Annotated in this window: 106 protein-coding genes, 2 tRNA genes, 3 pseudogenes and 1 riboswitch (2 of these 112 running past the window's edge); of the genes and pseudogenes, 68 read left to right on the top strand and 43 right to left on the bottom strand. The window is 64.3% G+C overall.

Going from position 1 to position 113,355, the window contains the following annotated elements:
* The 6 genes from ACX80T_RS09215 to ACX80T_RS09190 form a co-directional block, all read left to right on the top strand.
* Nucleotides 1-220: the end of a PH domain-containing protein gene (locus tag ACX80T_RS09215; protein WP_024476949.1), read on the top strand. 341 nt of this gene lie to the left of the window's left edge; 220 of the gene's 561 nt are visible here — the last part of the coding sequence; its start codon lies off the left edge, out of view; the stop codon is at nt 218-220.
* A gap of 35 nt (nt 221-255) precedes the next feature.
* A complete protein-coding gene (locus ACX80T_RS09210) occupies nt 256-1,419 on the top strand; it encodes an adenylate/guanylate cyclase domain-containing protein (protein ID WP_019483583.1) in 1,164 nt (387 codons plus the stop codon).
* A gap of 134 nt (nt 1,420-1,553) precedes the next feature.
* Entirely contained in the window at nt 1,554-2,309 is a 756-nt protein-coding gene (locus ACX80T_RS09205) for a protein phosphatase 2C domain-containing protein (RefSeq protein WP_019483582.1), read from the top strand.
* 14 nt (nt 2,310-2,323) lie between these two features.
* Nucleotides 2,324-4,504, top strand: coding sequence for an NAD-dependent DNA ligase LigA (gene ligA, locus ACX80T_RS09200; protein ID WP_459304236.1), 2,181 nt, complete (start codon nt 2,324-2,326; stop codon nt 4,502-4,504).
* Entirely contained in the window at nt 4,501-5,355 is an 855-nt protein-coding gene (locus tag ACX80T_RS09195) for an inositol monophosphatase family protein (RefSeq protein WP_459304235.1), read from the top strand. The genes ligA and ACX80T_RS09195 overlap by 4 nt, the downstream gene beginning before the upstream one ends.
* Nucleotides 5,352-5,801 (top strand): DUF2087 domain-containing protein, encoded by a 450-nt coding sequence (locus ACX80T_RS09190; RefSeq protein ID WP_459304234.1) that lies wholly within the window; start codon nt 5,352-5,354, stop codon nt 5,799-5,801. Before ACX80T_RS09195 ends, ACX80T_RS09190 begins: the two co-directional genes overlap by 4 nt.
* Before the next feature lie 20 nt (nt 5,802-5,821).
* Here the strand turns inward: ACX80T_RS09190 and ACX80T_RS09185 are convergent, their stop codons facing one another.
* The 3 genes from ACX80T_RS09185 to ACX80T_RS09175 form a co-directional block, all read right to left on the bottom strand.
* A complete protein-coding gene (locus ACX80T_RS09185; protein ID WP_019483580.1) occupies nt 5,822-6,658 on the bottom strand; it encodes a formate/nitrite transporter family protein in 837 nt (278 codons plus the stop codon).
* Between the two features lie 127 nt (nt 6,659-6,785).
* Nucleotides 6,786-7,178: a VOC family protein gene (locus ACX80T_RS09180; RefSeq protein ID WP_459304233.1), complete on the bottom strand. Its 393-nt coding sequence runs from the start codon at nt 7,176-7,178 to the stop codon at nt 6,786-6,788.
* A complete protein-coding gene (locus ACX80T_RS09175; RefSeq protein WP_459304232.1) occupies nt 7,175-7,456 on the bottom strand; it encodes an ArsR/SmtB family transcription factor in 282 nt (93 codons plus the stop codon). Before ACX80T_RS09175 ends, ACX80T_RS09180 begins: the two co-directional genes overlap by 4 nt.
* A 320-nt stretch (nt 7,457-7,776) precedes the next feature.
* Between ACX80T_RS09175 and ACX80T_RS09170 the strand changes: the two genes are divergently transcribed.
* Nucleotides 7,777-8,292 (top strand): GNAT family N-acetyltransferase, encoded by a 516-nt coding sequence (locus ACX80T_RS09170; protein ID WP_024476941.1) that lies wholly within the window; start codon nt 7,777-7,779, stop codon nt 8,290-8,292.
* A 59-nt stretch (nt 8,293-8,351) separates the two neighbouring features.
* Here ACX80T_RS09170 and ACX80T_RS09165 read toward each other — a convergent pair whose 3' ends face one another.
* The 3 genes from ACX80T_RS09165 to ACX80T_RS09155 form a co-directional block, all read right to left on the bottom strand.
* Complete coding sequence (locus tag ACX80T_RS09165; protein WP_459304231.1) at nt 8,352-9,329, bottom strand: zinc-binding dehydrogenase; 978 nt, start codon at nt 9,327-9,329, stop codon at nt 8,352-8,354.
* Nucleotides 9,330-9,491: 162 nt separating this feature from the next.
* Nucleotides 9,492-9,830, bottom strand: a complete 339-nt coding sequence (locus ACX80T_RS09160) for a transcriptional regulator (protein ID WP_459304230.1) — start codon at nt 9,828-9,830, stop codon at nt 9,492-9,494.
* Nucleotides 9,820-10,284, bottom strand: a complete 465-nt coding sequence (locus ACX80T_RS09155) for a hypothetical protein (protein ID WP_459304229.1) — start codon at nt 10,282-10,284, stop codon at nt 9,820-9,822. The genes ACX80T_RS09160 and ACX80T_RS09155 overlap by 11 nt, the downstream gene beginning before the upstream one ends.
* Before the next feature lie 171 nt (nt 10,285-10,455).
* Between ACX80T_RS09155 and ACX80T_RS09150 the strand changes: the two genes are divergently transcribed.
* The 12 genes from ACX80T_RS09150 (at nt 10,456) to ACX80T_RS09095 (ending at nt 32,239) form a co-directional block, all read left to right on the top strand.
* A complete protein-coding gene (locus tag ACX80T_RS09150; protein ID WP_459304228.1) occupies nt 10,456-11,931 on the top strand; it encodes an HNH endonuclease in 1,476 nt (491 codons plus the stop codon).
* A 93-nt stretch (nt 11,932-12,024) separates the two neighbouring features.
* Nucleotides 12,025-12,321 (top strand): Asp-tRNA(Asn)/Glu-tRNA(Gln) amidotransferase subunit GatC, encoded by a 297-nt coding sequence (gatC, locus tag ACX80T_RS09145; RefSeq protein WP_019483572.1) that lies wholly within the window; start codon nt 12,025-12,027, stop codon nt 12,319-12,321.
* A 3-nt stretch (nt 12,322-12,324) separates the two neighbouring features.
* Nucleotides 12,325-13,896, top strand: a complete 1,572-nt coding sequence (gene gatA / locus ACX80T_RS09140) for an Asp-tRNA(Asn)/Glu-tRNA(Gln) amidotransferase subunit GatA (protein ID WP_459304227.1) — start codon at nt 12,325-12,327, stop codon at nt 13,894-13,896.
* 5 nt (nt 13,897-13,901) lie between these two features.
* On the top strand, nt 13,902-15,410 hold the full coding sequence (gene gatB / locus ACX80T_RS09135) for an Asp-tRNA(Asn)/Glu-tRNA(Gln) amidotransferase subunit GatB (RefSeq protein ID WP_459304262.1): 1,509 nt from the start codon (nt 13,902-13,904) through the stop codon (nt 15,408-15,410).
* A 123-nt stretch (nt 15,411-15,533) separates the two neighbouring features.
* Nucleotides 15,534-16,289, top strand: coding sequence for a hypothetical protein (locus ACX80T_RS09130; protein ID WP_459304226.1), 756 nt, complete (start codon nt 15,534-15,536; stop codon nt 16,287-16,289).
* A gap of 132 nt (nt 16,290-16,421) precedes the next feature.
* The gene (gene tdh / locus ACX80T_RS09125; protein ID WP_459304225.1) at nt 16,422-17,465 is read left to right on the top strand and encodes an L-threonine 3-dehydrogenase; all 1,044 of its coding nucleotides are present in this window, start codon (nt 16,422-16,424) and stop codon (nt 17,463-17,465) included.
* Between the two features lie 8 nt (nt 17,466-17,473).
* Nucleotides 17,474-18,676, top strand: a complete 1,203-nt coding sequence (locus tag ACX80T_RS09120; RefSeq protein ID WP_024476934.1) for a glycine C-acetyltransferase — start codon at nt 17,474-17,476, stop codon at nt 18,674-18,676.
* Between the two features lie 142 nt (nt 18,677-18,818).
* Nucleotides 18,819-19,892, top strand: coding sequence for an NAD(P)/FAD-dependent oxidoreductase (locus ACX80T_RS09115; protein ID WP_024476933.1), 1,074 nt, complete (start codon nt 18,819-18,821; stop codon nt 19,890-19,892).
* A gap of 163 nt (nt 19,893-20,055) precedes the next feature.
* Entirely contained in the window at nt 20,056-26,868 is a 6,813-nt protein-coding gene (locus tag ACX80T_RS09110; RefSeq protein ID WP_459304224.1) for a hypothetical protein, read from the top strand.
* Between the two features lie 2 nt (nt 26,869-26,870).
* The gene (locus ACX80T_RS09105; protein ID WP_459304223.1) at nt 26,871-30,515 is read left to right on the top strand and encodes a hypothetical protein; all 3,645 of its coding nucleotides are present in this window, start codon (nt 26,871-26,873) and stop codon (nt 30,513-30,515) included.
* Nucleotides 30,516-30,558: 43 nt separating this feature from the next.
* Entirely contained in the window at nt 30,559-31,041 is a 483-nt protein-coding gene (locus tag ACX80T_RS09100; protein WP_459304222.1) for a cation:proton antiporter regulatory subunit, read from the top strand.
* Nucleotides 31,042-31,048: 7 nt separating this feature from the next.
* Entirely contained in the window at nt 31,049-32,239 is a 1,191-nt protein-coding gene (locus ACX80T_RS09095) for a cation:proton antiporter (RefSeq protein ID WP_019483563.1), read from the top strand.
* Nucleotides 32,240-32,283: 44 nt separating this feature from the next.
* On the opposite strand, the gene ACX80T_RS09090 is transcribed toward ACX80T_RS09095, so the two are convergent.
* Nucleotides 32,284-33,108 (bottom strand): siderophore-interacting protein, encoded by an 825-nt coding sequence (locus ACX80T_RS09090; RefSeq protein ID WP_459304221.1) that lies wholly within the window; start codon nt 33,106-33,108, stop codon nt 32,284-32,286.
* Between the two features lie 168 nt (nt 33,109-33,276).
* Between ACX80T_RS09090 and ACX80T_RS09085 the strand changes: the two genes are divergently transcribed.
* Complete coding sequence (locus ACX80T_RS09085; RefSeq protein ID WP_459304220.1) at nt 33,277-34,008, top strand: mycothiol-dependent nitroreductase Rv2466c family protein; 732 nt, start codon at nt 33,277-33,279, stop codon at nt 34,006-34,008.
* Between the two features lie 5 nt (nt 34,009-34,013).
* On the opposite strand, the gene hutH is transcribed toward ACX80T_RS09085, so the two are convergent.
* Nucleotides 34,014-35,591 carry a histidine ammonia-lyase gene (gene hutH / locus ACX80T_RS09080; RefSeq protein ID WP_024476928.1) on the bottom strand — a complete coding sequence of 526 codons (1,578 nt, stop codon included), beginning with the start codon at nt 35,589-35,591 and terminating at the stop codon, nt 34,014-34,016.
* Nucleotides 35,592-35,701: 110 nt separating this feature from the next.
* Here hutH and ACX80T_RS09075 point away from each other — a divergent pair, with 110 nt between their 5' ends.
* Genes ACX80T_RS09075 through ACX80T_RS09055 form a run of 5 tightly spaced genes read left to right on the top strand, consistent with a single transcriptional unit; the run spans nt 35,702 to nt 41,938 of the window.
* A complete protein-coding gene (locus tag ACX80T_RS09075; RefSeq protein WP_459304219.1) occupies nt 35,702-36,403 on the top strand; it encodes an IclR family transcriptional regulator in 702 nt (233 codons plus the stop codon).
* Nucleotides 36,400-38,094 (top strand): urocanate hydratase, encoded by a 1,695-nt coding sequence (gene hutU / locus ACX80T_RS09070; protein WP_019483557.1) that lies wholly within the window; start codon nt 36,400-36,402, stop codon nt 38,092-38,094. Before ACX80T_RS09075 ends, hutU begins: the two co-directional genes overlap by 4 nt.
* A gap of 48 nt (nt 38,095-38,142) precedes the next feature.
* On the top strand, nt 38,143-39,369 hold the full coding sequence (locus tag ACX80T_RS09065) for an allantoate amidohydrolase (protein ID WP_459304218.1): 1,227 nt from the start codon (nt 38,143-38,145) through the stop codon (nt 39,367-39,369).
* Entirely contained in the window at nt 39,369-40,730 is a 1,362-nt protein-coding gene (locus ACX80T_RS09060) for a formimidoylglutamate deiminase (protein ID WP_459304261.1), read from the top strand. The genes ACX80T_RS09065 and ACX80T_RS09060 overlap by 1 nt, the downstream gene beginning before the upstream one ends.
* Nucleotides 40,727-41,938, top strand: coding sequence for an amidohydrolase family protein (locus ACX80T_RS09055; protein WP_116778562.1), 1,212 nt, complete (start codon nt 40,727-40,729; stop codon nt 41,936-41,938). The genes ACX80T_RS09060 and ACX80T_RS09055 overlap by 4 nt, the downstream gene beginning before the upstream one ends.
* Before the next feature lie 84 nt (nt 41,939-42,022).
* On the opposite strand, the gene ACX80T_RS09050 is transcribed toward ACX80T_RS09055, so the two are convergent.
* The 3 genes from ACX80T_RS09050 to ACX80T_RS09040 form a co-directional block, all read right to left on the bottom strand.
* On the bottom strand, nt 42,023-42,937 hold the full coding sequence (locus ACX80T_RS09050) for a carbohydrate ABC transporter permease (RefSeq protein ID WP_196867292.1): 915 nt from the start codon (nt 42,935-42,937) through the stop codon (nt 42,023-42,025).
* A gap of 2 nt (nt 42,938-42,939) precedes the next feature.
* Nucleotides 42,940-43,875 (bottom strand): carbohydrate ABC transporter permease, encoded by a 936-nt coding sequence (locus ACX80T_RS09045; RefSeq protein ID WP_459304217.1) that lies wholly within the window; start codon nt 43,873-43,875, stop codon nt 42,940-42,942.
* Between the two features lie 86 nt (nt 43,876-43,961).
* Nucleotides 43,962-45,209, bottom strand: coding sequence for an extracellular solute-binding protein (locus tag ACX80T_RS09040; protein WP_116778561.1), 1,248 nt, complete (start codon nt 45,207-45,209; stop codon nt 43,962-43,964).
* A gap of 295 nt (nt 45,210-45,504) precedes the next feature.
* Here ACX80T_RS09040 and ACX80T_RS09035 point away from each other — a divergent pair, with 295 nt between their 5' ends.
* From ACX80T_RS09035 to ACX80T_RS09010, 6 genes are read left to right on the top strand one after another with little or no spacing between them, the layout of a single operon-like run.
* Entirely contained in the window at nt 45,505-46,452 is a 948-nt protein-coding gene (locus ACX80T_RS09035) for an SIS domain-containing protein (RefSeq protein WP_116778560.1), read from the top strand.
* A gap of 7 nt (nt 46,453-46,459) precedes the next feature.
* Complete coding sequence (locus tag ACX80T_RS09030) at nt 46,460-47,422, top strand: ROK family protein (RefSeq protein WP_459304216.1); 963 nt, start codon at nt 46,460-46,462, stop codon at nt 47,420-47,422.
* Nucleotides 47,419-48,381 carry a 1-phosphofructokinase family hexose kinase gene (locus tag ACX80T_RS09025; RefSeq protein WP_459304215.1) on the top strand — a complete coding sequence of 321 codons (963 nt, stop codon included), beginning with the start codon at nt 47,419-47,421 and terminating at the stop codon, nt 48,379-48,381. The genes ACX80T_RS09030 and ACX80T_RS09025 overlap by 4 nt, the downstream gene beginning before the upstream one ends.
* Entirely contained in the window at nt 48,378-49,262 is an 885-nt protein-coding gene (locus ACX80T_RS09020) for a class II fructose-bisphosphate aldolase (protein ID WP_116778559.1), read from the top strand. Before ACX80T_RS09025 ends, ACX80T_RS09020 begins: the two co-directional genes overlap by 4 nt.
* Nucleotides 49,259-50,059, top strand: a complete 801-nt coding sequence (locus ACX80T_RS09015) for a DeoR/GlpR family DNA-binding transcription regulator (protein WP_116778558.1) — start codon at nt 49,259-49,261, stop codon at nt 50,057-50,059. Before ACX80T_RS09020 ends, ACX80T_RS09015 begins: the two co-directional genes overlap by 4 nt.
* Before the next feature lie 30 nt (nt 50,060-50,089).
* Nucleotides 50,090-50,899 carry a CPBP family intramembrane glutamic endopeptidase gene (locus ACX80T_RS09010; protein ID WP_459304214.1) on the top strand — a complete coding sequence of 270 codons (810 nt, stop codon included), beginning with the start codon at nt 50,090-50,092 and terminating at the stop codon, nt 50,897-50,899.
* A gap of 41 nt (nt 50,900-50,940) precedes the next feature.
* On the opposite strand, the gene ACX80T_RS09005 is transcribed toward ACX80T_RS09010, so the two are convergent.
* Together ACX80T_RS09005 and ACX80T_RS09000 are read right to left on the bottom strand one after the other, a co-directional pair.
* Nucleotides 50,941-51,582: a VOC family protein gene (locus ACX80T_RS09005; RefSeq protein ID WP_019483543.1), complete on the bottom strand. Its 642-nt coding sequence runs from the start codon at nt 51,580-51,582 to the stop codon at nt 50,941-50,943.
* Between the two features lie 4 nt (nt 51,583-51,586).
* The gene (locus tag ACX80T_RS09000; RefSeq protein WP_116778557.1) at nt 51,587-52,015 is read right to left on the bottom strand and encodes a hypothetical protein; all 429 of its coding nucleotides are present in this window, start codon (nt 52,013-52,015) and stop codon (nt 51,587-51,589) included.
* A 117-nt stretch (nt 52,016-52,132) separates the two neighbouring features.
* Nucleotides 52,133-52,268: riboswitch (SAM riboswitch) on the top strand.
* Nucleotides 52,269-52,286: 18 nt separating this feature from the next.
* On the opposite strand from ACX80T_RS09000, the gene metX reads away from it, so the two are divergent.
* The gene (metX, locus tag ACX80T_RS08995) at nt 52,287-53,420 is read left to right on the top strand and encodes a homoserine O-acetyltransferase MetX (RefSeq protein WP_459304213.1); all 1,134 of its coding nucleotides are present in this window, start codon (nt 52,287-52,289) and stop codon (nt 53,418-53,420) included.
* 14 nt (nt 53,421-53,434) lie between these two features.
* Here the strand turns inward: metX and ACX80T_RS08990 are convergent, their stop codons facing one another.
* Nucleotides 53,435-54,256 carry an SGNH/GDSL hydrolase family protein gene (locus ACX80T_RS08990; protein ID WP_116778601.1) on the bottom strand — a complete coding sequence of 274 codons (822 nt, stop codon included), beginning with the start codon at nt 54,254-54,256 and terminating at the stop codon, nt 53,435-53,437.
* Between the two features lie 115 nt (nt 54,257-54,371).
* On the opposite strand from ACX80T_RS08990, the gene ACX80T_RS08985 reads away from it, so the two are divergent.
* Nucleotides 54,372-55,082, top strand: coding sequence for an alpha/beta hydrolase (locus ACX80T_RS08985; protein WP_019483539.1), 711 nt, complete (start codon nt 54,372-54,374; stop codon nt 55,080-55,082).
* Here the strand turns inward: ACX80T_RS08985 and ACX80T_RS08980 are convergent.
* Entirely contained in the window at nt 55,069-55,329 is a 261-nt protein-coding gene (locus tag ACX80T_RS08980; RefSeq protein WP_019483538.1) for an RNA-binding S4 domain-containing protein, read from the bottom strand. The two genes, ACX80T_RS08985 and ACX80T_RS08980, sit on opposite strands and share 14 nt — an antisense overlap.
* Before the next feature lie 105 nt (nt 55,330-55,434).
* Here ACX80T_RS08980 and ACX80T_RS08975 point away from each other — a divergent pair, with 105 nt between their 5' ends.
* From ACX80T_RS08975 to ACX80T_RS08965, 3 genes are all read left to right on the top strand, one after another.
* Entirely contained in the window at nt 55,435-56,403 is a 969-nt protein-coding gene (locus tag ACX80T_RS08975) for a DMT family transporter (protein WP_116778554.1), read from the top strand.
* Nucleotides 56,404-56,646: 243 nt separating this feature from the next.
* Entirely contained in the window at nt 56,647-58,035 is a 1,389-nt protein-coding gene (locus ACX80T_RS08970) for a glycine--tRNA ligase (RefSeq protein ID WP_459304212.1), read from the top strand.
* Nucleotides 58,035-58,973 carry a hypothetical protein gene (locus ACX80T_RS08965; RefSeq protein ID WP_019483535.1) on the top strand — a complete coding sequence of 313 codons (939 nt, stop codon included), beginning with the start codon at nt 58,035-58,037 and terminating at the stop codon, nt 58,971-58,973. The genes ACX80T_RS08970 and ACX80T_RS08965 overlap by 1 nt, the downstream gene beginning before the upstream one ends.
* Nucleotides 58,974-59,043: 70 nt before the next feature.
* Here ACX80T_RS08965 and ACX80T_RS08960 read toward each other — a convergent pair whose 3' ends face one another.
* The 3 genes from ACX80T_RS08960 to ACX80T_RS08950 are packed head-to-tail and all read right to left on the bottom strand — an operon-like array spanning nt 59,044 to nt 61,495.
* Nucleotides 59,044-59,883 carry a lysophospholipid acyltransferase family protein gene (locus ACX80T_RS08960; protein WP_116778552.1) on the bottom strand — a complete coding sequence of 280 codons (840 nt, stop codon included), beginning with the start codon at nt 59,881-59,883 and terminating at the stop codon, nt 59,044-59,046.
* Complete coding sequence (locus ACX80T_RS08955; protein ID WP_459304211.1) at nt 59,880-60,710, bottom strand: DUF1295 domain-containing protein; 831 nt, start codon at nt 60,708-60,710, stop codon at nt 59,880-59,882. The genes ACX80T_RS08960 and ACX80T_RS08955 overlap by 4 nt, the downstream gene beginning before the upstream one ends.
* Before the next feature lie 32 nt (nt 60,711-60,742).
* Nucleotides 60,743-61,495, bottom strand: a complete 753-nt coding sequence (locus ACX80T_RS08950; RefSeq protein ID WP_459304210.1) for an alpha/beta hydrolase — start codon at nt 61,493-61,495, stop codon at nt 60,743-60,745.
* A gap of 145 nt (nt 61,496-61,640) precedes the next feature.
* Here ACX80T_RS08950 and ACX80T_RS08945 point away from each other — a divergent pair, with 145 nt between their 5' ends.
* The 6 genes from ACX80T_RS08945 (at nt 61,641) to ACX80T_RS08920 (ending at nt 69,274) form a co-directional block, all read left to right on the top strand.
* On the top strand, nt 61,641-63,023 hold the full coding sequence (locus ACX80T_RS08945) for a YibE/F family protein (protein WP_459304209.1): 1,383 nt from the start codon (nt 61,641-61,643) through the stop codon (nt 63,021-63,023).
* A gap of 50 nt (nt 63,024-63,073) precedes the next feature.
* Nucleotides 63,074-64,255, top strand: a complete 1,182-nt coding sequence (gene dusB / locus ACX80T_RS08940) for a tRNA dihydrouridine synthase DusB (RefSeq protein ID WP_116778548.1) — start codon at nt 63,074-63,076, stop codon at nt 64,253-64,255.
* A complete protein-coding gene (locus ACX80T_RS08935; protein ID WP_019483529.1) occupies nt 64,239-65,540 on the top strand; it encodes a deoxyguanosinetriphosphate triphosphohydrolase in 1,302 nt (433 codons plus the stop codon). The genes dusB and ACX80T_RS08935 overlap by 17 nt, the downstream gene beginning before the upstream one ends.
* A gap of 75 nt (nt 65,541-65,615) precedes the next feature.
* Complete coding sequence (gene dnaG / locus ACX80T_RS08930) at nt 65,616-67,562, top strand: DNA primase (RefSeq protein ID WP_459304208.1); 1,947 nt, start codon at nt 65,616-65,618, stop codon at nt 67,560-67,562.
* Between the two features lie 79 nt (nt 67,563-67,641).
* A tRNA-Asn gene (locus ACX80T_RS08925) sits at nt 67,642-67,717 on the top strand.
* An 87-nt stretch (nt 67,718-67,804) separates the two neighbouring features.
* Nucleotides 67,805-69,274 (top strand): SDR family oxidoreductase, encoded by a 1,470-nt coding sequence (locus ACX80T_RS08920; protein ID WP_459304207.1) that lies wholly within the window; start codon nt 67,805-67,807, stop codon nt 69,272-69,274.
* 35 nt (nt 69,275-69,309) lie between these two features.
* Here the strand turns inward: ACX80T_RS08920 and ACX80T_RS08915 are convergent, their stop codons facing one another.
* Nucleotides 69,310-70,479: a multidrug effflux MFS transporter gene (locus tag ACX80T_RS08915; RefSeq protein WP_019483526.1), complete on the bottom strand. Its 1,170-nt coding sequence runs from the start codon at nt 70,477-70,479 to the stop codon at nt 69,310-69,312.
* A gap of 348 nt (nt 70,480-70,827) precedes the next feature.
* Between ACX80T_RS08915 and ACX80T_RS08910 the strand changes: the two genes are divergently transcribed.
* From ACX80T_RS08910 to ACX80T_RS08890, 5 genes are all read left to right on the top strand, one after another.
* The gene (locus tag ACX80T_RS08910) at nt 70,828-71,634 is read left to right on the top strand and encodes a phage holin family protein (RefSeq protein ID WP_459304206.1); all 807 of its coding nucleotides are present in this window, start codon (nt 70,828-70,830) and stop codon (nt 71,632-71,634) included.
* Between the two features lie 74 nt (nt 71,635-71,708).
* Nucleotides 71,709-72,353: a CDP-alcohol phosphatidyltransferase family protein gene (locus tag ACX80T_RS08905; protein ID WP_116778543.1), complete on the top strand. Its 645-nt coding sequence runs from the start codon at nt 71,709-71,711 to the stop codon at nt 72,351-72,353.
* 45 nt (nt 72,354-72,398) lie between these two features.
* Nucleotides 72,399-73,292, top strand: a complete 894-nt coding sequence (locus ACX80T_RS08900; RefSeq protein WP_019483523.1) for a DMT family transporter — start codon at nt 72,399-72,401, stop codon at nt 73,290-73,292.
* Between the two features lie 58 nt (nt 73,293-73,350).
* Nucleotides 73,351-74,547 carry a glycosyltransferase gene (locus ACX80T_RS08895; protein ID WP_116778542.1) on the top strand — a complete coding sequence of 399 codons (1,197 nt, stop codon included), beginning with the start codon at nt 73,351-73,353 and terminating at the stop codon, nt 74,545-74,547.
* Nucleotides 74,548-74,655: 108 nt separating this feature from the next.
* Nucleotides 74,656-74,729: transfer RNA gene (locus ACX80T_RS08890), tRNA-Ile, on the top strand.
* Between the two features lie 138 nt (nt 74,730-74,867).
* Here the strand turns inward: ACX80T_RS08890 and ACX80T_RS08885 are convergent.
* Nucleotides 74,868-74,987 (bottom strand): annotated as a pseudogene (locus ACX80T_RS08885) (transposase); the annotation flags it as partial.
* Between the two features lie 306 nt (nt 74,988-75,293).
* On the opposite strand from ACX80T_RS08885, the gene ACX80T_RS08880 reads away from it, so the two are divergent.
* Nucleotides 75,294-76,031, top strand: a complete 738-nt coding sequence (locus ACX80T_RS08880; protein WP_207771329.1) for a flavodoxin family protein — start codon at nt 75,294-75,296, stop codon at nt 76,029-76,031.
* A 48-nt stretch (nt 76,032-76,079) separates the two neighbouring features.
* Here the strand turns inward: ACX80T_RS08880 and ACX80T_RS08875 are convergent, their stop codons facing one another.
* Both ACX80T_RS08875 and ACX80T_RS08870 read right to left on the bottom strand, forming a co-directional pair.
* Nucleotides 76,080-77,432, bottom strand: coding sequence for a dihydrolipoyl dehydrogenase family protein (locus ACX80T_RS08875; RefSeq protein WP_116778540.1), 1,353 nt, complete (start codon nt 77,430-77,432; stop codon nt 76,080-76,082).
* A gap of 1 nt (nt 77,433) precedes the next feature.
* Nucleotides 77,434-77,775, bottom strand: a complete 342-nt coding sequence (locus ACX80T_RS08870; protein ID WP_116778539.1) for a thioredoxin family protein — start codon at nt 77,773-77,775, stop codon at nt 77,434-77,436.
* Between the two features lie 53 nt (nt 77,776-77,828).
* Here ACX80T_RS08870 and ACX80T_RS08865 point away from each other — a divergent pair, with 53 nt between their 5' ends.
* The gene (locus ACX80T_RS08865) at nt 77,829-78,236 is read left to right on the top strand and encodes a heavy metal-responsive transcriptional regulator (protein WP_116778538.1); all 408 of its coding nucleotides are present in this window, start codon (nt 77,829-77,831) and stop codon (nt 78,234-78,236) included.
* 46 nt (nt 78,237-78,282) lie between these two features.
* On the opposite strand, the gene ACX80T_RS08860 is transcribed toward ACX80T_RS08865, so the two are convergent.
* From ACX80T_RS08860 to ACX80T_RS08810, 11 genes are all read right to left on the bottom strand, one after another.
* Nucleotides 78,283-78,825 (bottom strand): carboxymuconolactone decarboxylase family protein, encoded by a 543-nt coding sequence (locus ACX80T_RS08860; protein WP_116778537.1) that lies wholly within the window; start codon nt 78,823-78,825, stop codon nt 78,283-78,285.
* 100 nt (nt 78,826-78,925) lie between these two features.
* Complete coding sequence (locus tag ACX80T_RS08855; protein ID WP_243400566.1) at nt 78,926-79,624, bottom strand: Crp/Fnr family transcriptional regulator; 699 nt, start codon at nt 79,622-79,624, stop codon at nt 78,926-78,928.
* Between the two features lie 98 nt (nt 79,625-79,722).
* Nucleotides 79,723-80,115: a hypothetical protein gene (locus tag ACX80T_RS08850; RefSeq protein ID WP_459304204.1), complete on the bottom strand. Its 393-nt coding sequence runs from the start codon at nt 80,113-80,115 to the stop codon at nt 79,723-79,725.
* A gap of 183 nt (nt 80,116-80,298) precedes the next feature.
* The gene (locus ACX80T_RS08845) at nt 80,299-80,481 is read right to left on the bottom strand and encodes a hypothetical protein (RefSeq protein ID WP_116778533.1); all 183 of its coding nucleotides are present in this window, start codon (nt 80,479-80,481) and stop codon (nt 80,299-80,301) included.
* Nucleotides 80,482-80,774: 293 nt separating this feature from the next.
* Nucleotides 80,775-81,410 (bottom strand): vitamin K epoxide reductase family protein, encoded by a 636-nt coding sequence (locus ACX80T_RS08840; protein ID WP_459304203.1) that lies wholly within the window; start codon nt 81,408-81,410, stop codon nt 80,775-80,777.
* A gap of 50 nt (nt 81,411-81,460) precedes the next feature.
* Nucleotides 81,461-82,132, bottom strand: coding sequence for a DsbA family protein (locus tag ACX80T_RS08835; RefSeq protein ID WP_459304202.1), 672 nt, complete (start codon nt 82,130-82,132; stop codon nt 81,461-81,463).
* A 42-nt stretch (nt 82,133-82,174) separates the two neighbouring features.
* Nucleotides 82,175-82,885: a cation transporter gene (locus tag ACX80T_RS08830; protein WP_459304201.1), complete on the bottom strand. Its 711-nt coding sequence runs from the start codon at nt 82,883-82,885 to the stop codon at nt 82,175-82,177.
* Complete coding sequence (locus ACX80T_RS08825) at nt 82,885-83,214, bottom strand: ArsR/SmtB family transcription factor (RefSeq protein WP_459304200.1); 330 nt, start codon at nt 83,212-83,214, stop codon at nt 82,885-82,887. The genes ACX80T_RS08830 and ACX80T_RS08825 overlap by 1 nt, the downstream gene beginning before the upstream one ends.
* 85 nt (nt 83,215-83,299) lie before the next feature.
* Nucleotides 83,300-84,412, bottom strand: a complete 1,113-nt coding sequence (locus ACX80T_RS08820) for a hypothetical protein (protein WP_459304199.1) — start codon at nt 84,410-84,412, stop codon at nt 83,300-83,302.
* Nucleotides 84,413-84,634: 222 nt separating this feature from the next.
* Nucleotides 84,635-84,979, bottom strand: coding sequence for a helix-turn-helix domain-containing protein (locus ACX80T_RS08815; RefSeq protein ID WP_459304198.1), 345 nt, complete (start codon nt 84,977-84,979; stop codon nt 84,635-84,637).
* 7 nt (nt 84,980-84,986) lie between these two features.
* Entirely contained in the window at nt 84,987-86,102 is a 1,116-nt protein-coding gene (locus ACX80T_RS08810; RefSeq protein ID WP_459304197.1) for a tyrosine-type recombinase/integrase, read from the bottom strand.
* 822 nt (nt 86,103-86,924) lie between these two features.
* On the opposite strand from ACX80T_RS08810, the gene ACX80T_RS08805 reads away from it, so the two are divergent.
* Entirely contained in the window at nt 86,925-87,080 is a 156-nt protein-coding gene (locus tag ACX80T_RS08805; RefSeq protein WP_459304196.1) for a hypothetical protein, read from the top strand.
* 28 nt (nt 87,081-87,108) lie between these two features.
* Nucleotides 87,109-87,243: pseudogene (locus ACX80T_RS08800) on the top strand (MBL fold metallo-hydrolase); the annotation flags it as partial.
* Between the two features lie 49 nt (nt 87,244-87,292).
* Here ACX80T_RS08800 and ACX80T_RS08795 read toward each other — a convergent pair.
* Together ACX80T_RS08795 and ACX80T_RS08790 are read right to left on the bottom strand one after the other, a co-directional pair.
* Nucleotides 87,293-87,430 carry a hypothetical protein gene (locus tag ACX80T_RS08795; RefSeq protein WP_243400642.1) on the bottom strand — a complete coding sequence of 46 codons (138 nt, stop codon included), beginning with the start codon at nt 87,428-87,430 and terminating at the stop codon, nt 87,293-87,295.
* 14 nt (nt 87,431-87,444) lie between these two features.
* Nucleotides 87,445-87,732, bottom strand: a pseudogene (locus tag ACX80T_RS08790) (relaxase domain-containing protein); the annotation flags it as partial.
* A 307-nt stretch (nt 87,733-88,039) separates the two neighbouring features.
* On the opposite strand from ACX80T_RS08790, the gene ACX80T_RS08785 reads away from it, so the two are divergent.
* On the top strand, nt 88,040-89,230 hold the full coding sequence (locus ACX80T_RS08785) for an acyl-CoA dehydrogenase family protein (protein ID WP_116779082.1): 1,191 nt from the start codon (nt 88,040-88,042) through the stop codon (nt 89,228-89,230).
* Nucleotides 89,231-89,322: 92 nt separating this feature from the next.
* On the opposite strand, the gene ACX80T_RS08780 is transcribed toward ACX80T_RS08785, so the two are convergent.
* The gene (locus ACX80T_RS08780) at nt 89,323-89,895 is read right to left on the bottom strand and encodes a murein hydrolase activator EnvC family protein (RefSeq protein WP_459304195.1); all 573 of its coding nucleotides are present in this window, start codon (nt 89,893-89,895) and stop codon (nt 89,323-89,325) included.
* Between the two features lie 392 nt (nt 89,896-90,287).
* On the opposite strand from ACX80T_RS08780, the gene rpsB reads away from it, so the two are divergent.
* From rpsB to ACX80T_RS08750, 6 genes are all read left to right on the top strand, one after another.
* Entirely contained in the window at nt 90,288-91,235 is a 948-nt protein-coding gene (rpsB, locus tag ACX80T_RS08775; RefSeq protein WP_116779084.1) for a 30S ribosomal protein S2, read from the top strand.
* 107 nt (nt 91,236-91,342) lie between these two features.
* On the top strand, nt 91,343-92,179 hold the full coding sequence (gene tsf / locus ACX80T_RS08770; RefSeq protein ID WP_019483510.1) for a translation elongation factor Ts: 837 nt from the start codon (nt 91,343-91,345) through the stop codon (nt 92,177-92,179).
* A gap of 165 nt (nt 92,180-92,344) precedes the next feature.
* Nucleotides 92,345-93,085 (top strand): UMP kinase, encoded by a 741-nt coding sequence (pyrH, locus tag ACX80T_RS08765; protein WP_019483509.1) that lies wholly within the window; start codon nt 92,345-92,347, stop codon nt 93,083-93,085.
* Between the two features lie 108 nt (nt 93,086-93,193).
* Nucleotides 93,194-93,751, top strand: coding sequence for a ribosome recycling factor (gene frr / locus ACX80T_RS08760; protein WP_019483508.1), 558 nt, complete (start codon nt 93,194-93,196; stop codon nt 93,749-93,751).
* A gap of 89 nt (nt 93,752-93,840) precedes the next feature.
* Complete coding sequence (locus tag ACX80T_RS08755; RefSeq protein ID WP_459304194.1) at nt 93,841-94,818, top strand: phosphatidate cytidylyltransferase; 978 nt, start codon at nt 93,841-93,843, stop codon at nt 94,816-94,818.
* Nucleotides 94,819-94,854: 36 nt separating this feature from the next.
* Nucleotides 94,855-95,433, top strand: coding sequence for a DivIVA domain-containing protein (locus ACX80T_RS08750; protein ID WP_019483506.1), 579 nt, complete (start codon nt 94,855-94,857; stop codon nt 95,431-95,433).
* A gap of 37 nt (nt 95,434-95,470) precedes the next feature.
* Here ACX80T_RS08750 and ACX80T_RS08745 read toward each other — a convergent pair whose 3' ends face one another.
* The 4 genes from ACX80T_RS08745 to ACX80T_RS08730 form a co-directional block, all read right to left on the bottom strand.
* Complete coding sequence (locus ACX80T_RS08745) at nt 95,471-96,943, bottom strand: sodium/solute symporter (RefSeq protein WP_024476575.1); 1,473 nt, start codon at nt 96,941-96,943, stop codon at nt 95,471-95,473.
* Nucleotides 96,944-96,958: 15 nt separating this feature from the next.
* Nucleotides 96,959-97,342, bottom strand: a complete 384-nt coding sequence (locus tag ACX80T_RS08740; protein ID WP_026041174.1) for a DUF485 domain-containing protein — start codon at nt 97,340-97,342, stop codon at nt 96,959-96,961.
* Between the two features lie 10 nt (nt 97,343-97,352).
* Nucleotides 97,353-98,087: a LytR/AlgR family response regulator transcription factor gene (locus ACX80T_RS08735; protein ID WP_019483503.1), complete on the bottom strand. Its 735-nt coding sequence runs from the start codon at nt 98,085-98,087 to the stop codon at nt 97,353-97,355.
* Nucleotides 98,088-98,155: 68 nt separating this feature from the next.
* Complete coding sequence (locus tag ACX80T_RS08730) at nt 98,156-99,343, bottom strand: sensor histidine kinase (protein WP_019483502.1); 1,188 nt, start codon at nt 99,341-99,343, stop codon at nt 98,156-98,158.
* 235 nt (nt 99,344-99,578) lie between these two features.
* Between ACX80T_RS08730 and ACX80T_RS08725 the strand changes: the two genes are divergently transcribed.
* Both ACX80T_RS08725 and ACX80T_RS08720 read left to right on the top strand, forming a co-directional pair.
* The gene (locus ACX80T_RS08725; protein WP_019483501.1) at nt 99,579-99,962 is read left to right on the top strand and encodes a DUF485 domain-containing protein; all 384 of its coding nucleotides are present in this window, start codon (nt 99,579-99,581) and stop codon (nt 99,960-99,962) included.
* Nucleotides 99,959-101,581 (top strand): solute symporter family protein, encoded by a 1,623-nt coding sequence (locus tag ACX80T_RS08720; RefSeq protein WP_019483500.1) that lies wholly within the window; start codon nt 99,959-99,961, stop codon nt 101,579-101,581. The genes ACX80T_RS08725 and ACX80T_RS08720 overlap by 4 nt, the downstream gene beginning before the upstream one ends.
* 137 nt (nt 101,582-101,718) lie before the next feature.
* Here ACX80T_RS08720 and ACX80T_RS08715 read toward each other — a convergent pair whose 3' ends face one another.
* On the bottom strand, nt 101,719-102,198 hold the full coding sequence (locus ACX80T_RS08715; protein ID WP_024477013.1) for an Lrp/AsnC family transcriptional regulator: 480 nt from the start codon (nt 102,196-102,198) through the stop codon (nt 101,719-101,721).
* Nucleotides 102,199-102,399: 201 nt separating this feature from the next.
* On the opposite strand from ACX80T_RS08715, the gene pdhA reads away from it, so the two are divergent.
* Genes pdhA through ACX80T_RS08700 form a run of 3 tightly spaced genes read left to right on the top strand, consistent with a single transcriptional unit; the run spans nt 102,400 to nt 106,036 of the window.
* The gene (gene pdhA, locus ACX80T_RS08710) at nt 102,400-103,554 is read left to right on the top strand and encodes a pyruvate dehydrogenase (acetyl-transferring) E1 component subunit alpha (protein WP_116779086.1); all 1,155 of its coding nucleotides are present in this window, start codon (nt 102,400-102,402) and stop codon (nt 103,552-103,554) included.
* Nucleotides 103,554-104,561: an alpha-ketoacid dehydrogenase subunit beta gene (locus ACX80T_RS08705; RefSeq protein WP_019483497.1), complete on the top strand. Its 1,008-nt coding sequence runs from the start codon at nt 103,554-103,556 to the stop codon at nt 104,559-104,561. The genes pdhA and ACX80T_RS08705 overlap by 1 nt, the downstream gene beginning before the upstream one ends.
* Nucleotides 104,561-106,036 (top strand): dihydrolipoamide acetyltransferase family protein, encoded by a 1,476-nt coding sequence (locus tag ACX80T_RS08700; RefSeq protein WP_116779087.1) that lies wholly within the window; start codon nt 104,561-104,563, stop codon nt 106,034-106,036. The genes ACX80T_RS08705 and ACX80T_RS08700 overlap by 1 nt, the downstream gene beginning before the upstream one ends.
* A gap of 147 nt (nt 106,037-106,183) precedes the next feature.
* On the opposite strand, the gene ACX80T_RS08695 is transcribed toward ACX80T_RS08700, so the two are convergent.
* On the bottom strand, nt 106,184-106,651 hold the full coding sequence (locus ACX80T_RS08695) for a GNAT family N-acetyltransferase (RefSeq protein WP_019483495.1): 468 nt from the start codon (nt 106,649-106,651) through the stop codon (nt 106,184-106,186).
* 50 nt (nt 106,652-106,701) lie between these two features.
* Nucleotides 106,702-107,310: a TetR/AcrR family transcriptional regulator gene (locus ACX80T_RS08690; protein WP_035748099.1), complete on the bottom strand. Its 609-nt coding sequence runs from the start codon at nt 107,308-107,310 to the stop codon at nt 106,702-106,704.
* Nucleotides 107,311-107,471: 161 nt separating this feature from the next.
* Between ACX80T_RS08690 and ACX80T_RS08685 the strand changes: the two genes are divergently transcribed.
* The 5 genes in view from ACX80T_RS08685 to ACX80T_RS08665 are tightly spaced (at most 34 nt apart) and all read left to right on the top strand, a layout consistent with a single transcriptional unit that may run on beyond the window.
* The gene (locus ACX80T_RS08685) at nt 107,472-109,076 is read left to right on the top strand and encodes a carboxyl transferase domain-containing protein (protein WP_019483492.1); all 1,605 of its coding nucleotides are present in this window, start codon (nt 107,472-107,474) and stop codon (nt 109,074-109,076) included.
* 5 nt (nt 109,077-109,081) lie between these two features.
* Complete coding sequence (locus ACX80T_RS08680) at nt 109,082-111,175, top strand: acetyl/propionyl/methylcrotonyl-CoA carboxylase subunit alpha (protein ID WP_459304260.1); 2,094 nt, start codon at nt 109,082-109,084, stop codon at nt 111,173-111,175.
* Nucleotides 111,176-111,191: 16 nt separating this feature from the next.
* Complete coding sequence (locus tag ACX80T_RS08675) at nt 111,192-112,352, top strand: acyl-CoA dehydrogenase family protein (protein WP_019483490.1); 1,161 nt, start codon at nt 111,192-111,194, stop codon at nt 112,350-112,352.
* A 34-nt stretch (nt 112,353-112,386) separates the two neighbouring features.
* On the top strand, nt 112,387-113,232 hold the full coding sequence (locus tag ACX80T_RS08670; protein ID WP_459304193.1) for a CoA transferase subunit A: 846 nt from the start codon (nt 112,387-112,389) through the stop codon (nt 113,230-113,232).
* A 3-nt stretch (nt 113,233-113,235) separates the two neighbouring features.
* Nucleotides 113,236-113,355, top strand: partial view of a CoA transferase subunit B gene (locus ACX80T_RS08665; RefSeq protein WP_019483488.1) — the 5' end (the start) only. 534 nt of this gene lie beyond the right edge of the window; only the first 120 of its 654 coding nucleotides appear in the window; the start codon lies at nt 113,236-113,238; its stop codon lies off the right edge, out of view.

Here is a 113,355-nt window from a genome sequence, read left to right as displayed (position 1 = left end):
CCAACTGGACACCAGCCAGACACTGCTCCAGCGCTCCACGGGTGGCGGAAACCTGACCGTGGACCTGGGCCGCGACCGGACGGTCGTCTACCCGGACGTGCCACAAGTGCACACCTTCAAACAGTTCATGGTCGAAGCGATCGGGGACCTCCCACTGACCGTCATGTTTGATGGTGTAGACATGGAAGCTGACCCGGTGCATGACCTCGAGGGTTACTGACACCAGATGAGCGATTACGGACGGGAGAAGAGCGAATGACTGCTGACGATCAGCCCGACCTGGGCCAGGACGAGCCAGCCACCGATGCTGCTCCTGCCCCGGCAGGGGAGGACGCGTCGTCCCCTTTGACGCCGGAGGTGGTCCCGGTCCCGCAGCAGGACCTGTCCCGCGAGGCGATCCGGAACCTGGAAATAGAACTGCTGGGCGCCGAGCGAACCCTCCGACGCCGCGACGTTGCGGCCGGTGCTGGCGTGTCGCTGCTCTCGGCGCGCAAGCTGTGGCGGGCCATGGGCTTCCCGAACATCTCCGACGAGGACGTGGCTTTCACCGAGAAGGACCAGGATGCGCTGATCACGATCATCGAACTCGTCCGCAGTGACAAGGTCTCCGAGAACGCGGCAATCTCCATCACCCGCGCCATTGGCCAGATGACCGACCGGATGGTGGTTTGGCAGATCGAAGCCCTCGTCGAAGAGATGGCGGCGCAGCGGGAAATTTCCGATGCGGCTGCCCGGAAGGCCCTGGTCGCCGAGCTTCCCGAACTTATCGCACCCCTGGAAAAGACACTGGTTTACGCCTGGCGACGCCAACTGAACGCGGCAGTGCAACGGTTGGCGTTGCGCGCCGAATCCGGGCTGCAGGCCAGCGCCGAAGGCAGGTTGGGTGACGAGGACGATGCCCCGCTGCCCCTGGCCCGCGCCGTCGGCTTCGCCGACCTCGTTTCCTACACCAGCCTGTCCCGCCAGATGAACGAGCGAACCCTCGCCCACCTGGTGCAGCGCTTCGAGAATGTGTGTGCCGAAATCATCTCGGTGGGAGGCGGCAGGCTGGTCAAGACCATCGGCGACGAAGTGCTTTACATCGCCGAGTCCCCGGAAGCCGGTGCCGAAATTTCCCTCGCCCTGGCCAAAGCCTTCACCGAAGACCACCTGCTGCCCTCCGCGCGCGTCTCCCTGGTGTGGGGGCGGATCCTGTCCCGACTGGGCGACATTTACGGGCCGACAGTTAATCTGGCGTCCCGCCTGACCTCCCTGGCCGAACCGGGGACGGTCCTGATCGATGCATCCACCGCCGCCACCCTGCGCGACAACGAACACTTCGTCCTGATCCCGCAGAAGGCGCGCACCATCAGAGGGTTTGGCGAGGTGCACCCCGTAACGCTCGCCCGCGGCACCGGGACCGGGCTGATCCTCGATTAGCGGACCGCTGGAAGATACTGCTGCAGCGAGGACGTGGCAGTACCACCGGCGCGGGCTCAGAGCGCGGTTCGGCTAGGGTAGCCAAGTAACTTCGTGACACACCTCATTGACGGCAGCTAGATGGTAGGACGGAAATGACAACCGACAAGACACCGGGTCTGGACCTGACGGTGAGCTGTGGGTTCGCGTCGGACGTCGGCCTGCGCCGGGAACACAACGAGGATTCGCTGGTCGCAGCTGACCCTATCTTCGCGGTTGCTGATGGCATGGGCGGGCATGAGGCTGGCGAGGTCGCCAGCAGTATCTGCATCCGCACGCTGATGGATAGCCGGCTGGTGGGAGAGCCATTCCCCGAGATGGACCCCGAGGAACTACAGGAGCTTCTGGTCACCGCCGACGAAAAGATCAGGTCGGAAACCGGCGGCCGCGCCGGCACCACCCTCAGCGGAACTATCCTCGTCCAGGAGGACGGCGCCCCGTACTGGCTGGTTTTCAACGTTGGCGATTCCCGCACCTACCGCCTCAGCCAGGGCGGACTGGAACAGATCACCATCGACCACTCGGAGGTCCAGGAACTCGTCGACTACGGTCGCATCACCCCCGAGGAAGCACTCACCCATCCGCGACGCCACGTGGTGACCCGCGCGTTGGGCACCGGAAGCGACATCGACGCCGACTTCTGGCTGATCCCGGCCGCCATCGGCGACCGGATCCTGGTGTGCTCCGACGGGCTGATCAACGAGGTGGGGGACGAGCAGATCTTTGACCTCCTCACGTCGCTCCCTCACCCGCAGGATGCTAGCGAAGCCCTCGTCCAGGCAGCGCTCCGGGCCGGCGGCAGAGACAACATTTCAGTCATCGTCGTGGATGTCGCAGGTGCGGGGGACTGAGGCAAGATAGGACTGTGGCCAGAACAACTGACAAATCAGGCATAGAGCTTACCGCGGACCAGACGCCGGTCGATTCCCTGCGTGAGGAATACGACTCCCTGGCGGAGGAGGTGCGCCGGCACCGGTTCGCCTACTACAACGAGAACGCGCCGACAATTTCCGACGCGGAGTTCGATGAGCTGTTCCGGCGGCTGGAAAAAATCGAGGGACTGCATCCGGAGCTGATCGCCAACGATTCGCCCACCCAGGAAGTCGGCGGCGATGCCTCCTCGGCCTTCGCCGCCGTCGACCACCTGCAACGCATGTACAGCCTGGAGGACGTCTTCTCCCTGGCCGAGCTGGACGTCTGGGTGAGCCGGGCTGCCGCGAGCGTCGAATCGGTCAGCCCAGGCAGCGCCATCAAATGGTTGACCGAGCTGAAGATCGACGGACTCGCCGTCAACCTGCTGTACCGGAACGGTGAACTGGTGCGAGCGGCGACCCGTGGCGACGGTGCCACCGGTGAGGACATCACCCACAATGTCCTCACCATCAAATCGATCCCCCGGACCCTCGCCGGGACGGGCCACCCCGCCGAGATGGAGGTGCGCGGCGAGGTGTTTTTCCCGTCGGCTGCGTTCGCCCAACTCAACGAGAGGATGGTCGCCGCAGGCAAGGCGCCATTCGCCAACCCCCGCAACGCGGCGGCGGGATCCCTGCGCCAGAAGGACCCGGCGCTGACGGCCGAGCGGCCCCTGGACATGTACGTGCACGGTATCGGCGTCCGCGAAGGCCTGGCAGCCCAGTCCCAATCGGAGACCTACCGCCTGCTGAAGGAGTGGGGACTGCCCACCTCGCCCTATTTCAAGGTGCTCGACGACGCCCCGGCGGTGGTCGAGTTCATTGAGCATTACGGCACGCACCGGCACGACCTGTTCCACGAGATCGACGGCATCGTCGTCAAGGTGGACGACTTCGGCCTGCAGCGGGCACTGGGCCACACCTCGCGTGTGCCCCGCTGGTCGGTGGCCTTCAAATACCCACCGGAAGAGGTCAACACCCGGCTGCTGGATATCCGGGTGAACGTGGGCCGCACCGGCCGGGTCACCCCGTTCGGGATGATGGAGCCGGTCAAGGTGGCCGGCTCCACCGTCGAAATGGCCACCCTGCACAACCAGGACGTGGTGAAGGCCAAGGGGGTCCTGATCGGCGACATGGTGGTCCTCCGCAAGGCCGGTGACGTCATCCCGGAAATCGTGGGCCCCGTCGTCGCGCTCCGTGATGGTACCGAACGCGAATTCGTGATGCCCACCGAGTGCCCGTCCTGCGGGACCCCCCTGGCGCCGGCGAAGGAGGGCGACGTCGACATCCGTTGCCCCAACGCCCGGTCCTGCCCATCGCAGCTGAGGGAACGCGTGTTCCACCTGGCCGGACGCGGAGGCTTCGACATTGAGGCCCTGGGCTGGGAAGCGGCAATCGCCCTGACCCAGCCCGCCGAACCGGAGGAGCCGCCGCTGACGTCCGAGGCTCAACTGTTTGACCTCACCCCCGAGGCGCTCGCCGATGTGCGGATCCTGCGTGACAAGCGGGTCAAGGGGGAGGTGGTCGGCAAGGAACTGGTGCCCTACTTCTACACCAAGGGCACCGCCAAGAAACCGTCCGAACCCAGCGCCAACACGCGCCGGCTGTTCACCGAACTGGAGAAAGCGAAGCAGCAGCCACTGTGGCGGGTCCTGGTCGCCCTGTCCGTCCGGCATGTCGGGCCAACCGCCTCGCGTGCGCTGGCCACCGCGTTCGGGTCGATGGAACGGATCCGCGCAGCCTCGGAGGAGGAGTTGGCGAACGTCGACGGCGTCGGCCCCACCATTGCCGCAGCGCTCACCGAATGGTTTGCCGAAGACTGGCATCGGGAGATCATCGATTCGTGGGCTGCCGCTGGGGTGCGGATGGAGGACGACGTCGACACCTCCATGCCGCGCACCCTGGAGGGCGTGACCGTCGTCGTCACCGGCTCGCTGGAACGCTACAGCCGCGACGAGGCGAAGGAAGCGATCATCCAGCGTGGCGGCAAGGCATCCGGTTCAGTCTCGAAAAACACCCACTATGTGGTGGCCGGGGAAAACGCTGGCACCAAACTCGACAAGGCCGAAGCGCTCGGGTTGACCGTGCTGGACGAGGACGGCTTCACCCGGCTACTCCAGGAGGGCCCAGCGTGAACGTATCCCCGACGGAACTGCTGCACCTGGCGAAGCAGGCTGCCTCGGCGGGGGCCGACGTTTTGGTGCGGCGCAGTATCGAGACGCTCGGCGCGCAGAACAAGAGCTCGGACAGCGACTGGGTGACCGCCTTCGATGTGGCAGCCGAACGCGCCGTCCGGGATGTGATTTCCCGGTCACGACCCCACGATGTGATCACCGGCGAAGAGCTGGGAACCACGGTCCCCGATCGCACCACGGGAGCCGGACAGGTGCGATGGTCCATCGACCCGCTGGATGGGACCACCAATTTCATCCGCAACATTGTCTACTACTGCACCTCGGTCGCGGCAGCCGACGCTGACGGCCGCTGGCTGGCCGGGGTGGTGCACGCCCCAGCGCTGGACCGGATCTACTGGGCTGCCCGCGGCCAGGGGGCCTGGCTGCGGGATCACGGCCGGATCGTCCGCCTGGAAGGGCCAGAGGTGGGCCGTAAGGGCACGCTGCTCGGCACAGGATTCACGTACGACGCCGAAGCCCGGGTCCAGCAAGTGGGGGAGCTGGCCTCACTCATGGAGGGGTTTGGCGATATCCGACGGATCGGGTCGGCGGCCCTTGACCTGTGCATGGTCGCCGACGGCACCCTCGACGGATACGTGGAACGCGGTCTGAACGAACACGACTGGGCCGCCGGTGCCCTGATCGCCGAGGAGGCGGGTGCCACGGTGCTCCGCCCCGAGCTCACCCCGGCGCTCGGCGGCGGCCCGGACGAGGCCGAGCGGTTCATGGCGTTCACCGTTGCCGGTTCGCCCGATCTGGTCGGCAGGGTGACGGCGCTCACCGCCGCCCCGGATGGAATTGCCCCGGGATGAGGAGCTGGCAGCAGGTCTTCTCAACCCTTTCAGCACCCCGGCTCCGCGAGCTCTACGCCGCAGCCGTGCTGGGCCATGACACCGATGCTACTGCGAAGGAACTGGAGAAGCTGGTTGCAGCTGGCCTGGTCACCACCGGAGGTGCCGTCAATACCGACCTGTTCCAGGAGATTCTCGCAGCGACAGCCCGGACTAGGCCTCAAGGGGTGGATCGCTTCTTCAGTAGTGGCCATCTGGACGGACTGCCGCGCAATCCGACGGAGCGCCGGGCCGTACTTCAACACCTGACCGAGCGGCTGGTGCCAGCCGATCAGGAATTGTCGGAGCGGGAGGTGAACCTCGTCCTGGCTACGGTGACCCGTGATATCCCGAACTTGCGCCGGGCACTGGTCGATTACGGCCACCTGGTCCGCCGGCCGGACGGCACCGGCTACCGCCGCGCCTGACTGCCGGCGCTCCGACGTCGTCAACTCTCGTGGGGTGCGTCAGGGTTTTCCGGAGCCTCGTCGCGACGCTTCTCGATCAGTTCCTTGGTGCGCACGAGCCGCAGCAGCGTAACAAGCAGGAGTCCACCGAGCATATTGAAGGCCAGGGTGTACCCAAACCAGCCAAGCCATTCCAGGTAAGTGATGGCCGCGCCGGAATGGATCGCGGCGAAAATGAGCAGCGAATCCAGGATGCTGTGGAACAGTTGCAGACCCGCAAGGAGGAATCCGCCGATCACCGTCGCGACGATCTTGGCGACGTCATTCGAGGTCCCTTGCTGCATTCGGCTCATCAGCGTAATGGTGCTGCCGCCGAGCACCGCCAGGGCCACAACCTGCATGGAGAACGGCGCGTCGATGAAGTGGTGGGCGCTCTCGGCGACTGTCCCGGTCCACTCAGGGAACGCCTGCATGACAATCCAGACGAAAGCCCAGCCGCTGACCAGATTGGCCACCAGGGTGCCGCCCCAGAGTTTGACCAGCTGAAGCAGACTGCCTTCTTTCGCGACGACGGCTGCGACCGGCATCAGGAAGTTTTCGGTGAACAGTTCGCTATGTGCCAGGAAAAGGGCAACGAGGCCCACGCTGAACGCAAGGCCCGCGAGGAGATGATTGTCCGTCTCGTGCAGCACAGCAAGGTAAGCCATGATGCCGAGGCCTATCTCAAAACCGCCAAAAACACCCGTGACAAGGATGTTCCGGAAGGTCCGTTGCAGCCGCTCGGCACCCTCCTCAACAGTGCTATCGAAGGATTCCTTCAGTTCGTCCTCGACCGGGGCATCGGTGTCCCCTAATTCCCGCCTGCGTGCTTCGCTCATGACGCCTCTCCTCTGTACTGTTCGGGAGGAGGCGCCCTCCCGGATCGGCGCTACTGGATACGCGAAATGGTAGCAACAGCGGAGGCAACCCAGGCACCAGCGGTGATCATCGGCTGGTTGCCGCCCTTCAAGCCTGCTTCATTTCGATCACTTGAATCAGATTGCCGCAAGTGTCGTCGAAGACGGCCATCAGGGCGGTTCCGATGTCGGTGGGCGGCTGGGTAAACACCACGCCGCGGCCCGTCAATCTGGCGTACTCGGAGGTAAGATCCTCGACCGCGAATTGGGCCAGGGGAATGCCATCCTCCGTCAGCGCGTCACGGTACGGTTTCACCGCGGGGTGGCTGGCCGGCTCCAGGAGAAGCTCTGGGCTGTCCGGGGATTCGGGTGATCGAACGGTGAGCCAGAAGTCATCGCCCAACGGGATGTCGTGGCCCTTCGTGAAGCCAAGGACGTCGGTGTAGAACGCCAGCGCCGCCCGCTGGTCGTCGACGAACAGGCTGGTCAGTGCAATTTTCATTGGATCCTCTTTTGAATAGGCCATCGATCGGCAATTTCGGCAAGTGGTGCGGGATTAAAGTAGTGGAACTTGGAGCGTCCCCGACGCTCGGTCGCAACGAGCCCGGCCGATTCAAGGACACCCAGGTGTTGGGAGATGGCTTGGCGGGTCAGGCTGAGGTTGTGGCGCATGGCGAGTATCGAGCAGATCTCGAACAGGGTCTGACCGTCGCGCGACGACAGCTCATCGAGAATGGTGCGTCTGGTTTCGTCGTCGAGAGCCCGGAACACGTCAACCATAAGCATCAGTATAGGCAAGCACAGGCTTGCCTATCAAGACCCCCATTACGATGGGTGAATGGCTGATCTGGGGGCGGTACTTCAGGCAACGGGACTACTCGTGGGGCATTTCAGGGCGCCAGTCTGTGGCGAGGTGTCAGTGACCGTCCACGCTGGTCCCTGAACTGGATTTGCTGCCGCCGGTCCGTGGCAGGGTTGTCATGGTCCAGTGGCAGCGAAGTCTCAGCCCAGTAGCGCGGCTGAACGATCTGTCCGGGGTGAGGCAGAATTGAAAGGCAACGTTTCGGCGTCGTCCCCGTTTGTTCCCTGATGAGGATTTGATGAATTCCCACGCTCCAACCGACCTCACGATCCGCCCCGTTACCGAGACGGATTACGACGACGTCCGCCGCATCACGTGTGCTGCCTACCTTGAGGCGGGGTACTTCGAGGCTCCCGATCATCCGTACATGCGGGTGCTGGCCGACGTCGAACACCGCGCCGAGCACGCCGAAATCTGGGTGGCGGAGCGCGCGGGCGTCGTCGTTGCCTCGGTGGCCATCACGTTCGAGGGGCAACGGTATACCGACATTGCGGTCACCGGTGAGCTGGAGTTCAGGATGCTGGCGGTGGACCCGACGGTTCAGCGCGGCGGGGTGGGCCGGTTGATGGTTGAGGCGATCATTGAGCATGCCCGATCGCTGGACGGAATCACGGCGGTCAGCCTGACCAGCGGCTCCGACATGACCCGCGCCCATGCTCTGTATCATTCGCTGGGCTTCGAGCGTCAACCCGAACGCGACTGGTGGGTGCGAGACGAGGAGATCCTGCTCTGGGTGTTCAGATTGTCCCTCTAGAGCCACCGCGGCCGTGCAGGTCTCCCGGAAGATGGGAAGACCTGCACCGGTGGGACAAGCTACGGCCGGATCATGACCTTGCCCTTGCGGCCCGCCACGAAGTTTGCCCGGGCGGCTTCCTGCACCTGATCCAGAGTGTAGGCAGCTTCGATGGGGAAGGAGAGGGTGCCGTCGTTGACCCGGAGCAGCAGTTCGCTGAACAGCTCGCCGCGACGACCGGCTGGTAGCTCGCGCATCACGGTGCTGCCCCAGAAGCCCTTGACCGTCAGGTTCTTGAAGATGATCGAGCCGGAACTCAGTGTCATGGTGCCTCCACCCATCGCTCCGAACACCACGAGCGTGCCATTCTCGCCGAGCTGCGACAGCACCTCGTTGCTGGCGTCGCCGCCCACCGAATCCACGCCGGCGACAATCTTGGCGCCCCCCGTGAGTTCAGCGACCCGGTCCTCCCAGCCTGCGGTCTCGGTGGAAACGATCCGTTCGATACCCTGAGCTGCGAGTTCGTCGACGCCCGCGTCACGGCGGACGAGGCCGACGACGTTGATGCCGCGGGTAGGAGCGAGCTGGGCGATCAGGCGACCGACGGCGCCGTTTGCGGCGTTCTGGATGATCCAGTCACCCTCGGTGAGGTTCAGCCAGTCGAGTAGTGCGATGGCGGAGAACGGCATTGAGACCAGCTGGGACGCAACTTCATCGGTTGCACCTTCATCGACGGGTACCAGACCCTGTGCCTGGGCGATGAAGAACTCGGCCCAGACGCCGAACGTCCCACCGGTAGCGACGCGCTGTCCCACGGAGAGGTGCTCGACGTCGTCACCCAAAGCGTCAATGACTCCTACTGCCTCAGAGCCCGCCTGGGCGGGAAGCTCGGGTTTGAAGCCGTAGGTACCGCGGACGGTCCAGAGATCGTGGTTGTGAATGGGGGACAGGAGGGTGCGTACCCGCACCTGCCCTGGACCGGGTTCTGGGGTGGTGACTTCATCGACCTGGAGGACATCCCAGGGTTCCCCGAAGGTGTGCTGACGAATCGCGCGCATAACTAACTCTCTTTCCATGTGGTTACTCGAAAAGTAACCCCCCGGCCGGTTGCAATATTCCCGGGCTGCAGCGACATCAGAGCGTCAAGTTTGTCTGTCACGCGACGGTGTTCAAGCGCCGCCCAGCGGTTCAGGGCGAATGGCGGCAGAGTGTCCGACGGGTCAGTCGCCGTCGTCGATGACTCCTGTGGCAATCGCGCGGAGGGCGGCGAGGTGGGAATCAAAAGCACTCCTGCCCTGGGGGGTCAAGGAGAGCCAGCTGATTCGCCGGGCATCCGGGCGCCCGACCGATGATGACTTGGTCATCGACACAAAACCACCGTCGACCAAAACCTTCAGATGTTTGGACAGTGCAGCATCCCCAACAGCGAGTGAGTCACGAATCGCTGAGAAGTCGGCGCTTTTAACATTGCGTAGAAGTCCGCAAATTCGGAACCGTAGTGGGGCATGAATCAGTTCGTTGAAGACGCCGCCGTTTGTTTCGGACAGCTCAGCGGGCATGGCGGATCCGGCTCAGGGCGCTTCGCATGAAGTAGTGGGCTCCGATAGTGCCAGCGCCGAAAGCGGCTACGGTGGGCGCAACAACCCACCAGTGCAGTTCGAGAGAGACAAGCCCCAAGGCGACGCTGAGCAGCAGTAGGCAGGAAATCAGGGTGGCGGCGTAGATCAGCCAGGCCTCCCAACCGATGCTGGCGAGTTTGACGCCGGTTGCCCGATGATACAGATAGACAACCATGATTCCGACGATGATCAGCAGGGCCGAGTTGCCTGAGCGGTTGTCTCCGGCTGCGGGCGAAGCGACACAGACGGCGGCAATTGCGCCGAACGCAGGGGCAACCCATCGTGGTGTGTTCATGCGCGAGATGAGAGCTGAGCGGTCACTATCGACGTCGGCCAGCAGGGCGGCGGCCGAGTCCGACTGGCCCGACGACGACGGAGGCAAGTTGTTTTCCATGATGGAAAGTGTAATCACTTTCCACTGAGGAAAGCAACTGCTGGCTTGGCGCGCGGGGTGTCACTCAGGAGGTGTCTGCGCACACTTTAGTGTCGAATATTTGTTCGAGAGACTTATCCACATAAGGGTGAAAGTTCCTGAACTATCGGCGGCGTTTGGGACAATTGAGGTATGGACGGACGCGCAGCTCCATCGTTGAGCAGGAGGGGATTTACCTCTCAGGCAACGGCTCCGCGCGGCGCTGCGGGTCGCGGCGAGAAGGCCACTACGGGTTCCCCTGTTGCGGGTGGCTGGGGGTCGAAAACCCCTGGTGCTGGTGCGGGTGCTGGTGCGGGTGCTGGTGTGGGTTCCACGCGAGCATTGGCTGTAGCTTTAGGGGCGCTTCGGCCAGCTGCCAACGCTGCGGGGCTGATCGATCAGCTACGTGACCTGGAGGATTTGAAATCGGCGATCGCTGGGGTGCAGGCCCAGATCTCCATCGCCGTTGACGTGCTGGAACGCCAAACCCAAGCCCAGGCCGGGACACCCGCTGCGGAGCAGGGGAAGGGTGTCAGCGCGCAGATCGCACTGGCCCGGCGTGAATCCCCAGCCCGCGGCAGCCGTCTCCTTGGGCTCGCGAGGGCGCTGGTGACGGAGATGCCGCATACGTTGGCGGCCCTGCATAACGGGCAGCTGAATGAATGGCGCGCAACGTTGATCGTGAAGGAAACCGCGTGCCTGTCCGCCGCTGACCGGTCCGCCGTCGACGAGGAACTCTGCCCCGACACCGGGACATTTGAGGGGCACGGCGACAAGGCCATCATCGCCGCGGCCCGGACCGCAAGCTACCGCAGGGACCCGCGCGCCGTGGTCAACCGGGCTGCCCACGCGGCAAATGAACGGTTCGTGAGCATTCGGCCGGCACCGGACACGATGGCTTACCTCAGTGCGTTGTTGCCGGTGAAAAACGCTGTGGCCGCCTACGCCGCGTTGACCAGGCACGCTGATACGGCACGGGCCACCGGGGACACCCGGTCCCGGGGCCAGCTCATGGCCGATGCCCTCGTCGAACGGGTCACCGGCGCACCCGGGGGCGTCTCCCGGGTCGAGCTGCAGGTCATCATGACCGACCGGTCCCTTTTTCAGGGCGATAGCGAACCAGCCCGGATCCCCGGCTATGGCATCGTCCCGTCAGCGTGGGCCCGAGACCTCATCCACCCCGGTGCGATACCTTCGCCTTCACGGAGCGGCAACAGATCTTTGACACCGCACGGCTCTGAGGAACACTCTGACCAAGGGCTCCCGACCTTCGAAGTGTGGCTTCGTCGCCTCTACACAGCCCCAACAACCGCAGACCTGGTGGCCATGGACTCCAAAGCCCGGCTCTTCACCCCGGCGCAACGCAGGTTCATCAGCGCCCGCGACGCCACCTGCCGCACCCCTTACTGCGACGCGCCGATCCGGCATTACGACCACATCATCCCCTGGCACAATGATGGACCTACTTCGGTGGCGAACGGGGCAGGACTTTGTGAAGCCTGCAACCACACCAAGGAACAACCCGGCTGGACAGCAGGACCACATCCAGGATCCCGCCACACCCTCCGCGTCACCACACCCACCGGCCACACCTACCAGGCCACCGCCCCACCCTTGCCCGGAGCCTGAACCGCAGTGTTCCAAGTGCCAGGCCGAATCGGTCGGGGCGTGCACCGCACGTAGACTGGAACCAAACACCAATTCATTGACCATGGGAGATTTATGGCTGAGATCAACCGTGAGGACGTTGCGCATCTGGCGCGGCTTGCCCACATCGACATGAGCGCCGAAGAGCTGGACCGGATGACCGGTGAGCTGGCAGTAATTGTTGACTCGATCAAGCGGGTCAGCGAGGTGGCAGGCGATGACATCCCCACCACCAGCCACCCCATTCCGCTGAGCAACGTGTACCGCGAAGACGTGATCGGGGAGACCCTCACCAACGAGGAAGCCCTCTCCGGTGCACCCGACAACGCTGACGGACGCTTCAAGGTCCCAGCCATCCTGGACGGGGAGTAACCCATGACTGAACTGATTCGGCTCAGCGCCGCGGCGCTCGCCCAGAAACTCGTTGCCAGGGAAATCTCGGCCGTTGAAGCCACCCAGGCTCACCTCGACCGGATTGCCCACGTGGACGGCGGCGACGACGGCGTCCACGCCTTCCTGCACGTCAACACCGACGAGGCGCTCGCAGTCGCCGCCGAAGTGGATCAGGCTCGTGCCAAGTCCGAGGACCTCCACCCGCTGGCCGGCGTTCCGATCGCGGTCAAGGACCTCATCGTCACCAAGGGCCAGCCCACCACCGCCGGCTCGAAGATCCTTGAAGGCTGGCACAGCCCCTACGACGCCACGGTGATCCGCCGACTCCGGGCCGCGGGTATGCCCATCCTCGGCAAGACCAACCTGGACGAGTTCGCCATGGGCTCCTCCACCGAGCACTCGGCGTATGGCCCCACCCGTAACCCGTGGGATCTGGATCGCATCCCCGGCGGATCGGGCGGTGGCTCAGCTGCCGCCGTCGCCGCTTTCGAGGCGCCGCTCGCGCTGGGCACCGATACCGGCGGTTCCATCCGCCAGCCCGGCGCTGTCACCGGCACGGTCGGCGTGAAGCCGACCTACGGCGGAGTTTCCCGGTACGGTGCCATCGCGATGGCGTCGTCGCTGGACCAAATTGGCCCCGTTTCACGGACCGTGCTGGACTCGGCGCTGCTCCACGAGGTCATTGGCGGTCACGACCCCAACGACTCCACCTCCCTCACCGACCCTCTCGGCGCGCTCGTCGAGGCTGCCCGAATGGGCAACGTTGACGGCATGCGCATCGGCGTCATCAAGGAACTGCAGGGCGAGGGGTACCAGGCCGGTGTGCTGACCCGGTTCCAGGAATCGTTGGAACTGCTCCGTGGTGCGGGCGCCGAGATTGTCGAGGTGTCCTGCCCCAATTTCGAGTACGCGCTGGGCGCCTATTACCTGATCATGCCCTCCGAGGCGTCCTCAAACCTTGCCAAGTACGACGGCGTCCGGTTCGGTCTTCGGGTGGTGCCCGACGGCGCACCCACCATCGAACGTGTCATGGGCGCCACGCGTGCCGCAGGCTTCGGTGACGAGGTCAAACGGCGCATCATCCTGGGCACCTATGCGCTAAGCGCCGGCTACTACGACGCCTATTACGGCTCGGCGCAGAAGGTCCGCACGCTGATTCAGCGGGACTTCGATGCGGCCTTCAAGCAGGCCGACGTCCTGATCTCCCCGACTTCGCCGACCACTGCCTTCAAGCTGGGGGAGAAGCTCGACGATCCGCTGGCCATGTACCTGAACGACGTCGCCACTATCCCAGCGAACATGGCAGGCATACCCGGGCTGTCCCTGCCCGGCGGCCTTGCCGACGAGGATGGGCTGCCCGTCGGTATCCAGCTGTTGGCTCCCGCTCGCCAGGACGCCCGGCTGTACCGGGTGGGCGCGGTGCTGGAATCACTGCTCGAAGCCAGCTGGGGCGGTCCGCTGCTGGATCGCGCTCCGGAGCTGAGGCCTGACGCTTTGCGGTCCGGCGGCGCAGCCGACCGCGTGGAGACTAGCACTGCAGGAGGAACCAACTGATGGCTATGGCAACTGAAGACATTCTGACCTTCGAGGAAGCCCTCGAGAAGTATGATCCGGTGCTGGGCTTCGAGGTCCATGTGGAGTTGAACACCCAGACCAAAATGTTCTCCTCGGCACCCAACGCGTTTGGTGACACCCCCAACACCAACGTCACCCCGGTGGACCTTGGTCTGCCGGGTGTGCTGCCGGTAGTGAACCGGGTGGCGGTGGAGTCTTCCATCAAGATCGGGCTGGCGCTGGGCTGCAAGATCGCCGAGAAGTGCTACTTCGCCCGGAAGAACTATTTCTACCCGGACACACCGAAGAACTTCCAGACCTCCCAGTTCGAGGACCCGATCGCCTATGACGGGTCCATTGACATTGAGCTGGCTGACGGCACCGTGTTCACCGTCGAGATTGAGCGCGCCCATATGGAAGAGGACGCCGGAAAGCTGACCCACATGGGTGGCTCCACCGGTCGGATCCAGGGCGCCGAGTTCTCCCTTGTGGACTACAACCGCGCCGGAGTGCCCCTCGTGGAAATTGTCACCAAGCCGATTGTCGGTGCCGATGCCCGCGCTCCCGAACTGGCGAAGGCGTACGTCGCTGCGATCCGCGAGATCGTCAAAAACCTTGGCGTGTCTGACGCCAAAATGGAACGCGGAAACGTCCGCTGTGACGCGAACGTCTCCCTCAAGCCCAAGGGGCAGGAGAAATTCGGCACCCGCACCGAGACGAAGAACGTGAACTCGCTGCGCGCCGTCGAGCACGCCGTCCGGTATGAGATCCAGCGCCACGCAGCGGTGCTCGATTCCGGGATCGCCATCATCCAGGAAACCCGCCACTGGCACGAGGACACCCGCTCGACGACGTCGGGCCGTCCCAAGTCCGACGCCGACGACTACCGCTATTTCCCCGAACCCGATCTGGTGCCTATCGTCACCACCGAGGAGTGGATCGAGCGGCTCCGCTCCGAACTGCCCGAGCCACCGGCCGAACGCCGCAAACGGCTGCAGCAGGATTGGGGCTACTCCGACGCCGAGTTCCGTGACGTCGTCAACGCCGGTGTGATGTCCTCCATCGAGGACACCATCGCTGCCGGGGTCAAACCCGCCGTCGCCCGTAAATGGTGGATGGGCGAGATTTCCCGCCGGGCGAAGGTGGCCGACGTCGAGCCGTCCGAGCTGGGTGTCACCCCCGAGCTGATCGTCGAACTGAACTCGCTGATCGAGTCCGGCAAGATCAACGACAAGCTGTCCCGGGAGGTGCTCGACGGCGTCCTCGCCGGCGAAGGCACACCCACCGAGGTGGTCGAGGCCCGCGGGCTGGCGGTCGTGTCCGACGACGGTCCGCTGCTTGAGGCGATCGATGCAGCACTGGCAGCCCAGCCCGATGTCGCCGACAAGATCCGCGGCGGCAAGGTGCAGGCTGTCGGCGCGATCGTGGGCGGCGTCATGAAAGCCACCCGCGGCCAGGCCGACGCCGGTCGGGTGCGGGAACTGATCCTGCAGCGCCTCGGCGTCGAGGGCTAACCCGCCGCTCCCAATTGAGGTGGGCAATCTGGACAAAAAGGGGGCAACATTACCTCTGCGAACGTCCAGGTTGCTCACCGTTTCTCCCTGAAAGGATCCTCGTGGCGAACAGGCTGGCCGACGGTGAGCGCTGAGAAGCCGGTCTGGACCCACCTGTCCCGTGTCCAGACCGAGGGCGATAACCACATCATGGAAGACGCCTGCGGCTACCGGCGCAACGCCGCGTGGATGATTGACGGCGCCACGTCCCTGCTGGCAGAGATCGACCTGCCCGGGGCATCCAACCCGTCCTGGTACGCGCAGGTCCTCAACCTCGCGCTGGCTGAACACGCCGGCCCCGCGGATCCCCGCGAGGTTCTGGCCGCGGCACTGAAAACCGTTGATGCGCTCGGGCAGCGGCTGGTCGGCGCTCGGTCCCACTTTTTCCCCAGCGCTGCGGTCTCCCTGGTGACCGCCGACGACGACGGCGTCCAGGTGCTCAGCCTCGCCGACTGCCACGTCGTGGCCCGCCGGTACGACGGAAGTTGGCTGCACGCTGGAGTTCCGATCAGCGAACCCACCGGAACACGCGCCGACCACCTGCAGGCCCGGCGGGACCGTAATACCGAGCACGGCGTCTGGGTGGCCCGGCGGGAACCCGAAGCAGCCGAGCGAGCCAGACTGGTGACAGTAGGGAAAGCGCACACCGTGGCGCTCGCTTCGGATGGTGCCTGGCGGGCAGTCGATCTGGGCCTGGTGGCGGGCCCCGAGGCTTTCCTCGATGCGGTCAGCACCCCCGGTGGTGCACAAGAGCTCATGTTGACCCTGCGCATTACCCAGCAGGAGATCGGCGAGACAGCGGACGACGCATCGGTGATGTGCGTGGCGCTGCAGGACTAGCCAGCCGCAACCCGGCTTTCCCGGAACCCGGCTGATACGCTGACGATGGTGCCACAGCACCGTCCAGGATGAACTGCACGCGCCGGGGCGTACCACGCTAACCTACCGTGTGCGGGTGGAAGGAACCCCTCAGTGAAGGCGCTTTACAAGTCCGGTCCGCACCCCGGTTTCGAACTGGTCGACCGGCCCGAACCGACGCCGGGCCTCGGCGAAGTCAAGATCCGCGTGATGACCACCGGGATCTGTGGCACCGATCTTCACATCGAGTCCTGGGACCAATGGGCCGCCAGCACCATCAACGCACCCCTGATTCCGGGGCACGAGTTCTACGGTGAAGTGGTTGAACTCGGCAACGGCGTGCGAGACGTCAAGGTGGGCGACCGGGTCTCCGGTGAAGGCCATATCGTCTGTGGAACGTGCCGCAACTGCCGCGCCGGTCGCCGTCAAATGTGTATCAGGACCGCCAGCGTCGGCGTACAGCGCGACGGCGCCTTCGCCGAGTTTGTGGTGATACCTGAACCGAACGTCTGGGTGCACCCCGCAGGCATCACCCCGGAGTTGGGCGCCATTTTCGACCCCTTCGGCAACGCAGTCCACACTGCCCTGAGTTTCCCCCTCGTCGGCGAGGACGTGCTGATAACGGGGGCCGGACCAATCGGACTGATGGCTGCCGCCGTCGCCCGCCACGCCGGCGCTCGCTACATTGCCGTCACCGACGTCTTCCAGCCCCGGCTCGATCTGGCACTCACCGTCGGCGCTGACCTGGCCGTGAACGTCAGCACCACCCGGATCGTTGACGCGCAGCGCCAGCTCGGGATGAGGGAAGGGTTCGACGTCGGCATGGAGATGTCCGGCCACCCCACGGCCCTGCCGGAGATGATCGACAACATGAACCATGGCGGCCGGATCGCCATGCTCGGGCTGCCGTCAGCCGATATCACCATCGACTGGGCCAAGATGGTCACGCACATGCTCACCCTGAAGGGCATCTACGGCCGCGAGATGTTCGAAACCTGGTACGCCATGAGCGCCATGCTGCAGTCCAACCCAATTCTGCAGCAGGCGATCTCTAGCGTGGTTACCGATACCCTGCCCGCGTCGCAGTGGCAGAAGGGCTTTAATACAGCACGCAACGGGGCCAGCGGCAAAGTGGTCCTGGACTGGACCGGATTCTAAGGAGCATCATGTACACGAGCATTCAGGATCAGCTGACCGAGGAGCTGGACGGTATCCGCAGCGCGGGTCTGTTCAAGAATGAGCGGCGGATTTCCTCCCCGCAGTCCAACCATATTGAAGCGGCAACGCTCGACGGCGCCCCCCAGCGGGTACTGAACTTCTGCGCCAATAACTACCTGGGATTGGCCGATCACCCGGACATCATCGCCGCCGCGAAACAGGCGCTCGATGACCGCGGGTTCGGTATGGCCTCCGTCCGGTTCATCTGCGGCACCCAGGATCTCCACCTGGAACTCGAGGCCCGGGTGTCACAATTCCTTGGCACCGAAGACACCATCCTGTTCTCCTCGTGCTTCGACGCCAACGGCGGGGTCTTCGAGTCCCTGTTGACTGCCGAAGACGCGGTGATTTCTGATGCGCTGAACCATGCGTCGATCATCGACGGCATCCGACTGTCCAAGGCCCAGCGGTACCGCTACGCCAACCGTGACATGACCGATCTGGAAGCGAAGCTCAAGGAGGCCGCAGGAGCCCGCCGGACCCTGATCGTCACCGACGGGGTGTTCTCGATGGACGGTTACCTCGCTCCGTTGGAGGCCATCTGCGACCTCGCCGAGCAGTACGGTGCGATGGTCATGGTGGATGATTCACATGCGGTCGGCTTCATGGGCCAAACCGGAGCCGGCACGCCCGAGCACGCCGGAGTCTCCAACCGGGTGGACATCTACACCGGTACCTTCGGGAAGGCACTGGGCGGGGCATCTGGCGGCTACGTCGCAGCGCACGCCGAGATCGTCGCGCTCCTTCGCCAGCGTGCCCGGCCGTACCTGTTCTCGAACTCTTTGGCACCGTCAATCGTCGCCGCCACCCTCACCGCCCTCGACCTGGTCCAGAACAGCGCCGACCTGCGGGCGCAACTCGAGGAAAACTCGGCACTGTTCCGGCGCCGGATGACCGAGGAAGGCTTCGAACTGCTCGACGGCGAGCACGCGATCATCCCGGTGATGTTCGGCGACGCCGCACTGGCGGCCAAGACCGCCGACGCCATGCTGGTTCGCGGCGTGTTTGTTACGGCGTTCAGTTTTCCTGTGGTGCCTCGCGGTGCCGCCCGGATCCGGGTGCAGCTGTCCGCCGCCCACAGCGCCGAGGACATCGAGGCGTGTGTGCAGGCGTTCATCGGGGCGCGCGACGACGTCGCGGCCGCCACCTAGCCAGCGAACTGTCCAGCCCCGGCACCCAGCAAGCCCGGCCGGCGTCGTGAACCCGGTTCGGTGACACGCCCCCGGCGTCCGTATTGCTCACCGAACTGCTGTCCTCCCGGAATCGACCCGGGCCGCCGGGTAGGCTGCAGGCATGGCACTCAACGCTGATGTTCTGATTGTCGGTGGCGGCATCGCCGGGTTGTCCCTGGCCTCGCGGCTCGCCGGGCACTGCACGGTGGTCCTCGTGGAGGCCGAACAGGAGCTCGCCTACCACGCCTCCTCCAGATCAGCCCGGCAACTCATCCCCAGCTACGGACCTCCCGCGGTGCAGCAGCTCACCAATCGCACCCTCGACCTGCTGCGCACCACCGAAAAAGACCACAACCTCCAACTCCTTGCGCCGCGCAGCTTCATGCTGATCGGATCCGAGCAGGACGTCGCTGAACGCTCCAGTGGCGCCATGACCGCGATCAGCCACCAGGAAGCGCTGTCCCTGTGCCGGCAGCTCCGGCCGGAAACGTTCGCCGCCGCGGGCATTGACACCACCTCGGTGGGGCTCGATTCCGCTGCCCTGATCGACCACCACCGGCAGGTAGCGTTCGGCGCCGGTGTCACGGTCCTTACCGGGGCCAAGATCCACTCGGCCCAACAGTTGAAAAACGGGTGGAATGTCGGGGCCGGCGCGCACGCCATTCATTCAGCGGTCCTCGTGAACGCCGCGGGGGCGTGGGCCGATGAGGTTGCGGTGATCTCCGGAGTGGAAATCCAGGGGCTCCGGCCCTACCGCCGGACCGCCGCCGTCGTGCGCATGACCGGCGAGCTGGCACCGGGAACACCGATGGTCGCGGCCGCCGACGACAGCTTCTATTTCCGGCGCGAAGGGGCAGGGGCACTGATTTCGCCTTGCGAATCGGTGCCGAGCGTTCCCGAGGACGCCCAACCGGTCGCCGCCGACCTGACGGCGTTACTGCACCGGTTGAATGAGGCGACCACCCTGGGAATCACCTCAATCGACCGCGCCTGGACCGGGCTGCGAACCTCGACCAAAGCCGGGTTGCCGGTGGTCGGGTTTGATCCCGAAGCCGCCGGGTTTTTCTGGCTGGCTGGCCAGGGCGGCTACGGTTTCCAGACGTCGTCGGGGATTGCTGAACTGGCGGCCGCACTGATCCTGGGCGAGGAGAGCAACCTCCCGCTGCTGGCCGACACGCTGCGCCCGACCCGCTAAACCCGACCCGCTAAACCCGACCCCAAAGGGCCGGCCCAAAAATACAATCGAATAAATTAACACATACGTTTTAAATAACCAAGAGTTTTGGTTGTCGAGTTTCTACTGCGGGTCCATAATCGTTCCATTCTGACGTGCTGGATATCCGCTGAGGAGCTGGGCAATGCCTTCACTACTGGATACACTCACACCCCTGCTCGGTGATGGCACGGAGCTCGGGGATTTCGGGGAAGCCCTCGACGAGTTCACCGTCGACGATCAGCAAACCCCCTCGAACCCCGGCGGTGTGACCGTCACCGGCTCGGTGTCCTTCGCCGCCGGGCTGAAACTCGGCGTCGACGTCGTCAGCAAACGACTGGTCTGGACCCCCGCCGCGACCGCAGGTGGAGAGGACGCCTTCGGTGAAAACTCGTGGATTGACGTCCGCAACACCACCCTCACCTTCGAACTGCAGGTCCCGGGACTGGGCGGGGAGGACTTCACCCTCGACCTGAGCCTGAGCAATATTGTGTTGAAAGCCCCGTTCCTGCGCGGAGCCAAGCATCCCAGCCCGGGGGAGCTGGTCCCGGATCCGCAGAATCCTGACGTCACGTTCACCCTGCCGGACGTCGACTTCCAGATCTTCGGCGACGACGGCGGCACCGACGCCAGGTTCCTGGGTCTCGGCGACACCGGCACCGACGATCCCGCCATTGCCTCCTTCGTCACCATGCAGCCTCCGTTCGCGTTCATCGGGTCCACCGACGTGGTCGGCTTCGGATTCCGCTCCGGCATGCTCGATCTCTCCGGTGACGCCACCCCACCCGACGTCCTCGACCTGCTCAACCTCGGCGCCGAATGGCAGGGCCTTTATCTCCCCGAAATCCGGCTCTTCGTGGCTCCGAACGGCGCCCGCGACCTCTGCGTCGACGCCGGTGCCAAGAACCTCCTCATCGGCTTCGGAGCGACCTCCGGGGTGTCCGGCGACTTCGACCTGACCGTCGCCTACCAGGGCGCAGGAGCCCTCAAACTCGGGGCGCGCTTCTACGATGCGGCCGGGCGCTGCTACTCGCCGGTCGGCACCGGCGGCACCCGCACCGTCACCCTGCCCCCTCTCACCCGGATGGTTGCCGACGTTGAAGGCGGGCTGGCCCCCTACACCTTCACCATCACCGTCGACGGCGTCGCACAGCCGGCCGGCAGGGTCACCGACATCGATCTCTCCACCGACGCGAGCCGAAACATCGTCATCACCGTCAGGGACACCAGCGGCACTCCACAGACCGCCACCCTCACCCTGACGACGTCGGCCCTCGCCACGGTCCCGGACGGTGGTACCAACGCCCAGCTTCGCACCGTCAGCACCACCACGGGTACCGTCCCGGCCGCCTCGCCGCGCCTGCGCGTCGACTCTGAAACCGTCGCGGGCACGACGACGACGGTTGTCCTCACTCTCGACGTCGACACGGCAACAGCGGCCACCACCGAATGGCGGGTCGACGGCGGTGCGCCAACGACAGGGGCTACGCTGTCCGTCAACGTCGGCCCGGGCCAACGCTTCTCGGTACAGGCCAGGCTTCCCGGGACCACCACCGTGGGGGCTGCCACCGCCTATTACCGCTTTGACACACCGGACCCGGGAGCCGAATCCGCGGCGCCAAGCCGGTCAGCCCCGGCACCCAATGCGGGTGCCGCCACCCCCTGGACGCAGGGCACCGACTCCGACGACACGCTCCGCCCGCTCCTCGCGGCGCTCCCCGCCGGGCACCCCATCTCCATCAGCGGGTACGCCAGTTTCGAGGGCACCGACACACCCACGGTCCGCCAATACAACGAACGGCTTGCCCGGCGCCGCGCCGATGCCCTCCAACTTCGCATCGAACGGCTCTGCCAGGAGCCCGCACTCACCGGCAGGAACCCGGTGATCACCGCTGCCGCCGACATGTCGGGGTGGACGGGGCAGGGGCCAGCCCTCGACGTCCGGCGGACCTTCTGGAAAGCGGAAGCGACCTGGCCGCCAGTGAGCACCGGGGACACGCTGGTCACGGCGGAACTGTGGCGGGAGGAAGCCACCGGCCCCGGCACCGATCTGACCACCCCCGACGCCGACCCCGGCACCCGCACCAACCCGCCTTCCTGGTTCCGGAAACTGGGCACAGTCGTCAGAATCGTCAGGAACACTTTCGTCTCCTGCGAAGTGTTCGGAGAGTTCGATATCCAGACCGCCGCCGAGAACCGGCTAGCCGGGCAGATGACCCCGGGGAGCGAGCTCAGCGCGGCCCGGGCCATCGGCCGCAACCCCGCCGACGGCATCATCAGAATCCGGTTCCTGATCGAAATCGACGAGGCTGTTGGCTCCGTGAGGATGACCGCCCAGTATGGGGCCCACCCCCAGGACACCGACGGACTCTACCTGTGGGGGATCCGGCCGGGAGAGGCGCTGCAGGCACCGGAGTTCGGGCTGGACTTCTTCGGCGCCACAGTGGTCCTGATGCCGCTGCTCTCCGAGACGGCAGGGGCGGTCGCCAACGAGGGGGCCATCGTCCAGATGGGGGTCACCGCCGCGATGCTCGCCATCCCGGCGGGCATTGCTTCCTCGGAGATTGTTAAGACCGAAAGGGTGGTGTGGCACGGCGGCGAGATCCTGCTCAACGCTGTCCCCGGCGCCAATGAACTGGTGGTGCTCTTCGACGTCGAGGCGGCCATCTCGATGGACATCGCTGGTCTCGTCGAGATCACCCGTGAGGCCCCGCTCTCGGTACGCTACAAGGCGGTGGGCATCAGGCTCGGGGACGGCGCTGCCGGTCAGCCGTTCCAGTTCCGGCCGGTGTTTGACGCAGCGAAGGGCTATTCCATCGAGGTGGCAGGTCCCGGCGGGCTGAAGATTGCCGAACCGCTCGGCGAGCTCCTGCAGGTACTCGGCGCACGGGTGGCACGCAACAATCCCCTCATCTTCGAGATTGACCTGGGTTTCGCCGTCGACCTTGGCGTCGTCAGCATCGACCGGGCCCGGCTGCGGGTTGCCTTCGAACCGTTCAGTTTCGCGATCACCGCTTTCGGCGCCTCCATCGACATTCCGGGTGCCATCGCTGGCAAAGGCTACCTGGAAATGAACGACAGCGAGATAAAGGGGCAGCTCGACCTGACCATCGTTCCCGTGTCGGTGCGGATCGCCGCAGGGGTGGGGGTGGCGAACATCAGCGAGGAGGACGGCGGACCGGCCACCGGCGTGATCGTCGCACTTGAGGTCGAGTTCCCGGTCGCCATCCCGCTGGGGCAGAGCGGCCTGGGGATCTACGGTTTCATGGGATTGTTCGCCATGAACTACGCACGCGACCTGACCGACATCGACACCTCCGACATGGCACCCGCACTGGCCTGGCTCCGGGCCACCGGCGGAAACCCCTTGAACCTGGAGTTCTGGAAGCCCGAGGTCAACACCTGGGCCTTTGGTGTTGGCGCAATCCTCGGCACCATGGGCAGCAGCGTCATCTTCAATCTCAAGGGCCTGATCATGCTGGAGCTGCCCGGCCCGCGGCTACTGCTGATCATGAAGGCGAAGCTGCTGGCCGTGATGCCGAACCTGGGCGGCAACGCCGAAGGCACCTTCCTGGCCGTCATCGACCTCGACATGGGGCGCGGGACTCTCACCATCGGCATTTCCATTGACTTCGACATCTCACCGCTGCTGGAACTCCATATCCCGGTCGAAGCTTTCTTCAACTTCACCGATGTGGCGGACTGGCACCTGTACCTCGGCCGGCAGCGCAGCCCCATCCACGCCAACATCCTTGAGGTGTTCGACGGCACGGGCTACCTGATGCTCTCCGGCAACGGGCTTGCCCTGGACAACCTGCCCGAAGTCTACGGATTCTCCATCGGTACCGGCCTCCACGTCTCGTTTGAATGGGGGGACCGCAGTAGCGGCCTCTACGCCGAACTCGCTGCCGGCTTTGATGCGGTGGTGGGGTTCGACCCGTTCTGCCTCGCCGGGATCCTGTATGTCCGGGGCAGCCTTCACCTCTTCATCATTGAGGTGAGCGCCTGGGCCAAGCTGGACGTCTTCGTGGGGGAGAAGATGATCGGCGGCAACCCGGCCAAGGTGTCACGCATCAGCGGCGAGATCTGCGGACGGGTGAAGTTCCTGTTCTTCTCCGTGCAGGGCTGCGTCACTTTTGAACTTGGCGAGACGGCGATCCAGACCCCGCCCCCGCCGCCGCTGGTCGAAATCCTCAAGTTGGTGGGCAGGTCACCGGCGCTAGTCCAGGGCTCAGGCGTCGACAAACCGATCGACAGCGGCCTGGCCGACGCCGCCGAATCCCTGGCCGCGGTGGACCCCGAGAATGGTGTTCCCCTGGACGCCATTCCGGTACTCATGATGAACCTGCCCCCGGTCGCCGATCCGGCAGTTCGGTTCAAGGGCGAGGTGCTGGCCGGCAGCACCGGAGTCGCTCCCGGGGGATGGGTCAAGAAAGGATCCGCGTCCTATAAATTCACCCTGACCTCAGTGGAGCTCGACCCGGTGGGCCCCGACGGCGGTGTGCTGCCGGGGGGATTCACCGACGGATCGACACCGGCTACCTGGTGGGAACAAAAAAGTGGCGACACGGCCCTGTCGGCCCAACTGGCGCTCCTGAGCTGGCTCCCGGAGGGAACCCCCAAGGCAGTCGAAACCGGGTACTCGCTCGAGGAGACGGTCACCGACAGCTGGGGAACCATCTGTGATCCCATTGCCCCGCCGACGTCGGTCCTGTTCACTTTCCTCGGCGAACCCCTGGGGCCATCCGAGGCCGGCTGGCACCTTACCGGGCTGCCCTGGCCGGACCCGCCGGGAAGCCACCGGTCGATACCGCCGGACAACCACCTGACCGTGACCGAGCGCTGGCGCTCGGGCGACTTCTCGGTCGACAGTCTCCTCGCCGTCGTCCCCGCCCAGGTTGAGGGGCTCGCCGTGACCTGCCCGGAGGTCAGGGAAGCCAACCGGGCGGACACCCGTCGTCCCGAACTGGACGGATCAGTCGAGGCCAACAACCCGGTCCTCGCGGCCCTCGGAGGCAAGGAGCCAGAGGAAACGGTGTTGCCTCGCGTCGACTGGGGCGATGTGGTCACCAACCCGGACCCCGACCTCACCGTCCACCGGGCGCAACTGCTGGATGGTGTTCCGATCAAGCAGGGCCGCGCCAAATGTTCCAGCCGGGCGCTCGCTGCACCCGTCTACGACGCCCGTGACCCCATGCACCACGGTGACGAAGAGCGGAAACAAGACATCCACGAGGGCTGGAAAGCCGCGGGATTCCAGCCGGGGCCACTCGATAATGCGGTGGTGCTGCGCACCGGCCCCTTCACCGCGGTGGTGTTGTATCTGCTGGTGCGCAGAGAGTTGCTGGAGGGCGGACTCGTGGTCTGTGCCTTTGACGCCGAGGAAAATGAACTTTCCAGGGACGTTGTCACCCCCGCCGTCACCACTCTCCCCGCCCGCTGGACCGACGCTGCCGGACCCTGGGGTGCGGACACGTTCCTGCTCAGCCAGCAAGCCACGGCCATGACCCGGCTGGGGTACTTCCCCGTCGTCGTTGAGGTTAAGGGCGGCGTGAAGGCTGACCACCTTCAGATTGGGATGCCACCCGAGGATTCAATCAACGAGCGCCTCGACGCCCGCGGCTACTATCTGGCCGGCACCGAACTGACCCGGACCGCCGAGTTCCTGCGCTTCGACTGGGACCAGACCGAACGTGACTCCCGCCAGGCCGCGGTCGCCAATGTCCTCGGCGGCGACACGGACGACCACGCGCTGCTCCACCCCGACACCGTCTACCGCGCAACAGTTGGGTACTCCGTGCAGGCTCGACCCGTCCTTCCCGACGGGACCGATGGAACGGCCGTCGACGTCGCCAGTTCCCCGCAGCAGTTCTTCTTCAGAACCGACAATCTGCCACCCCGGCGACTCGACCCCTGGATCCTCGGCAGCACCCCGCAGGAGGGTGAGCAGCACTTTCCCACCGGGGAACCCATCAAGATCATTTTCGGCACCACCAACGTGGTCAGGATGTTCGCGGCCTACGGCAAACGGCTTCAGGTGCGGTTGCGGTCCTCAGCCTTCCGCCCCATCCAGGCGAAACCCGGCTTCGTCCACCCGTTGGTGTTGCGGCCCTGGACCGCAGCCGGAGGCAACAACCCGGAGCTCGTCGCGGCGGCGGTCCTATCACCCTGGGAGCAGGCGCTGGCTGGGGTACTGACCGGCAGTTGCATCCCCGTGGATGAGGAACGCGTCAGGCACTCGGTGGAAACCGTGGGAGTGGAACTTGAGAGCTACACCGACTACATCATGGATGTGGAAACCGCCGATTTGACGGCGCCCGACGGCGCGCAGGGTGAGGTGATCTGGCGCCGCTCCTTCAGCACCGGCGCCTACGCCTCGGTCGAAGAGTTCAGTGGGTCGTTCGCCGACGCCAAGATTGTGCACCGGTACGCTGCGCCGGCGGCGCTGCAGACCGTTGCCGCATCCTTCGCGGCGCGCCCTCCGGAAGGCGCCGAACTTGACCAGGCGCTCACTGCGGCGGGGCTGGAGCCGATGGGCGTGCCTAAATCCGGTCAGATTGTGGTGTTCTGGGAAACTGCGGCGCCGGGCTCGGTCCCCCAACCGGCAGCTGTCCTCATCGATGCGTCAGAGCCAATGTGGCGTAGTCGTGGGGTGGCAGTCGAAGAGGTGGATTCGGCGGTAGCCGGCAACCGCCGCTACAAGATGGTGCAGCGCAGGTGGCTGGAGCTCGCTGAGAGGCCCAGCGCTGGCGCAGTCGTGGACCGGATGGTGATGGGGCCGGGCGGCCAGCGTGCCCTGGTCTCCCTCAAACCAGGGTCCCGCGGCAAGCGCCTGACCCTGGTCCTGGCCCGTCTCGCGCAACCCGAGACGTATCTCGACGGCCCGGCGGCCGCAGATAGTGCGTTTACCATCGCCGACCTCCAACTCACCTCCGCGCCGTGGGAAGAGACTGACTGATCATGAGCTACGTATTCAATTCCCGCCGGTTCCAGGCCGAGGGCGTCGCCATCAATTGGGCGGTTCACGCCCGCACCCTTGGCGGATTGAAAGAGTATTCACGCACCCTCAAGGTCAGGCCGGCGAACGTGCAGCTACGGTGGCTGACCAACCAGGAGATCGGCATACCCAGCCGGCCGTTCAGCGTCTGGCGCCGGCCGGCCATGCGCGCCGAACGCACCGACTTCACCTTCCGTGCGGTCGTCATCCCCTCGTTGGGCGGGCGTACCCTGGTGACCTGGCACGGGACCCGGCTGGTGACCGCCCACCTGTTCCTCAGCGGCGCTGCCGGCTACATCTACGCTTTTGCCGGCTGGCCCACCACCTCAGGCGCCGTGGCTGTCAGGCGTTTCGAGCCGGGGGCCGGAGCCGTCCAGATTGGTGCCGGGGCGATGGACGGCCTCCTGGTGGACCCCGGCATTGTGATCGAGTCGATTCTGGGCACCGACCTGGCCCAGTATGACGAGGGAATGGGGTGGGAGGAACTGGAGCATGTGGGTCTGCCCGTTGACAGTGCACGGTGGGCGGGGACCGCCTACGGCAGCCACCCGCAGGGCATGCTGGTGGACGCCTCTGGCCCTGCACCGGCACTCACCGACCCCGTCACGGCTGCCGGACAGCGGCTGGAACGCGGCGCGCCGTCGTCGGGCTGGGACCCGCACCTCACGGCAGGAATCACCGCGCCCGGCTGGCAGGAACCGGATTTTACGGCGGTCATCGATGACGCCAACGCCTCGCTGGTGCACCACCTGGCGGTCATCTCGAACTCCCACCCGCCGCAGGAGCACGCTGGGCGGACCATTGCCATCACCATGCCGCCACCGGCCAACTCCAGTGGCGGCTCGGCGCCCGGCAGTCCCACCACCTCGCTGGTCTCACCGTGGGGCATGACGCTGCTGGCGGCCGGAGCGGATCCCTATGCCGCGCTCACCCTCGGCATGGGCACAGCGTACGGGCCCGATGAGCTGCCCAAGGACGATCACGGCGAGCGCAGCGGCTACGACTACCTGGTCACAGCCACCTACGAGAAAGGTCTTGACGGGCAATCGGCAGAACGCACCTACGCGGCGGTGGTCCCGTCGCCGCAGCCCGGGATTGCACCGCTGGCGCCGGCCGGGGTTTTGGTGCGGACCATGGGCTATCTGCGCCCGATGGACAGGGACGCGCCGTGGCGGACGTCCCTCCGCACCGGGTGGGAGCGGCCGCTGGCAACCCCGTTGGCTCGTCCACGCAGCTTCGCTTTCGCCCGGGTGTCCCGCCCGGGGGACCTCGCGGCGTCGTCCTTGCTGCCCCCTCGGGTGGGCGGCGGCTGGCTGCCCGGCATCATCAATGACGCCCCGGTGGAGGGGGACCCGGCCCCGCACAGGATTTCGGCGGTCGACCGCGAAATTCCCATCCCGACCGATCCGGGAAGTATCTCTCCGAGCTACTCTGTCGCACATCAGGACCTCTACGGGCTGTGGAGCAAATGGCGCTCCGCCGGAGTCACCGTTGATCAACCGGCCGTCGACGGCGTCAGGATTGTCAGTGCCGCCCTGACCGCGGTGGGCAGCCCGACGGCGGGGAGCCTCGTTGCCGCGCAACTGGAGGTCGAGTTCCTGTGGGACTGGTCCGCCAGGGGGCCGCTGGCCATCCGGTTTGCTGGCAGACTCTTCGCCGCACCGCTTCACGGTTCGCAACCCCCCGATACCTCGGTGCCCGGTGGGCTGCAGCGCAGCCTCGGCGGGGGAGGCGCGTTTGCCGACGTCGTCTTCGTTGGCGATGAAGGCTCCGGCGGGGGGATGACCCTGACGGGCCTGAATCTTGCGGGCGACGCGGTGGTGGAGATGGGCCCCGCGGGGCAGGGGGAGCGGGAACGGCGATACCGTCTGCGGATTCCCGGTTTCAGCCTGGACTTTGATGCATCGGGCCATATCGGGTTGGCGCTGTGGGCTATCGGGAGGGAACGGGTCCTGCCCCAACGGTGGGGCGCCTGGCCGGCGGATCCCAGCGTCGTGACGACCTCGGATCCACGCCCACCAGCAGTTGTCATGAACACCCTGCCAACGGTGGCCCTGGGTAGCCTCCCCGACGCAAACGGGGAATCTCATGCACGCCTGTCCTGGTCGTCCGCCGGGTCGGTGGCCGGCTACGCCATCTACGAATCCACCGAGACCAAGTTACTGCAGAACGCCGGGTTGCCACCGGCTGATCTGGAGGCCCCACTGTCCCAACGGCTCGAGGCGATGAAGGACGTCTTCAACAACGATCCCTCCAGACGCGCCTTCACCCGCCGCAACGCCACCCTGGTCTCCGGGACATCCGCCGATGTAACGCTGCCCCGCGGTACCACCGACATTCACGCCTTTGTGATCATTGGAGTCAGCGCCGGCCAGGTCGAGGCGCCCTGGCCGTCCGGGCCTGACGCGGCCGACCAATGGTTTGCCTACGCGGTTCCGCGCCGGTCCCAGCCTGCCCCGCCGACCCTTGAGCTCCATGCGGTGGAGGATGCGGGTGTTTATAAGGCCCGGGTGCTGGTCGGTGCGCGCGACGGCGCAGCGGTGACCCGGGTGGAACTGCACCGGGTCCGGGTGGACGAGGCTGTCGCATCACTGGGCACCATGGGACCGCCCGTGGCAGCCGTGTCCGCAAGCACACCCGGGTGGACCATCGGTGCGGGCCCGGCGCCCGGCGGGATCCGGACCCTGGACGGGTTCGACGTCCCTGACGGTTCCTGGAAACGGCTCTGGTACCGGGCCACCGTCTGGAGCAGCGACGACCCATCCCGCGGCATCCTCGGCGACCGCTCGGATGCGAGTTCAGCCGCCTGGGTGGTGGTACCCCCAGCAGGGCCCCCCGACCTCTCTGCGCTGACCGTCGCACCCGGTGCGGGCGGTCCCGGGGAGGTGCTGGTCAGCTGGACCAGCCGGGCCCCGGCCGTGCGCAGCCCGCTGGGCACCCACCGGATTTCCGTCGCCGCAACCGTCCCCCTCGGGGCCGCGTTAATCGACTCCTCCGAACAACTCGGGTTGGTGACCGAGGTGGAACCCACCACCGGATCGGGATTCTGGCGAATTGAAGCCCTCGCCGGAGCGCCGACCGGCTATCGGGCACTCCTCCGCCGGGCCGACCCCGGGGACATCATCGAGGTGAGGGTGACCATCACCGATCCGCTGGGCCGGACCAGCACCGAAACCGTGACAGTCCCACCCGGATCGCTGCTGCCGGCGCCGGAAATCAACGGACTCGCCCTCGCTCGTCGGCAGCCCCTGACCGGGGTGCTCGCTGAGTGGCAGAGCAGTACGCCTCCTGCGGCCACTCCTGCTGGCTCGTTCCGGTTGCGGGTGACCCTGCGGCCCCGTGCCAGTGGGCCTTTCCCGGGGCGGCCTTTCCCGGGGCGGCCACCCAGGCCGGTGGTCATTGACGGCAATCTTGAGGAGGTTCCGGTGGCGACCCCCGAGGCGGCCTCCACCCGGACCCAGGTGGGGCGGTATCCCTCACGGGCGGGGGAGTACTGGGTATACAGCCCGGCGGCACCGGATCGGATCACCGTCCGGCTGACCGGCCCCGATGGCCGGAGTGCGGAGCAAAGCATCCAGCTCCGGTTACGGCCACCGTTTCGCCTTTAGGAAGAGGTAAACGCCGGGGCCCCACAGGTCTAGAATTAGCGCTATGAAGGTCGATAAGACGCCGCTGCCCGGCATTGGCATGCGCAAAGACATTGTGACGTCCTCGGGGCGCCGCATCGGAACTGTCACCCAGCGTGATGGTGAAACCGCCCTGATCATCTCCAGGCAGGACGACCCGGACGCCTGCCTGGTATCCATTCCACTGACGGCCGACGAAGCCGCAACTTTGGGGAACCTGCTCGGCGCCCACCAACTGGTGGCCCAGCTGACCGAAGAGCACCGGGATCTTCCCGGTGTGAACACCCGCCAGTTCCTGATTATCAGCGGGTCGCCGTTCGACGGCTACCGGCTCGGCGAAACCAGGATGCGAACCCGCACCGGTGTCTCAGTGGTGGCTGCCCTGCGCGAGGGCAGGGTCGAGCCATCGCCAGCACCCGATTTCACCCTGCACGCCGGAGACCTCCTCGTTGCCGTCGGGACCGCCGAAGGTCTGGACGCTGCCGCCGATATCCTCAGCGGCGGCTGAGGCTGGTTTGGAGGCCAGCAGCGCACTGACATTAATCGAACTGGGGGCGGTGTTCTTCTGCCTCGGTGTCCTTGGACGGCTTGCCGGTCGAATTGGTCTCTCTCCCATACCGCTCTACCTCCTGGGCGGGCTGTTTTTCGGCAACGGTGGATTGATCGAGCTGGAGGGGCTCAACGAATTCAGTGAGATCGCCAGTGAAATTGGTGTGATCCTGCTGCTGCTCATGCTGGGCCTCGAATACACGGCCAAAGAACTGGTGACCGGGCTTCGGCAGTCCTGGCTCTCCGGCGTCCTGGATATCGTCCTGAATTTCACGCCCGGAGCCGTGGTCGCCCTGCTGCTGGGCTGGGGCCCGGTGGGGGCGATGGTGATGGGTGGCGTGACCTACATTTCGTCGTCCGGCATTGTGGCGAAGGTGCTCACCGACCTGGGCCGGCTGGGTAACCGGGAAACCCCGGTGATCCTGTCACTGCTCGTGTTCGAAGACCTGGCGATGGCCGTGTACCTGCCCATTCTGACCACCGTCCTGGCCGGCGCGAGTTTCGCCGGTGGCATGCAGTCGGTGGGAATCTCCCTCGTCGTCGTAACCGTGGTGCTCATCATTGCCCTGCGGTTCGGGAACGTGGTCTCAGCGGTGGTGGACAGCAAGGATCGTGAGGTTTTCCTCCTGACCGTGCTCGGTGCGGCTCTTCTGGTGGCTGGCGTTGCCGCGGCAATGCAGGTGTCCGCCGCAGTCGGCGCGTTCCTGCTCGGCATCGCGATTTCGGGAGCGACAGCCACCAACGCCACCCGTCTGCTCGAACCCCTGCGGGACCTTTTTGCAGCAATCTTTTTCGTCGTGTTCGGTCTGAACACCGACCCTGCGACGATTCCCCCGGTGCTCGGCGTCGCGGTCCTCCTGGCCTTCATCACCGCCCTGACGAAGATCGGGACGGGGTGGTGGGCCGCACGGCGGCAGGGGGTAGGTCGGCTGGGCCGTGCGCGGGCCGGCGTGGCGCTGATTGCCCGCGGTGAGTTTTCGATTGTGATCGCCGGGCTGGCTGTCGCGTCGGGCGCCGTGACCGGGGAACTGGCTGCCCTGGCCACCGCATATGTGCTGCTGACCGCGATTATCGGTCCGGTTGCGGCCCGCCTGGTCGAGCCGGCGATGGGCTTGCTGCAGCGCAAACCCCGTCCCGAGCCGCTTCCCGCGGGTTAGCGACCCCGACACGAGCCCTTCGTGCACTCCGGCACGGATACGGCTCAGTCGAGGATCTTGCCGACCGGTTCCCGCTTTTCAGCCTGGAACCGGTCCTCGGTCCGTCCCAGCGCCCAATAGCCCGACAGTGATACCTGGCTGCGGTTCAGGCCGTGCTCCACGAAGAAGACATCGCGGAGCTGCTTCATGGCCTCCCGCTCCCCATGTGCAAAAACCTGCACCCGGCCGGTGCGCCACCGTGCCTGCCGCACAGCCGCTGCCAGCAGGGCGCCCGCGGTGGTCCCGCGGCGGTACAACCAGACGAGGTCAACACCCGGAGGAGCGGTGAGGTCCTGGTGGTCGGCGTCGTCTTCCACCTCGATGAAGGCCAGCCCGACGGCGTCGGCCGGGAGTGTTTCCAGCGCCGCGGCCACAGCGGGCATGGCAGTTTCATCGGCGGCGAAGAGGTGCCAGTCGGCGGTGGTATCGGGAGCGTACCCGCCGCCGGGACCGGTCACCACCAGGGTGTCTCCCGGCTGGGCCGCGGCCGCCCACGGTCCGGCAAGCCCCTCGTCGCCATGCACCACGAAGTCGATGGCCAGACGCTGCGCGGCGTAGTCCACCCAGCGCAGAGTGTAGGTCCGGGTGACGGGAAGGTCGGCGGGGTCGAGTGTCTCCCGGAGTGCCTGATGATCGTACGGGGGCACCAGACCGAGTTCGGGCCTGGCGAAATGGATCTTCACGTACCTGTCGGTGAACTCATTGCGCCCGAACGCGGTGAACCCCTCGCCCCCCGCCACCACCCGCACCATGGCTGGGGTCAACCACTCGGTGCTCTGGACAGTCAGAACAGTCTGCGGCTTGGGTTTGCGCACCGGGGCAACGCTCATGGGGTCGAACTCCTTTAGCTCGTAGGGAACCGGGTTCCGGGCCCCGAAAACAGGTAGTTTGACCCTACCCCGACCCGTAAAAACGCCTGACCAGCTATGTACAAATTAACTGCATCCAAGGGGTGCATGATGGTTGACCTACGTGCAGAGGCACTTTAACGTTGGGGCGTGAGCGACGCCGACATCAACTTTTATTTCGACCCCGTCTGCCCCTTCGCCTGGATGACCAGTAAATGGGTCCGCCAGGTGATGGGCCAGCGGGACTACGCGGTTGAGTGGCGATTCATTTCGCTACGGTTGATCAACTCGCACCTCGACTATGCCTCGCACTTCCCGCCGGAATACGAGGCCGGGCACACAGCAGGGCTCCGGCTGCTCAGGGTGGCCGCACTTGCTCGCGTCGAGCAGGGACCAGAGGCGGTGGGAGCCTTCTACGCCGCCTGCGGCAAGCACATTTTCGAATCGGACCCGGTTCCCGACGACGGCGATCCGGCCGTGGACCGTCGTGGCACCCGTGCGTTCGCTGAACAGATCCTGGCCAGTGCCGGGCTGCCTGCCGACCTGGCTGCTGCGCTCGACGACGCAGGGTTCGACAGCCTGATCCAGTCCGAAGGTGATGAAGCGCTGGCCCTCACCGGCAAGGATGTGGGCACCCCGATCATCCACTTCAAGCCGCCCACGGGGGTGGCGTTTTTCGGCCCGGTCATCAGCCGTCTGCCCAGCGATGACGGGGCAGTCCAGCTGTGGGACCACGTCGTCGGGTTGGCTGGCTTCGCCGGGTTTGCAGAGCTGAAGCGCAGCCTCAGAGAGCGTCCACAACTCCCCGCACTGGGCGTTCCAGCCGGGGACACCGGTGTTCAGGAGGACTGGCACGGCGGTAGCCGCCGGACCAAAAAGTAGGTGGCCTAGGCCAGCGCGTCGCCCAGCGCATCCTGCACCGCGGTGAGCAAAGATCCGTTGTCCACCAGGACACGAACCGCCTCAATCTCCGGCGCCAGGTACCGGTCGGTGCCAGGTCCTTCGACCACCTGACGGACGGCCGCGCGCACCGCGTGCGGCCCGACTGCACTGCGCGAGGTGGCCAGACCGCCGTCGCGCATGTCCAGGGCACGCGCCGAGGTGAGGATCTCGATGGCCAGCACCCGCGTCAGCCCGTCCAGTGCGCGGCGGAGTTTGAGACCGGCTGACCAGCCCATCGACACGTGGTCTTCCTGCATCGCCGAGGAGGGGATGGAATCCACTGAGGCGGGGTTTGCGAGCCGCTTCAGTTCGGACACAATCCCGGCCTGCGTGTACTGGGCAATCATGTGGCCGGAGTCGACACCCGGATCATGCGCAAGGAACGGGTTCAGACCGTGGTTGCGGGCCTTGTCCAGGAAACGGTCGGTGCGGCGTTCGCTCATGGAAGCCACATCGGCGACGGCGATCGCCAGGAAATCGAGTGCGTACCCTACGGGGGCGCCATGGAAATTGCCGTTGGACTCCACCCGACCGTCAACGGTCACCACCGGGTTGTCGATGGCCGATCCCAGTTCGATGGCAGCCACCGATTCGACGTAGGCAAGCGTTGACCGCGCGGCGCCATGGACCTGCGGGGCGCAGCGCAGCGAATAGGCGTCCTGCACCCGGGTGCTGCGGTGTTCGCTGAGTTCACTGGCCGAATGCTGCTGGATCAGCGGCGACCCCGCCAGGAGCCGTCGGATGTTCGCGGCCGAGGATATCTGGCCCGGGTGGGGGCGGAGCGCGTGGATATCGGCGGCAAACACGCTGTCCGTTCCGAGGAGTCCCTCAACGCTCATGGCCGCGGCGAGATCGGCGGTTTTCAGGAGCCGGTGGAGGTCCGCCGAGGCCATGATCAGCATGCCGAGCATCCCGTCAGTGCCGTTGATCAGGGCGAGCCCTTCCTTTTCGCGTAGCTCCACCGGGGTGATCCCCGCGGCGGCCAACGCCTGCGCGGCGGGCAGCAGGACGCCGTCGTTGTCCCGCACGTCCCCCTCACCCATCAGGGCGAGCGCTATGTGCGAGAGCGGGGCCAGATCGCCGGAACAGCCCAGCGACCCGTACTCGCCAACCACCGGAGTGATTCCCGCGTTGAGGAGTGCGGCGTAAGTCCGGGCCACCAGCGGGCGGACCCCGGTGCGTCCGGTAGCCATCGTCGAGAGCCGCCCGAGCATCAGGCCGCGCACCACCTCGCGGTCCACCTCGGCGCCGGAGGACGCGGCATGGCTGCGGATCAGGCTTCGCTGCAACTGGGTGCGCTGCGCTACCGGGATATGCGTGGTGGCCAGGGCGCCGAAACCGGTGGACACGCCGTAATGAGGGATGGGGTCGTTGACCAGCTCCTCGATCACCTGCCGGGACGCTTTCATCGCGAGGATGGACTCCTCAAGGATGCTGACCTTGGCGCCATGCCGCGCCACCGCGACGACGTCGTCCGGCCGAAGGGCGCCGACGCCCACGTTGACGGTCTGGGTACTGCCCACCTGGGACCCGCTTTCACAAGAAGTCTTGCCAATGAATGAAAAGAGCGTTTCAATAAGTGAAATGCATTATGACCAGCAATGCAAGACCCAGCTTCAAAAGGAGGCACCAGATGGCCGACGCATCGACCCGCACCGTTGAACGCGCGTTACTCCTCCTCGGCACCGTGTGTGACCGGGGTGTGGTCAGCCTGGCCGACGCGGCCCGGGACGCCACGCTCTCAGCCTCCACAGCATTGCGACTGCTTCGCACCCTCGAGTCCACCGGCTTCGTCCGGAAGGACGACGACGGGTACCGGCCGGGGATGCGCATCGTCCAGCTCGGCGCCCAGGCGCTCAGCCACGAGTCCCTGGTCTCGCTGGCGGGGGCAGCCCTGGACCGGCTGGTCGGCGGGACGGGGGAGTCCGCCTACCTGAACGTCCCCGCCGATGACGGCCACGGCATCTACATTGCCGTGCGCGAAGGAACCCACTCGGTCCGACACACCAGCTGGGTGGGTCGTCGCATTCCCCTGACCGGGACCGCCGCCGGCAAGGTCCTCGCCGGGGAGGCTCCGTCATGCGGCTACGTCGTGGTCCGCAACGGTATTGAACCCGACGTCACCGCTGTCGCCGCCCCGGTGATGATCGGTGACCGGATCGCCGCCTCGCTCAGCGTGGTGGTTCCCAGTTACCGCATCAGCGAGCAACAGGCCGACACGCTCGGCGAACTGGTCGCAGCCGAAGCCTGCAGCATCCTCAACACGTCCACCGCCACCCCCGCTCCCGGCGGCACCCACCCGGGAGACACCGAAATTCAGGGAGAATCCGCATGAGCAAGTCGTTCACCCAGCACGACCCAACCCGTTCCATCCGCGCGGCGCGGGGCACCACCCTCACCGCCAAGAGCTGGCAGACCGAGGCGCCCCTGCGCATGCTCATGAACAACCTGGACCCCGAAGTCGCCGAACGCCCCGAGGACCTGGTGGTCTACGGCGGCACCGGCCGTGCCGCACGCAGCTGGGAAGCCTACGACGCCATCGTCCGATCCCTCGAGGACCTCGAAGACGACGAGACACTCCTGGTGCAGTCCGGCAAGCCCGTCGGTATCTTCCGCACCAACACGTGGGCCCCACGCGTCCTGCTGGCCAACTCCAACCTGGTGGGGGACTGGGCCACCTGGCCCGAATTCCGGAAGCTCGAAGCCGAGGGCCTGATGATGTACGGACAGATGACCGCCGGATCGTGGATCTACATCGGTACCCAGGGCATCCTGCAGGGCACCTACGAGACCTTCGCCGCAGTCGCCCGCAAACTGGGCAAGTCCCCGACCGCCACCCTCGCCGGCACGCTGACCCTGACCGCCGGTTGCGGTGGCATGGGCGGCGCCCAGCCGCTCGCGGTCACCTTGAACGGCGGAGCGGTGCTGATTGTTGACGTCGACCGGGCCCGCCTTGAGCGCCGCGCCGCCAAACGCTACCTCGACGTCGTCGCCACCGACCTGGAAGACGGCCTGCGCCAAGTGCTGGCAGCCAAAGAGGAGAAACGCGCACTGTCGGTCGGGGTCGTCGGGAATGCCGCCGAAGTCTTCCCCGAACTGCTGCGCCGCCACCTGGCCGGGAAGCTCACCATCGACATTGTCACCGACCAGACGTCGGCGCACGATCCGCTGAGCTACCTGCCGGAGGGCATGTCAACCGAAGAGTGGGACCGGGAGGCGAAGGGCGATCCCGACGGGTTCACCAAAAAGGCGCAGACCTCAATGGCTCACCATGTCGAGGCGATGGTCGGCTTCCAGGACGCCGGCGCCGAAGTCTTCGATTACGGCAACTCCATCCGCGACGAGGCCCGCCAGGGCGGCTACGCGCGGGCCTTCGAGTTTCCCGGCTTTGTCCCCGCCTACATCCGGCCCTTGTTCTGCGAGGGAATGGGGCCGTTCCGCTGGGTGGCGCTCTCCGGCGATCCCGCCGATATTGCCGTTACCGATGCCGCGCTGAAGGAGCTGTTCCCCGGGAACGAGCACCTGCACCGCTGGCTCGACGCCGCCGGGGACCTGGTCGAGTTCGAAGGCCTGCCGGCACGGATCTGCTGGCTCGGCTACGGCGACCGCGCCAAAGCCGGGCTGCTGTTCAACCAGCTGGTCGCCGACGGCAGGGTATCCGCGCCCATCGTGATCGGGCGCGACCACCTCGACTCCGGGTCCGTGGCGTCCCCCTACCGGGAGACCGAGGCCATGGCCGACGGGTCCGACGCCGTCGCCGACTGGCCGCTCCTCAACGCGCTCCTGAACACGTCCTCGGGAGCCACCTGGGTCTCCATCCACCACGGCGGCGGGGTCGGCATCGGGCGTTCCATTCACGCCGGGCAGGTATCGGTGGCGGACGGTACCCCACTGGCTGCGGAGAAGCTGGAACGGCTGCTGACCAACGATCCCGGCATGGGCGTCATCCGCCACGTCGACGCCGGCTATCAGCGCGCGTCCGACGTCGCAGCGGAACGTGGGGTCCGTATCCCCATGGCAGACTGACAATCAACCGGCCCGGCACTTCTGCCCGCAGGCCCTGGAGAGGTTTTTATGACTACCGTAAGTGACATGCTCGGAGCCATTTCCGACGTCGGACGCGACTCCGTTCGGGGCGGGTATTCACGGCCGGTGTTCTCCATGGCCGAACTGGAGTTGCGCGAATGGTTCACCGCCGAAGCCACGAAACTCGGTATTGAGGTCAGCACCGACCGCAATGGGATCCTGTGGGGCTGGTGGGACGCCGAATCGGGGGACCGCACCGGCGCGCTGGTCACCGGCAGCCATCTGGACTCGGTACCCGGGGGTGGAGCGTTCGACGGGCCACTCGGCGTCGCCGCAGCCCTCGCCGCCGTTGACGTACTAAAGGAACGCGGCGTCGAACCCCGGCGCGGCCTCGCCGTGACCGTTTTTCCCGAAGAGGAAGGCTCCCGGTTCGGCGTAGCGTGTCTGGGGTCGCGCCTGCTCACCGGTGCCATCGACGCCGACCGGGTGCGGAACCTCAAGGACCCGGCAGGCAACACTTTCGCCGACGTCAGCCGCGCCCATGGGCTGGACCCGAAACACCTCGGGCGCGATGAGGAAGCGCTGCGGACCATCGGCGACTTCATTGAACTCCATGTCGAACAGGGCAGGGCCTTGATCGACCTGGACTCCCCGGTTGGCGTCGGCTCGTCCATCCTCGGCCACGGGCGCTGGCGGCTCACCGTCCAGGGTCAGGGCAACCACGCCGGCACCACCCTGATGGCCGACCGCGCCGATCCGATGGTCGTCGCCGCGCAGATCGTGCTCGCTATCCGCCGGACCGCCGCCAGCCAGGACGACGCCCGTGCCACGGTCGGGCGCCTGCAGCCGGTGCCGGGCGGGACCAACGTCATCGCCTCCCGCGTCGACCTCTGGCTCGACGTCCGCCACCCCGACGACTCGGTGACCGCGGCGCTGGTGGAATCCATCCATGGCCAGGCTCAGAAGGCCGCAGCCTTCGAAGGCTGCTCGGTCACCCTCACCGAGGAATCCTTCAGCAGCACCGTCCACTTCGACGCGCCCCTGCAACGCCAGCTCCAGAACTCCCTCCGCCGCACCACCTCCGAGCACCAGGTGCCCGCCCTGCCGACCGGCGCGGGCCACGACGCCGGCGTCCTGGCCGGCTACGTACCCTCCGGCATGGTCTACATCCGAAACCCGACGGGCATCAGCCACTCGCCGGAAGAGTTCGTTGAGGACACCGATGCAAACCTTGCCGCCAGCGCGCTCGCCGACGTACTGGAGGACCTGCTGTGATCACCTTCTGGTGCGAGCAGGCCTGGGTCGCTGGCCGGGGAATCCAGCCGCGCGTCCGCATCGAGGCCGACGACGGTGGCACCATCACCGCGGTGACGGCCGGCGTCGACGCCGCGCCGGCGGACCGCCGCGACCTCGCCGGGGTGGTTTTCCCCGCCGCGGCCAACGCCCACTCGCATGCCTTCCACCGGCTGCTTCGGGGACGGACCCACGACGACGGCGGCGACTTCTGGGGCTGGCGGGAAGAAATGTACCGCGCAGCGCGGCAACTGACTCCCGCCAGCTATGAACGGCTCGCCACGGCAGTCTTCACCGAGATGGTGGTCACCGGCTGGACCAGCGTCGCCGAATTCCACTATGTTCACCACCAGCCGGGCGGTGAACCCTACGGGCCCAACCGCGGTGACATCAACGGCGGTGACAAGCACGCCATGGAACTCGCCCTGTGCCGCGCGGCGGTCACCGCGGGAATCCGGCTGACCCTGCTGGACACCTGCTACCTCGCCGGGGGTATCGGAGCGCCACTGAAACCTGACCAGGAGCGGTTTGGCGACGCCGACGCCGACGCCTGGCTTCGCCGGTTCACCGACCTCCGCCGGAGCGTCGCCGAACAGTTCGAGCCAGCCTTCGTTACCGTCGGTGCTGCGCTGCACTCGGTTCGCGCGGTCCCCGAACAGGCACTCCGGACCCTCGCTGCAGGCCTTCCCGCCGATGTCCCCCTTCACATTCACCTGTCGGAACAACCGGCAGAAAATGCCGACTGCCTGAAGCATTACGGCACCACACCCACCGGACTGCTGCACCGGCACGGGCTGCTCACCGACCGACTCAGCGCGGTCCACGCCACCCATCTCACCCCCGAGGACATCACCCTGTTGGGAGCTGCGGGCACCACCGCAGTGATCTGCCCGACCACCGAGGCGGACCTCGCCGACGGCATCGGGCCAGCCCGCGCCCTTCGCGACGCCGGCGCCCGGATCGCCCTAGGCACTGACCAGCATGCGGTGATCGACCCGTGGCTGGAAATGCGGGCGCTCGAACACGGGGAACGGCTGGCCTCCGGGCACCGTGGACGGTTTGCCCCCGCCGACCTGCTGAACGCCGCAACCACCGGTGCGTCCCGCTCCATGGCTACCCCCGTGGCAGCCATCAGGGTAGGAAGTCCGTGCGACCTGGTCAGCATCGACCAAGCATCGCTGCGCACCGCCGGATCCGATCCCGCCCAGCTGCCGCTCACCGCCACGGCCGCCGACGTGACGGCCGTCGTCGTCGCCGGCCGGGTCATCGCCCTCGACGGGCAACACCTTGACCTTGGCGATCCGGCCGCCCTGCTGGCCGCCACCCTGAAGGGACACGGATGAGTACGCTGATCACCAACATCGGTGAACTGCTGACGCAGGACCGCGAGCAGGCCGTCCTGAAAGATGCTGCGGTGGTGTTTGAGGGGGAGCGGATCAGCTGGATCGGGGCCGCATCGGATGCGCCGGCCGCAGACGAAAGGGTCGACGCGGGCGGACGCGCCGGGCTCCCCGGCTGGGTGGACAGCCACACGCACCTCGTCTTCGCGGGAGACCGCACCGCCGAGTTCGAGGCCCGGATGGCGGGTGAAGTCTATGCGGCGGGCGGGATTGCCGTCACCACCAATGCCACCCGGGCAGCCTCGGACTACGACCTCACCCGGCTCCTGCTCGGTCGGGTCGCCGAAGCAAATGCGGGCGGCACCACTTACCTGGAGACCAAGACCGGGTACGGGCTCGACGTCGGCCACGAAGCCCGCAGCGCCCGCATCGCAGCCGGCGTCGTCGACGAGGTGACATACCTGGGTGCGCATCTGGTCCCGGCCGGGGTCGATCCGGAGGACTATGTCCGCCTGGTCTGCGGGCCGATGCTCGACGCCGTCCGCCCCTTTGTGACCTGGGCCGACGTGTTCTGCGAACGGGGCGCCTTCACCGCCGAGCAATCCCGGGAAATCCTTCGCACCTGCCGGGACAGCGGCCTGGGACTTCGCGTCCACGGAAACCAGCTGGGCCACGGCGAGGGAGTGCAACTCGCCGTCGAGTTCGGTGCCGCCAGCGTGGACCACGTAAACCACCTGACCGGGGCGGACCTCGACGCGCTCGCCGGCACCTGGTCCGGCTGGGACCCGGGCTCGGGCTCCGGCGTTCGCGGCACGGTGGCCACGTGCCTGCCGGCCTGCGACCTGTCCACCCGCCAGCCGTTGGCCCCAGGCCGCGAATTGCTGGACGCCGGGGTCGAGATTGCGCTGGCCTCCAACTGCAACCCCGGCACCTCGTACACCACCTCGATGGCCTACTGCGTGACCACGGCCGTCCTGCAGATGCGGCTGAGTGTTCACGAAGCCGTCCGGGCGGCTACCTTCGGCGGCGCGCTGGCGCTGCACCGGGAGACAGGGGTCGACGACGACGGCCTCCGCGCGGTTGGGTCCCTCGCCGTCGGGCACCGGGCAGACCTGCAACTGCTGAACGCACCGGCTGCCACCCACCTGGCCTACCGGCCGGGGGTGCCGCTGACCCACGCCGTCTGGAAGCAGGGCGCCAGGATCGTCTGACCCCAGACCAACGACCATCTGCCCACCGGGACAAAACCTGGTGGGCAGATGATCGAGACAGGAAGGGAACGCGGAAGTACGCCGCTACTTCACGGCCCCCGCTGTGAGGCCACCGATCAGACGCTTCTCGATCAGCGCGAACAGGATGATCACCGGAATGATCGCGACAATTGAGATACCAAACACGTACTGCCACGAGGTGGCATACTGACCGATGAACTTTGTCAGTGCCACCGATAGCGGCTGATTCTCCGCGGTCGACATGATCACCAGGGAAGCCGCGAACTCGTTCCAGGAAGACACAAAGGTGAAGATGACGGCGGTGACAATGCCCGGCCAGACCAGGGGCAGATTGACCCTGAACATCACCGTCAGCTTCCCGGCGCCATCCAGCTGGGCAGCCTCGTCAATTTCTTTGGGAATCGCCGCGAAGAAGCTGTGCATGATCCACAGCGCGAAGGAGAGGTTGAACGCCGCGTTGATCAGAATCATGGCCAGCCAGGTGTCGTTGATCCCCAGCAGCAACATTTCACGAAACAGGCCGGCGGTCAGCACCGCTGGCTGCAGCATCTGGGTGACGATGACCAGGAACAAGAACACAGTCTTGCCCGGGAACCGGAACCTGGCCGTGTAGTACGCCGCGGGGGTGGCCACCAGAAGGACGAGGAGAGTCGCAAACACCGCAATGATGATCGTGGAGATCAGGTTGTAGGGCAACGGCGTTTCCGGGGTGCCCCACATGGTTGCATAGTTGCTCCACTGCAGGCCCTCGGTGGGGAAGTACGCGGGTGGCACAGAGAGGATTTCTGACCGGGTCTTCAGCGAGCCCACCAGCATGATGCCGTAGGGCAGCAGGAACACGAGTGCGACGATGGCGCCGATCACCATCCGGAGACCCATTTTGCGGCCGGAGACCTGATCGGCGCCGTACCGCTTCTGCCGTGCTTTCACTGGGGGCAGTGCTGAGCGTTCCGATTCGTTGAGCGTGGTCGTCGACATGCCTAGATCTCCTTCATCGGCTTGACGATTTTCACGTAAGCCGCAACGATCACGATGACGATGGCGAAGTTGACCACGCTGAGGGCACTGGCAATGTCCACTCGCCGATCAAACTGCAACACCTTGAAGATGTAGGTCATGAGGGTATCCGCCTGATACCCGGGGATCGATCCAGTGATAATCCTGAGGATCGGGAGGTTGTTGAACACGTTGATGATGTTGATCAGGACCGCCACGGCAAGAGCCCCCCGAAGCTGAGGCAGCACAATGCTGAAGTAGGTGCGGAAAGGCCCGGCCCCGTCCATCTTGGCTGCCTCGAGGGCGTCCTCCGGAACTGACTGCAAGCCAGCGAGCAACGTATAGGCAGTGAACGGGATTGACACGAACACCGCCACAATGATCGCCACTCCGAGAGCCGGCAGGACATTTTTGGTGAATCCATACGGCGAGTCGAGGATCCCGATGTCCACCATGAAGGTGTTCATAATCCCGTAGTTGCTGTCGAGGCCGTAATAGAACACGGTGGTGGTCATCACCACGCTGGCCGCCCAGGGAACAACTACTGCCATCCTGACAAAGGTACGGCCGGGAAAGGGCTTGTTCAGGAACTGGGCCAGGATCAGTGAGAGGAGCACTGTCAGCGATACCACCACCACCACCCAGACCACTGTGTTCAGCAGCACGCGCGGCAGGTTTGGATCAGAGAACACATCAGCGAAATTGGCGAACCCTGCGGAGCCCTGATCGATACCGCTCTGGCTGATTTCCCGTGTGGAGTTGTAGATCATGAACCCCGCGGGGAAGATCACGATCGCGAAGATCAGAAGGAGGACGGGCCCAATCCAGGGGAGGGCGGCAGGCAGACCGTCGGAATTTTGTTTGCGGCGTTTGCGTCCAGGTGATGTGGACTGGCCAGCCAACACGGGCTGTGCGCTCATCGTAAATAGCTCATATCTCTACCGCCAATGGTTATGGGCCGGCGCCGGTGCGGGCCGTGATGGACCGCACCGGCGCCGGCTGCTGGCTACTCGGCTGCTGCGTCAGCTTCCGCTTGAATCTGCTCGAGCACTTCTGCTGGTTCCATCCCTTGTCCAAGCTGGCCAAACAGGCTCTTGAACGCGCCATCGGTGGCGTTCCAGGCCGGGTTGGAGGTCGGGTAGAACACTGCACTCGGCAGCATGTCCAGGAACGGCGCCAGGGTTTCATCGCCGGACATCTGATCGGCACCGGAAATGGTGGTCGGCAGGAACCCTTCGGCGCTGACCCATTCGACGTAGTTGTCCTCGGCGAAGAAGAAGTCCATGAACGCGGTCACGGCCTCGGCCTTGTCGCCGTCGTTCTTGAACGACATCAGCCGGTCTGCGACACCCAGTGTCGCGGGCTCACCTGTCGCGGTGGGGATGTTCGCCAAACCGTAGTTCAGGTCAGGGTTTTCGGCTTCGATCTGGCCGACGGTCTGTGGCAGACCGTAAACCATTCCAATCTGGCCCTGGATGAACACGTTGATCATCGGGGTGCGTTGGGTGGCTCCCGGATCGGACTGGGTCAGTCCGTCGTCAATCATGCGTTTCATGAACTCGACTGCCTCGAGGTTTTCAGGCGTATCAACGGTGATTTCGTTTTCATCGCCGAATCCACCGCCATTGCCAGCCATCCAGATCAGTGCTTCACCCTGGGCTTCTTCGGAGCCGAGTGGCATGCCGTAACCGGGGGTTCCGGTCTCGGTGATAGCGTCAGCGGCATCGTAGAGCTCGTCCCAGGTGGTGGGTGCACCGTCAACGCCGGCTTCTTCGAACAGGTCCTCGTTGTAGAACATGGCCCGTGCGGACGCCAGCAACGGCAGGGCGTACTGGGTCCCGTCAAACTCCTCGTTGACCGCGAAGGACTCCTGGAAGTCTTCGAGAGTTTCGGGTGAGGCGATTTCCTCGGCCGGGTACAGCAGCCCTTCCTCGGCGAAGGCCGCAAAAGCGCCACCGTTGTAGATGTCCGGTGCCTCGCCGGCCTGGATCTGGGTGTTCAGGACCGACTCAAGGTTCTCCCACGATTCGACCTGAAGGTTGACCGAGATGTCCTCGTTGGCGGCCTCGAACTCCTCGATGACGCCTTCCCATAGAGCCCTGCTGTTGTCGGAATAGCTGGGTACCAGCAGGTCCAGGGAGGTGCTGCCTTCTGCGTCTCCGCCGGAATCCTCACCGCCAAAGCCGCAAGAGGTGAGCAAGAGACCGGCAGCCGCAACGCTTGCGACAACTCCGGTACGGATGGATTTCTTCATGGTTTCCTCGTTTTTCCAAAGGTGGTGCAGCTGCTAGAGCTGTCACAGGAATACTTGCAACAAGTTGACGGTATTGAGCTCAGAATGAGCATTACTGTTCATCCATTGTGGAACGATACTCGCGTGATCCACGTCTCACGTCAAGCTGATGCGGGAATTGAAATCTGAGCGTTACAAGACGCGCACTGCCCAAAACGTTCCAGGGATGGTTAGATTGGTACTGATTGCTTTACCTCTTGAAACGTCACACCTAATCACTCGCGGACTAGCCGCGGCCACCGTGAAGGAGCGCCAGATGTCCCATCCCACCCCCGAGGCACCCGGTGCCCCAGCCCCCGCCGGGGCACACATGGACCGGGAGCTTCACTCCCAGCCAGCGGTCTGGCGACAGGCGATCGATCAGGCGATGGCCGAGGATCTCCTCCCGAAAGACGGCGACCGGGTGGCCGTCGTCGGCTGTGGCACGTCCTGGTTCATGGCGCAAAGCTACGCCGCTGCACGCGAAGGCGCCGGCAAAGGACTGACCGATGCGTTCGCTGCTTCCGAAGCGTCGGTCGTGGCAGGCCGCGGCTACGACGCGGTGGTCGCCATCTCCCGCTCAGGCACCACCACCGAGGTGCTGGAATTGATGAGGTCCTTGCAGGGCACGCTGCGGATGATCGCCGTGATCGGCGATGTCGATTCGCCCGCCATCGGGCTCGCCGACGCCGTCGTCGCCCTGCCCTACGCCGACGAGCAGTCGGTGGTGCAGACCCGGTTCGCCACTGCGGCGCTCGTCTATCTGCTCACCTCAGTGGGGATCGACCTGGAGCCAGCGTTGACCGACGCTGCGGCCGCCCTGGCAGCAGAGGTCAGTCCCCGGCTGCTCGACGCCGAACAGTTCACCTTCCTCGGCACGAACTGGACGGTGGGCCTTGCCCACGAGGCCGGACTGAAAATGCGCGAGGGCGTCCAGGGTTGGACCGAGTCCTACCCGGCGATGGAATACCGCCACGGTCCCATCTCGATCGCCGCACCGGGGCGGGTCGTGTGGCTCTTCGGTGCGGACATCCCTGGCCTCGCCGACGACGTCGCCCCCACCGGAGCCGACTATGTCTACACCGGGCGCCACCCCTTGGCTGATCTCGCCCTGATCCACAAAATCACCCTGGAGCGGGCGAGGGCACGGGGCCTGGATCCTGACCTGCCGCGCAACCTGACCCGCTCGGTCATTCTCGACTCCGCAGCCACCCACGATTCGTAGTCCCGGCGTGAGCACCATCGACCCAACGTCGACGCCGGAGCCAGCCACCGGTCCCGGCCAGGACCTGGTGCTGGCCATCGACGTGGGTGGCACCGATCTGAAGTCGGCACTCGCAGATCCTGCGGGGACCCTGACCGATATCCGACGCACCGCCACCCCGGCCATCTCCGGGGTGCCGGGCGAAAGCATCGTTGAGCGGTCGGCCGGGTTGCTCGCCGAGTATCGGGCGGCCTGGCCGGCGAAGACCATCGGAGCCATCGGATTGATCGCGCCGGGCCTGGTCGATGAGGTCAACGGCGTCGGCATCTATTCTGCGAACCTGGGGTGGCGGGACTTTCCCTTCGCTGACCGGCTGCGGCGCGCCACTGGTCTGCCGGTCAGCTACGCTCACGACGTCGGCGCCGCCGGAGACGCAGAAATGCGCTTTGGGGCGGCCCGCGGGCTGGACGACGTCGTGGTGATCATTGTTGGCACCGGTATTGCCGGTGCCGTGTTCTGCGACGGTAAGCGGGTCCTCGGGGGCGGCTATGCCGGCGAACTGGGCCATGCCCAGGTGCCGGGCGGCCTGGACTGTACCTGCGGACTCCGGGGCTGCCTGGAAACCATCGGGTCGGCCGGTGCAATCGCCCGCCGCTACTCCGAACTCACCGGGCAGACCGTGCCCGGCGCCCGGGAGGTGTTCGCCGCAGCGGCTGCTGGGGACCCGGCAGGCCGCCGGGTAATCGATGACGCCATCACCGCTTTGGCGTTCAGCATTGCCCAATTGGTGGCGATCCTCGGCACCGAGGCGGTTGTCATTGGCGGCGGTCTGGCCCAGGCCGGTGCTGCGTTGCTTGATCCGCTGCGCCTGCGGGTCAAGCAGAACCTTTCCTTCCATCGCCACCCCGTCCTGCTCGCGGCCCAGATGGGTCAGGATGCAGGACTCATCGGGGCAGCGTTGCGTGCCCGCGGCCTGCTGGACGCGCCATGACACTGCACCTCCGCGGCCACGTCCTCACGGTGACCGCGAACCCGGCCATCGACCTGACCTATGCGGTCCCGCGGCTCATTCCCGGAGCCTCCCACCGCGTCTCGGCGCCGCTGCAGCGGGCTGGCGGTAAGGGACTGAACGTGGCAAGAGTGGTGCATCAGACCGGGTACCCGGCTCTCGCCGTGGCGCCCGTCGGGGGGACAGCCGGCGCCGAATTCAGCTCCGAACTCTCGGCCAGCGGCGTGCCTTACGCCCTGACCGAGGTGGCGGCGGCCACCCGGCGGAGCATGGCCTTTGTCGACAGGGAGGCAGGGCAGACCAGCATCTTCAATGAAGCAGGACGACCGCTGGCCGCCACCGAGTGGAATGCCCTGAGTGTGCTGGTGGAAGAAAACCTCACTGGCGCCGGGGTGCTCGTGGGAGCCGGCAGCCTGCCAGAGGGAGCGCCAGCCGATTTTTATCCAGCGCTGGTCCGCCAGGCACAAGCGCACGGAATTCCGTGCATCATCGACACCTCCGGCATTGCCCTCCTGACCGCGGCTGACGCTGGTGCCGATGTGCTGAAACCCAACCACCATGAACTTCTGGAAGCGACCGGAGCGGCAACCATTGCCGACGGCGCCCAGATGTTGCTGGACCGCGGCGCGGGAACCGTAGTGGTCAGCTGCGCCGAGGCCGGCATGTACCTGTACCGGACGGGACAACCACCCCAGCAGGCGTCGCTACCCCGGGTGGACGGCAACCCGACGGGGGCCGGGGATGCGGCGGTAGCGGCGCTCGCCGTCGTACTCGCTGCCGGCATCACCTCCGCGGAAACCCTGCTGCGGCTCGCCGTTGCGTGGTCGGCCGCCGCGGTCCTGATGCCAGCCGCCGGCGAGTTGCACCCCAGCTACCCGGACCTGGAACCGGCAGTCACCGTCACCCAGCATCACCTACCCGAGCAGGAGTCCCGCGCATGACCCTCACACCGACAGGCGAACTGATGGCTGCGGCTACAGCCGCGGGAACCGGGATTGGCGCGTTCAACGTCATCCAGCTGGAAACCGCCGAGGCGCTGGTAGCCGGGGCCGAAGCGGCGGGGCTGCCCGTGATTCTCCAAATTTCCGAGAACTGCGTCAACTACCACCGCAGGCTGGAACCGATCGCTCTCGCCACCCTTGCCATCGCCCGCGCCGCCCTGGTGCCGGTCGCAGTGCATCTGGATCACGCTGAAGATCCTGAGCTGGCGTTCGCCGCGGTGGACCTGGGCTTCGGATCGGTGATGTACGACGGCGCCGCCCTGGACTTCGACGAGAATGTTGCCACCACCACCCGCGTGGCCACCTACGCCCGGGAACGCGGCGTGTATGTGGAAGCCGAACTCGGCAAGGTCGGCGGAAAGGACGGCGCTCACGCGCCGGGCGTCAGGACGGACCCGGGGGAGGCCGCCGCCTTTGTGGCCGCCACGGGTGTCGACGCGCTCGCCGTCGCCGTCGGCTCCTCCCACGCGATGACTCAGCGCAGCGCCGAACTGGACCTGGTCCTGATCGCGGCCCTGAACTCAGTGCTCGATGTGCCGCTGGTCCTGCACGGGTCGTCTGGGGTTTCTGACGACGTTATCGCTGCAGCGATCCGGGCCGGGATGACCAAAATCAATGTCTCCACGCACCTGAACAGTCTCTCCACCCGGGCCGTTCGCCTGTACCTGGACCACAATCCGACAATCGTCGACCCGCGGAAGTATATCGGGGCCGGGCGTGCTGCCATCGAATCGGAAACCGCACGCCTGCTCACCCTCTTCGCTACTGCCGGCCCGGTCGCTGCGGCAGCCACCATCAACGGGAACGGGCCAGCGGGATGAAACGCGCGGAACGGCTCAGCGCCATCCTTGACCTACTCTCCGAAGCCACCCAGGTGGAAGTCGACGAAATAGTCAGCAAGCTCAAAGTCTCACCGGCCACCGCCCGGCGGGACCTGGACAGCCTCGCGGAGCAGCGGTTGCTGACCCGCACACACGGTGGGGCCACCATCGAAACCGTCGCCTACGATCTGCCCGGGCGCTACAACAAGGACGTCCACGCCGAGGAGAAGCGTGCGATCGCGCAGGCCGCAAGCGACCTCATCCCCAAGGGAGCGGTGATCGGGCTCTGCGGCGGGACCACCAGCACGGCAATCGCCTCGGCGCTCAGCAAACGCAGCGACCTGATGGAACCGTCAAACAAGCCAACGCTCACCGTCGTCACCAACGCCATCAACATTGCAGCCCAGCTCGCTGTCCGGCCCAACTTCAAAATCATGGTCACCGGTGGCATCGTCAACCCCCGCTCCTATGAACTGGTGGGTTCGTATGCTGACGCGGTGCTGCAGCGGGTGGCCCTCGACCTGGCGTTTGTCGGAGTCAACGGGCTGGACCCGGTCGTCGGGCCCACCATCAGCGACGAGGGTGAAGCCGCGGTCAACGCAATGGTCGCCAAACGCGCCGCCAAGGCCTACGTTGTCGCGGACTCGTCGAAGATCGGCACCCGATGCTTCGCGACCATGACCGGCTACACCTTCAGCAATCTGATCACCGACTCAGGAATCACCGCCGCTCAGCGGCGGTCGTTCGAAGAGCATGGGACCACCGTTATCGTCGCCCCGAAGCTGGGTGCCGACTAGCCCCAAGGATCGCCCACTAGGATGGCTGGCATGTCCACCGAGATACCCAAGGCGTCCACGACGTCGACGCCGGACGATGTCAACCGGTCGGCCCCCGTCCAACGTCGGCGGATCACCGCCGAGATAGCGATTGTGCTCGGACTTTCCCTCGGGCAATCGGCTGTCTACGCGGTGGTCAACCTGCTCGACAAGCTCAGCCAGGCGCCGCTCGCTGCGCAGACCACCCGGCTGAATCCGGTCCTGAATGACCGCCAGTACTTCGACCTCACCTACCAGCTGCTCGGCATCTTCTTCGCGCTGGTTCCGGTGTTCCTGGTGCTATTCCTCCTGACGGAACCGGGAAAGTCGGCGTTCCGCACCCTGGGATTCACTTTCAGCCGGCCACGGGTCGATTTCGGCCTGGGGTTCGGCCTGGCGATGGTCATCGGGGTCGGCACGCTCGGCGTCTACGCGGCGGGGCGTGCGCTGGGGATCACGACGGCAATCGAGCCCGCTGCGCTCGACGCCTACTGGTGGACCGTGCCCGTCCTGATTCTCTCGGCGCTGCGTCACGCAGTGGTCGAAGAGGTCATTGTGGTGGGATACCTGTTTCACCGGCTGAAGCAGCTGGGCTGGTCAATGCCGGTCATTATCATCACCAGTGCCCTGCTCCGGGGCAGCTACCACCTGTATCAGGGCTTCGGGCCGTTTATCGGCAATGTCCTGATGGGTCTGATCTTTGGATATGCCTACACCCGGAGCAAACGGGTGATGCCCCTGGTCATCGCCCACGCCCTGCTCGATATCGCCGGGTTTGTAGGCTTCGCCCTCTTTGGATCGGCGATTGGTATCGGCGACTAGTCGCGTGGCGACTTGTCGGCCGGTCACACGAAAGGGTGCAGTTAGATTTCCACCAGGCCGTTGGCAGTCTGGAAAGTCACGGACATGATGCCGGGAGTGCCATTGGGTGCCACCCACTGCACAACAACCTCATCGAGCGGCTCGGTCGCCGGCGTGCCCAGCCATTCAGCAATCCGGTCGGGGGACCCTGCAATGGTCAGCGAATCGAGGCGCACTGTAGCGGGTCGGGCCTGTGAGGGGTGCAGGGCCTCAGTACCGTCGTCCCACCGCAACATATAGGGGACCTGGGGATCAGCGATCAGCCCCTTGATGCCAATCTGCTGCCAGGTGAGCTCCTGACCGTCAGGAAATTTGCGGTTGCCCGGGACGGCGCTACGACCGAGGCGTTCCTCGAAGGGGGCCAGATCATCCACAGCAACACACCAACCCATCCAGCCGCCGCCAGCCTCGGACCGGGCGCGAACCGCCTGGCCGAAGGGAGCTTTGTCGGAAGCCGGGTGGTTCAGCACCTCAACAACTTCGAGATATTGACCGTTCAACATCGGGAAAATCATGTTCCTGGTGCCGAAGCGGGGATGCACACCACCCTTCACCGGGTCGACGCCGAGGGCATCGGCGATCCTCCCCGCAGTTGCTACGAGGCCGTCGGGTTCACAAGCATATGAGACATGGTCCAAGCGCATGGCCCTAGTTTGGCACTTTGTGATCTGTGTCTCGACTTAGGGGACCCTTACCGACGAAAAAGCGTCTCACGCCACCCCGGGCAGCCATCAGAACGATGATCAGCGCCGTGACCTGGAAGAAGCCACCCAGGTACACCGCATCGCCGAAGAGGAACGCCACCAGCTGGAGCACCAGGAGTTTGCTTCCGGGAAGCACCAGCAGCAGGGCCCCACCATTGATCACCCGGGGGAGAACCCGCTCAGCCGTACGGACGCGGGTCAACAGGGCCTTCTTCACCCGCATCACCAGTTCGAGCACCAGCTTCAGCAGCGCAGCGGTCAGCAACGCCAGGGTGAACGTCTCGGAAATCACCGCGGGAAACAGTTGAATGAACAGACCCAGGACGACGAGGTAGACAAATACATCGACGAGATCGATTGGGCGGATCCGCATGGCGCAAGCTTATCGGGCTGCTGGGGGTAGATCAGGGTCTTTCTTGCCACGGACGTTCAGATACACGGACGTTCACATATTTGCGTCGAAGCTGCGTTTTCGGGTTATCTAGGAACAGGTCACGAGTGCCAGCACGGAGCGGAACACCCCGCTCCACCAAGCCCCGGCTTGCTGGACGGCAACCCTCCTTCGCGGTGGGGTGCCCCGGGTGACGACCAGGCGGCGGACAGGGTGTCCGGCGCAAGCGCGGATTCCGAGGTGGGCGATACCAGTGACAACTATTCACACCGCACAACAGGACCGGGCCCAGGTGACACCTGACGGCGTCGTCCGCTCACTCGGTCTGGGCCCCTTCACCTGTGAAACCGGGGGGCACCTGCCCGAGGTTACGCTCGCCTATGAAACCTGGGGCACCCTCAACGACGATGGGTCCAATGCCGTCCTGATTCAGCATGCACTGACCGGCAGCTCCCATGTTGCCCGCGGCGATTCGACCGAAGACGGTTGGTGGGACCAGCTGGTGGGCCCCGGCAAAACCATCGACACCACCAGGTATTTTGTCGTATCCATCAATATGCTCGGCGGCTGCTATGGCTCCACCGGACCTGCGTCAGCGGACCCCGACGGCGTCCCCTGGGGCTCCCGATTCCCCTACCTCACGGTCAGGGATTCGGTCCGGGCCGAGGCCCTCCTGGCTGATGCGCTCGGAATCGATCGGTGGCACTCGGTGATCGGGGGGTCGCTCGGCGGCGCGAGGGCTCTGGAGTGGGCTCTGGTGTACCCGGAGCGGGTCGAACGGTGCGCAGTCATCGCCTGCACTGCCGCAAGCTCGGCAGAGCAGATTGCCTTCGCCCAGGCGCAGCTGCAGGCTATCCGGTTGGACCCGGGATTCGCCGCGGGGGACTACTACCCGGGCACAGGCCCGGTCGCCGGGCTCGGGCTGGCCCGGCGCATCGCCCACATCACCTACCGGTCCGAGCCGGAGCTGGAGCACCGCTTCGGTCGGGCGGCACAGGGTGCTGAGACACCCTTCGGCTCGTCGGACCCGGCAGCCCGGGGCAGATTTCAGGTGGAAAGCTACCTTGACCATCAAGCCAGCAAGCTGGTGGAACGGTTCGACGCCAACAGCTATCTGGTGCTGACCGAAGCACTCATGGGGCATGATGCCGGCCGGGACCGCGGTCCCCTGCACCTGGCGTTGCGGGATGCCACCGCCGAGTTCTTCATCGCAGCGGTTGACTCGGACCGGTTGTATTTCCCCAGCCAGTCCCACACCCTGGCACAGGCCTTGCCGGGGGAGGTGCCCGTCCACACGATCGTCTCACCGATCGGCCACGACGCCTTCCTGACCGAGATCCACCAGCTCGATCAACGCCTGCGGGAAGCCTTCTACACCGATCACTAGTGAATGACCGGGGCTTAGCCGCCAACGCCGGGGGGCATCCCGGGGCCAAAGATCGGAGCGGCATCGGGCCTTTTCGCCAGCACCCCGTCGCCCGAGGACTGGCGGCGGAGCCGGCGCAGCACCCAGGGGACGAAATACACCTTCGCCCACACCAGGTCCTCCGTCCGCGCGGCGCGCCAGCTCTGATGGGGCAGCGGCTGCGGTTCGAGCGGCGTCAGGGAATGGGGTACCGCGAGGGTTTCCAGCACCATCATGGCAATGGTGTGATGACCCAGCGGGGAAAAGTGCAACCGGTCTCCATCCCACATCTGCGGGTTCACCAGCTGCCGGAGCGCCCACATGTCTGCGATCAGGGCGTCATGCCGGGCGGCGATGATCCTCAGGTTCTCGTTGAAAATTGCCGTCCTGGACCTGAAGTTGCCCAGCACCGAATCTCTCGCGTCGGGGCCGGCGAACAGGACCACCGTCGCCTGATCCGCGCTGAGCGCCTCAACGGCACCATCCAGCCGGGCCGCCAGCTGGTCCGGGTCGCCACCCGGCCGGATCAGGTCGTTGCCGCCAGCCGAGATGGTGATCAGGTCCGGTTTCAAGGCCAAAGCCGGTGCAACCTGTTGGTCCACGATCTGGTGCAGCAGCCGGCCACGAACGGCGAGGTTGGCATATGCGAAATCTTCCCGGCTCCTGCTGAGTTCTTCGGCGACCCGGTCGGCCCACCCCCTGTTGCCGCCCACGCTCTCGGGATTCGGGTCACCAATGCCCTCGGTGAATGAGTCACCGAGGGCAACATAGCGGGTCCACGGATGCGGGATACTGTTCGCCACGCTGCTCTCTGGCATGCTGTCGTGAGGATCGGCCGGGGTGTCGGGCGTCAGGTACAGGTTCCGGTTCATCCTTCTATCCTGTTACAGACCGATACTGAACGCGACCCTCCGCGCGTGAAAGACTAGGTCAATGACTCTTTCGGAATCACCCCACCTGCCAGCCGCCGATCACGCCACCGCGCCTGCCTGGGATCCCGTGGTCCTGTGGTCGCGCCCCGCGGCGGAACGCGAGGGTACCGCCCTGCTCGTCATGTTCCACGGACATCTTGCCAATGAGGAAGACCTCATGGGCTTAGTCGACCATCTGCCGCCCAACCTCACGGTCGCCTCCGTGCGGGCCCCCCACGCGATGGGGCCAGGGTTTACCTGGTTCCCCCTCACCCAGGACACCGGATACTCGGTGGATCTGGTGACTGACACCGTCGCCAAGGTAGCCGGCTGGCTCGACTCGGTGAAAGCCGGGCATACCAGCGTGTCCCTGCTCGGCTTCTCCATGGGAATGGCCGTCGCCACCACCCTGCTGCGTCACCGCCCCCGCGACTTCACCGCCGTCGTCGGGCTCTCAGGGTTTGTGGTGCCAGCCGAGGGCAGCCAGTTCTTCAATGACGACGACGCCGCAGCGCACCCGGTGCCGCTTTTCTGGGGGCGCGATCAGGAGGATCCGGTGATCACTCCCGACCGGATTGAATTCACTCACCGCTGGGCTGTCGCACACACGAACCTCACCAAGGTGCTGTATGCGGGCATCGCCCACAGCATCAGCATGCGTGAGCTTGCCCACGTCAAGGAATTCCTCGAGCTGACAGTTTTCGGGATTGAACCGCAGCCTAACCGCCGTTAGCGGTCTCACGGGTGATAGTGACCGAGGCGCCATTCACGGTTACCACGTCGCCTGGATGGAGCTGCGCGCCGCGGCGCTCCTCGATGGCCCCGTTGACTTTCACGAGGCCGTTATCCACCAGCTCCTTGGCCTGCGCGCCGTCCTCAGCCAGATTGGATAGCTTCAGCAGCTGACCCAGCCGGATCATGTCATCAGTAATGGGGATGGTGTGGCCGACGGTCGGGTCGCTTTCCGGGGATTGGTTCATGGCTCCATTCTGCCCGACCCTGCCGGTCTCGGCGGCATGGCTCCGAATCTCTTGATCCGTTCGACTGGTCCCAGGACGCGGGCCAGCCTGCCATAGGATCAATGGGTGTCACACCACCCCCGGCTTCCCCTGTTCCTCGGCCTGCTGCTCGCCGTCTCAGCCGGCGTGGCAATTCCCCTGCAGGGGAGAATCAACGGCGCCCTCGGCACACACCTCAACGATGGGGTTGCCGCAGCGCTGGTCAGCTTCAGCACCGGCCTCGTCCTGATGGTGATCATCACCCTCGTGCTGCCGCGGGGGCGGGCCGGTTTCCGGCAGATACTTCCCTCGGTGCGGGAGCGGCGGTTCCCGCCCATCTATCTTGCCGCTGGCACCATCGGCGCGTTCTTTGTTTTCTCCCAGTCCCTGACCATCGGTGTTCTGGGGGTGGCGCTCTTCACGGTAGCGGCAGTGATGGGCCAGACCCTCAGCGGCCTGCTCGCCGACCGTGCAGGCATCGGGCCGGCAGGGAAACGACCGCTGACCGTGATGCGATTGATTGGCACGGCGCTCGCCGTCGCTGCCGTGGTCTGGGCGGTGTCACCCCGGTTCGGTGCCACCGGCGACCTCAGCAGCTGGCTGATACCGGTGCTGCTGCCAATCCTGGCCGGATTCCTCATCAGCTTCCAACAGGCCATGAATGGCACCGCGTCGGTTCACTATGGGACCCCAATCATCGCCACCCTGATCAATTTCATCTCCGGGGCGTCGGTCCTGCTGCTCGCCTGGCTGATCAAAATTCTCATCGCCGGGCCGGGCGCGGCCCTGCCCACCGAGTGGTGGTATTACCTCGGCGGCCCGCTGGGATGCGTCTTCATCGGGCTGGGAGCGGTGCTGGTCCGGAGCCTCGGCGTCCTGCTCACCGGTCTGGGGATGATCGCAGGCCAGCTGGTCGGTTCCCTGGCCCTCGACCTGGTCTTCCCGACCCCGGGCACCGTGGTGGAACTCGCCACCGTGGCGGGCCCCATCCTCACCCTCATCGCCATTGTGCTGACCACCTTGCCCTGGCCGAGACGGGCGCTCCGGGTACGCTGATCAGCCGACCCCAGATGCCTTGACCTGGGCAGTTGACCCGGGTAGTTGACCGGAGCAGCCGATACACCCCGGCAGCCGATACGCCTCGGTAGGCTAAGGTTGTACCTTCGATTCGAGCAGGCACCCAGCCCCTGTTTTGGAACCCCTCACCGGGACCATTCACCGGAACCAGGAGCTGAACCTCAGCCCTGCCGGACACCACCACGGACCGCACCCAGCGGCCTGTAGAAATGGAGAACCACCTTGGCCAAGAACCAGTCCGCACTCGACCCCATCATTTCCCTCGCGAAGCGCCGCGGGTTTGTCTTCCAGGCGGGGGAAATCTACGGCGGATCACGGTCAGCCTGGGACTATGGTCCCCTCGGCGCCGAGTTGAAGGAAAACATCAAACGCCAGTGGTGGCAGTCAGTGGTTCGCGGGCGCGACGACGTCGTCGGCCTGGATTCCTCCGTGATCCTCCCGCGCAAGGTCTGGGAGGCATCCGGCCACGTCGAGGTGTTCAGCGACCCCCTGGTGGAATGCCTCAGCTGCCACAAGCGGTACCGGGCCGACCACCTCGAGGAAGAATATGAGGAAAAGAAGGGCCGCGCCGCCGAAAACGGGCTCAAGGACATTGCCTGCGCCAACTGTGGCACCCGCGGGGAATGGACGGAACCGCAGGAGTTCTCGGGACTGCTGAAAACCTTCCTGGGCCCCGTCGCCAACGAGGAAGGCATGCACTACCTGCGGCCGGAAACCGCCCAGGGCATTTTCGTGAACTTCAACAACGTCCTCAACACCTCCCGCAAGAAGCCGCCCTTCGGCATCGGCCAGATCGGCAAGAGCTTCCGCAACGAAATCACCCCGGGCAACTTCATCTTCCGCACCCGCGAGTTCGAGCAGATGGAGATGGAATTCTTCGTCGAGCCCGGCACTGATGACGAGTGGCACGAGTACTGGATCAAGAACCGCATCGACTGGTACGCGGACCTGGGCATCAAGCCGGACAACCTGCGGCTGTTCGTGCACCCGCTGGAGAAGCTCAGCCACTACTCCAAGGGCACCACCGACATTGAGTACCGGTTCGGGTTCCAGGGTTCGGAGTGGGGCGAGTTGGAGGGCATTGCGAACCGCACCGACTTTGACCTGTCCACCCACTCGAAGCACTCCGGTACCGACCTGAGCTACTTCAACCAGGGCACCAACGAGCGGTACACACCGTATGTGATCGAACCCGCTGCTGGCCTGACCCGGTCCTTCATGGCCTTCCTGGTGGATTCCTACACCGAGGACGAAGCACCCAACTCCAAGGGTGGCGTCGACAAGCGCACCGTCCTGAAGCTTGACCCACGCCTCGCGCCGGTCAAGGCTGCCGTGCTGCCCTTGAGCCGCAACGAGGATCTGTCGCCGAAGGCGAAGGATCTTGCCGCGCAGTTGCGCCGGAACTGGAACATCGACTTCGACGACGCCGGCGCCATCGGCCGTCGCTACCGTCGCCAGGATGAGATCGGCACCCCGTTCTGCATCACCGTGGATTTCGAGACCCTGGACGACCAGGCCGTCACCATCCGGGAACGCGACACCATGGCCCAGGAACGCGTTTCCCTCGACAAGGTTGAGGGTTACCTGGCCGCCCGACTGATCGGCTCCTGATGGTGCTGAACTACCGTGAATGGCGCGACGGGGACGACCTTGAGCTGATCCAGCTCTGGGGCGGACCCGAGAACGCGCAGGTCGAGCAGGCCAGGGCACTGTTCCGTCCGTCATCGAACACCCCGTGGCTGCGCTGCATTGTGGCCGAAGACGTGGTGGGAACCGGTACAGCGGGAGACGGTACGGGCGTTCCGGTCGCCGCAGCGTATGTCTTTGAACCGAAGCTCCACAACCAGCGGCTGTGGGCCTACATTGAGGTCGCGGCGGACCACCGCCGCACCGGGGTGGGGTCCACGCTGCTGGCGATGCTGCGTCATGAGGCGGGCGGGTCGCCGTCGGGCGCCACCCAGTTGCGGGCTAAGGTGATTCCCGGCAGCACTGGCGCGGATTTCGCCACGGCCTCAGGGTTCGGGCAGATCCAGCGGTCGCGGATCGTCAAGGTGGAGCCCGGTGCGCTGTCGCTGCCGGTCTTCGACGACGCTGGTGGCCCGCAGCTGGACGAAGCGGCGACCGGATCGGTTGAACTGACCACCGCCGTCGCCGCCTGGTACAACTCGGTGCACGCGTGGGATCCGGCGGACATGACCCTGGGCCAGGCCCAGCAGTATCTTCTTGCCGACTCCACCGGGGCCGGGGGAGCAGTGGTGCTCAGGGACAAGCCGCAGGCCGACGGCGGGAAGATCGCCGCGTTCGCTGTCAGCTACACCCAGACCCGGACCGATGATCCAGCCGACGTACTGGTTGGCTACGACCCCGACCTCGCTCCGGCGGAGCAGGAAGCCGCGGTAGCGTCCCTGCTGGCGATGCTGGTGCACCAGTTCCCGGTACTGCTTGAGGTGGATGATTCGATGACCGCCCTCGTCAACGTGGTCGAGCCGCTCCTGGCGATGGGATCAGCATCGGTCAGCGCACCGGAAACCCAGGTGATCAGCGACTAGCGACTGGACCTGAACAGTGAGATAAGGCGGGCCCAGACTTGAACTGGTGGGCCCGCCTTATCTCATACGGCTACTGACGCTCGTGCCGCCCGGTGGCCTTGTCGTGGGCGTCGGCCGCGATGCGTTCCTCCTCGGTCATGGCGCCGCCGCCCAGGGGAGCGGGATGCCACCACGCGCCGGGTTCGGGGACCAGCGGGAAGTTGGCGATACCGCGGTCAATGCCGTCCTGCAGTTCGGCCCGCAACTGCTCGGTCTCCTTGACGACGTCGGCATCCGCGCCGTGCCAGATCGGCGGACTGATGTGGACCCGCACGGGTGCCCTGAAGATTGCTTTGAGGGACAGCTTGTGGCCGCGGCTCATGAACCGGTGAGACCCCCACACGGACATCGGAAGGATCGGCACACCAGCCTCTGCTGCCAGGCGGACCGCACCGGTTTTCAGTTCACGGACGGTGTAGCTGCGGCTCACTCCGGCCTCGGGCAGGATTGCCACATACTCGCCGGCCTTCAGCTTCTCCAACGCACCCTGATAGGCGGCGCTGCCCGCGCTGCGGTCAACGACCACGTGCCCTGCCGCTCTGATCGCCGGTCCGGCGAACCAGTGTGCCGCCGCACCCTTGGTGACGAGGAACCGCATCTGGGCGCGGGCATGCCGCCACAGCACCAGTTCGGCGAACGCAAAATCGAGGTACCCGAAATGGGTGATCGCCACCACCGCTCCCTGGCCCGGGACCGGACGCCGTGACCGGCCGTTCAGCGGACCCGCAGGCAGGAGGTTCTCCTGACCGGACACAATGACCCGAATGCGGAACACAAACCGGAGCGCCTGTCCGGTGTGCACAATCATGCGATAGAAACGGTCATTGGGCTGGGGCTGCCAGCGCCCGATTTTCTCAGTGAGTCGACTCATGATGATGCACCTCTTCCGGGCTTGGGTGGCAGCGGGAAGAATCCGCTGGTGTTCTCGATGTATTCGCGGTAGCCGGGGCGGGTGCTGAGCCGCTTCTCCGTCAGGGGCTTGCCTGTCTTGTTGGAAAGGGTCCAGAACATCAGGGCGGGGGAGAGGATGGTGAGCACTCCGGGCCAGGAATCAGCCGATACCAGGAACAGGCCCACCCAGACGGCTGCGTCACCGAAATAGTTGGGGTGCCGGGTATAGCGCCACAGGCCCCGGTCCATCACCTTGCCCTTGTTCGCCGGATTGTTCCGGAATGCGGCCATCTGGTAGTCCCCGCTTGATTCGAAGTAGAACCCGACCAGCCAGATCACAGCGCCGACCCAGGCCAGCCAGCCCAGGGGGCCGGTGGCGAACATTCCTACCTGAAGGGGCAGCGACACGAAGAGCATCACCACACCCTGCGTCAGGTAAATCTTTCGCAGGGCATAAATGTTGCGGGAGCCCGGCGCCTTGCTGAGCATGTCCTCGTACCGTGGGTCCTCGGCGCCGTCGCGGGCCCGCCACCCGATGAATCCGGCCAGCCTCAGCCCCCACGCAGCGGTGAGGAGCAACAGCAGCCAGCGGCGGGCGTCGTCGCCGGCTGCGTCCACCGAAGTCTGGGCAGAGGTGACGAACGTGATCGCCGCGATCACCACAAACCCCAGCCCCCACGCCGTGTCGATCACCGAGTGGCGCTTCTGCACCTGGGCCATCGCGAAGGTGGCAGCGAGGAGCACGACGACGCCGAGCGCCGCCCAGCCGAAGCCGCCGAGGAAGCTGAGAAACGGGAATTCGGGCATCATTCACCTTCAGGGTGGTAGGGGGCAGTCCGTTAGACGGTGATGGAGAGGGGCTGGTCGCCGACCAATAGATCGCGGGCGGGCAGGGTGCCGTCCGGATGGATGGCGGCTCCGGTGTCCTCGGTGAAGGACTTCAGGACGAAGGAGGCAGTGAGTTCGTGCCAGAGCCGTGCTTTTTTGACCATGAAATGCCCAGCGCTGCGAACCGTGACGTAGTGCAGGTCCGTCGCCAGTGAACGGGCACGGTGCGCATAGCGGAGGGACTGCCGGTGGGATGTCCAGCGGTCCGAGTCGCCGTGCAGGATCAGGACGCGTTTGCCGGCGACGGGATCGGCGGGGGTGGTCTCGCTCAGCCAGGGAGCCAGGGACGCGACCGCGCGGACCTCGGGATCGTCGGCCACACAGAGGGCAACCAGGCCACCCATCGAATGCCCGACCAGATAGACGGGGACTCCCGGATGCCGGTCACGGATCGCGGCCAGCGCCCAGCGGGCATCATGCAACGGCGACATTTCCTGACCGTTCCACCCCCTGACGCTATTGCGGAGGGACCACACTGCCAGGCCGTGATCCTTGCCGCGGCTGTGGACCAGCGCGGCGAAGGGAACCATCCGCACCGGACTCAGGTGTCGGGCACGGACCGGTTCGAAGCTGTTCGCCCGGCCGCCGTGGAGCACCAGGACCACACCCTTCACCGGGCCTGTCGCCTTTCGAACAGTCACCACTGGCGCATGCGCAACGGTTCCGGCGGGAACCTCATCCGATTCACTAAACCGTTCTTTCATCTGCCCTTTTCCATCTGCCGCGGGTTGTTGTTCCAAACCTTGGGTCTAGCTTATGTCGCGGTCCGGGACCGTTTTGTCCCCGCGTAGAATTCCGTAGAGCACCGAACCAGTGCGTTGAACCTCATCAAGGACAGCTAGGAACCTCGTGGGCCACAGCCACACTCATGACACAGGCAATTCGGAGCCAAGCCCAGCAACGATTGGCGCACGGAAACGCGCAAATCTGTTGCTCGCCACCATCCTGGTTCCGATCGGTGTCCTGACAGTGATCGGCATGATGTTGCTGTGGCCCAGCGGCGACCGCAGCAGCGTCACCATCTCCAATCCCTATGCCACCGCCGACGGCGTTTCCATCGACGTCGGGCAGGTGGAACGGGTCTCGGAAGAAGACTGCCCCTCGTCCCAGCCCACCGTCGATGCGGGCGGGGAGGCGCTGCAGTGCCAGGTCGCCTACACGGCGCCCGACGCCGGTGGCGCCCTCGTTCCGGTGGAGGTCACGCCCGAGCTGGCCCGCGCTGGCGCGGTCGAGGCCGGGGACAAAATCCGGTACCTGAACCTGGACGGAGTGATCCAGGGAGGCAGCGCCCCCTACATTTTCATGGACTTCGTCAGGACGGTGCCGATGATGTGGCTCGCCGTCCTCTACGCCGTGGTTGTCGTTGCGGTTGCGCGGTGGCGGGGGCTGCGGGCAATGATCGGCCTGGTCGGTGCCCTGGTGGTGTTGGGACAGTTCATCCTGCCGGGTCTGGTGGAGGGGAAGCCTCCGCTGCTGCTGGCCCTGGTGGGGTCGGTGGTGATCATGATCGGGGTGCTGTACTTCGCCCACGGCTTCTCCGCGAGGACCTCAACGGCGCTGCTTGGCACCCTGTTCGGGCTCTCTATCACTGCCCTGCTGGCGGCCTGGGCGACCGAATCCATCTACCTCTTCGGGGTGGGCGACGAAAATGCCTACGCCCTGGTCAACTCCTCGGGGGAGGTGTCGATCTCCGGAATCATTATGTGCGGCCTGATCATTTCCGGGCTGGGCGTTCTCAACGATGTGACCATCACGCAGTCGTCAGCGGTGTGGGAACTCTACGAGCTGGCCCCCAACACGTCGTCCCGGAGGCTGTTCTCCGGCGCCATGCGGATTGGGCGCGACCACATCGCCTCCACGGTCTACACCATCGCCTTCGCCTATGCTGGTGCCGCACTGCCGCTGCTGATCCTGGTCTCGCTGTATGACCGCACGTTGCTGGAAAACCTCACCAGCGGAGAGCTCGCCGAGGAGGTGGTGCGCACCCTCGTGGGCTCGATCGGCCTGGTGCTGGCCATCCCCGCCACTACCCTGATCGCGGTGGTGGTGGTCAAGGCGGTGGGTATCCGTCAGCACACCGTGGCCGCCGGCGCCGGTCAGGTATCGGGCGGGGTGTCCGCCGGAAGCGCAGCCAGCCTGCCCGGCGGTGACCTCGTGAGTGTCGCTCCGGAGGGCGGCGACGTCGAGACCCGACAGTCGCGGCGGGACCGTGATGCACGCGGGGGTGAATAGCGAGGGGCTGTGGCGCTTCCCGATTTGCCTCAGCTTGCGACAATAGACACGTGACTGTTGTATCAACCCTGCCCGCCGACACCCGACTGGACCTGCCCCCGCTGCAGCTCGGCAACATTACCGTGAAGACCCCGGTGGTCCTCGCGCCGATGGCCGGTATCACCAATACCGCGTTCCGCCGCCTGTGCCGCGAATACGGCGGCGGCCTGTATGTCTCCGAGATGGTGACGTCCCGTGCCCTGGTGGAGCGCAACCCCGAGTCCCTGCGGATCATTTCGCACGACGACGACGAAGCGGTCCGCTCGGTCCAGCTCTACGGCGTCGACCCGGTCACGGTGGGCGCCGCCATCAGGATCCTCGTCGAGGAGGATCGCGCCGATCACATCGACCTCAACTTCGGCTGCCCGGTACCCAAGGTCACCCGGAAGGGTGGCGGCGCCGCACTGCCGTGGAAGCTTGACCTGTTTACCGGCATCGTGCAGACCGCGGTCCGTGAAGCGTCGAAGGGTGAGATCCCTCTCACCATCAAGATGCGCAAGGGGATCGACGAGGATCATCTGACCTTCCGCGAAGCAGGCAAAATTGCCCGCGACAGCGGAGTCGCCGCGGTTGCCCTGCACGGGCGCACCGCCTCCCAGTTCTACTCCGGCAAAGCCGATTGGGATGCCATCGCCGAGCTCCGCGAAGCCCTGCCGGACATTCCGGTGCTGGGCAACGGCGACATCTGGTCGGCCGAGGACGCCATCCGCATGGTCCGCCAGACCGGCGTCGACGGCGTCGTCATCGGGCGCGGTTGCCAGGGCAGGCCCTGGCTGTTCGGCGACCTGATGAACGCCTTCGAGGGAGACAGCACCCGGCATCAGCCCGGCCTCGGCCAGGTGGCCGACACCGTCTACCGCCACGCCGAGCTCCTGGTCGACACCTTCGGCAACGAGATGATGGCGCTGCGGGACATCCGCAAGCACATGGCCTGGTACTTCAAGGGCTACGTGGTCGGCGGAGAACTGCGCGCCAAACTGGCCGCCGTCCCCACCCTTGAGGTGCTGCGTGGGCTGCTGGCCGAGCTCGACGCCGAGTCACCGTACCCAGGCGCCGACGCCGAGGGTCCGCGCGGGCGTGCCGGCAGCCCCAAGAAGACCTCCCTACCCCAGGACTGGCTGAATTCCCGCGCCCTCAACGATGCACAGCAGGCGGACATTTCCGCCGCGGAAGTGGATGTTTCAGGTGGCTGAACCGAGTTTCCCGCATGCGCCAGTCACGGCCGGGTACACCGACGCCGACATGCAGCGGTGGGTGGACGAGCCCGCCAAGAGCACCCACCGGTCCCATTTCGAGCGTGACCGTGCCCGGGTCCTGCACTCCTCGGCGTTGCGGCGCCTTGGCGCCAAAACCCAGGTGGTCGCCCCGGACACCGACGACTTCGTGCGCACCCGCCTCACCCACAGCCTCGAAGTGGCGCAGGTGGGCCGCGAGCTGGGCCGGGCGCTCGGCTGCGACCCGGATATCGTCGACGCCGCCTGCCTGGCCCACGACCTCGGCCACCCGCCGTTCGGCCACAACGGCGAATCGACGCTGAACGACCTCGCCCACTCGGTCGGCGGATTCGAAGGTAACGCCCAGACCCTGCGGCTGCTGACCCGGCTGGAACCGAAGGTCATCCGGGCGGACGGCACCCCAGCTGGCCTTAACCTCACCCGCGCCAGCCTCGACGCGGCGTCGAAGTATCCGTGGACCGCTGCCAACGCGCCGGTACTCCAGGGGCAGCGCACCTCAAAGTTCGGTGCATACGAGGACGACCTGCCGGTCTTCACCTGGCTTCGCGACGGCGCGCCCGCCGGCCAGTCCTGCCTGGAAGCGCAGGTCATGGACCTTGCCGACGATATTTCCTACTCGGTGCACGACGTCGAAGACGCGATCGTTGCCGGACATTTCCAGCTCAAACAGCTGGACAGCTCGGACACGCGCGCCCGGGTGGTCGGCTACACCCAGCAGTGGTACCTCCCGCACAGTGACCCGGCTGCCATCGACGCCGCCCTGACCCGGCTTGAAGCCACCGATGTGTGGGTCCGTGACGCGGACGGCAGCAGACGCTCGATGGCGGCGCTGAAAAACATGACCAGCCAGCTCATCGGCCGGTTCTGCCTCAGCGCGCTGGCCGCCACGCGGGCCATCTACGGACACGCTCCCCTCACCCGGTACCACGCGAAAATGGTGGTACCCGAGGAGACCGAACTCGAAATCGCGGTCATGAAGGGCCTCGCCACCACTTTCGTCATGACCTCTGAACGGCGCCAACCCGTCTACGAACGGCAGCGCGAGGTGCTCAGTTCCCTGGTGGCGCAGATGGCTGCGGCGGGGGACAGGTTCCTCGAACCCACCTTTGCCGCCGACTGGCAGGACGCGCCCGACGACGACGCGCGGCTTCGGGTGGTGATCGACCAGGTGGCCTCACTCACCGATGCGTCGGCGCTGTCCCTCCACCGACGGGTCGTCGGACCGGTCCCGTCCCTCTGGTAGACGCGAGGGCTGACTCCTCCTGCACAGCTGAGCCCCGCGGAACCTCACAGCACCGGTGACGCATAGACTGTTTTCATGGCCGGACTCATCAAACGCGAAGACATCGATGAGGTACGCCAACGCACTGACATCAAGGAGATCGTCGACGGCTACGTCACGCTCAAGTCTGCCGGTGTTGGATCCTACAAGGGCCTCTGCCCGTTCCACGACGAGCGATCGCCGTCGTTCCACGTCCGCCCCCAGATGGGCTCCTACCACTGCTTCGGCTGTGGTGAGGGCGGGGATGTCATCTCCTTCGTCCAGAAGATGGACCACACCTCGTTCTCCGAGACCGTCGAAAAGCTAGCCTCGCGGATTGGTTTCGAACTTCGCTATGAGGACGGTGGAACCGGGCCCCGCCGCGAGGACATTGGCAGGCGCCAGCGCATGCTCGACGCCCACAAGATCGCCGCCGAGTTCTACCGCGAACAACTCCTCACCCAGGGCGCGGCCGCAGGACGGCGGTTCCTGCAGGAACGCGGGTTCGACCGGGCCGCCGCCGAACAATTCGGGGTGGGCTACGCGCCGCAGGGCTGGGACGGCCTCCTGACCCATCTCACCGGCAAAGGCTTCACCCAGGACGAGCTCAAGCTCACCGGCATGTTCAGCGTCTCCGCCAACAACGCCCAACGGATCTATGACCGGTTCCGCGGCCGGCTGATCTGGCCCATCCGCGACATCACCGGAGACACCGTCGGGTTCGGCGCCCGGAAACTGTACGAGGAGGACCAGGGGCCCAAATACCTCAACACCCCCGAGACCTCGCTCTACCGCAAATCCCAGGTGCTCTACGGCATCGACCTCGCCAAACGGGAGATCGCCAAATCGCGTCAGCTCGTGGTCGTCGAGGGCTACACCGATGTGATGGCGTGCCACCTCGCCGGGGTCGGCACCGCCGTCGCCACCTGCGGCACCGCCTTCGGCGCCGATCACATCAAGATTGCCCGCCGGCTTCTCTCCGACGATGGATCCGGTGGCGAGGTGGTCTTCACCTTCGACGGTGACGCGGCCGGCCAGAAGGCGGCCCTCCGCGCCTTTGAGGAGGATCAGCGGTTCGTCGCGCAGACCTATGTGGCGGTGGAGGCCAGCGGCGCCGATCCATGTGAGCTCCGCCAGACCAAGGGCGACGACGCCGTCCGCGGCCTGATCTCCTCCCGCAGGCCACTCTTCGAATTCGCCATCAAGGCCTCCTTCGGCAACTACGATCTGTCCACCGGTGAAGGCCAGGTCAACGCGCTGCGGCACGCGGCGCCGATCGTCGCCAGGATCCGGGATGTGTCGCTGCGGTCCATTTACACCCGGGAGCTGTCCCGCTGGCTGGGAATGCAGTTCGTGGGAGAGGACCAGGTGGCCCGGGCGGTGGCGACCGCAGCGAGGAAGGGTACCGGGGTAGCGGGCGGTACCGGCAGCGGATCCGGGAGCGCATCGCGGGAGCACGCTGCGTCGTCGTCGGCTCAGGGTGCAGCCGATGGGTCGGCTGGCGCAGAGTCAGGTGGCGACGTCGAGCAGTTCCCCCGGCCGGATCCGAAGGACCCGATTGGCAGGATGGAACGCGAGGTCCTCGAGGTGGTCCTGCAGTACCCGAACCTTCTCGAGCCGACGCACTGGGAGCGGTTCGCCGAGTCGGGGTTCTCAGTGCCCGTCTACGCGGCACTGAAGGACGCTGTGCAGGCCGCGGGTGCCGCTGGGGTGGAGCCTGCGCAGTGGGTGGAACGGGTCCGGCAGGAGGTCCCTGAGGTGCTGCGCGGCCTGGTCACGGAGCTGGCCGTCACGCCGCTGCCGTCGAAGGCCGAGGATGCCCTCGCCCTCTACAGCAGGGATATCGTGAACCGGCTCTACGAGCTGCGCATTACCCGGCTCAAGGCCGAGATGCAGGGAAAGCTGCAACGGGTCGACGCCGCCGCCGACCCCGAACAGTACGTCCAGCTGCAGCGGGACCTGCTGGAACTGGAAATGCGCCGTCGCCAGCTTCGCTCCGACTGAGGTTCCACCGGGATCCGCTGGGTGAAACAAGCCAATTTCACTTACCCGCACTTGGTATGTAAAGTTGTATCTGCTGCTTTCCTCCGTAGCTCAATTGGCAGAGCATTCGACTGTTAATCGAAGGGTTACTGGTTCAAGTCCAGTCGGAGGAGCCACCAAACCCCTTCCCACCAGCTTCGTGCTGGCGGGAAGGGGTTTTCTTTTTGTCACGCACAACGTCGCGCGAAGCGTATTCTGAAGCAATGGAACAAGACAGCAAACTGATCTTAGTCACCGGCGCTACCGGCTACATCGGCGGCCGTCTGGTGTCCCGTCTCGTCGCCGAAGGACACACGGTCCGTGTGCTGGTCCGGTCACCACAGAAACTCAAGGACGTCCCCTGGAGTTCCTCGGTGGAGGTAGTGGAGGGCGACCTCGAAGATGAGGGGTCACTCAGGGAAGCCTGCGCTGGAGTCGACACCCTGTACTACCTGGTGCACTCGATGGGAATGGGCAAGGGCTTCGAGACCAAGGAGTCGAAGATCGCCTCGATGGTCTCGAGCGCGGCGACCGCGGCCGGCGTCGTGCGGATGGTCTATCTGGGTGGACTGCACCCGGCGGATGTCGAACTATCCACCCACATGCGCTCCCGTGAGGAGGTGGGCCGCATCCTCCTGGAATCCGGAACGCCAACCATCGCGTACCAGGCAGGTGTGGTGATCGGATCCGGCTCGGCGTCGTTCGAAATGATCAGGCACCTCTCCGATGTCCTGCCGGTGATGCCCGCCCCCAAGTGGGTGCTGAACCGGATTGAGCCCATCGCCGTTCGCGACGTCCTTCACTACCTGATCGGTGCGCTGACGCTGCCCCCTGATCTGAACCGGACCTTCGACATCGGGTCCCGGAACGTGCTCTCCTACGCCGAGATGATGAACCAGTATGCAGTCGAGGCAGGTCTGCGGCGTCGCAAGATTCTGGCGCTGCCGGTGCTGACCCCCCGGTTGGCTGGCCACTGGGTTAATTTGGTCACTCCCATTCCGCGCGTGATGGCGATGCCACTCATCGAGTCGCTCCAGCATGATGCGATCACCGCGGAACACGACATCGACAACTACATTCCGGTGACCGACGGCGGCTTGACTGACTACCGCACGGCCGTCGATCTGGCGCTGGGCAAGGAACGGGGCGGAGAGGTGGAGACCAGCTGGGCGGGAGCCTCCCGGGTCGACAGTGCGGCCGATCCGCTGCCCACCGACCCGGAATGGGCTGGGCACACCGTCTTCACCGATGTGCAGGTCTACAAGTCCAAAGCCTCCCCGGAGCGGCTCTGGAAGGTCATTGAGGGAATCGGCGGGGACAACGGCTGGTATTCGCTTCCCGTCGCGTGGGCCGCGCGAGGGTGGATGGACAAGCTGGTGGGCGGCGTGGGACTCCGCCGGGGCCGCCGCCACACCGACCAGCTACTCACCGGCGACGCACTGGATTTCTGGCGGGTCGAGGAAATCGTCCGCGGCGAGCGCCTGCGCTTGCGCGCCGAAATGAAACTACCCGGCCGCGCCTGGCTGGAATTGTCTGTGCGCCCCGACGGCACCGGCAGCGAGTACACCCAGCGTGCGGTGTTCTTCCCGAAGGGGCTCCCCGGTCGGTTGTACTGGTTGGGCGTGCTGCCCTTCCACGGGACCATCTTCAAGTCGATGGCCCGCAACATTTCCAGCAAAGCTGAGCGCAGCTAAACCCGACCGGAACTCTTATCCCGGCCCGCCCCTGCCTAGCCCAGGGGCGGGACGGTCCGCGGCCTGACGACAGTCCACAGGAACACCACTCCGGCGCCGATGCAGACAGCCATCACGCCGCCCATACTGGTAGCGGAAACCCCGAGAAGTCCGACGACCGGTGAAATCGCCCCGGCCAGACCGAAGGTGACAGCGCCCAGCAGCGACGCCGCAGTGCCAGCCTGGGCGCCGTGGTTGGCCAACGCCAGCACCTGGACACAGGGGAACGTGAACCCGGCCGACATGATGTAGAACCAGAGCGGCACCATGATCCCCCACAATCCGAGCCCCAGCTGTGCGAACAGGATGATGAGCAGGGACATCAGCAGCATCGACGCCGTGGAATAAACCATCACCCACTGGGGGCCGATCCGGCGGATCACCCGTGCACTGATCTGCACCCCCGCCACAATGCCCAGCGAATTCACCGCAAACAGCAGCCCATACTGCTGCTCGCTGAAGTTGTAGGTGCCCTGGAAGAGGAAGGGAGACGCTGAAAGGTAGGAAAACAGGCCGGAGAAGTTCATCCCGCCCACCAGCAGAACGCCGATGAAAATCCGGTCGGTAAGAACCGCCCGGTAGCGTTGCAGGGCGGTGGCCCCTGAGCTGCCGCGCCGATCCGCGGGGAGGGTTTCAACCAGGAACACCGACACCGCAAGGATAACCAGCAGCCCGTAGCCGGCCAGGAACCAGAAGATGCCCGGCCACGGCATGACGAGCAGCAGTTGCGATCCGATAACCGGCGCGAAAATGGGAGCGAGCCCATTGACCAATGCCATGTAGGAGAGCATCCTGACCAACGGATACCCGCTGAACAGGTCCCTGAGCATTGCCATTGCCACCACGCCACCGCCAGCAGCACCCACGCCCTGCAGGACACGAAACACCATCAACGTGGTGATGTCGGTAGCCATGGCCGCTCCAAGCGAGGCTAGGATGTGGACGCTGGTGGCGAGAATCAGGGGAAGCCGGCGTCCCACCTTGTCGCTGAGCGGGCCGACGATCAACTGGCCGACGGCGAATCCAACGATGGTGCCGGTGAGCGTCAACTGGACCGCAGCTTCGGTGACGCCGAGGTCGCTCTGCAACGACGGGAACGCCGGAAGATAAAGGTCGATGGTGAAGGGGCCCAGCGCGGTCAGGGACCCGAGGATCACTACGTACATCAGCTTTTGCCGTCGGGAAAGTGAAGCGCCGGGGTGGATTACTGTGCTCACTGGTGCCTATCCGACCAAGGGTTTACCCTTGCGTCACGGGTGGCCCGTGGGCCTCGAATAGATGTTTGTGCGAGGGCGCGCTGATTCTCGTCTGAAAAGGGGGAGGGACAACGCACCACGCTGTCGTCAGTTCCATCTTAGGTTGCCTTGGCAAACGGAAGGCACTAAGTCTGCTTGCTATTGAAGTAGGCTTACACAGATTCGGCTTTAGCCACTCAATGGTAATTTTAGGAAAAGGTTTACGCAGCTTGCAGGTACGCTCACGCGACCTGTTAGACGAGGGATGGAGGCAGAGCTATGGATAGTTCCGCTAGCACACGTGGCACAGGGACTTCGAGCAAGCCGTCAGTCTTCGGACTGATCAAGCTATTGGGAAGGCTCACACCGCGCCAGTTCGGTGACGAAGTCACCATGGCGCTGGAGCAGATGAAGCAGAAAGGCATCAAGGCGGGGATCGCAGCAGCGTTCCTCGTGGTGGCGGTCGTCTTCCTGGCCTTCCTCGCCGTCGCGCTCATCGCCGCAGCGATCCTCGGACTGGCCACCATCATGGATGGCTGGCTGGCGGCGTTGCTGGTTGCCGGTGTATTCCTCATCGTCATCGCTATCACCGCGCTGATCGGTGTGTCCCGGTTCAAGAAGGCGCTGCCCCTGCTGCCGGAGGAAGCCATCCGCGGCATCCGCTACGACATCGGTGTCCTTCGCGAGGGTCGCAGCTTCGATCCGGCAACCCTTGATGTCAAGAAGCCCAAGGAAGAAAAGCCCAAGGACGAGGCCGACGACGCCAAGCCCAAGGAGCCGACGCCGTCGTACGGCGAATTGCGCCGCCGCTCAGGTACCCGACGCGACCACCTTGCCGACCTCCGCGACGATCTGGGCCGCGAACTCGACTTCAAATCACGCTGGAACCAGGCCAAAACATCGGCGAAGACCGGCGCCAACCGGCTCGCCGAGCAAGCCAGGTCCGTGGTGCCCCCGCGCACGCCTGCCGCACCCCGCGAGCACCCCCACAACGTCACCCTGGCCGATCGGTGGAAGCCCCTCTCCGTCGTCGCAGGCTCGGTGACCGCCATTATCGTCATGGTGCGGAAACTGGTTTCCCGCTAGCAGACCCTCGCCCGATCCGGGGCACAGGTCCGGGCGGGCCCGCTCTCCCTGCATAATGGTGGGGGGAGGGAATAGTGATCAGACTCATTGGGGCCGGTGCCAGACCAGGACGCGAAAACGACGTTCTGGCGACCTTCTGGACGCTGCCCAATATCATCACGGTCATTCGGTTCCTCGGGGTTCCGTTGTTCGTGTTCCTCATTGTGCAAAACGAGGACGCCCTGGCCGTCATCACCCTCGTGGTCCTTGGCTCCACCGACTGGATCGACGGGTATATCGCTCGCCGGTTCAACCAGGTGTCGGTCGTCGGCAAATGGCTGGATCCGATCGCGGACCGGACGGCTCTGATCGTCATTGCGGTGGTCTTTGTGGTGGATGGTATTGCCCCCGCATGGCTGGTGTGGGCCATCGTCATTCCGGACGCCATCCTCATCGTCAACGCGCTCATCCTCTTCCGCGGTCCGCTGCACCTACCGGTCACCAATATTGGGAAGATCCGCACCGCCCTGTTGCTGATCGGCTCGCCGATGCTCCTGCTGCACCGTGTGCCGGGCTTTGATCAGCCGTGGCTGTTCGTCACCGCGCACGTCCTGCTGCTGCTGGGCTGTATCGGCCACCTTCTTGCGTTCTACGGGTACTTCACTGCTGCGCACCGGAAGTACCGTTCGGACGGCAGGCCCAACGGATCGGCCCAGCCCGGGGCCGTTGATGCTCCCTAGCCGTCCCCTTTCCCATCACCGCCCCCGGTGCCCGAAGGGCGGCGCATGGTCTGGTTAGCCATTCTCCTGGCTCTCATCGGTGCCTGCTTCCTCGCCGTTGGCGCGCAACGCCAAGGCAGCGCCGTCAGGTCCAATACCGGCGGCCTGTCCCTGAACTCCAAGGGGTTCGTACGGCTCCTCCGCAACCCGCGCTGGGTACTTGGCCTGATCCTCCTGGGTATCGGGATGGCACTGAACGTGGTCGCCCTCAGCCTGGCAAGCCTCACAGTGGTGCAACCGATCGGTGCCATCGCGCTGGTGATCACCACGGTCGTCAATTCGAAGGATCAGGGCATCCGGATCAACCGGGCCACCGTCGTCGCCATTGCTGCCTGCGTGAGCGGAAGCGCGCTGTTCGTCCTGCTCGCCGTCAACGTGACCCGCAAAGACCATGAGGTGTTGCCGGAGCAGGAACTCGTCACGGTGCTCCTGTTGGCAGTCGCGGTTTCGGTGTTCGGTTCCCTCGCGGTCATGTTCCGTCGCCGGCTGGGCGCCTTCGCCTACATTCTGGGGGCGGGGGTGTTGTTTGGTTTCGTCGCGGTACTCACCAAAATTATCGCTACCCACCTTTTGGACTCCAATGGGCGGTTCCTGCTGAATGTGCCGCCCTACACCCTGGTGGCGATTGCTGTCGCTGCCGGCCTTGGTTCGTGGTTCGTGCAGAGCGCCTATGCCACGGGTCCGCCGGACCTCGTGATCGCCGGCTTGACAGTGATTGACCCGATCGTTGGTATCGCCATCGGCATCGTCATCCTGGGCGAGCTGGAACCCGACGTGGAATCGGTCATCGCAATTGCCATGGGAATGGCCGCGTTGGTTGCTATTGTGGGGGTCATCGCGTTGTCCCGGCATCACCCAGATGTGGTGCAACGCCAGAAGGAAGTACGACGACGGCGTTAGCTGAGGCCCATTCTGTCCAGCCGCCGGATCCGCCAGTTACCCACAGAGGAAACCCACAGTGAGCCACCCGGCCGAGAAATTGCCATTGACCATTCTGATCGCAGCAGAAACCTACCCGCCCAACATCAATGGGGCGGCGCAGTTCGGCTACCGGCTGGCAAAGGGAATGCACTCCCGCGGGCATGAGGTTCACGTCCTGGCTCCCAGCACCCAGAATGGCAAGAGCTTCACCGAAGCCGACGGCGAATGGCCCGTGCACCGGCTGAAATCCCATGCGGTTCCCACCCATGACTACTGGCGAATCTGCCTTCCCTGGGAGATCAAACGCGACATCAGCATGCTTTTTGATCGGGTACAGCCTGACGTCGTGCACATTCAGTGCCACTACATGGTGGGGGAGTACACCCTGTATGAGGCAGTGAAGCGCGGAATCCGCGTGGTTGCCACTAACCACTTCATGCCTGAAAATCTCAACCCGTTCCTGCCCTTCCCGGAGTGGTTCAAGAAAATTGTTGCCAAGAACTCCTGGCGTGACATGGGCAAGGTCATGGGCAAGGCCGCTGTGGTGACCACGCCGACCCCGTTGGCTGCCAAGGCCATGCATGAGCATGCGTTCCTTCGGAAGGTGGTCCCCCTCTCCAATGGCATTGACTCAGCCGCCTACGAATTGCAGCCCGGGGAGACGCTGGAACCCCGGGACCACCCGACGGTGCTCTTTGTTGGTCGACTCGCCGAAGAGAAACACGTTGATGTCCTGATTGACGCCGTCGCCAAGACTCCTCCAGCGCTCAACGTCCACCTTGAGATTGTGGGTGGCGGCGAGGTGAAAGCCGCACTCCAGGCACAGGTCGCCCGGCTAGGTCTTGGTGGGCGGGTCAGCTTCCGCGGACTGATCACCGATGAGGAGCTGCGGCAGGCTTATCTCCGTGCGGCGCTGTTCTGCCAGCCCGGAACGGCCGAGCTGCAGTCGCTGGTGACGCTGGAGGCGATGTCCGCTTCCACCCCCGTGCTGCTCGCCAATGCCATGGCTCTTCCCCACCTCGTGGACCACGGGGTCAACGGCTACTTGTTCACGCCGCACGACAGTACCGAGCTTGCCGATCGGATCACCCAAATCCTCAGCCTGCCACCCGCTGACCAGGACCGGATGGGCAAGGCTAGCCGTTCGATGGTCGATGTTCACTCGCTCACGGCCACACTTGCGACGTTTGAGGGCCTGTACTACGGCGAGTTGCTGGAATCCGAGGCGGTCTGACAGGCCACCGGCCGGGTGCCGCCAGGGGCAAGTTCGGCAAATGCTGCGGGGTCGTTAGAATACTTCGGTGTCGTTAGACTTACATAGTCGCTTCGGCGATCACTTCGCGGGGCTGTAGCTCAGCTGGTTAGAGCAGCGGACTCATAATCCGTTTGTCCTGGGTTCAAGCCCCAGCAGCCCTACCGAAAAAAGCCCTTGACCTGCGAAAACGCGGATCAGGGGCTTTTTGCTTTGGGAGTCTGAGGTAGGCATCCACCGGAAACCCACCGAATTCAATCCATGCGCTGACCAAACGCTGCGAGCAGAACGGTGTTGTCAGGCCGGTACAGGGCAGCCGAGGAGACACCGAAGTCCTTAGCGATCGTGGACAAGGGTGCTTCGTCCTTACGGGCGATCGCGACCACGTCTCGGCGGAACTCTTCGGGAAAGGCTTTAAGCATGAACCATGGGGCACGTCAAGGAGTCAGCCAAACCTTCAGCAGTCCCTGCACCTCCATCAGCAGACTGGCAGTTCGTTGATCGACCGGCTTGTGGAACAGCGATATGCAACAATCTCGGCCTCTTGGTTGTTGTATTACGCTAAATCGAATCCAGGGGTACTCCCTCCCCTGTGTTCCAGGTTACATAGTGAGATCTTTTGTTGCGCCTAGTGTGGTGTGTATTCGGTCTAGCTATTTTCGGGACCGAGTCCCGGATCGTTGAACTGATATGAAGTTGTCCGTGATTTAGTCAGGAGCACCCCTTAAATGACCGATAGCGTGAAGTCCATGGGTAGTGACGATGAGTTCGCTGGTCTGAGGGCACTGTTCCTCAATTGCACCTTGAAGCGTAGCCCCGAACTGAGCCACACCTCCGGGCTGGTCCGTCTGAGCGCTGACTTGATGCGAACGAAGGGTGTCCACGTTGATATTGTGCGACCAATTGATCTTCCGGTAGCGACGGGTGTGTACCCGGATATGAGGGAACACGGCTGGGAAGAGGACGCCTGGCCCTCCATTTTCGAGAAAATTGAACAGGCAGACATTTTGGTGCTGGCTGGACCGATCTGGCTTGGAGACAACAGTTCGGTGATGAAACAGATCATTGAACGTCTCTATGCGATGTCAGGGATGACGAACACCCGCGGGCAGTACGTCTATTACGGGAAGGTAGGTGGCGCTTTGCTGACGGGGAACGAGGACGGCGTCAAGCACTGCGCGATGAATATTCTTTACAGCCTTCAGCACATTGGGGTGACCATTCCTCCGGCCGCGGATGCGGGTTGGATTGGAGAGGCAGGCCCGGGCCCAAGCTATTTGGATGAAGGTTCAGGTGGCCCGGAGAATGACTTCACCAACCGCAACACCACCTTTATGACCTGGAACCTGCTTCATATGGCTCGAATCCTGAAACTGGCCGGAGGTATCCCTGCCCAGGGAAACCTACCTGACGCTTGGAAAAAGGGCGACAGGTTCGGTCTGGAAGCGAATCCGGAATACAGGTAGCGTCAGCGATTGTTTTTGAACGCTGCCGGCGCAACAAATTTTGTGCGGCTAGACGAGCGAGGCCAAATCTGATCCTACTGAGGGGTAGGTGGCTGTGGTTGATTTCAGTTGGCGGGTGGTGAGGCCGTGTTTCATGGCCAGGCTGATGGTGTTGGCTAGTTCGGCGTAGTCTGTGCCGAAGAGATGCGCGCCGACGATCTGATCCGTTGATTTGTCGATCAGGATTTTCGATGCGCCGCTGGTTTCCCCTGTTCGGTAATTCGTGTACCAGGCGCTGGTATCGGTGTAGCGGACGTCGACGTCCAGCCCGCTGTCCGCAGCTTCGTGTTCGAGCATGCCCAGGCGCACTAGTTCAGGAATTGTGAAGACTGTCGTTGGTATGGCGGTGTAGTCAGGGGCCGTGGTACCCGATTTGAGCATGTTTGATGCAGCTACTTTGGCCTCGAACACTGCCACCGGGGTCAGCGGCATGCCCGGGGTGTCAGCGGCATCACCGGCTGCGTAGACGGCGGGATTGGTGGTGCTTTGGAGATGGTCGGCGACCTGTATTCCTTTAGGCCCGTATGCGACCTTGGCGGCTTCGAGGTTCAGTCGGGATAGGTCCGGGATCCGGCCCGCACCGTGGACGACGAGGTCCGCGTCAATTGTCGATGTCTCGCCAGCTTGAGTGAGGTGGAGGCGGAATCCGTTGCCTGACTTGTCGATACGGGTGAGGCTTGTGCCGCGTTGGACGATGATGCCTGAATCTGTGCCGCGGGCGATCAGTAAGTCAACGAGGTCTGGGTCGAAGTTCTTCAGTGGGCGGGTCCCGCGATCAAGGATGAGGGTGGAGCTTCCGGCTCGGGCGGCGATATGGGCGAATTCGAAGGAGATGAAACCTCCGCCGAGGAAAACGATTCGGGGTGGCAGCCGCTGAAGGTTGAGGAAGTCGGTGCTATCGATGAGATGCTCGGCTCCGGGGAAGGCCAGAGGCCGGGGTGTGGCCCCGGTGGCGACGAGGATTTTCGGAGCTTCGTATGATGCTCCGGCGATGTTGACCGTTGTTGGACTGGTGAAGGTCGCCGCCCCGTGGAGGGTCTGTACCCCGTGTGAATGCAGGTCTTCTTCCATGGTCGTTGGGATCGGTTCGGTGAATCCGTGTTTGTGTTCCATCAGTTCCTGCCAGTTGATGGACATGGTGCCCGGGTTTACGCCTTTACCGCTCATGAGCTGGGCGGCTTCGATCACTTCGGCGCCACGCCTGAGGATCTTCTTTGGATCGCACCCGCGCAAGGCGCAGGTTCCGCCGTAGGGTAGGGAGTCCACGATCGCAACATTCCACCCATTCGACGCGCATTTCGTCGCGGCGGCGATCCCAGCCATCCCGGCACCAATGACCAAAAGGTCGACATCGGTAGTCATCTCATACCTTTTTCTTGTCTGAAAGCGGAGACGTAGCCGTGGCTGTAGCGGGTGGTAGTGCTGCTTTGAGCTGGTCGAGGGTCGGAGCCCCGGCTGGCCCCTCCGGGGTGAGGTATCGGCGGCACGCTAAACCGACTGGGGCGCCAGGACCCGCGAAAGGGTCGATGTCATCGATCAGGATGCTCGGGGAACCGTGAAACCCAGTTCGTTCGGCTTCCTCAGCGGTGTCGATTATTTGTCGGGTGAGGACGATGTCGGGCCGGTCCCCGGCTAAAGCGATGAGTCGTTCGTAGGCGAGGGTCCAGTTGGGGCAGCCCTCGAAATACTGCAGGGTGATTTTCATCTTCTGACTGTAAACCTTATAGCCGACTACAAGGTCAAGTGTTAGACTGTGGGATGCGTATTGGGGAACTTGGGGCGCTTGCGGGCGTTGATAGTCAGACCATCCGGTTCTATGAGCGTGAAGGTCTTCTGCCGGATCCTCTGCGCACGTCGAATGGCTACCGCAGTTATGACCCTGAGATAGTGGGCCGGTTGCGGTTCATCCGGTCGGCCCAGGCGGCCGGTCTGACGTTGGCCGAAATTTCGAGCACGCTACGTCTCCGCGACGCGGGTGAGGCCCCATGTGCCCATGTTTCGGCACTCCTGGAACGAAAGCTCGCCGATGTCCAGGTGCGCCAACGTGAACTTGACGCCTTATCGACCGAGCTTAAAGGGCTGATCGATTCGAGTCGGGCTCTTGATCCTGCTGATTGTTCCGACACGGAGATTTGCCACATCATCACACCGTTGATGAACATGTAGGCCCTGCCGCGAACGGACGGCAGGGCCTACATGGGTTTGTGGTGGTTTAAAGACTTGGTGCAGCTGGGATGTCCAGGTCGGTGTCGACGAGGTGGTTGAAGTAGTTGGTGAACAGGTTCAGGGCCACGTGGGTGGAGAGTTCCGTGAGTTCGGTGTCTGACCATCCTGCGTCCAGGGCGGTTTGCCAGTCGGCGTCCTTCACGGACCCCTTGTTCGATGTGGCCTGCCGGGTCAGTTCCAGCAGTGTTGCCAGTTTGTCGTCGAAGTCGATGTCGCCCCTGCGGATCGCGATGGTCTGATCCTCGGCGAGCCCGGCGGCCTTAGCGCCCATCGTATGCGCGGACTGGCAGTAGGTGCACTCGTCGACGTTGCCGACTACCAAGGCAATGGCCTCTCTCGTGCGTGCGTCGAAGGTGCCGTAGTCGCCGATGGCCTGCTGAAGGGCAACGTATGACTGCAGGACAACGGGGGAGTGGGCCATGGCACCGTGGATATTGAGGACTTTCCCGAACTGTTTACCGAGGGCACCGAGTTCGTTGCGGCTGTCTTCGGGAGCGGTCTCGGGGGTGTGGACGGTAACGCGGGTCATGGGTGTTCCTTCATTTGTTGAGACTAAAGGGGAAATGTGTGGGGGGGCAGGCTTTCGCGGGCACGGCAACAGTGCGCACGTTGAGGCGGCTGACGCGGGGTTAAAAGGTGGTGCGGGAGACCCGGCGCAGTCCTACAGCGTCCTCGATGATGATCCGGCCGCGGCCTTGCTTGATCAGCTTTTTGGCGGCGAAGTCAGACATGGTCTTACTGGTCGCCTCGCGAGTTGCTCCGAGCAACCCAGCGAGCTGTTCATGAGTGAGTTTCACGGCCACGGAGTGCGTGAACCTGCTACGGGGAGCCGCATCCGCAAGTGTGAGTAAGGTCGCGGCGGTGCGGGCTGAGAGGGGACGCAGGGCCATGTCGGTGAGACGTTCTTCCAACCTGGCGACTTGTTCGCCGAGCAGGCGGGAGATCTTGACCGCCATTTTCGGGTTGGAGAGGAAATGGTTTTCGACGTCCGCAGCGCTGAGCTGACACACGGTTGATGCTTCCAGCGCTTCGGCATAGTTGTCGTACATTTGCAGGCCCACGAGCAGCATCTCACCGAACACCGCGCCGGGTTCAAGGATTGCAATGGTGAGGGTTTTCCCATCCTCGGCAACCCTGAAAATCCGGATCCGCCCTGCTTTGAGGATGAATAGGGCCTTGATGGGCTGACTTTGGCTGAAGACAAGTTCACCGCTGTGAAAGAGCCGGGGCGGGGCCATCCTGTCGAGAGTGTCCATGTCCTCAGCTGTGAGGTCAGCGAAAAGCTCCACAGCGTAGAGGCAGCTGAAGGGCTCGCCGGTTTCGGCCAAAGGTTCTCCCTCCCGTTCATGTGGTGCCCAAAGCGTCGTAGGTTTGCTCGCGGCGGACACGATGGTGGTGGAGCAGGCGGCGTTCAGACCCGGCGTGGTCACCGGCCACGTCGGATGATGAGGCTTGCCACCAGTCCCACAATAAGGCCATACACCGCGTGCCCCATCAGTGAGGCACCGGATCCTGCGTCGAAAGTGAAAAGGGGCATGCCCATCATGGTGGGCATGATCAGCAGTGGACCAAGAACCCACCACAGCATGCCATAGACAAGACCCACGACGGCGCTGATGATCAGGCCCTTTCTCAGCACTCCAGCACCGGGTATCGTCAGCGCGAGGCCGATCAGAACCGAAATCACCAGGTGTACCAGGAAGCCGACAATCGCCGAGCTTGAGCCAACCAGTGAGGCAATCATGCCCCGCATGCCCATCATGGCCATCAGGCCCCCGAAAACGACCCCGCCGGCAAGACCGCCTACGGCCCCGGCCATTATTCGGACTCCCATGGACGTGCCTGGGTCAGTCGCGGCTCTCTTCGTCCTCGTCTCGCTATGTGCTGAACTCATGTCCTTGCCTTCCTATCGTTGGTACTTACCGACGATAAACAGGGCGGCACAGGAGTTCTGCAATCTAGGACACAGTGGGCCCGGGCAACGGAATTCTGTGCCCAACTGCTACTGGGTGACTGCCCACCCGGTGGTGTTGACGAGTTGTAATCCGACCTCCTGACCGATCCCGATGTCGTGGTCGCCCGGAACTTCAATGGTGAGCGCTGCTGAGGGCTCGTTGGGTTGGTTTGGTACGTGGCCGGAGACGTGGACCAACGTGTGGGCGCCCAACGATTTCAACCCGGTCACTGATCCCTTTGCTGGTCCGGACTCCAATAAATGTAACGGGGGCAGGGAACTCGTGGGCCGGGTTAGACGGTAAATCCAGTTCCGCCTCCGTGAGCATCACCGGCTCCTCGCGCATCACCAGTTCTTCAATCCACCCATCCAATAACCGGTCGTAATATGTCGGTGAGCTGCGCAATTCTATTGTGTGGAGTTCGCTGAGCGACTCGCCCGCTTACGCTGCTTGGCCGGCTTCGAGTGCACAGTTCCGGGGGGAAGGCTTCTCGTGGACGATACGAGACGGAAGAACGCAGGATTTACTCCGTGAGGACGGGGAGGAAGCGGAAAAAGACAGAAGCTGCTGTGGCGACCCAGAGTAGGACGACGAGGACCCATGCCCATTCGGTGAGTATCCGTGTGAAACGCCGCGGGGCGGGGATGATGCCGTGGTTGAGGTTACGGATGGTGAGCAGGGCGAACATCGGGATCATGGTGGCCCAGACGATCATGCAGTAGATGCAGAGGATGTAGATGTCGAACAGGGCCTGGCTCCACAGCCAGGTAACGAATCCGAATCCTGCGGTGACACCTGCCTGAAGTCCAATCCAGTACCAGCGGCCGAGCCGGGCTCCAGAGAGTAGGGCCATGGCCGTGGTGATGACTACGGCGAAGGCGACGATTCCGATGAGCGGGTTGGGAAACCCGAACAGTGCTGCCTGCCAAGTTTGGAAGACGCTGCCGCAGGAGACCCAGGGGTTGATGTCGCAGCTGGTGACGTGGCTCGGGTCCTCATAAGCAGCCAATCGTTCCAGGACGAGGACGGCTGAAGCGACCCAACCGGTGAGACCGGTGACGAGGAGTATGACCGCGAACGGTCGATGCTTCACGAAACTGCCCGTGTCACCTTCCCGTTCATCCGTCTCAGAGTCAGTGGCGGGTGCGGGACTGTGCATGAGGGAGTTCTTCTTTTCACTAGCTAATCAAGGCTTGGGTGGGGCGCGCTTTAATTACTGATCGCGGTTTCGATGAGCTGACGGAACTCTTCCTCGGTGGCTGGTTGGATCAGCTGACCGTCGAGGAAGAAGGTCGGCGTTCCTTGGACGCCGAGGCCTTCCCCATCGTTTTTATCGAGCAGCACACGGGCTTCGGTTGCCGGGTCAGTGATGGCTTCGTCGTAGGCTTCCATATCCAAGCCGAGGTCCTCGGCGTAGCCGCGGAAGGTGTCCGCTTGGGACTCCTGGTTGTGTGACCACTCAGTCTGTGTCTCAAACATCTGGTGATACATCGCCTCGTACTCGCCCTGCTGGGCAGCGGCTTCCACTGCGAGGGCAGCGGTCATGGAGTTCGGGTGCCCTGGCAGCGGGAAGTACCGGTTGACGAAAGTGACCTGGTCCCCGTATTCGGTCCTGAGTTGCTCGACCAGCGGGTACGCGGCCGCGCAGGATTCACACTCGAAATCGAGGAATTCGACCAGGACCGCTTTTTCCTCCTGCGGTGTGGAGAGCCGGTGGCTGTTCTCCCGCACCACTTGGGCGGTGGAGGCGAGTTCTTCCTGTTCGGCGGCGTCATTGGTGTTGGACACAACGACGAAACCCACGAGAGCGAGAACGGAGAGCAGTAGGAAGCCAAGGGCGATCTTGTTGGGCAGCGTCATGGTGCGCCGTGAGGAGGGCATCAGAGGTCTTTCAGTAGCGAACGGGTGTCGGTGTCGAGGGCGTTAGCGGCAGCAGGAACAACCGTCAGAATCAGCGGTCTTAGCTGCCTCATCTGTATCGGTGTCGTGGTGGGCGAGCGGGTTGGCGCAGCACGAGTCGCCTCTCCAGGCTTCGCGTCCTTCCTTGATCGCCCAGCCTGCGATGACTAGGGCGGCAATTGGGTCTGCCCACGTCCATCCGAAGAGGCTGTTGAGCAGCAGCCCGATAAGTAGGACGCCAGAAAGATAGGAGCAGAGCAGGGTTTGCTTGGAGTCCGCGACGGCTGACTTCGACCCTAGCTCGCGGCCTGCGCGGCGTTGGAGGTAGGACAGCAGCGGCATGATCGCCAGGCTCACCGCAGCGAGCACGATACCGACCGTGGAGTGCTCAGCGTCGGCACCAACGATCAGGGCGCGTACGGCGTCGAAACCGACGAAGAGGGCAAGACCGAAGAAGGAGAACGCAATGAACCGAAGCGCGGTCGTCTCTCTCGTTTCTGGGTCCCTAGCGGAGAACTGCCAGGCAACAGCGGCAGCGGAGGTCACTTCAATGATCGAGTCGAGACCGAAGGCAATCAGTGCGCTTGAGGAAGCAACCGTGCCAGCGGCAATCGCAATCACGGCTTCGATGATGTTGTAGGTGATTGTCCCGGCAACGAACAATCGGATTCGACGGGAGAGGACCGCCCGTCGAGCGGGAGTTAACGACGTGGGATGGGCGGTGAGTGAGCTCATCAGCAGCAGTCCTGATCCTTGGAGGTGCAGCAGCACTCAGGTGCTGCGATCATAACCACACCGAGCAGGTCGGTCAGCGCGTGACCGAGTTTCGGGTCGGCCAACTCGTAGCGGGCGCGGCGGCCTTCCGGGACCGATACGACCAAACCGCAGCCGCGGAGGCAGGTCAGGTGGTTCGACAGGCTCTGCCGGCTTACTCCGATCAGTTCCGCCAGGTCACTGGGATATGCTGGCGCGTCGCGCAGGGCCAGCAGGATCCGCGCACGAGTTGGATCGGACACTGCGTAACCGAAGCGGGCCAGGACTGATGAATGAACTAACGTCTCCACACCTTCGACTATACATCGAAAAATGTATTCATGATCCCCTGTATCAATCGGGATTCTGGGTTTGGGCACATCGGTAGGGTTTCAGCTATCGGTAGGTTGGAGCGTCGCCGGTGAGTTTGTGCCAGTGGGCTGCGGTGGTGATGCTGATTCCGAGGATTCGGGCTGCAACTGCGGGAGGCACCTGCGTGATAATCGCGGCACTGGAGGCTTGATGTGCGGTGGTGGGCCTAACTCCGAGGGTTCGAAGTCGAGCCGCAAGGCTGGATGGTAGTTGGTGGCTGCCGTGTTGGTATCCGGGGAAGATCCAGGTGTTGTCCTGGGCGGAACCGCCGAAACGGCGTTTGTCTATTTTGCCGGACATGATGACCGTCACCCAGGGTGTTGCCGCCGGCGGCAGGTCCAGTCGGACCGAGCCAAGTTGAATCCGTGCAGCTCCGTCGCTGACGGAAAGGTCGGCCAGTTTTAGGGCGGCGATTCGGTGCACCCGGATGCCGTAAACCACGTTGAGAAGGAGGGCTAATGCCAGGCGTGGGTCATGGTCCTCGTCCGCGAGGGCCCGCCGTAAGGCGCTTTCGTTCTCGGGACCGATGCTGCCGCCGATTTGGAAGGAGAGTCGTGGGTAGTCAGGTGGCGTCAGGGATCGATTGGTTCCGGTCTTAGTGCACCAGCGGATGAAGGCACGGATACGGAAGGCATCGCGCGGGGCGTGCATCGCCCAATCGTCCAAGTATTCCTGGGTTGCCGTCGATGCTGTCTGGTGTGCTGCGTTGAGGTGGTTCAGCAGTGAGAGAACAAGCCGGAGTTCGCGCTTGTCGTTTGCCGCTTGGGTGTTGGTGGTCGGCCCTTTCCTTGGCCGTCGCTGTTGGCACCACCGAACGAACTGGCGAAGGGCAAGTTGATCAGCTAGGTGCGGGAGGGCCGTGATCTGGTCGGCGGTCCACGTCTGTAAGCGCTGCAGATATTCGTCCCGTTCCGGTAGGGCACCCAAATCGACGAGGAGTGAGCGCACCTGGTTAACGGACAGCGTAGCTCCCATGTGGTCGAGATCTTCGTGCCGGGCGCTGTGCGGAAGGGATACGACGGTGGTCAGAACCATCCAGGTCTTCTTGCTCTTAATCAGTTGCAGCACATAGTGCCCGTCAGCGGTCATCAGGTGGTCACGGACTGGAAGCAGCTCGGGACGCTGAAGGAGTATCACCTCAGAGAACAGTTCGTTGATCGCATCTGCGGCTCGGCAGCGTTTGCAAAGACCCGGTCGGTTCAAGTGATCCAGCTCGCCGCAGCGCACACATTCTCGCCGCGTTTCGGGCGAGTTTCTCCAGCACCAATCGCAGTACCGGGATTCAGCCAGTATTCCTACGGTTCGACCAGAGTGTCCACAGGTCGTGGAGGATGATCTCGGGGCATCCTGCATCAGCGACTATTCAGTTACTCGTGCGGGCCGAGGACGCAGAGCACGAGAGCGAATCACAGCAGACGCGGAATCCGAGCTACCCGTCTCGCCGGCTGCCTTGTCCTTCTGAGCTCGACCGAGATCTATCTTCACGATGAGATCGTCGGCGCTGCAACCAAGAATGTCGGTCAGGGCCATCAGCACGTGCAGGTTCAAACGCTCCGGTCGCTCGGCGACGAGCCGATACACCTGGCTCGGGGACAAGTGGACCCCTCGTGCCTCGAGGAGTGGGATGAGCTTCGTGGTGCTGAACATGCCAGCTGCTGCCAGTTGCTCTCGCAGGCGCCATTCATATCCGATGATCTTGCTCATTTTGTCCTCATTTCAGGTCGGCGAACGTTGGGATTCTAGTCAGTGCTTCATTGAGCAATCGGTTCGCGAAGTCTTCAGAGACGTGCGTGTAGATCCCTGTTGTCGATTGATAGGCATGACCGAGCTGTCGCTGCACGAACAGCGGATCATGACCATCCTCGATAAGATGCGTCGCATAGCTGTGCCGCAGACAGTGCGGTGAAAGCGCCGAATCCAGCCCGAGCTCGTCCCGGTAGAGCGCGAAGCGGTCACTTAAGGATCGTGCACTTAGCCGGCCAGAACGCTCCGAGAACCACAACCCCGAACTTGAACTAACACGCATCAGCGGCAAGACATTCTCAACGTAATCGCGCAGTGATTCCGCCGCCCAAGGCATCACTGTTGTCACCGTTCGTGGCTTCGGTGGGGACCCTCTAGAGGCCTTCCCATATCGGACCCGGACAAAGCCGTAATCTCCTAAAGCGCTCACTTTCGGGTTCCGATACAGATCGGTCACGTCAAGCCGTACGGCCTCCGTGGCACGTAAACCCCACGCGTAGACAACCTTCAGCAGTGTGGCATCACGGTACGCGGCCGCGGCCCCCTTGCGACCGGCCAACAGCCGCAACTGGACCTCCTCGTCCGCCCTGTCGAAAAGCAGCTGCAGTTCCGAACGGGTCAATGGGCGTCGACGCGGATCTCCCTCGTACTCCTGCACATGTGGGCGAGTGTTCCACTCATGACAGATCTGCACCGGGTGCGTTCCGAAGCGCTCTTCACACTGCTGGACCCACCCATAATGTGGTGAACAGATGAAATCACAGAACTGCCGAATCGCGATCTGGTATCCACGAATCGTTGCAGCCGTCAGTTTACGAATCGAGACCAGATCGGTCATCCACTCGTCGAACACGGCGGCCGTCCACTCCCACGGCCAGACGCCTGAGTGCGCCTGGAACCGACGCACCATCAAAAGCCGGTCCGCAACGGTCTTAACGTGAAGCCGCCGTCCGCCAAGCTGCTGAGCACTCCAACCATCCAGCATTGCCTCGAAAACAGACGTGTCCTCCTTGATGAAGGCGACACCCTCCACCAAATGCACCGCGGATACGCCGAACGGGTGACCTACATCCACATTATCCATCCCGCTTAATGCTCATATCATGCATTAGATGCGAGCAATGTACGGTAAGTCAAGTTGTAAGCCTCGACGAAGTGGAAGGCCGAGAGCATTCGACGCGCCTCATGATCAAGAAGACTCGCATCCAATGCATTTCCGCGTAGTTGTTCCTGTACCGCTTGTTCTGACTCACGGCGTTGCGGCCAATCTGCTAACTCTCAGAAACGAAAAATAGGCTTTGAAGCGAGTCGAGTCATCGAGAGTCCTCGGTTCACCGTGCCGGTGTCCTAGAAGATCCCCCAGTTCCCTATGACACCGCCACCATCAAGTTAGGGCCTAGGGCCTAGGGCACTGGGCCAGGTCACCGGTTCCCCGGCTGCCTGCCAGACCCGGCCTAGCCACCGCATCGCCAGAAGGGGCGCCGCTGCAGCCGAACGTCACGTCTACCGGTTCGTTGACCGTGCGTGGCTTCGCTTCCGTCGTTTGTGCTGTCATGTGTGCGCCACCCTTCACCCGGTGATCGGTTCTATCGTCAGGGTTAAACTTAGAACCCATGTTCGATTCACGGGAACCCTCAGGGGTGCGGGAGGACGAGCCGTATGCGCGGAAGATTCGTCGTGGCCGGAAGAAGGGGCATTATCTAACTGGACGCCACAGTTTCTTGCTGACCGCGGCGTGAACGAGACCTGCGTTAACCTCTCAAGCGGTCACATGGCGCCTATTGGCTGCCTTCGAGCGATAGATGATGCGCGTAAGAGCTTCATGGATGTGCGTGAGGCATCGAGCCTTTGGCGTCGGCGCCTCTACAAGCTGAGCCGGTGTGTGCCGGTGCTGCCGTCTGAGTAGGTGACTGCGACATCGAGCCCGCTGCTGGCGTCTCTGGGTTCATCGCCAGGTAGCAGAGAGCTGGGGGAGTGGCAGGGACAGGCGCGCGGCACCCGGGCCGAACACTGGGAACGACGCTTTGCTGGGCTGGTCGGGTTCGTGACGATTACTGAGTGATGCCTCTCTACCGGCAGGATAGGCCGGTAGAGGTGAGGGTACTTGCGGTACGGGTGGGGTGCAGATCACTCATGTGGCAGAAACCCACATCCACAACGACTACGTCACCGGCGGACTACAGCTGGCCAAAGACCACCAGGCCGTGTATCTGGCGTTGGCGGCTTCTTTTCCACCCTGTCCGTGTCGCGTTGCGGGTCGATCACCCCGGCCACTTACCCGTCGTGGACGAGGTAGCTGCCGTCTCCGAGCGGCGGGGTTTCGATAGTGATCACGTCCATGCCGGATTCCTCCTTGAATGCTTCGGCCGATGCACACCACAGTACCGGCAGGCCCGTTGTCCGGGCCAGCATGCGGGCTGTACTGTCTGGAGGATTTGGTCCTGAAGGGCGCGGGGGCTTAGGACCCATAGGGCGGACACGGATTTGGGAACGCTAAACGTGAGGTCGAAACTGACGACGGTCCGGCGCTTTTCGGTTCGGCCTTGGCAGTTCTGGACGACCGCGGGTTGACCGTGCTGACGGCCTAGGGGAGTGCCGGTATCCGGGTGGAACGTGTGGTCGAAGAGAGCTTTGGCGTCGGATTCCGTGACGACGTCTCCGCTGATTTGGCTGATGCGGCTCGGGGTGCGGTTCGCCGCACGCCCGGTGGCGCTTAGCCCACCGCTTACCCACCGGAAACAACGAGCAAGGACGAAAGATAATGATCAGTTGGAATCGCTCGATTGGCGCTATTGCTGGGAATTTGCGGGGTGATGGAATCCACCGGAAACCAACGAAAGACCGGAGTTGCTAATCCCTTTGTCCTGGGTTTAAGCCCCAGCAGCCCTACCCCCTTTCAAAGTCCCCGGAACGCTTCTGTTCCGGGGACTTTGTCGTTCCGCGCTCCAGATGATTGGCAAGGAAGTTACTCGTGGGTAACATAGAGCGAAAGAACCGCTGGACGACGCAAAGGACACCCGCATGAGCAAGCCAGTCATCGATGTAAACAACCTTCCCTATGCCGACGGCGACTTCTACTCTTTCGAGGCGCTCCTGAGTCAAAAAGAGCGGGATCGGCTCGAGGAGATCCGCCAGTTCCTGCGGACCGAGGTGAAGCCGCACGCCACCGGGTGGTGGAACGATTCAACCTTCCCGAAAGACCTCATTCCCAAGCTTGCTGAGCTGGACGTGATGAGCCCAGTCCGCCGGCAGGGGTACTCAAACCTGTTCGCCGGGCTAATGCACGCTGAGATCACCCGCGCCGATACCTCAATTGCCACCTTCCTGGGTGTTCACGACGGTCTGTTCACCGGATCGATCGAGGAGCTCGCGTCGCCGGAACAGCAGGAAGCCTGGCTGCCCGATATCTACTCGATGAAGAAGATCGGCGCTTTCGGGCTGACTGAACCCCTGGGCGGATCTGATGTCGCAGGCGGCACCCGCACCACGGCCCGCCGGGAAGGCGATAGCTGGATCATCAACGGCGCCAAACGGTGGATTGGCAACGCCACGTTCTCCGACTGGGTGGTCATCTATGCTCGCGATCTCGCCGATAACCAGGTCAAAGGCTTCCTCGTTGACACCACGCTCAAGGGCTATAGCGCCACCAAGATCGAGAATAAGATCGCGCTGCGCACCGTTGAAAACGCCGACATCATCCTCGACAACGTGGTGGTCCATGATGACTTCCACCTCAAAGCCGCCAACAGTTTCAAAGACACCAACAAGGTACTGAAGGTAACCCGCCTCTCGGTTGCGTGGCAGGCGGTAGGCCAGCAGCTCGCGGCATTTGATGTGGCACGGCGATATGCCGTCGAACGCCACCAGTTTGGCCGTCCGCTGGCCTCCTTCCAGCTGGTCCAGCAACAACTCGTCGAAATGCTGGGCAACACGGTCAGCTCAATGGGCATGATGGTCCGGCTGGCCCAGCTCGAGGACGAAGGGCAGGCCAAGGACGAGCAGTCGGCACTGGCCAAGGCTTTCACCACGGCGCGGATGCGCGAAACCGTCGCAATGGGCCGCAGCCTGCTGGGTGGAAACGGCATCGTCACAGACTACGAAATGGCCAAGATCTTCTCCGACGCCGAAGCGGTGTACTCCTACGAGGGCACCCACGAAATCAACACCCTCGTGACCGGGCGGGCCATCACCGGGATCGCCGCGTTCGTTTAGGCGGCTGGAATATCAGGGGCGCCTGAGCCTTCCGGGTGCCTGTCGCAGGACGTGCTGGATGAGGCCTTTCGCGTAATGACTGGGACGGGACGTCAGGGGCCGTGCAGCGGCAGCAGGACCGACGGCCTGCGGTCCAGCACATAATTGAGCGGATTGACGTACTGACCCCTCAGTCGTACGCCCCAATGAAGACATCCCGCGGGGCAGTGCGACCCGGCCGTTAGCGAAGCGACCGTCCCCAGCGTCTGGCCCTCCTCGACCGCCTCACCCCGGTCGAGGAGGGCGGCGACCGGCTCAAGGCTGCTCAACAGCCCGCCGCCATGGTCGATGGTCATCACCGGGCGATCGACAACCCATCCGGCGAAGACCACCCTGCCCGGCGCCGGACTGAGTACCACCGCCCCGTCAGCAGCGGCCAGATCGACGCCACGGTGTCCCGGCAGCCAGCGCTGCGCTGGTGGATCGAAGTGCCTCAGCACTACCGGGGTAGGGGCAAGCGGCCAACCCCACGGGGGATCGTAGGTCGCCGTCGCCGTCGCCGTCGCCGCCGTGGCCATGGACCCGGTGGCCGTGCACCCGGTCGCCATCGATCCAGTGCTACCCAGCGCCGTGACCACTAACACTGCGAGAATAATTGCTCGTCGACGGAAGAGTTTCGTGCTCATGCAACAACTGTTCCGCCGTTTCATTCCGCGTGGGTCGCTGTCTGCACCTATGTGGGTAACCGCACTCTTCTGACTGCCAGAGCCCCGAATCCCCGTCCCGGTCGACTCCTGCCATGTAGTAGACTCAACACAGCAGTTTGCTGCGATGCCGCGTGCCCGGAGAACATTTCTGGCACACCTCGGCTCGTCGCATCTGACTACGCGTACCTCGACCCCAGCTATCTCACGGATAGCGAAGGGCATGGGTCCAACGGTCCGGATACGTTTCCGGTGATGGACTCCATGGGTGAAAACCAACCGGTACCAGGAGTGACGTTCAACCCGAACGGAACACTAGCAACCGTCAACAGGCAGAACAGGCGCCCTGCGCCCTGCCGATAGAAAGGAACGACATGCCAGTCGTTACCATGCGCCAGCTGCTCGACAGCGGCGTACATTTTGGCCACCAGACCCGTCGCTGGAACCCGAAGATGAAGCGTTTCATCTTCACCGAGCGCAACGGCATCTACATCATCGACCTGCAGCAGTCACTGTCCTACATTGACCGCGCCTACGAGTTCATCAAGGCCACCGTCGCGCACGGCGGCACTGTCCTCTTCGTCGGTACGAAGAAGCAGGCACAGGAAGCCATCGCCGAGCAGGCTACCCGTGTTGGCCAGCCCTACGTCAACCAGCGCTGGCTCGGTGGCATGCTCACCAACTTCCAGACCGTCTCCAAGCGCATCCAGCGCATGAAGGAGCTCGAGGAAATCAACTTCGACGATGTGGCCGGCTCCGGTCACACCAAGAAGGAACTCCTCCTCCTGCGCCGCGAACTCACCAAGCTGGAAACCAACCTCGGTGGTATCCGCAACCTGACCAAGGCTCCTTCAGTCGTGTGGATCGTTGACACGAAGAAGGAACACCTGGCCATCGACGAAGCCAAGAAGCTCGGCATCCCAGTGGTCGCGATCCTCGACACCAACTGCGACCCCGACGAAGTTGACTTCCCGATCCCCGGCAACGACGACGCCATCCGCGCCGTTCACCTGCTCACCCGCGTGGTAGCAGATGCAGTGGCAGAGGGCCTGATCGCCCGTCACAACCGCTCCGGTGGAAATGACACCGAAGCAGCAGCCGAGCCAATGGCCGAGTGGGAGCGCGAACTGCTTGGCGATAGCGCCACACCAGCAGCCGACGCCGCGCCAGCCGAGGAAGCTGCACCAGCAGCCGACGCCGCGCCTGCAGAGGCAGCAGCCGAGGAAGCTCCAGCAGCAACCGAAGCCGCAGCCGACGCTGCTCCCGCCGCTGAGGAAGCCCCAGCAGCCGAAGAAGCTCCAGTAGCAGACGACAGCAAGTAACTGGATTTGGGGGTGCGGGTGAAAATCCGCGCCCCCTTCTCCATGTGCCCAGGCGTCACCGCCTGCAGGCATAGCTCTTCTTAGACACAACATACCTAGGAGTTCAGATGGCGAACTACACCGCCGCCGATATCAAGGCACTGCGCGAGCGCACTGGCGCTGGCATGATGGACGTAAAGAAAGCCCTCGACGAGGCTGACGGCGATGCCGGCAAGGCCATGGAGCTCATCCGCATCAAGGGCTTGAAGGGTGCAACCAAGCGCGAAGGCCGCTCAACCGCTGAGGGCCTCGTGGCCGCCAAGGTCGACGGCAACGTCGGCGTCATGGTTGAGGTCAACTGCGAGACCGACTTCGTCGCCAAGGCTGGCCCCTTCGTTGAATTCTCCAACAAGGTCCTCGCCGCAGCGATCGAATCCGGCGCAGCCGACGTCGACTCCCTCCTCGCGTACACGGTTGACGGCAAGCCCGTCTCCGAGCACGTCATCGAGGCCGGCGCCCTGCTGGGCGAAAAGGTAGCAATCCGCCGCCTTGCACGCATTGAGGGTGGCATTGTTGACGCCTACCTCCACAAGACCTCAAAGGATCTTCCCGCGCAGGTCGGCGTACTCTTCGCAATTGAGGGCGAAGGCGATGCAGCCAAGGAAGCCGCTCACGACATCGCGGTTCACATTGCTGCCTACTCGCCGACGTACCTGGTGCGCGACGACGTACCAGCGGAACTCGTTGAGACCGAACGCCGCATTGCCGACGAAACGGCACGCGCCGAAGGCAAGCCAGAGGCCGCACTGACCAAGATCGTTGAAGGTCGCCTCACCGGCTTCTTCAAAGAGGGAGTGCTTGTGGACCAGGCATTCGCGAAGGATGCCAAGAAGTCAGTCGCTCAGGTGCTGACTGAAGCCAACGCAAAGCCAAGCGCATTCGCCCGTTTCCGGGTCGGTGCCTAGGTCCGCTAGGACAAAGTAAGACACAGGAGAAGGGGTGGTCGCCACGGTGACCACCCCTTTTTCCTGCCCAAGTGTCCTGTCCCCCTTTCCTGCTAGGGACCATTCCCGTCAGCACTGCAACGTATTCTTTTAGCAACGAACCCCACAACCGCCCTGGGAGGCACCATGGACAACTCTGATTTGGGCACGCAAGGCCGGGAAACCCGCCGACGCCGGGTGCTCCTCAAGCTCTCCGGCGAAGTTTTCGGTGGCGGAAAGCTCGGCGTCGACCCTGAGACCGTGCGATCGGTAGCCAAACAGATCGCAGCCACGGTCGGCCAGGTCGAGGTCGCGATCGTGGTCGGCGGGGGTAACTTCTTCCGCGGCGCCGAACTCTCGCAGAGCGGCATGGACCGGTCCCGGGCTGACTACATGGGGATGCTGGGTACGGTGATGAATTGCCTCGCCCTGCAGGATTTCCTGGAACAGGCGGGAGTCGAAACCCGGGTGCAAAGTGCGATCACGATGGGACAGGTGGCCGAGGCCTACATCCCGCGCCGCGCTATTCGCCACCTCGAAAAGGGCCGCGTGGTCATTTTCGGCGCCGGTGCTGGACTCCCGTACTTCTCCACGGACACGGTGGCGGCCCAGCGTGCCCTTGAAGTGCATGCAGACCTGGTCCTGATGGCCAAAAGCGGTGTCGACGGTGTCTACACCGCGGACCCGCACAAGGATCCCACCGCGAAGAAGCTTGAGACGTTGTCGTACGACGACGCCCTGCGCCAGGACATCCGCGTCATGGACCAGACCGCCATGACCATGTGCAAGGACAACGACCTGTCGATGGTTGTCTTCGGCATGGAGGGGGAGGGGAACGTCACCCGCGCAATCCTTGGAGAAAAGATTGGAACCACGGTAACCACCTAGGCACGTCATGAGCCTGCCCCGGATGGGTGGCTCAGGTGAACTAGGATTGAAAACTGAACCGGACGACGCGCGGCTGTTGCTCAGCTGACGCACAGCTTAGGAGTTACAGTGATCGACGAGACATTGCTAGAAGCCACCCAGAAAATGGACAAGGCTGTGGAAGCGGCGAAGGAAGACTTCGCCACGATTCGCACCGGACGCGCGAATGCCTCGCTGTTTTCCAAGGTGATGGTCAACTACTACGGTGCCCCAACGCCTCTCCAGCAGCTGGCCTCATTCCAGAACCCTGAGGCACGTACGCTCCTGATTACCCCGTTCGATAGGGCAGCACTGAACGATATCGAGAGGGCCCTGCGCGATTCGGACCTCGGCGCCAACCCCTCCAATGATGGCAACATCATCCGGGTGGTCCTGCCCGAGCTGACCGAGGAACGCCGCAAGGAGTACGTGAAGCTGGTCAAAACCAAGGCTGAAGACGCCAAGATCGCCATCCGGAATATCCGGCGTAAGGCGAAGGACGGCATCGACAAGGCGGTCAAGGATGGCGACGCCGGGGAAGACGAAGGCGCGCGCGGCGAAAAAGAACTCGATCTGCGGACCAAGTCCCACACGGACACCATTGACGAGCTGCTCAAGCGCAAGGAAACCGAGCTGCTTGAGGTCTAATGAGCGACACCCATCACTCAGCTAACACTGGGGGACAGCCAGTCTCACACGGGGACGTAGGTTCCGCGCCAGGTGAGGGCGCCCCCACAATGGGGGAAGCGACGGAGCCCGACCGGGCGAAGTCACCGGAAGCGGCTCAGCTCGTGGCCGGCGTTGATGCTGCCAGAAGTGGCCGGCGCGCCCAACGCGCGCCGGGCACTCGCCAGGTACGTCGCAGGCCAGCCTCCAAGAGCGCGGGGGCGCCCAAGGCTCCGTCCCGGGCGGGACGGAACCTGCCCGCGGCAACGGCAGTCGGCGTTGCCCTGCTTGGTTCGGTGCTGGGCGGAATCCTCTACCTGCCGATAGCTTTCGTGGCGATTACCACCGCGTTCGCGCTGGTGGGTGTCTGGGAAATATCCCGGGCACTCGAGGTGCGTCAGATCCGCCTGCCCCTCGTGCCCACCATCGTCGCGACGATCGCCCTTCCGTTCTCCGCTTACCTCGGCGGACCGGAGGCGCTGGCCTACGCCGTCGCCCTTTCCACGACAGCCCTGGCCCTCTGGCGGAGTTTCGACCCGGCCCCCGATGCGGCCCGATCCATCACCGCGGGCATTTTTGTGGTGCTATGGGTGCCCCTGATGCTCAGCTTCGCCATGCTGCTCCTGCAGGAACCATCCGGAAAACTGCTGGTGGCCACGCTGCTGCTGCTGGTCGTCGCCAATGACACGTTCGGCTATCTGGTCGGCGCGTTCTTCGGCAAGCACGCCATGGCGCCCAAAATCAGTCCGAAGAAGTCCTGGGAAGGGTTCGCCGGATCAGTCGGTGGCGCAGTCGTGGTTGGAACTCTCGCCACTGTGTTCCTGCTGGACCGGCCCTGGTGGTTTGGCCTCGTCCTGGCGGTGGCAACCGTCTCCGCGGCGACCGCCGGCGACCTCGCAGAGTCAATGATTAAACGTGAGCTCGGGGTCAAGGATATGGGCAACATTCTGCCCGGGCACGGCGGGATGATGGACCGGCTCGACTCCATCGTGTTCGCCTCCCCGGTTGCGTTCCTGCTGTCAGTTACATTGGTACCGGGATTTCTCTAGCTCGCAGCCGCCAACCCCCAAAGGATTCAGTAGACCATGGATGAAGCTCGTCAGAGCACCTCTCCCTTTGCGCGCGTAGGCCGCCGGGAGTACGGCTACAACCTTCGGCAGGTGGATAGTTTCCTGACCCGGGCGCGGGCCTACTACAACACGGAGGACCCCTCCGGCGGTCCCGTGACCAGCGCCGACGTGCGATCCATGGCGTTCGACCCGGCGAAGGGCGGGTACGAGCCGCAGGCCGTGGATGCTGCGCTCGACCGCCTGGAAGACGTTTTCGCCCAGCGGGAACGCGACCGCCTGATCGAATCGAAGGGCGAGGACGCCTGGCTGATGCAGATCGGCCGGTCCTCGGCGGTGCTGCGGGGCAGGCTGCACCGGGCCCCGGGCGAACGGTTCAGGCGCCCCACCAAGCGGAAGACCGCCAGCTACAACGTCGACGACGTCGATGCCCTCTGCAACGAACTCCTCGGCTACTTCGAAAACGACGTTCCGCTGAGCGTGGACGTGGTGCGACGGTCGGTGTTCCGCGAAGCTGTGGGGGCCGACGGCTACGAGGAAACCCAGGTTGACGCCTTCATGGACCGGGTGGTCGAACTGATGGCGGCTATCGACTAGGTCAGGTCCCGCCCCCAGCGCCGGCTGACGCAACCTGCTACGGCCGCTGCACCGGTTCGGGGGTGTGCAGCCGTGCCAGCACCCGCGACACGCTACCCGGGGTGCGGCTAACGGTAAGCCGCGACACCAGTATGGTGACGGCGAACGCCGCCGGCACCGTCCACAGTGCGGGCTGTTGCAGCCATTCATAGCGGGCCGACGCCGGACCGAGCGCCGCTGCGGCGAGAATCGATCCGCCGCACAGTACCGCTCCGGACAGCATCCCCGCGACCGCTCCCACATCGGTCAGGCCCCGCCACCAGATCCCGAGGAGGAGCAGCGGGCAGATGGTTGACGCTGTGAAGGCGAACACCATGCTCACGCTGCCCGCCAATGCCAGCGTGTTGGTGGCTAACGCCAACAGCAACGGGATCAGTGCCGAAATCACTGCGGCCCGCCTGAATCCCTTCACGCTGCCCTGGAAAAATTCCTGGCTGACCACCCCTGCCAGGGACACCACCAGACCACTGGTCGTCGACAGGAACGCGGCAAACGCGCCTGCCGTCACCAGCGCCGACAGCAGGTCGCCCACGGCCCCGTCGAAGATGCGGCTGGGCAGCAGCAGCACTGTGGCGTCCGCTGCCCCGTCCGCCGCCAGATCGGGGGTATAGATCCGGCCGAGGATGCCATACATGGTGGGAAACAGGTAGAAGACCGAGAGCAGCCCCAGGACAATCAGCGTGGTCCGGCGGGCCGACGCACCATCGGGATTCGTGTAGAAGCGCACCAGGACATGGGGGAGACCCAGCGTGCCGAACAGCAGGGCAATGACCAGTGAAATATTGCGGTAGAGCGAAGCATCCCCGCCGATGTTCAGCTCGGCAGCGAAGACGGCGCCGGCGTCGGTGATCGGGCTCCCGGTCGATGACAGGCGCAGCAGGATGAACACGATCGGCACTGCCAGCGCGGTGAGCTTGAGCCAGTACTGGAACGCCTGCACAAAGGTGATGGATCGCATCCCGCCGGTGACCACGCTGAGGCAGACCACCACCACCACCGCCACCGCGCCCACCCACGGCGGGAGGCCGGTGGTGATCTGGACGGTGAGGGCCGCTCCGTGCAGTTGCGGCACAATGTACAGCCAGCCGACGACGACGACGAGCAGGCTGGTCACCCGCCTGACCATCAGTGATTCGAGCCGGGCTTCAGCGAAGTCCGGGATGGTATAGGCGCCGGACCGCCGCAGGGGAGCGGCAACAAAAAGGAGCAGCATCAGGTATCCGGCGGTGTAGCCGACCGGAAACCACAGGGCGTCAACGCCGGAGAGCAGAATCAATCCGGCGACACCGAGGAAACTGGCCGCCGACAAGTACTCGCCGCCGATTGCCGAAGCATTCCACCAGGGCCGTACGGTCCGGGATGCGACATAGAAATCGCCTGTGGTGCGGGAGATGCGAAGCCCGTAGATGCCAATCAACACGGTGCTCAGGGAGACCAGGATCAGTGCCACATAGCCGACCACCGGGTTCAGCTCGGCGTTCACAACCTACCCCTCATCGATCAGGTCCCTGAACCGCATCTCGTTGCGGGAGGCGCTACGGACATACAGCGCGGCGCAGCTAATGACCAACGGGTAGACGCCCAACCCCAGCAGCAGCCACGGCACCGGAACCGTGAAAACGGACAACTCGCCGATTTGCGGGAAGACGGCCAGCAGCACCGGAATGCCGATCAGGATGAGCAGGAAGCCCGCGGCCACCACCAGGGCAAGCCGGAGCTGGGAACGGATCAGGGAGCGGACGAACAGTTCACCGACCTCGGACTGTTCAGCCATTTCCCGGGCAACCGGGTAGGATCCGGGCGTTGGCCGGCCGGCGCTTCGCGGCGCCGTGACCCGGACGCGTTGGGGAGGATCGTCAGCGGGATTCACTGAGGGTGCCTCACTGCTGTCGGGGTCGGAGGCGGGTCGCCTCAAGCTTGTCCCGGACCACGGGTAGATGCCTGCGGCTGACCGGTAGCTCCGCGCCGCCCACCATGAGGGACGCCCGCCCTGCCCCGATTTTGACCTGCTGGACCTGACTCATCGCCACCAGGTAGGACCGATGGATCCGGAGGAAACCGGCGTCGGCCCACTGGCGTTCAAGATCGTTCAGGGGAATCCGGATCAGGTAGCTCGATTCTGCGGTGTGTAGCCGAGCATAGTCGCCCTGGGCCTGGACATAGCGGATCTCGTCGCGTCTGATCATCCGGCTGACCCCGCCCTGATCAACAGTGATGACCTCGGGCTGGGCCGCTGTCCCATCCTGACCGGTTTCCATCAGCTCGCAGATCCGCCGCACCGACTCGGCCAGGCGTTCCATCCGCACCGGCTTGAGGAGGTAATCCACCGCGCGAAGGTCGAAGGCCTCCAGCGCGCGATCCTCGTCGGCGGTGACGAAGACCACCGCAGGGGGCCTGCTGAACCGGGAGATTACCCGGGCGATGTCCAGGCCCGAGAGGGCCGGCATGTGGATGTCGAGGAATAATGCGTCGACGTCGTGGGTCTCCAGGGCGCGCAGGGCCTCAGCGCCGCTGGAGGCGCGGTGGATTGTTTCGATCCTTGCATCCTTGGCGAGGAGGAAAGCCAGTTCCTCGACTGCGGGGAGCTCATCGTCGGCGATGACTACATTGACCATGTGGTCCAGATTACGCGCATCGCGGCGTTGACAAGTGAACCGGACGTCCGGCCGAACCGTGGGGGACGCTACGTCTGGTGATCCGGCTGAGACTTGGGGATCCGCAGGGTGATCATCGTGCCGGCGCCGACGGCGGTGTCGATCGTGAGCCCGTGATCCTCGCCGTAGACCTGGCGTAGGCGCTGGTCGACGTTCCTCAGGCCCACATGAACCCCCTCGGTGTGGCCGGCCAGGACCGAGCGCAGGTAGTCCGGATCAATGCCGACGCCGTCGTCCTCGATCGTCACCTCGGCGAATGCACCGGCGTCGTGGGCGGTGATGGTGATGTGCCCTGACCCATCAGTGGACTCAAGCCCATGCCGGACGGCGTTTTCCACCAGCGGCTGGAGGCTCAGAAACGGGATCACAGTGCTCAGCACCTCGGGGCCGATCTCCAGGGTGACTTTCAATCGCTCCCCGAACCGGGCACGCTCCAGCAGCAGATAGCGATCAATCGACTGGAGCTCCTCGGCGACCGTGGTGAAATCACCGTGTCGGCGGAAGGAGTACCTGGTGAAGTCAGCGAACTCCACCACCAGTTCCCGTGCACGTGCCGGGTCGGTGTTGATGAAGGAGGCGATGGCGTTGAGGGAGTTGTAGATGAAATGCGGACTGATCTGGGCGCGCAGGGCGCGCACCTCTGCCTCCATCAGCAAAGTCCTCGACGAATCGAGTTCGGCAAGTTCCACCTGCGTTGCTACCCAGCCAGCTACCTCGTTGGCGGCGCGTACCAGGCCGGCGTTGACGTGCGGGGCGAACGCCCCCACGGTGCCGACCACCCGCTTGTCTACGCGGATGGGGGAGATCACCACCTGCCCGCTGCCGGGGACGGCCGTGGGGTCCAGCTGTGCTTCCCTGAAGATCTGGGTGCGCCCACTGGTGAGGACTTGCTGGACCAGCTCCATCACCGGCTCGGGCATTTCGCGCCCGCCGTCCCAGGCGAGCACAGCATTTTCGTCGGTGATCAGGAGGGTGTCACACCGGAGCAGACTCCGCAGATGCTTGCTGGCCTTCGAGGCGCCGGCGGGCGTCAGCCCAGCACGAAGGTGCTCCGAGGCGAGCGCCGCGGTATGCAGGGTGGCGTAGGTGGCGCGGTCGGCGTCGGACCCCAGATCGCGGTAGGAACGGGAAAGCTTGAATCCGAGGGCGGCAACCACCGCGATCGTGATGACCACGATGGCGCCCACCAGGGCGGTGTCGACGGCGGTGCTGAACATGGCTCAACAGTAACCGTCCGCGCCGGACTTCGAGGTTGCTGGTGGTCCCATTCGCCGCAGGACGGGTCCACTCACCGCAACTGAGTGTCGATTCGGCGATACACCGTGCTGCGGTACTGGAGAACCGCGCCCGCAGGACGCAAGGTGATGGGAGTCACATCTTTACGTGCCTGATGCTGCTCCCGACCCTTCGGAGTTGGCCCGGCGCGGAAGACGTTCTCAACGAGGAGGAATCATGGCTACCGAGCCATCGCCGCCGGATGCAGGCACAGCAGCGCCCGTCGACTTCACCGCATATCAGCAGAACCCCCAATTCAAGGAACTGCGCAAACGCCACCGCAGTTTCGTTTTCCCCATGGCAGTCTTTTTCCTGCTCTGGTACTTCCTGTACGTACTGCTGGCGTCCTACGCCACCGACTTCATGTCCACCCCAGTGTGGGGAAACATCAATATCGGACTCATCATGGGTCTGCTGCAGTTCGTCACCACGTTTGCCATCACCATGGGCTATGTCACCTACGCCAACCGGAAGCTTGACCCAATCGCCGCGGACATCCGCCACGAGCTTGAGGCCACCGCTCCGGAGGTCTTCACCGAAAAGCCAGGAGCTACCAAATGATGCCCCTCTCCCTGCCGATGCAGACGGTCGAAAGCACCCAGGTCGGTGAACCGTGGCTCAACATGACCATCTTCGGCTTGTTCGTCGCCGTCACCCTGGTGATCGTGCTCCGGGCTAGCCGCAACACCAAGACCGCGGCCGACTACTACGCCGCGGGCCGGTCCTTCAGTGGACCACAGAACGGTACCGCCATCGCCGGTGACTACCTTTCCGCCGCTTCGTTCCTCGGAATCGTCGGCGCCATTGCCATCAACGGCTACGACGGGTTTCTCTACTCGATCGGTTTCCTTGTCGCCTGGCTGGTAGCCCTGCTGCTCGTGGCTGAGCTGCTACGCAACACCGGCAAGTTCACCATGGCCGACGTCCTCTCCTTCCGGTTGCGCCAGCGTCCCGTGCGTATCGCCGCCGCCATCACCACCCTGGCCGTCTGCTTCTTCTACCTCCTCGCGCAGATGGCTGGCGCCGGCGGACTTGTCTCCCTCCTGCTGGGCATTGATGACCGGCTCGGTCAGTCCCTGGTCATCACCGTCGTCGGCGGGTTGATGATCCTTTACGTACTGATCGGTGGCATGAAGGGCACCACCTGGGTGCAGATCATCAAGGCCGTCATGTTGATCACCGGCGCGTTCGTGATGACCATCTGGGTTCTCGCTATCCACAACTTCAACCTGTCCACCCTGCTCGGTGCCGCCATGGAGACCGCAGGAAACCCCGAAATCATCAACCCTGGCCTGCAGTACGGTGTCAGCTCCACCTCGCAGTTGGACTTCGTCTCGCTCGCTCTGGCGCTGGTCCTCGGTACCGCGGCCCTGCCCCACGTCCTGATGCGTTTCTACACGGTTCCGACTGCCAAGGAAGCCCGCCGCTCAGTGGTCTGGGCCATCTGGCTAATCGGTGGGTTCTACCTGTTCACCCTGGTCCTCGGTTATGGCGCTGGTGCCCTCATCGGTGCCGATCGCATCACCGCAGCCCCGGGTGGCGTCAACTCGGCAGCACCGCTGCTGGCGTTTGAACTGGGCGGGCCAATCCTGCTCGGGGTCATTTCGGCAGTCGCGTTCGCCACCATCCTCGCGGTGGTTGCCGGCCTGACGATCACCGCGGCAGCATCGTTTGCCCACGACATCTACGCAAACGTGATCCGCAAGGGCAACCTCGACCCCGACGGCGAGGTGAAGGTTGCACGCCGCACCGTCGTCGTCATCGGTATCCTGTCCATCCTCGGCGGCATCGGCGCGCAGGGGCAGAACATTGCCTTCCTGGTGGCGCTGGCCTTCGCAGTTGCGGCAAGCGCCAACCTGCCGACCATCCTCTACTCGCTCTTCTGGAAGCGCTTCAACACCCAGGGTGCGATCTGGAGCATGTACGGCGGACTCGGTTCCGCAATGCTGCTCATCGCCTTCTCTCCTGTCGTTTCGGGCCGGGAAACCTCGATGATCCAGGGCGCCGACTTTGTCCTGTTCCCACTGAACAACCCGGGCATCGTCTCCATCCCGCTGGCGTTCTTCCTCGGCTGGCTCGGAAGCGTCCTTGCCAAGACCACCGAAGATCCGCAGAAGCAGGCGGAAATGGAAGTCCGGTCCCTGACCGGAGTTGGTGCGGAAAAGGCAACGGAACACTAGCCGCCCGCTTCGACACCTATTTTCAACGGCAACAGGCCGGCCCGAATCCGGGCCGGCCTGTTGCCGTGTACAGGGTCTTTCCGCAAGGGGGCATGCCGCGCACGGGGCGGGAATTCCGGTGTTACGTGTGCCCCTTCCTACGCACCCGGCTGCCGTGGTCCACGTTCCAGGAGGGGCTCAACCCGGAAAGGGACCAGTTCCCCCATGGCCAGGGAGGTGTCACAGCGTTCCACTCCGTCGCAACCGAGGATTTTCCCGTTGATTCTGAAGAGGTCCTCGGCATCCGCGCAGACCACGCGGACCAAAATGTCCGCCTGTCCGGTCAGACCATACGCTTCGAGCACCTCGGGAATACCCGCGAGCTGCTCAGTGATGGCCGCGAGTTTCTGCTGTTGCACATGCACATGAATGAAGGCCATCAGGGGGTAGCCAAGGGCAACCGGATTGATCCGCCGCTCAAAAGACAGGAACACCGACTTCTTCTCCAGCTGGGCCATCCTGGCCTGCACCGTATTGCGGGACAGGCCCAGTTTCTGCGCCAACGCGACGACGGTGCGCCGGGGGTCCTTCGCCAGGGCCATCAGGAGACGAGTGTCAGTGGAATCCAGGGGTTGCATAATGCGCAATGCTAACACGGTGCAGGCTGCATAAATTGGGCAGGATGCTCAGCCAAACGGGGATCGGTTGTGCTCCTTAGCCTCTGTGAGTAGGGTCACAATATCTTTGGGTAAAGACGCCCGAGGGTCAAGGTCCGACGACGCGACCGGATCAGGGTGATCCGTTGGCGGGTCGGTGCACTCAATGAAGGTTGTGTAATTGTGCCCCTGAATGACACCGCTTCCGCTGGAGAAAACTCACTGATCCAGCTGCTGACCCCCTCGGGTGTTCGGCAGTCCAGCGGGGACTACGACAGGTGGGTTGCCGACGTCGACGGCCCGGCGCTGCAGGCACTCTATGAAGACATGGTGGTGGTCCGCCGGATCGACGCCGAGGCGACCGCGCTCCAGCGGCAGGGCGAACTCGCGCTTTGGCCGCCCCTGCTGGGACAGGAAGCAGCCCAAATCGGCTCAGGCCGGGCACTCCGGGAGGACGACTTTGTCTTCTCCAGCTACCGCGAGAACGCTGTGGCCTACTGTCGCGGCGTCGACTTCACCGATATCCTCCGGGTGTGGCGGGGCAACGCCTCCTCCGGCTGGGACCCGTTTTCCATCAACATGGCCACCCCGCAGGTCATTATCGGTGCGCAAACCCTTCATGCCACGGGTTATGCGATGGGCATCCAGAACGACGGCGCTGATTCCGTGGCCGTCACCTACTTCGGCGACGGTGCCACCAGCCAGGGTGACGTCAACGAGGCGATGGTCTTCGCCGCCAGCTACCAGGCGCCGGTCATCTTCTTCTGCCAAAACAACCACTGGGCCATCTCGGAGCCGGTGGGCCTGCAGGCCCATGTCCCGATTGCCAACCGTGCGCCAGGCTTCGGGATCCCGTCCGTCCGGGTGGACGGCAACGACGTTCTGGCCTGCCTGGCCGTGACGCGGGAAGCGCTCGACCGGGCACGGACCGGCGGTGGGCCGAGCTTCATCGAAGCGGTCACCTACCGGATGGGGCCCCACACCACAGCTGACGACCCCACCAAGTACCGCGACGCGAACGAACTCGAGGACTGGGCGGCTAAGGATCCGATCGCCCGACTGTCAGTGCTCCTCGATTCGCTCGGTCTGCTGACACCAGATTTCCTTGCCGCGGTGAACACGAAGGCCAACGACGTCGCAGCCAGGCTCCGCGCCGGGTGCATTGAAATGCCGGAGCCCGCGCCCATGGACGTCTTCAAGCACGTTTACAGCACCCCCAACTCCTGGCTGGACCGGCAGCAGGAGAACTACGGCCGCTACCTCGCCTCCTTCGACTCCGAGCCTGTTGGATCCGAGTCGCAGAAGAGCAGTGGAACAGCCACGGAAGGAAGCCTCTGATGTCCACCATGACATTTGGCCGCGCCATCAACGCCGGCATGCGTCGGGCCATGGAAAACGACCCGAAGGTGATCCTCATGGGTGAGGATATCGGCAAGCTCGGCGGTGTTTTCCGGATTACCGAGGGCCTGCAGAAGGATTTCGGGGAGCACCGTGTTCTGGACACTCCATTGGCGGAGTCGGCCATTATGGGGACCGCCGTCGGCATGGCTTACCGCGGGTACCGGCCGGTGGTGGAGATCCAGTTCGACGGATTCATCTACCCCGCTTTTGACCAGATCGTCTGCCAGGTGGCCAAACTGCATTACCGGACCCAGGGTGCAGTCAAAATGCCGATTACCATCAGGGTGCCGTTCGGCGGCGGCATTGGTTCGCCCGAGCACCACTCGGAGTCGCCCGAAGCCTATTTCACCCACACCTCGGGGTTGCGAGTGGTCAGCGTTTCCAACCCGCAGGACGCCTACACGATGATCCAGCAGGCCATCGCCTGCGACGACCCAGTACTGTACTTTGAGCCGAAACGGCGCTACCACGTCAAGGGCGAGGTGGATGAGTCGATTGAGCTCGCAGCATCATCGATGGAAGACGCCCATGTGGTCGCCGAGGGTGACGAGGTCACTCTGGTGACCTACGGTCCGCTGGTTCCCACCGCCCGTGACGCTGCAATCGCGGCGTCGGATGAAGGTATTTCCGTCGAGGTCATTGACTTGCGGTCGCTGGCTCCCATCGACTTCGCCACCATCGAAGCCTCGGTGCGTAAAACCGGGCGGCTGGTCATCACCCACGAGGCAGCACAGTCGGGTGGGCTGGGTGCGGAAATCGCTGCCAGCATCACTGAACGCTGCTTCAACTATCTCGAGCATGCACCGGTCCGGGTTACCGGCTTCGACATCCCCTACCCGTATTCCAAACTTGAATTCCATCACCTGCCCGATCTGGACCGGATTCTTGACGGCGTTGACCGCGTCATGGGACGAACCAATTCGCTGAGCGGGATCGAAAGGTAGTGGCAACCGTGATTAAGGAATTCAGGCTCCCGGACCTAGGCGAAGGTCTGACCGAGTCGGAAATTGTCAGTTGGCACGTAGCCGAGGGCGACGTCGTCGAACTCAACCAGATCATTGCCGATGTGGAGACCGCCAAGGCAGTGGTCGAGCTGCCGTCCCCCTACGCGGGAGTTGTTGCGCGGCTGCACGAGCAGCCCGGCACGGTGGTGGAGGTCGGCGCCCCGATCATTTCCTTCGACGTTCCAGCCGCTGCGGGTGCGGAGGGCGGCGTCGGCGTCGGGGGACCTGCTGCGGCGGATTCCGAGGGGGCCGTCGCTGTCACGAGCCCGGCCGACGACGTCGCGCCCGCCAAACGCGAACCCAACCTGGTCGGTTACGGTGCAGCAGTAGAGAAGGGGGGCCGGCCAGCCCGGCGTGCCCGCGGCGGATCCGCTGTCAGTCCTGCGGCACCGGCTCAGGATCAGGCACCGGCTCAGGATCAGGCACCGGCGCCGGACCGGGCGCAGTCGCCCGCGGTTAGTGAGACAGCACCGGCTCCGGCAGTGAATCTATCGGCGTCCGAACGGCCCCGGTCCACTCCGCCGGTGCGGAAACTCGCGCGAGACCTCGGGGTCGAGCTGGAATCAGTGGCCGGGACCGGCCCCGGCGGACTGATCATCCGCGACGATGTGCTTGCAGCCGCCGGAAGCCATACGGAAGCGTCCTCGGCCTCCGGTGCTCCGGCGACAGCCGCTGCCGTGCCGGTTTCAGCGGCCCCCGCACGGTCCGCCGACCAGCGTGAAACCCGGACGCCGATCAAGGGAGTCCGCAAGCACACCGCGGCGGCGATGGTGGCCAGCGCGTTCACCGCGCCGCACGTCACTGAGTTTCTGACCATCGATGTAACTCCGACCGTGGAACTTGTCGCGCGCTTGAAAGCCAGTCGGGCGTTTGCCGATGTGAAGATTACGCCGCTCACAGTGGTGGCCAAGGCGCTCTGTATCGCGGTGGCCCGAAACCCGACGGTCAACTCCCGGTGGGACGACGCCAGTTCCGAGATTGTGCAGCACCATTTTGTGAATCTTGGCATTGCAGCGGCAACACCGCGGGGTCTCATGGTGCCGAACATCAAAGACGCCGATCGGCTCGGCCTGAAAGAGCTCGCCCAGGCGTTGACCGGTCTGGCGGAGACAGCGCGAGCCGGCAAAACAACCCCGGCAGACCTCTCCGGCGGCACCATCTCCATCACCAACGTGGGGGTGTTTGGGATCGATGCGGGGACGCCGATCCTCAATCCGGGGGAGGCAGCCATCCTGGCGATGGGAGCAGTCCGTCGCACCCCGTGGGAGTACCAGGGCGAGATCGCCTTGCGCTCAGTAATGACGCTGAGCCTGTCCTTCGACCATCGGCTGGTGGACGGCGAGCAGGGATCGCGGTTCCTTGCCGATATCGGAACCGTCCTGTCCGATCCCGGCATGGTCCTCACCATGATCTAGCGTGGGCCGCGCCCCGGCGGGCGGCGCCCCGACGGGCTTCGGCGTTGGCCTGCTTCGACGTCGGCCTGCACCGACGCTGGCCTGCACCGACCTCGGTAGTCGGGCACCGGCGTCGCAATCACGCGCCACGGAAGCCTGGACGTGGAGCTAGCGGAGCTCGAGGACCAGTTCCTTGACGACCGCGCCGCGGGCGTTGGCGAATCCCTGTACCTCACCAATGTGCTCGAAACCGTAGCGCTCGAGGATCCGGATGGAGTTGACGTTGTCGACGACGGCGCGGGCACGGATCGGCCGATCGGTGAACTCCTCAAGGAATAGCCCGACGGCGTCCGTGGTGATGCCCTGGCCCCAGCTGGCCTTGTCAATCCAGTAGCTGATCTCGGGGGTCTCGTCATTGCGGTAGGCGAGGATGCTGCCCACCACTGCGCCGTCGTGAAGGATGGTGCGCACGGTGATCTGGGGATCGTTCAGGATGTTCTGCCAGTGATGGTTGAACACCCCGCGGTCCGCTGGGTTCTTGGCCGTGAATGCGGCCATGTGGTTGGCACTGGGATCGAGTTGATGGGTGAAAAACTCGTCCAGGTCGGAGGGTTCAACGGCGCGTAGTGAAGTCACATCGAACTTTCGGTTAGATGGCGGGTAGGAACAGGTTACTAGGCAATGAGCTATGCATTAAGCGCCGACCATGCCATTTTCTCCAGCAGGAGCCGCAGGTCGGCAATGTCGCTGCTGCTTTTCCGGCGGGGAGTTGTGTGCGGAGTCGAATTGATCAGTCCGAAGGCCGCGTGAGCCTTCCGTCGAAGTTGGGCGGGGTCGTCGTCGGGCAGGAGTTTGGCCATGACATCCACCCACACTTCCACATATTGACGCTGCAGGAACCGCACGGTGTGCTCATCTTCGGGGGTCAGGCTGTTGAGGTCCCGGTCCTGCACCCTGATCACATTGGCATTTCGCAGCGCGAAGTCCACCTGGAACTCGATCAGCCCGCGAAGCGCCGACGCCGGGTCCGGAGCATTGGCGACCACCGCGTTGCTGCCATGGAGCAGGTCTTCGCTGACCCCGGCCAGGAGGGCACCAAGCACTGCCGGTTTATTGCTGAAGTGACGGTACACCGCCGGACCGCTGACGCCGGCGGCGGCGCCGAGGTCTTCGATGGAAACGCCGTTGTAGCCGCGATCGGCAAACAACTGGGCCGCGGCATCCAGCAGCGCGGCGCGGCGGGAAGCCTTCGCCATGCTGCGGCCGGTGATCCGGCTCGGAGCAGAAGCTTCCATTGATGCCCCCATCTCGTACGGCCTGGTGGACCGGTCATCCCATTTTGGTGGACAAGTCGGTTATTAGCTACTAACCTAATCTCAGTTAGTACATACTAACTGAAAATGCTTCCAAACAGACGGTCCGCTCGCCGACGAGCAACCAGTCAGGGAAAGACCCCATGCAGACGCTGACATCCCAGGTAGATCCCACCAGCCCCGGCTTTCGCGAGAACGATACTGCACAGCGCCAACTGGTCACCGAATTGCGCGAACGCCTCGCAGAGGCTTCCCTCGGCGGACCGCAGCGGTCTCGGGAACGTCATGTCGCCCGCGGCAAGCTCCTGCCGCGGGAGCGCATTGACCAACTGCTCGACGACGGCAGCCCCTTCCTGGAAATCGCACCGCTGGCTGCCAATGGACTGTACGACGACGAGTGCCCCGGGGCCGGGGTAATCGCCGGCGTCGGCCTGATCCACGGGCGCCACGTGCTGGTGATTTCCAACGACGCAACCGTCAAGGGCGGTACCTACTACCCCCTGACGGTGAAAAAGCATTTGCGAGCCCAGGAAATTGCGCTGGAAAACAACCTGCCCTGTGTCTACCTGGTGGACTCCGGCGGAGCGTTCCTGCCCAAACAGGACGAGGTGTTTCCCGACAAGGAGCACTTCGGTCGGATTTTCTTCAACCAGGCCACCATGTCCTCCCGGAAGATCCCCCAGATTGCTGCGGTCATGGGGTCCTGTACCGCCGGTGGAGCGTATGTTCCGGCCATGAGCGATGAGACGGTCATCGTCCGTAACCAGGGCACCATCTTCCTCGGCGGCCCGCCCCTGGTGAAAGCGGCAATCGGCGAGATCGTCACCGCCGAGGAGCTGGGTGGGGGAGACGTTCATTCGAAAATTTCGGGGGTCACCGATCACCTGGCGGAGAACGATACCCACGCGCTGGAGATCGTGCGTGACATCATCTCGACCCTGCCGCGGAACCCGCAGGCCTGGGAGATTACGGCCTCCACCGAACCAGCTGTCGACCCGGACGAGGTCTACGGAGCGGTTCCCACCGACGTCAACGCCTCCTATGATGCCCGCGAGGTTATTGCCCGGCTCGTCGACGGCAGCCGGTTCCACGAATTCAAGAAAGAATACGGCGCTACCCTGGTCACCGGTTTCGCGACCTTGCACGGCCATCAGGTGGGCATCGTCGCCAACAACGGCGTCCTGTTCAGCGAGTCGGCACTCAAGGGCGCCCACTTTATCGAGCTCTGCGACCAGCGTGGAATCCCGCTGATCTTTCTGCAGAACCTGTCAGGGTTCATGGTTGGCCGCGATTACGAGGCCGGGGGCATTGCCAAGAATGGCGCCAAGATGGTGACGGCGGTCGCCACCTGCCGGGTCCCCAAACTGACGGTCGTCGTCGGCGGGTCCTTCGGTGCCGGAAACTACTCGATGTGCGGGAGGGCCTATTCGCCGCGATTCCTGTGGATGTGGCCTTCCAGCCGGATTTCGGTGATGGGCGGGAACCAGGCCTCTGCGGTGCTGGGCACAGTGAAGCGGGATCAGCTTGAGGGCCGCGGCGACGAGTGGAGCGCCGAGGACGAAGAGGCGTTCAAAGCCCCGATCCGCGACCAGTACGAGGAGCAGGGAAGCCCCTACTACTCGACGGCCCGACTCTGGGATGACGGCATTATTGACCCCGCGGATACCCGCACGGTGCTCGGCCTCGCCTTGGACATTTGTGCCAATGCGCCGGTCCGGGACACCTCCTTCGGCCTTTTCCGGATGTGAGCGAGATGTTACCCATCGAACCAACCACTGACGCTGCCCTGTTCGATACCGTGCTGGTCGCCAACCGCGGGGAAATTGCGTGCCGGGTGATCCGCTCCCTCCGGGCGCTGGGCATTCGCTCGGTCGCGGTCTATAGCGACGCCGACGCCGGTGCCCTCCACGTGCGTGAAGCTGATGTGGCGGTGCGGATCGGGCCCGCGTCGCCAGCGCTGAGCTACCTGTCCATCGACGCGATCCTCGACGCCTGCCGCCGCACCGGCGCGCAGGCGGTGCACCCGGGCTATGGGTTCCTCAGCGAAAACCAGGCCTTCGCCCAGGCCCTGAGCGACGCAGACATCGCCTTCATTGGTCCTTCGGTGCATGCGCTGAATGTCATGGGCGACAAGATCAGGTCCAAGAATCATGTGATGGATTATGGCGTGCCGGTGGTGCCCGGCATCGCCCGGCCCGGCCTGACCGATCAGCAACTGCTGAACGCTGCAGCCGACGTCGGATACCCGCTGTTGATCAAACCCTCGGCCGGCGGCGGCGGGAAGGGAATGCATGCCGTTGAACGGGAGGAGGACCTCGCCGGGACCCTGCCGACCGCGCGCCGCGTTGCCGCCTCGGCTTTCGGCGACGACACCCTGTTCCTGGAACGCCTGATCCTCACGCCGCGACACATCGAAGTCCAGATCCTCGCCGACAACCACGGGAACGTGATTCATCTGGGCGAGCGGGAGTGTTCGCTGCAGCGCCGGCACCAGAAGGTCATCGAAGAGGCTCCATCGCCGCTGCTTGACCAGGCGACCCGGGCCCGGATCGGCGAAGCTGCATGCAACGCGGCCCGCAGCGTTGATTACAGCGGAGCGGGAACCGTCGAGTTCCTCGTATCGGCCGATGCGCCCGATGAGTTCTTCTTTATGGAAATGAATACGCGTCTCCAGGTGGAACACCCTGTCACCGAGATGGTTACCGGCGTCGACCTGGTGCAGTGGCAGGTGCGGATCGCTGCCGGTGAGAAACTCACCCTGTCCCAGGACGACGTCGTACTCACCGGCCACGCGGTCGAAGCGCGGGTCTATGCCGAAGATCCCGAAGCCGAGTTCCTGCCGTCGACTGGCGTCGTGAGCCAGCTCGCCGAGCCGGGCGGCGAAGGGATCCGCGTTGACAGTTCGCTGCTCGGCGGACTGGAAATTTCGGCCAGCTACGACCCGATGCTGTCCAAGATCATCGCCTGGGGGCGCAACCGCGCTGAAGCCCTGAACCGTCTCGACCGGGCGCTCGCCGACACCGTGGTGGTGGGGGTCAAGACCAACATTGAGTACCTCAGGCTTCTGATCAACGACGACGACGTCCGCGCTGGCCGGCTCGACACCACCATGATCGAACGCAAGCTGCCCGGGCTGGCGTTCCGCCACATTTCCGATGAGGAAATCGCAGTCCTCGCAGCAGTCGAAGCTGGCAGCTCGACGTCCGAACCGGCGAGTTTCCATCCAGTCGGCTCGCCCTGGGCCCGCCGGGACGGGTGGCGGATGGGGACGCCGCGACCTCGAACGCTGCATCTCGCCGTCGCGCCCGGCGATGTGCGGGAGGTGCTCGTGCAGCCCACCAGTGCGGGGTATGACGTCCGTCTCGGCGACGGTGGCGACGATCCAGTACGGTCCGTCAGCTATGACCGGGCACGGGGCGCTGCAACGGTGGATGGCATCCGGCGTCGGGCGGTAATCGAACGTTCAGCGTCAACCGACCACCACGGCAGCACCCTCTGGTATTCCGACGCCGGATGGTCGACGTCGGTACGGATCCTGAACCGGACCGAGCGGCTCGAAACCCAGCTTTCGCAGCTTGCTCGCGCTGAGGGGACGGCTGACCCCGAAATTCGCTCAACCATGCCGGGAACGGTCACCTCGGTGTCGGTTGCCGACGGTGAGACGGTCGAGGCCGGCCAGACGTTGCTCAGCGTCGAGGCCATGAAGATGGAACACCAGCTGACCGCCTCGGTCGCCGGAACCGTATCGATCCACCTCCAACCCGGCGACCTGGTCAAAGCCAACCAGATCGTTGCACGCATCCACGCGACAGAAATTCAGCCCGACGCTGCAGGAACACCCGAATGAAAGAAGAACGCAAGTCATGAACTTTGAACTCAGCGAGGAATACCAGGATCTGGTAGACACCGTCCGCGATTTCGCCGACGAGGTTGTTGCGCCAGTATCGGCCAAGCATGACGAGGAGCACAGCTTCCCGTACGCCGTCGTCGACCAGATGGCCGAGATGGGCCTGTTCGGGTTGCCCTTCCCCGAGGAATACGGCGGCATGGGTGGGGACTACTTCGCCCTCTGCCTCGCCTTGGAGCAGCTCGCCCGGGTCGACCAGTCAGTGGCCATCACCCTTGAGGCCGGCGTGTCACTCGGTGCGATGCCGGTCTACCGGTTTGGCAGCGAGGAGCAGAAGCGTCAATGGCTGCCGCTGCTGGCCAGCGGAAAGGCGCTCGGCGGCTTTGGCCTGACCGAGTCGGAGGCCGGTTCGGATGCGTCAGGGACCAAGACGACGGCGAAGCTCGAGAACGGCGAGTGGGTCATCAACGGCACCAAGGAGTTCATCACCAACTCCGGTACCGATATCACCCAGCTGGTCACCGTCACCGCGGTCACCGACACCACCACGCGCGATGATGGCTCCGTCAAGAAGGAAATCTCGACCATCCTGGTGCCGACCAATACGCCAGGCTTCAAGGCCGAGAAGGCCTACAACAAGGTGGGCTGGAACGCCTCGGACACCCATCCGCTCACCCTCACCGATGTCCACGTTCCCGAAGCGAATCTGCTGGGTACCCGCGGCCGCGGCTATGCGAATTTCCTGCAGATCCTCGATGAGGGACGTATCGCGATTGCGGCGCTCGCCACCGGTGCCGCCCAGGGCTGTGTCGAAGAGTCAATCAAGTACGCCAAGGAGCGTCAGGCCTTCGGCACCAATATCGGATCTTTCCAGTCGATCCAGTTCAAGATTGCGCGGATGCAGGCGCGTGCGCACACCGCGCGGTTGGCCTATTACGACGCCGCCTCGCGCATGCTCGCCGGCAAGCCGTTCAAGACCGAGGCTTCCATCGCTAAGCTGGTGGCTGGTGAGGCTGCAATGGACAACGCCCGCGATGCTACCCAGATTTTCGGTGGATACGGGTTTATCAACGAGTTCACCGTGTCACGTCACTACCGCGACTCGAAGATTCTCGAGGTGGGTGAAGGCACGACCGAGGTTCAGCTGATGCTGATCGCTCGGGAACTCGGTCTATAGCAGCACGCCCCACGCCAGTACCTAAGGAGTTACAGTGATCGACAAAGTTGTTGCGACCGCCGCCGAGGCAGTGGCCGATATCCCCGATGGTGCATCACTGGCCGTGGGCGGGTTTGGGCTCTGCGGGATTCCGGTGGCCCTGATCGACGCGCTGCACCAGCAAGGCACCACCGATCTCGAAACGATCAGCAACAACTGCGGGGTGGACGACTGGGGCCTCGGCGTCCTGCTGTTTGACGGACGGATCCGTCGCACCATCAGCTCCTATGTGGGGGAGAACAAGGAGTTCGCCCGCCAGTACCTTTCGGGTGAACTCGAGGTCGAGTTGACTCCGCAGGGCACGCTGGCCGAGCGGCTGCGCGCCGGCGGCGCCGGGATTCCAGCCTTCTACACTCCTGCTGGCGTTGGCACGCAGGTGAGCGAAGGTGGCTTGCCGCAGAAGTACGACGACGCCGGTCACGTCACCGTCGCCTCAGCGCCAAAAGAGGTGCGCACCTTCGGCGGGCAGGACTATGTGCTTGAGGAGTCGGTCAACCCCGATTTCGCTCTGGTTCACGCCTGGAAGGGTGACCGGCACGGCAACCTTGTCTTCCATGCCACAGCAATGAACTTCAATCCGCTCTGCGCCCAGGCCGGGAAGACCACCATCGCTGAGGTCGAGGAGTTGGTTGAACCCGGCGAACTTGATCCGGCGCAGGTACATATCCCTGGAATCTTTGTCCAGCGGGTGGTGCTTGCTGCTGATCCGGAGAAGCGAGTCGAAAAGCGCACGGTGTCGCTTGCGGCCGAGCAGTCAGAGCCTTCCGGCCCGGCACAGTCTTCCGAGCAGGCGCTGTTCTCCCAAGCATCCGATAGTTCCAACTCGGCGAAGGCGGTCTGAGACATGGCACTGACACGTAACGAACTAGCAGCGCGTGTTGCCCAGGAACTTGAGAACGGGCAGTACGTCAATCTGGGTATCGGCATGCCTACCCTGATTCCCAACTACATCCCCGCGGGCGTC

The organism is Arthrobacter sp. Sr33 (assembly GCF_054511195.1).
This window is presented reverse-complemented; position numbering and strand designations above follow the sequence as displayed.

Excerpts from the sequence above, each read along its gene's own strand:
- ACX80T_RS09185 (WP_019483580.1), bottom strand. The coding sequence starts at position 6,658 with ATGAGCGAAGCACGCAGGCGGGAATTAGGGGACACCGATGCCCCGGTC.
- ACX80T_RS09110 (WP_459304224.1), top strand. The coding sequence starts at position 20,056 with ATGCCTTCACTACTGGATACACTCACACCCCTGCTCGGTGATGGCACG.
- ACX80T_RS08830 (WP_459304201.1), bottom strand. The coding sequence starts at position 82,885 with ATGAGCTCACTCACCGCCCATCCCACGTCGTTAACTCCCGCTCGACGG.
- ACX80T_RS08810 (WP_459304197.1), bottom strand. The coding sequence starts at position 86,102 with ATGGATAATGTGGATGTAGGTCACCCGTTCGGCGTATCCGCGGTGCAT.
- ACX80T_RS08920 (WP_459304207.1), top strand. The coding sequence starts at position 67,805 with ATGGAACAAGACAGCAAACTGATCTTAGTCACCGGCGCTACCGGCTAC.
- ACX80T_RS09000 (WP_116778557.1), bottom strand. The coding sequence starts at position 52,015 with ATGCGGATCCGCCCAATCGATCTCGTCGATGTATTTGTCTACCTCGTC.
- ACX80T_RS08965 (WP_019483535.1), top strand. The coding sequence starts at position 58,035 with ATGGTGCTGAACTACCGTGAATGGCGCGACGGGGACGACCTTGAGCTG.
- ACX80T_RS09050 (WP_196867292.1), bottom strand. The coding sequence starts at position 42,937 with ATGTCGACGACCACGCTCAACGAATCGGAACGCTCAGCACTGCCCCCA.
- dnaG (WP_459304208.1), top strand. The coding sequence starts at position 65,616 with ATGGCCGGACTCATCAAACGCGAAGACATCGATGAGGTACGCCAACGC.
- ACX80T_RS08730 (WP_019483502.1), bottom strand. The coding sequence starts at position 99,343 with ATGTTCAGCACCGCCGTCGACACCGCCCTGGTGGGCGCCATCGTGGTC.
- ACX80T_RS09090 (WP_459304221.1), bottom strand. The coding sequence starts at position 33,108 with ATGAGCGTTGCCCCGGTGCGCAAACCCAAGCCGCAGACTGTTCTGACT.
- rpsB (WP_116779084.1), top strand. The coding sequence starts at position 90,288 with ATGCCAGTCGTTACCATGCGCCAGCTGCTCGACAGCGGCGTACATTTT.
- ACX80T_RS08690 (WP_035748099.1), bottom strand. The coding sequence starts at position 107,310 with ATGGAAGCTTCTGCTCCGAGCCGGATCACCGGCCGCAGCATGGCGAAG.
- ACX80T_RS08985 (WP_019483539.1), top strand. The coding sequence starts at position 54,372 with ATGACTCTTTCGGAATCACCCCACCTGCCAGCCGCCGATCACGCCACC.
- ACX80T_RS08680 (WP_459304260.1), top strand. The coding sequence starts at position 109,082 with ATGTTACCCATCGAACCAACCACTGACGCTGCCCTGTTCGATACCGTG.
- ACX80T_RS08835 (WP_459304202.1), bottom strand. The coding sequence starts at position 82,132 with ATGCCCTCCTCACGGCGCACCATGACGCTGCCCAACAAGATCGCCCTT.
- ACX80T_RS08915 (WP_019483526.1), bottom strand. The coding sequence starts at position 70,479 with ATGTACGTAGTGATCCTCGGGTCCCTGACCGCGCTGGGCCCCTTCACC.
- ACX80T_RS08865 (WP_116778538.1), top strand. The coding sequence starts at position 77,829 with ATGCGTATTGGGGAACTTGGGGCGCTTGCGGGCGTTGATAGTCAGACC.
- ACX80T_RS08705 (WP_019483497.1), top strand. The coding sequence starts at position 103,554 with ATGTCCACCATGACATTTGGCCGCGCCATCAACGCCGGCATGCGTCGG.
- ACX80T_RS09065 (WP_459304218.1), top strand. The coding sequence starts at position 38,143 with ATGACTACCGTAAGTGACATGCTCGGAGCCATTTCCGACGTCGGACGC.
- ACX80T_RS09055 (WP_116778562.1), top strand. The coding sequence starts at position 40,727 with ATGAGTACGCTGATCACCAACATCGGTGAACTGCTGACGCAGGACCGC.
- ACX80T_RS08725 (WP_019483501.1), top strand. The coding sequence starts at position 99,579 with ATGGCTACCGAGCCATCGCCGCCGGATGCAGGCACAGCAGCGCCCGTC.
- ACX80T_RS08935 (WP_019483529.1), top strand. The coding sequence starts at position 64,239 with ATGTTTCAGGTGGCTGAACCGAGTTTCCCGCATGCGCCAGTCACGGCC.
- ACX80T_RS08720 (WP_019483500.1), top strand. The coding sequence starts at position 99,959 with ATGATGCCCCTCTCCCTGCCGATGCAGACGGTCGAAAGCACCCAGGTC.
- ACX80T_RS09020 (WP_116778559.1), top strand. The coding sequence starts at position 48,378 with ATGACCCTCACACCGACAGGCGAACTGATGGCTGCGGCTACAGCCGCG.
- ACX80T_RS09100 (WP_459304222.1), top strand. The coding sequence starts at position 30,559 with ATGAAGGTCGATAAGACGCCGCTGCCCGGCATTGGCATGCGCAAAGAC.
- ACX80T_RS08955 (WP_459304211.1), bottom strand. The coding sequence starts at position 60,710 with ATGCCCGAATTCCCGTTTCTCAGCTTCCTCGGCGGCTTCGGCTGGGCG.
- gatC (WP_019483572.1), top strand. The coding sequence starts at position 12,025 with ATGGCTGAGATCAACCGTGAGGACGTTGCGCATCTGGCGCGGCTTGCC.
- ACX80T_RS09025 (WP_459304215.1), top strand. The coding sequence starts at position 47,419 with ATGACACTGCACCTCCGCGGCCACGTCCTCACGGTGACCGCGAACCCG.
- ACX80T_RS08780 (WP_459304195.1), bottom strand. The coding sequence starts at position 89,895 with ATGAGCACGAAACTCTTCCGTCGACGAGCAATTATTCTCGCAGTGTTA.
- ACX80T_RS08900 (WP_019483523.1), top strand. The coding sequence starts at position 72,399 with ATGGTCTGGTTAGCCATTCTCCTGGCTCTCATCGGTGCCTGCTTCCTC.
- ACX80T_RS08960 (WP_116778552.1), bottom strand. The coding sequence starts at position 59,883 with ATGAGTCGACTCACTGAGAAAATCGGGCGCTGGCAGCCCCAGCCCAAT.
- pyrH (WP_019483509.1), top strand. The coding sequence starts at position 92,345 with ATGGACAACTCTGATTTGGGCACGCAAGGCCGGGAAACCCGCCGACGC.
- ACX80T_RS08785 (WP_116779082.1), top strand. The coding sequence starts at position 88,040 with ATGAGCAAGCCAGTCATCGATGTAAACAACCTTCCCTATGCCGACGGC.
- gatA (WP_459304227.1), top strand. The coding sequence starts at position 12,325 with ATGACTGAACTGATTCGGCTCAGCGCCGCGGCGCTCGCCCAGAAACTC.
- ACX80T_RS09210 (WP_019483583.1), top strand. The coding sequence starts at position 256 with ATGACTGCTGACGATCAGCCCGACCTGGGCCAGGACGAGCCAGCCACC.
- ACX80T_RS09040 (WP_116778561.1), bottom strand. The coding sequence starts at position 45,209 with ATGAAGAAATCCATCCGTACCGGAGTTGTCGCAAGCGTTGCGGCTGCC.
- ACX80T_RS08910 (WP_459304206.1), top strand. The coding sequence starts at position 70,828 with ATGGATAGTTCCGCTAGCACACGTGGCACAGGGACTTCGAGCAAGCCG.
- ACX80T_RS08860 (WP_116778537.1), bottom strand. The coding sequence starts at position 78,825 with ATGACCCGCGTTACCGTCCACACCCCCGAGACCGCTCCCGAAGACAGC.
- ACX80T_RS09170 (WP_024476941.1), top strand. The coding sequence starts at position 7,777 with ATGAATTCCCACGCTCCAACCGACCTCACGATCCGCCCCGTTACCGAG.
- ACX80T_RS09205 (WP_019483582.1), top strand. The coding sequence starts at position 1,554 with ATGACAACCGACAAGACACCGGGTCTGGACCTGACGGTGAGCTGTGGG.
- ACX80T_RS08850 (WP_459304204.1), bottom strand. The coding sequence starts at position 80,115 with ATGGCCGGGGCCGTAGGCGGTCTTGCCGGCGGGGTCGTTTTCGGGGGC.
- ACX80T_RS09005 (WP_019483543.1), bottom strand. The coding sequence starts at position 51,582 with ATGCGCTTGGACCATGTCTCATATGCTTGTGAACCCGACGGCCTCGTA.
- ACX80T_RS08840 (WP_459304203.1), bottom strand. The coding sequence starts at position 81,410 with ATGCACAGTCCCGCACCCGCCACTGACTCTGAGACGGATGAACGGGAA.
- ACX80T_RS09180 (WP_459304233.1), bottom strand. The coding sequence starts at position 7,178 with ATGAAAATTGCACTGACCAGCCTGTTCGTCGACGACCAGCGGGCGGCG.
- ACX80T_RS09155 (WP_459304229.1), bottom strand. The coding sequence starts at position 10,284 with ATGGAAAACAACTTGCCTCCGTCGTCGTCGGGCCAGTCGGACTCGGCC.
- ACX80T_RS08870 (WP_116778539.1), bottom strand. The coding sequence starts at position 77,775 with ATGAAAATCACCCTGCAGTATTTCGAGGGCTGCCCCAACTGGACCCTC.
- ACX80T_RS08795 (WP_243400642.1), bottom strand. The coding sequence starts at position 87,430 with ATGCTGGCCCGGACAACGGGCCTGCCGGTACTGTGGTGTGCATCGGCC.
- gatB (WP_459304262.1), top strand. The coding sequence starts at position 13,902 with ATGGCAACTGAAGACATTCTGACCTTCGAGGAAGCCCTCGAGAAGTAT.
- ACX80T_RS09045 (WP_459304217.1), bottom strand. The coding sequence starts at position 43,875 with ATGAGCGCACAGCCCGTGTTGGCTGGCCAGTCCACATCACCTGGACGC.
- ACX80T_RS08950 (WP_459304210.1), bottom strand. The coding sequence starts at position 61,495 with ATGAAAGAACGGTTTAGTGAATCGGATGAGGTTCCCGCCGGAACCGTT.
- ACX80T_RS08675 (WP_019483490.1), top strand. The coding sequence starts at position 111,192 with ATGAACTTTGAACTCAGCGAGGAATACCAGGATCTGGTAGACACCGTC.
- tsf (WP_019483510.1), top strand. The coding sequence starts at position 91,343 with ATGGCGAACTACACCGCCGCCGATATCAAGGCACTGCGCGAGCGCACT.
- ACX80T_RS08990 (WP_116778601.1), bottom strand. The coding sequence starts at position 54,256 with ATGCCAGAGAGCAGCGTGGCGAACAGTATCCCGCATCCGTGGACCCGC.
- ACX80T_RS09190 (WP_459304234.1), top strand. The coding sequence starts at position 5,352 with ATGAGGAGCTGGCAGCAGGTCTTCTCAACCCTTTCAGCACCCCGGCTC.
- ACX80T_RS08980 (WP_019483538.1), bottom strand. The coding sequence starts at position 55,329 with ATGAACCAATCCCCGGAAAGCGACCCGACCGTCGGCCACACCATCCCC.
- ACX80T_RS09015 (WP_116778558.1), top strand. The coding sequence starts at position 49,259 with ATGAAACGCGCGGAACGGCTCAGCGCCATCCTTGACCTACTCTCCGAA.
- ACX80T_RS08880 (WP_207771329.1), top strand. The coding sequence starts at position 75,294 with ATGACCGATAGCGTGAAGTCCATGGGTAGTGACGATGAGTTCGCTGGT.
- ACX80T_RS09035 (WP_116778560.1), top strand. The coding sequence starts at position 45,505 with ATGTCCCATCCCACCCCCGAGGCACCCGGTGCCCCAGCCCCCGCCGGG.
- ACX80T_RS08685 (WP_019483492.1), top strand. The coding sequence starts at position 107,472 with ATGCAGACGCTGACATCCCAGGTAGATCCCACCAGCCCCGGCTTTCGC.
- ACX80T_RS09010 (WP_459304214.1), top strand. The coding sequence starts at position 50,090 with ATGTCCACCGAGATACCCAAGGCGTCCACGACGTCGACGCCGGACGAT.
- ACX80T_RS08875 (WP_116778540.1), bottom strand. The coding sequence starts at position 77,432 with ATGACTACCGATGTCGACCTTTTGGTCATTGGTGCCGGGATGGCTGGG.
- ACX80T_RS08815 (WP_459304198.1), bottom strand. The coding sequence starts at position 84,979 with ATGAGCAAGATCATCGGATATGAATGGCGCCTGCGAGAGCAACTGGCA.
- ACX80T_RS08715 (WP_024477013.1), bottom strand. The coding sequence starts at position 102,198 with ATGCAACCCCTGGATTCCACTGACACTCGTCTCCTGATGGCCCTGGCG.
- ACX80T_RS08735 (WP_019483503.1), bottom strand. The coding sequence starts at position 98,087 with ATGGTCAATGTAGTCATCGCCGACGATGAGCTCCCCGCAGTCGAGGAA.
- hutU (WP_019483557.1), top strand. The coding sequence starts at position 36,400 with ATGAGCAAGTCGTTCACCCAGCACGACCCAACCCGTTCCATCCGCGCG.
- ACX80T_RS09105 (WP_459304223.1), top strand. The coding sequence starts at position 26,871 with ATGAGCTACGTATTCAATTCCCGCCGGTTCCAGGCCGAGGGCGTCGCC.
- ACX80T_RS09160 (WP_459304230.1), bottom strand. The coding sequence starts at position 9,830 with ATGCCCGCTGAGCTGTCCGAAACAAACGGCGGCGTCTTCAACGAACTG.
- ACX80T_RS08755 (WP_459304194.1), top strand. The coding sequence starts at position 93,841 with ATGGGGGAAGCGACGGAGCCCGACCGGGCGAAGTCACCGGAAGCGGCT.
- ACX80T_RS09165 (WP_459304231.1), bottom strand. The coding sequence starts at position 9,329 with ATGCGCGCGATTCGTCAGCACACCTTCGGGGAACCCTGGGATGTCCTC.
- ACX80T_RS09115 (WP_024476933.1), top strand. The coding sequence starts at position 18,819 with ATGGCACTCAACGCTGATGTTCTGATTGTCGGTGGCGGCATCGCCGGG.
- ACX80T_RS09175 (WP_459304232.1), bottom strand. The coding sequence starts at position 7,456 with ATGGTTGACGTGTTCCGGGCTCTCGACGACGAAACCAGACGCACCATT.
- ACX80T_RS09150 (WP_459304228.1), top strand. The coding sequence starts at position 10,456 with ATGGACGGACGCGCAGCTCCATCGTTGAGCAGGAGGGGATTTACCTCT.
- ACX80T_RS09120 (WP_024476934.1), top strand. The coding sequence starts at position 17,474 with ATGTACACGAGCATTCAGGATCAGCTGACCGAGGAGCTGGACGGTATC.
- ACX80T_RS09075 (WP_459304219.1), top strand. The coding sequence starts at position 35,702 with ATGGCCGACGCATCGACCCGCACCGTTGAACGCGCGTTACTCCTCCTC.
- ACX80T_RS08750 (WP_019483506.1), top strand. The coding sequence starts at position 94,855 with ATGGATGAAGCTCGTCAGAGCACCTCTCCCTTTGCGCGCGTAGGCCGC.